Origin of the sequence: Actinoplanes sp. NPDC051851, assembly GCF_040681165.1 — a bacterium.
Classification (GTDB): domain Bacteria; phylum Actinomycetota; class Actinomycetes; order Mycobacteriales; family Micromonosporaceae; genus Actinoplanes.
In genome coordinates this window covers 1-84,330 of sequence record NZ_JBFAYF010000045.1, presented here as the reverse complement: position 1 = coordinate 84,330, position 84,330 = coordinate 1, and the positions used below count along the sequence as shown (strand labels likewise).

The 84,330-nt window shown below is 68.6% G+C and carries 80 protein-coding genes and 2 pseudogenes; 44 read left to right on the top strand and 38 right to left on the bottom strand.

The window, feature by feature from the left end; all coding sequences use genetic code 11:
- The 5 genes and pseudogenes from AB0M08_RS33685 to kdpF all read right to left on the bottom strand — a co-directional run.
- A pseudogene (locus AB0M08_RS33685) lies at window positions 1-371 on the bottom strand (histidine kinase); the annotation flags it as partial.
- 159 nt (window positions 372-530) lie between these two features.
- Window positions 531-1,397 carry a potassium-transporting ATPase subunit C gene (locus AB0M08_RS33680; protein ID WP_364502242.1) on the bottom strand — a complete coding sequence of 289 codons (867 nt, stop codon included), beginning with the start codon at window positions 1,395-1,397 and terminating at the stop codon, window positions 531-533.
- A 5-nt stretch (window positions 1,398-1,402) separates the two neighbouring features.
- Window positions 1,403-3,502: a potassium-transporting ATPase subunit KdpB gene (gene kdpB / locus AB0M08_RS33675; RefSeq protein ID WP_364502239.1), complete on the bottom strand. Its 2,100-nt coding sequence runs from the start codon at window positions 3,500-3,502 to the stop codon at window positions 1,403-1,405.
- Window positions 3,499-5,145 (bottom strand): potassium-transporting ATPase subunit KdpA, encoded by a 1,647-nt coding sequence (gene kdpA / locus AB0M08_RS33670; protein ID WP_364502236.1) that lies wholly within the window; start codon window positions 5,143-5,145, stop codon window positions 3,499-3,501. The genes kdpB and kdpA overlap by 4 nt, the downstream gene beginning before the upstream one ends.
- Complete coding sequence (gene kdpF / locus AB0M08_RS33665; RefSeq protein WP_041840852.1) at window positions 5,145-5,234, bottom strand: K(+)-transporting ATPase subunit F; 90 nt, start codon at window positions 5,232-5,234, stop codon at window positions 5,145-5,147. The genes kdpA and kdpF overlap by 1 nt, the downstream gene beginning before the upstream one ends.
- A 328-nt stretch (window positions 5,235-5,562) precedes the next feature.
- Here kdpF and AB0M08_RS33660 point away from each other — a divergent pair, with 328 nt between their 5' ends.
- Window positions 5,563-5,853 (top strand): hypothetical protein, encoded by a 291-nt coding sequence (locus tag AB0M08_RS33660; protein ID WP_364502233.1) that lies wholly within the window; start codon window positions 5,563-5,565, stop codon window positions 5,851-5,853.
- A gap of 57 nt (window positions 5,854-5,910) precedes the next feature.
- Here the strand turns inward: AB0M08_RS33660 and AB0M08_RS33655 are convergent, their stop codons facing one another.
- Window positions 5,911-7,203 (bottom strand): hypothetical protein, encoded by a 1,293-nt coding sequence (locus AB0M08_RS33655; RefSeq protein WP_364502230.1) that lies wholly within the window; start codon window positions 7,201-7,203, stop codon window positions 5,911-5,913.
- 341 nt (window positions 7,204-7,544) lie between these two features.
- Between AB0M08_RS33655 and AB0M08_RS33650 the strand changes: the two genes are divergently transcribed.
- Entirely contained in the window at window positions 7,545-7,934 is a 390-nt protein-coding gene (locus AB0M08_RS33650; protein WP_364502227.1) for a hypothetical protein, read from the top strand.
- Between the two features lie 425 nt (window positions 7,935-8,359).
- Here AB0M08_RS33650 and AB0M08_RS33645 read toward each other — a convergent pair whose 3' ends face one another.
- Window positions 8,360-10,171, bottom strand: a complete 1,812-nt coding sequence (locus AB0M08_RS33645; protein ID WP_364502225.1) for a cellulose binding domain-containing protein — start codon at window positions 10,169-10,171, stop codon at window positions 8,360-8,362.
- Between the two features lie 269 nt (window positions 10,172-10,440).
- On the opposite strand from AB0M08_RS33645, the gene AB0M08_RS33640 reads away from it, so the two are divergent.
- Window positions 10,441-11,934 (top strand): glycoside hydrolase family 43 protein, encoded by a 1,494-nt coding sequence (locus tag AB0M08_RS33640; protein WP_364502223.1) that lies wholly within the window; start codon window positions 10,441-10,443, stop codon window positions 11,932-11,934.
- Between the two features lie 63 nt (window positions 11,935-11,997).
- Window positions 11,998-12,972 carry a LacI family DNA-binding transcriptional regulator gene (locus AB0M08_RS33635; RefSeq protein WP_364502248.1) on the top strand — a complete coding sequence of 325 codons (975 nt, stop codon included), beginning with the start codon at window positions 11,998-12,000 and terminating at the stop codon, window positions 12,970-12,972.
- A gap of 14 nt (window positions 12,973-12,986) precedes the next feature.
- On the opposite strand, the pseudogene AB0M08_RS33630 reads toward AB0M08_RS33635, so the two are convergent.
- A pseudogene (locus AB0M08_RS33630) lies at window positions 12,987-13,424 on the bottom strand (hypothetical protein); the annotation flags it as partial.
- A gap of 74 nt (window positions 13,425-13,498) precedes the next feature.
- Between AB0M08_RS33630 and AB0M08_RS33625 the strand changes: the two are divergent.
- The 3 genes from AB0M08_RS33625 to AB0M08_RS33615 are packed head-to-tail and all read left to right on the top strand — an operon-like array spanning window position 13,499 to window position 16,979.
- Window positions 13,499-15,157, top strand: coding sequence for an extracellular solute-binding protein (locus tag AB0M08_RS33625; protein ID WP_364502220.1), 1,659 nt, complete (start codon window positions 13,499-13,501; stop codon window positions 15,155-15,157).
- The gene (locus AB0M08_RS33620; protein ID WP_364502217.1) at window positions 15,154-16,089 is read left to right on the top strand and encodes an ABC transporter permease subunit; all 936 of its coding nucleotides are present in this window, start codon (window positions 15,154-15,156) and stop codon (window positions 16,087-16,089) included. The genes AB0M08_RS33625 and AB0M08_RS33620 overlap by 4 nt, the downstream gene beginning before the upstream one ends.
- Window positions 16,086-16,979: a carbohydrate ABC transporter permease gene (locus AB0M08_RS33615; protein WP_364502214.1), complete on the top strand. Its 894-nt coding sequence runs from the start codon at window positions 16,086-16,088 to the stop codon at window positions 16,977-16,979. Before AB0M08_RS33620 ends, AB0M08_RS33615 begins: the two co-directional genes overlap by 4 nt.
- 168 nt (window positions 16,980-17,147) lie before the next feature.
- Here AB0M08_RS33615 and AB0M08_RS33610 read toward each other — a convergent pair whose 3' ends face one another.
- From AB0M08_RS33610 to AB0M08_RS33595, 4 genes are all read right to left on the bottom strand, one after another.
- Complete coding sequence (locus AB0M08_RS33610; protein WP_364502212.1) at window positions 17,148-18,422, bottom strand: helix-turn-helix domain-containing protein; 1,275 nt, start codon at window positions 18,420-18,422, stop codon at window positions 17,148-17,150.
- A gap of 150 nt (window positions 18,423-18,572) precedes the next feature.
- The gene (gene lipA / locus AB0M08_RS33605; RefSeq protein ID WP_364502210.1) at window positions 18,573-19,529 is read right to left on the bottom strand and encodes a lipoyl synthase; all 957 of its coding nucleotides are present in this window, start codon (window positions 19,527-19,529) and stop codon (window positions 18,573-18,575) included.
- Window positions 19,526-20,911 (bottom strand): dihydrolipoyl dehydrogenase, encoded by a 1,386-nt coding sequence (lpdA, locus tag AB0M08_RS33600; RefSeq protein WP_364502207.1) that lies wholly within the window; start codon window positions 20,909-20,911, stop codon window positions 19,526-19,528. Before lpdA ends, lipA begins: the two co-directional genes overlap by 4 nt.
- A gap of 45 nt (window positions 20,912-20,956) precedes the next feature.
- Entirely contained in the window at window positions 20,957-22,555 is a 1,599-nt protein-coding gene (locus tag AB0M08_RS33595; RefSeq protein WP_364502204.1) for an FAD-binding protein, read from the bottom strand.
- 101 nt (window positions 22,556-22,656) lie between these two features.
- On the opposite strand from AB0M08_RS33595, the gene AB0M08_RS33590 reads away from it, so the two are divergent.
- The 4 genes from AB0M08_RS33590 (at window position 22,657) to AB0M08_RS33575 (ending at window position 25,209) form a co-directional block, all read left to right on the top strand.
- Complete coding sequence (locus AB0M08_RS33590) at window positions 22,657-23,241, top strand: TetR family transcriptional regulator (protein WP_364502202.1); 585 nt, start codon at window positions 22,657-22,659, stop codon at window positions 23,239-23,241.
- 57 nt (window positions 23,242-23,298) lie between these two features.
- A complete protein-coding gene (locus AB0M08_RS33585; protein ID WP_364502199.1) occupies window positions 23,299-23,745 on the top strand; it encodes a nuclear transport factor 2 family protein in 447 nt (148 codons plus the stop codon).
- Between the two features lie 62 nt (window positions 23,746-23,807).
- Window positions 23,808-24,224, top strand: coding sequence for a carboxymuconolactone decarboxylase family protein (locus tag AB0M08_RS33580; RefSeq protein ID WP_364502196.1), 417 nt, complete (start codon window positions 23,808-23,810; stop codon window positions 24,222-24,224).
- A gap of 163 nt (window positions 24,225-24,387) precedes the next feature.
- The gene (locus tag AB0M08_RS33575) at window positions 24,388-25,209 is read left to right on the top strand and encodes a hypothetical protein (RefSeq protein WP_364502194.1); all 822 of its coding nucleotides are present in this window, start codon (window positions 24,388-24,390) and stop codon (window positions 25,207-25,209) included.
- A 78-nt stretch (window positions 25,210-25,287) separates the two neighbouring features.
- Here the strand turns inward: AB0M08_RS33575 and AB0M08_RS33570 are convergent, their stop codons facing one another.
- Window positions 25,288-26,268, bottom strand: coding sequence for a LacI family DNA-binding transcriptional regulator (locus AB0M08_RS33570; RefSeq protein ID WP_364502191.1), 981 nt, complete (start codon window positions 26,266-26,268; stop codon window positions 25,288-25,290).
- A 157-nt stretch (window positions 26,269-26,425) separates the two neighbouring features.
- Here AB0M08_RS33570 and AB0M08_RS33565 point away from each other — a divergent pair, with 157 nt between their 5' ends.
- From AB0M08_RS33565 to AB0M08_RS33540, 6 genes are read left to right on the top strand one after another with little or no spacing between them, the layout of a single operon-like run.
- A complete protein-coding gene (locus AB0M08_RS33565) occupies window positions 26,426-27,019 on the top strand; it encodes a hypothetical protein (RefSeq protein ID WP_364502188.1) in 594 nt (197 codons plus the stop codon).
- 16 nt (window positions 27,020-27,035) lie between these two features.
- Window positions 27,036-28,286, top strand: a complete 1,251-nt coding sequence (locus tag AB0M08_RS33560) for an MFS transporter (protein ID WP_364502186.1) — start codon at window positions 27,036-27,038, stop codon at window positions 28,284-28,286.
- A gap of 25 nt (window positions 28,287-28,311) precedes the next feature.
- Window positions 28,312-30,735 (top strand): glycoside hydrolase family 2 TIM barrel-domain containing protein, encoded by a 2,424-nt coding sequence (locus AB0M08_RS33555; RefSeq protein ID WP_364502183.1) that lies wholly within the window; start codon window positions 28,312-28,314, stop codon window positions 30,733-30,735.
- The gene (locus AB0M08_RS33550) at window positions 30,732-33,293 is read left to right on the top strand and encodes a family 78 glycoside hydrolase catalytic domain (protein WP_364502180.1); all 2,562 of its coding nucleotides are present in this window, start codon (window positions 30,732-30,734) and stop codon (window positions 33,291-33,293) included. Before AB0M08_RS33555 ends, AB0M08_RS33550 begins: the two co-directional genes overlap by 4 nt.
- Window positions 33,286-34,413 carry a glycoside hydrolase family 43 protein gene (locus tag AB0M08_RS33545; protein WP_364502177.1) on the top strand — a complete coding sequence of 376 codons (1,128 nt, stop codon included), beginning with the start codon at window positions 33,286-33,288 and terminating at the stop codon, window positions 34,411-34,413. The genes AB0M08_RS33550 and AB0M08_RS33545 overlap by 8 nt, the downstream gene beginning before the upstream one ends.
- Window positions 34,410-35,552 carry an SGNH/GDSL hydrolase family protein gene (locus tag AB0M08_RS33540; protein ID WP_364502174.1) on the top strand — a complete coding sequence of 381 codons (1,143 nt, stop codon included), beginning with the start codon at window positions 34,410-34,412 and terminating at the stop codon, window positions 35,550-35,552. Before AB0M08_RS33545 ends, AB0M08_RS33540 begins: the two co-directional genes overlap by 4 nt.
- 95 nt (window positions 35,553-35,647) lie before the next feature.
- Here the strand turns inward: AB0M08_RS33540 and AB0M08_RS33535 are convergent, their stop codons facing one another.
- Window positions 35,648-36,637, bottom strand: coding sequence for a LacI family DNA-binding transcriptional regulator (locus AB0M08_RS33535; RefSeq protein ID WP_364502171.1), 990 nt, complete (start codon window positions 36,635-36,637; stop codon window positions 35,648-35,650).
- 236 nt (window positions 36,638-36,873) lie between these two features.
- Window positions 36,874-37,383: a YbhN family protein gene (locus AB0M08_RS33530; protein ID WP_364502168.1), complete on the bottom strand. Its 510-nt coding sequence runs from the start codon at window positions 37,381-37,383 to the stop codon at window positions 36,874-36,876.
- 143 nt (window positions 37,384-37,526) lie between these two features.
- On the opposite strand from AB0M08_RS33530, the gene AB0M08_RS33525 reads away from it, so the two are divergent.
- The gene (locus AB0M08_RS33525) at window positions 37,527-38,201 is read left to right on the top strand and encodes a response regulator transcription factor (protein ID WP_364502165.1); all 675 of its coding nucleotides are present in this window, start codon (window positions 37,527-37,529) and stop codon (window positions 38,199-38,201) included.
- Window positions 38,194-39,354, top strand: coding sequence for a histidine kinase (locus AB0M08_RS33520; RefSeq protein WP_364502162.1), 1,161 nt, complete (start codon window positions 38,194-38,196; stop codon window positions 39,352-39,354). The genes AB0M08_RS33525 and AB0M08_RS33520 overlap by 8 nt, the downstream gene beginning before the upstream one ends.
- A gap of 391 nt (window positions 39,355-39,745) precedes the next feature.
- On the opposite strand, the gene AB0M08_RS33515 is transcribed toward AB0M08_RS33520, so the two are convergent.
- The 9 genes from AB0M08_RS33515 to AB0M08_RS33475 all read right to left on the bottom strand — a co-directional run bounded on the left by AB0M08_RS33515 (window position 39,746) and on the right by AB0M08_RS33475 (window position 50,645).
- Window positions 39,746-41,821, bottom strand: a complete 2,076-nt coding sequence (locus AB0M08_RS33515; protein ID WP_364502159.1) for an MMPL family transporter — start codon at window positions 41,819-41,821, stop codon at window positions 39,746-39,748.
- 601 nt (window positions 41,822-42,422) lie between these two features.
- The gene (locus AB0M08_RS33510; protein WP_364502156.1) at window positions 42,423-43,247 is read right to left on the bottom strand and encodes an SDR family oxidoreductase; all 825 of its coding nucleotides are present in this window, start codon (window positions 43,245-43,247) and stop codon (window positions 42,423-42,425) included.
- Window positions 43,244-44,389, bottom strand: a complete 1,146-nt coding sequence (locus AB0M08_RS33505) for an FAD-dependent oxidoreductase (protein WP_364502153.1) — start codon at window positions 44,387-44,389, stop codon at window positions 43,244-43,246. The genes AB0M08_RS33510 and AB0M08_RS33505 overlap by 4 nt, the downstream gene beginning before the upstream one ends.
- Complete coding sequence (locus AB0M08_RS33500) at window positions 44,386-44,583, bottom strand: ferredoxin (protein WP_364502245.1); 198 nt, start codon at window positions 44,581-44,583, stop codon at window positions 44,386-44,388. Before AB0M08_RS33500 ends, AB0M08_RS33505 begins: the two co-directional genes overlap by 4 nt.
- Before the next feature lie 23 nt (window positions 44,584-44,606).
- The gene (locus AB0M08_RS33495; protein WP_364502150.1) at window positions 44,607-45,836 is read right to left on the bottom strand and encodes a cytochrome P450; all 1,230 of its coding nucleotides are present in this window, start codon (window positions 45,834-45,836) and stop codon (window positions 44,607-44,609) included.
- A 130-nt stretch (window positions 45,837-45,966) separates the two neighbouring features.
- Window positions 45,967-46,674: a response regulator transcription factor gene (locus tag AB0M08_RS33490; RefSeq protein ID WP_364502147.1), complete on the bottom strand. Its 708-nt coding sequence runs from the start codon at window positions 46,672-46,674 to the stop codon at window positions 45,967-45,969.
- A gap of 97 nt (window positions 46,675-46,771) precedes the next feature.
- Complete coding sequence (locus AB0M08_RS33485; protein ID WP_364502144.1) at window positions 46,772-47,521, bottom strand: SDR family oxidoreductase; 750 nt, start codon at window positions 47,519-47,521, stop codon at window positions 46,772-46,774.
- Complete coding sequence (locus AB0M08_RS33480; protein ID WP_364502141.1) at window positions 47,518-49,005, bottom strand: aldehyde dehydrogenase family protein; 1,488 nt, start codon at window positions 49,003-49,005, stop codon at window positions 47,518-47,520. The genes AB0M08_RS33485 and AB0M08_RS33480 overlap by 4 nt, the downstream gene beginning before the upstream one ends.
- A gap of 38 nt (window positions 49,006-49,043) precedes the next feature.
- A complete protein-coding gene (locus tag AB0M08_RS33475; protein WP_364502139.1) occupies window positions 49,044-50,645 on the bottom strand; it encodes a GMC family oxidoreductase N-terminal domain-containing protein in 1,602 nt (533 codons plus the stop codon).
- A 73-nt stretch (window positions 50,646-50,718) separates the two neighbouring features.
- Between AB0M08_RS33475 and AB0M08_RS33470 the strand changes: the two genes are divergently transcribed.
- The 13 genes from AB0M08_RS33470 (at window position 50,719) to AB0M08_RS33410 (ending at window position 61,287) form a co-directional block, all read left to right on the top strand.
- The gene (locus tag AB0M08_RS33470) at window positions 50,719-52,002 is read left to right on the top strand and encodes a TetR/AcrR family transcriptional regulator (RefSeq protein ID WP_364502137.1); all 1,284 of its coding nucleotides are present in this window, start codon (window positions 50,719-50,721) and stop codon (window positions 52,000-52,002) included.
- Window positions 52,003-52,266: 264 nt separating this feature from the next.
- Window positions 52,267-53,775 carry an MDR family MFS transporter gene (locus tag AB0M08_RS33465; RefSeq protein WP_364502134.1) on the top strand — a complete coding sequence of 503 codons (1,509 nt, stop codon included), beginning with the start codon at window positions 52,267-52,269 and terminating at the stop codon, window positions 53,773-53,775.
- Window positions 53,772-54,521 carry an NAD(P)-binding domain-containing protein gene (locus tag AB0M08_RS33460; RefSeq protein WP_364502132.1) on the top strand — a complete coding sequence of 250 codons (750 nt, stop codon included), beginning with the start codon at window positions 53,772-53,774 and terminating at the stop codon, window positions 54,519-54,521. The genes AB0M08_RS33465 and AB0M08_RS33460 overlap by 4 nt, the downstream gene beginning before the upstream one ends.
- A 34-nt stretch (window positions 54,522-54,555) precedes the next feature.
- Window positions 54,556-54,975 (top strand): organic hydroperoxide resistance protein, encoded by a 420-nt coding sequence (locus AB0M08_RS33455; RefSeq protein WP_364502129.1) that lies wholly within the window; start codon window positions 54,556-54,558, stop codon window positions 54,973-54,975.
- 1 nt (window position 54,976) lies between these two features.
- On the top strand, window positions 54,977-55,252 hold the full coding sequence (locus AB0M08_RS33450; protein WP_364502126.1) for a hypothetical protein: 276 nt from the start codon (window positions 54,977-54,979) through the stop codon (window positions 55,250-55,252).
- A 177-nt stretch (window positions 55,253-55,429) separates the two neighbouring features.
- Window positions 55,430-56,824, top strand: a complete 1,395-nt coding sequence (locus AB0M08_RS33445; protein WP_364502124.1) for an aromatic ring-hydroxylating dioxygenase subunit alpha — start codon at window positions 55,430-55,432, stop codon at window positions 56,822-56,824.
- Window positions 56,821-57,204: a 2Fe-2S iron-sulfur cluster-binding protein gene (locus AB0M08_RS33440; RefSeq protein WP_364502122.1), complete on the top strand. Its 384-nt coding sequence runs from the start codon at window positions 56,821-56,823 to the stop codon at window positions 57,202-57,204. The genes AB0M08_RS33445 and AB0M08_RS33440 overlap by 4 nt, the downstream gene beginning before the upstream one ends.
- A 46-nt stretch (window positions 57,205-57,250) precedes the next feature.
- Entirely contained in the window at window positions 57,251-57,451 is a 201-nt protein-coding gene (locus AB0M08_RS33435) for a hypothetical protein (RefSeq protein ID WP_364502119.1), read from the top strand.
- Between the two features lie 49 nt (window positions 57,452-57,500).
- Complete coding sequence (locus AB0M08_RS33430; RefSeq protein ID WP_364502116.1) at window positions 57,501-58,484, top strand: thiamine pyrophosphate-dependent dehydrogenase E1 component subunit alpha; 984 nt, start codon at window positions 57,501-57,503, stop codon at window positions 58,482-58,484.
- Window positions 58,485-58,497: 13 nt separating this feature from the next.
- Window positions 58,498-59,520: an alpha-ketoacid dehydrogenase subunit beta gene (locus AB0M08_RS33425; protein WP_364502113.1), complete on the top strand. Its 1,023-nt coding sequence runs from the start codon at window positions 58,498-58,500 to the stop codon at window positions 59,518-59,520.
- Between the two features lie 27 nt (window positions 59,521-59,547).
- Window positions 59,548-60,267 (top strand): maleylpyruvate isomerase N-terminal domain-containing protein, encoded by a 720-nt coding sequence (locus AB0M08_RS33420; protein ID WP_364502110.1) that lies wholly within the window; start codon window positions 59,548-59,550, stop codon window positions 60,265-60,267.
- 46 nt (window positions 60,268-60,313) lie between these two features.
- Window positions 60,314-60,550 carry a lipoyl domain-containing protein gene (locus AB0M08_RS33415; RefSeq protein ID WP_364502107.1) on the top strand — a complete coding sequence of 79 codons (237 nt, stop codon included), beginning with the start codon at window positions 60,314-60,316 and terminating at the stop codon, window positions 60,548-60,550.
- The gene (locus AB0M08_RS33410; protein ID WP_364502104.1) at window positions 60,547-61,287 is read left to right on the top strand and encodes a 2-oxo acid dehydrogenase subunit E2; all 741 of its coding nucleotides are present in this window, start codon (window positions 60,547-60,549) and stop codon (window positions 61,285-61,287) included. The genes AB0M08_RS33415 and AB0M08_RS33410 overlap by 4 nt, the downstream gene beginning before the upstream one ends.
- A gap of 313 nt (window positions 61,288-61,600) precedes the next feature.
- Here AB0M08_RS33410 and AB0M08_RS33405 read toward each other — a convergent pair whose 3' ends face one another.
- The 6 genes from AB0M08_RS33405 to AB0M08_RS33380 all read right to left on the bottom strand — a co-directional run bounded on the left by AB0M08_RS33405 (window position 61,601) and on the right by AB0M08_RS33380 (window position 69,119).
- Window positions 61,601-63,277: a subtype B tannase gene (locus AB0M08_RS33405; protein WP_364502102.1), complete on the bottom strand. Its 1,677-nt coding sequence runs from the start codon at window positions 63,275-63,277 to the stop codon at window positions 61,601-61,603.
- A gap of 176 nt (window positions 63,278-63,453) precedes the next feature.
- Window positions 63,454-64,581, bottom strand: coding sequence for a histidine kinase (locus tag AB0M08_RS33400; protein ID WP_364502099.1), 1,128 nt, complete (start codon window positions 64,579-64,581; stop codon window positions 63,454-63,456).
- A 22-nt stretch (window positions 64,582-64,603) separates the two neighbouring features.
- Window positions 64,604-66,316, bottom strand: a complete 1,713-nt coding sequence (locus tag AB0M08_RS33395) for a GGDEF domain-containing protein (RefSeq protein ID WP_364502096.1) — start codon at window positions 66,314-66,316, stop codon at window positions 64,604-64,606.
- 715 nt (window positions 66,317-67,031) lie between these two features.
- A complete protein-coding gene (locus tag AB0M08_RS33390) occupies window positions 67,032-67,805 on the bottom strand; it encodes an SGNH/GDSL hydrolase family protein (RefSeq protein WP_364502094.1) in 774 nt (257 codons plus the stop codon).
- 82 nt (window positions 67,806-67,887) lie between these two features.
- The gene (locus tag AB0M08_RS33385; protein ID WP_364502091.1) at window positions 67,888-68,034 is read right to left on the bottom strand and encodes a hypothetical protein; all 147 of its coding nucleotides are present in this window, start codon (window positions 68,032-68,034) and stop codon (window positions 67,888-67,890) included.
- A complete protein-coding gene (locus AB0M08_RS33380; protein WP_364502089.1) occupies window positions 68,013-69,119 on the bottom strand; it encodes an MFS transporter in 1,107 nt (368 codons plus the stop codon). The genes AB0M08_RS33385 and AB0M08_RS33380 overlap by 22 nt, the downstream gene beginning before the upstream one ends.
- 53 nt (window positions 69,120-69,172) lie before the next feature.
- Between AB0M08_RS33380 and AB0M08_RS33375 the strand changes: the two genes are divergently transcribed.
- Window positions 69,173-69,967 carry a helix-turn-helix transcriptional regulator gene (locus tag AB0M08_RS33375; protein WP_364502086.1) on the top strand — a complete coding sequence of 265 codons (795 nt, stop codon included), beginning with the start codon at window positions 69,173-69,175 and terminating at the stop codon, window positions 69,965-69,967.
- Here AB0M08_RS33375 and AB0M08_RS33370 read toward each other — a convergent pair.
- On the bottom strand, window positions 69,957-70,472 hold the full coding sequence (locus tag AB0M08_RS33370; RefSeq protein WP_364502083.1) for a hypothetical protein: 516 nt from the start codon (window positions 70,470-70,472) through the stop codon (window positions 69,957-69,959). The genes AB0M08_RS33375 and AB0M08_RS33370 overlap by 11 nt on opposite strands.
- 507 nt (window positions 70,473-70,979) lie before the next feature.
- Here AB0M08_RS33370 and AB0M08_RS33365 point away from each other — a divergent pair.
- Window positions 70,980-71,750 carry a GNAT family N-acetyltransferase gene (locus tag AB0M08_RS33365; RefSeq protein ID WP_364502081.1) on the top strand — a complete coding sequence of 257 codons (771 nt, stop codon included), beginning with the start codon at window positions 70,980-70,982 and terminating at the stop codon, window positions 71,748-71,750.
- A 25-nt stretch (window positions 71,751-71,775) separates the two neighbouring features.
- Window positions 71,776-71,997, top strand: a complete 222-nt coding sequence (infA, locus tag AB0M08_RS33360; RefSeq protein ID WP_364502078.1) for a translation initiation factor IF-1 — start codon at window positions 71,776-71,778, stop codon at window positions 71,995-71,997.
- A gap of 118 nt (window positions 71,998-72,115) precedes the next feature.
- On the opposite strand, the gene AB0M08_RS33355 is transcribed toward infA, so the two are convergent.
- Window positions 72,116-72,598 carry a TetR/AcrR family transcriptional regulator gene (locus AB0M08_RS33355; protein ID WP_364502076.1) on the bottom strand — a complete coding sequence of 161 codons (483 nt, stop codon included), beginning with the start codon at window positions 72,596-72,598 and terminating at the stop codon, window positions 72,116-72,118.
- A 16-nt stretch (window positions 72,599-72,614) separates the two neighbouring features.
- Here AB0M08_RS33355 and AB0M08_RS33350 point away from each other — a divergent pair, with 16 nt between their 5' ends.
- Window positions 72,615-73,079, top strand: a complete 465-nt coding sequence (locus tag AB0M08_RS33350) for an MBL fold metallo-hydrolase (protein ID WP_364502073.1) — start codon at window positions 72,615-72,617, stop codon at window positions 73,077-73,079.
- A gap of 7 nt (window positions 73,080-73,086) precedes the next feature.
- On the opposite strand, the gene AB0M08_RS33345 is transcribed toward AB0M08_RS33350, so the two are convergent.
- A complete protein-coding gene (locus tag AB0M08_RS33345) occupies window positions 73,087-73,686 on the bottom strand; it encodes a TetR/AcrR family transcriptional regulator (protein WP_364502070.1) in 600 nt (199 codons plus the stop codon).
- A gap of 118 nt (window positions 73,687-73,804) precedes the next feature.
- Between AB0M08_RS33345 and AB0M08_RS33340 the strand changes: the two genes are divergently transcribed.
- Entirely contained in the window at window positions 73,805-74,542 is a 738-nt protein-coding gene (locus tag AB0M08_RS33340) for an SDR family oxidoreductase (protein WP_364502068.1), read from the top strand.
- On the top strand, window positions 74,542-75,417 hold the full coding sequence (locus tag AB0M08_RS33335) for an SDR family oxidoreductase (protein ID WP_364502065.1): 876 nt from the start codon (window positions 74,542-74,544) through the stop codon (window positions 75,415-75,417). Before AB0M08_RS33340 ends, AB0M08_RS33335 begins: the two co-directional genes overlap by 1 nt.
- On the opposite strand, the gene AB0M08_RS33330 is transcribed toward AB0M08_RS33335, so the two are convergent.
- A complete protein-coding gene (locus AB0M08_RS33330) occupies window positions 75,356-76,000 on the bottom strand; it encodes a TetR/AcrR family transcriptional regulator (protein WP_364502063.1) in 645 nt (214 codons plus the stop codon). The genes AB0M08_RS33335 and AB0M08_RS33330 overlap by 62 nt on opposite strands.
- A 66-nt stretch (window positions 76,001-76,066) precedes the next feature.
- On the opposite strand from AB0M08_RS33330, the gene AB0M08_RS33325 reads away from it, so the two are divergent.
- Window positions 76,067-77,092: a hypothetical protein gene (locus tag AB0M08_RS33325; RefSeq protein WP_364502060.1), complete on the top strand. Its 1,026-nt coding sequence runs from the start codon at window positions 76,067-76,069 to the stop codon at window positions 77,090-77,092.
- Between the two features lie 142 nt (window positions 77,093-77,234).
- A complete protein-coding gene (locus AB0M08_RS33320; protein ID WP_364502057.1) occupies window positions 77,235-77,519 on the top strand; it encodes a hypothetical protein in 285 nt (94 codons plus the stop codon).
- Window positions 77,520-77,606: 87 nt separating this feature from the next.
- Here the strand turns inward: AB0M08_RS33320 and AB0M08_RS33315 are convergent, their stop codons facing one another.
- The 3 genes from AB0M08_RS33315 to AB0M08_RS33305 all read right to left on the bottom strand — a co-directional run bounded on the left by AB0M08_RS33315 (window position 77,607) and on the right by AB0M08_RS33305 (window position 79,540).
- The gene (locus AB0M08_RS33315) at window positions 77,607-78,362 is read right to left on the bottom strand and encodes an HXXEE domain-containing protein (RefSeq protein ID WP_364502055.1); all 756 of its coding nucleotides are present in this window, start codon (window positions 78,360-78,362) and stop codon (window positions 77,607-77,609) included.
- Window positions 78,363-78,382: 20 nt separating this feature from the next.
- Window positions 78,383-78,742, bottom strand: coding sequence for a hypothetical protein (locus AB0M08_RS33310; RefSeq protein ID WP_364502052.1), 360 nt, complete (start codon window positions 78,740-78,742; stop codon window positions 78,383-78,385).
- Window positions 78,743-78,931: 189 nt separating this feature from the next.
- On the bottom strand, window positions 78,932-79,540 hold the full coding sequence (locus tag AB0M08_RS33305; protein WP_364502049.1) for a TetR family transcriptional regulator: 609 nt from the start codon (window positions 79,538-79,540) through the stop codon (window positions 78,932-78,934).
- 125 nt (window positions 79,541-79,665) lie between these two features.
- Here AB0M08_RS33305 and AB0M08_RS33300 point away from each other — a divergent pair, with 125 nt between their 5' ends.
- From AB0M08_RS33300 to AB0M08_RS33290, 3 genes are read left to right on the top strand one after another with little or no spacing between them, the layout of a single operon-like run.
- Window positions 79,666-80,592, top strand: coding sequence for an ABC transporter ATP-binding protein (locus AB0M08_RS33300; RefSeq protein WP_364502046.1), 927 nt, complete (start codon window positions 79,666-79,668; stop codon window positions 80,590-80,592).
- A complete protein-coding gene (locus AB0M08_RS33295) occupies window positions 80,589-82,181 on the top strand; it encodes a multidrug ABC transporter permease (RefSeq protein WP_364502043.1) in 1,593 nt (530 codons plus the stop codon). Before AB0M08_RS33300 ends, AB0M08_RS33295 begins: the two co-directional genes overlap by 4 nt.
- 35 nt (window positions 82,182-82,216) lie before the next feature.
- A complete protein-coding gene (locus tag AB0M08_RS33290) occupies window positions 82,217-82,867 on the top strand; it encodes a TetR family transcriptional regulator (RefSeq protein WP_364502040.1) in 651 nt (216 codons plus the stop codon).
- Between the two features lie 364 nt (window positions 82,868-83,231).
- Here AB0M08_RS33290 and AB0M08_RS33285 read toward each other — a convergent pair whose 3' ends face one another.
- Window positions 83,232-83,399: a hypothetical protein gene (locus AB0M08_RS33285; RefSeq protein WP_364502038.1), complete on the bottom strand. Its 168-nt coding sequence runs from the start codon at window positions 83,397-83,399 to the stop codon at window positions 83,232-83,234.
- Between the two features lie 237 nt (window positions 83,400-83,636).
- Here AB0M08_RS33285 and AB0M08_RS33280 point away from each other — a divergent pair, with 237 nt between their 5' ends.
- Window positions 83,637-83,933 carry a lysylphosphatidylglycerol synthase domain-containing protein gene (locus AB0M08_RS33280; protein ID WP_364502035.1) on the top strand — a complete coding sequence of 99 codons (297 nt, stop codon included), beginning with the start codon at window positions 83,637-83,639 and terminating at the stop codon, window positions 83,931-83,933.
- Window positions 83,934-84,330: the final 397 nt, after the last annotated feature.

Sequence of the window (84,330 nt, the reverse complement as noted above, 5' to 3'; positions counted from 1 at the left end):
TTGACCGTGCTCAGCACGTCGATCCCGGCGTCCAGCAGCGCCTGCACGTCCTGCCAGCGCTTGGCGTTCGCCGAGCCGGGCACGTTGGTGTGCGCCAGCTCGTCCACCACGGCCAGCGAGGGCCGCCGCGCCAGCACCGCATCGAGGTCCATCTCGGTGAACCCCACGCCCCGATAGATCATCTCCCGGCGCGGCACCACTTCCAGCTCACCGAGCATGGCCGCGGTGTGCCTGCGTCCATGCGTCTCCACCAGCGCGACGACCACATCGGTCCCCCGCTCGGCCCGCCGGTGCGCCTCCTCCAGCATCGCGTAGGTCTTCCCCACACCCGGCGCCGCACCGAGATAGATCCGCAGCTCACCGCGGCCCATGAAACCCACCTAAAGATCAAATTCGGAAGATCGATGTCGCGTCGGGGTGGTGGGTACAGACCGCCGCTCCCGCCGAGGGCCCCGGCGGGCTTCGCTGGCCGCTGGCGCGTCCAGACCGCGAAACCCTCCGGGGCGACCTGCGTGAGCGGTTGCGCCCCTCTACTTCCCGGCGTCCAGTGCGACGTTCAGTTCCAGCACGTTGACACCGGCCTCACCGAGGAAGCCGAGGGCACGCCCCGTGGTGTACTCCCTGATCAGCTCGTGCACGTGCGCCAGGCTGATCCCCCGCTCCCGGGCGATCCGCGGCGCCTGAAGGTCCGCGTAGGCGACCGAGATGTTCGGGTCCAGGCCCGACCCGCTCGACGTGACCGCGTCGGACGGCACGATCGGCGAGTCCGGCGCGTCGCCACGGATCGGCGTGATCACACCACCGAGCGCCCGGTAGTCCTCGCCGTTCTCCGCAGGCTCCACGGTCACGCCCTGATAGGTGGCGACGAACGGCGTGCCGGTCTGGTTGACCGACACCACCCGGGTGACCGGCCCGGTGAAGCCGTCCCGGTGGAAGACCGCGAGCACCGCGCCGACCCCGTCGGCGGTGCAGTAGGGCCGGCTGCCGTCGACGCCCTCCCGCTTCCCGATCGCCAGGCTGCGGGCGCAGACCTGGGTGAGCAGGCTCTGCACGGCGTCGTCCGGGTCGTCGGAGAGCGTGTCGACGACGCTCTCCGGCCCGAGGTTGCTGGCCGACGTGGACGTGGGGTCGTAGCCGTCCCCAGCCGCCGACGGCCGGCTCTGGAAGTACGTCAGGACGGCGTTCCCGTCGGCGTCGGTGAAGCTCTGCCCGATGAGAGAACTCCCCACGGTTTCCGCACCGACTCTCACGAGACTCCCATCGGCCTCTGCGGAAAGGCCGGGAAGCTTACCCACGACGACGAACGCGAGTGGGTAGGCGAGACCGAAAAGGACGGTGAGGACGAGCAGTGCGCGCAGAGCGGCGAGGTGCTGGGCAAGCCATGCGGGAAGACGCATCTGGATCAGATCCCCGGGATGAACTGGATGAGCAGGTCGATGAGCTTGATGCCGACGAACGGCGCGATCACGCCACCGAGGCCGTAGATCAGCAGGTTGCGGCGCAGCAGCGCACTGGCGCCCGCCGGGGTGTACCGCACACCCCGCAGCGCGAGCGGGATCAGCGCGATGATCACCAACGCGTTGAAGATCACCGCGGAGAGGATCGCCGAGCCGGGCGAGTGCAGCCGCATCACGTTGAGGGTGTCCAGGCCCGGATAGACACCGGCGAACATGGCCGGGATGATCGCGAAGTACTTGGCGATGTCGTTGGCGATGCTGAACGTGGTCAGCGCGCCCCGGGTGATCAGCAACTGCTTGCCGATCTCCACGATCTCGATCAGCTTGGTCGGGTCGGAGTCGAGGTCGACCATGTTGCCGGCCTCCTTCGCGGCCGACGTGCCCGTGTTCATCGCGACGCCGACGTCCGCCTGTGCCAGGGCCGGCGCGTCGTTGGTGCCGTCGCCGGTCATCGCGACCAGCCGCCCGCCCTCCTGCTCCCTGCGGATGTAGGCGAGCTTGTCCTCGGGCGTCGCCTCGGCCAGGAAGTCGTCGACCCCGGCCTCGTCCGCGATCGCCTTCGCGGTCCGCGGGTTGTCACCGGTGATCATCACGGTCCGGATGCCCATCCGGCGCATCTCGTCGAACCGCTCCCGCATCCCCGGCTTCACCACGTCCTTGAGGTGGATCACCCCGAGGATCCGATCGTTCTCGGCCACCACGAGCGGCGTACCACCCGACGCGCTGATCCCGTCGACGATCTCGCCGACCTCGTCCCCGGGCCGCCCGCCGTTGCTCCGGACCCAGGCGATCATCGCGGCGGCGGCGCCCTTGCGGATCCGCCGGTCGCCCAGATCGACGCCGCTCATCCGGGTCTGCGCGGTGAACGGCACGAACACCGCCTCGGTCATCAGGCCCGGTTCCCGTTCGCGCAGCCCGAATTCGTTCTTGGCGAGGACCACGATCGACCGGCCCTCCGGCGTCTCGTCCGCCAGACTGGACAACTGCGCCGCGTCCGCCAGGCTCTCCGGGGTCTCCCCCTCGACCGGCACGAACGCCGACGCCTGCCGGTTGCCCAGGGTGATCGTCCCGGTCTTGTCCAGCAGCAGCGTGCTGACATCGCCGGCCGCCTCCACCGCGCGGCCGCTCATCGCCAGGACGTTGCGCTGCACGAGCCGGTCCATCCCGGCGATGCCGATCGCGGAGAGCAGCGCCCCGATCGTGGTCGGGATCAGACAGACGATCAGCGACACCATCACGATCCCGGTGACACCGTCCGCGTCGATCGCCGCCGTGTCCGGCGCCGCGGCCTGGAACGCCTTGGAGAAGATCGCCAGCGGCTGCAGCGTCACCACCGACAGCAGGAAGATGATCGTCAACGCGGCGAGCAGGATGTTCAGCGCGATCTCGTTCGGCGTCTTCTGCCGGTTCGCGCCCTCGACCAGCGCGATCATCCGGTCCACGAAGCTCTCGCCGGGCTTCTGGGTGATCCGCACGACGATCCGGTCGGAGAGCACCCGCGTCCCGCCGGTGACCGCCGACCGGTCACCACCGGACTCGCGGATCACCGGGGCCGACTCACCGGTGATCGCCGACTCGTCGACGCTGGCGATGCCCTCGATCACATCGCCGTCACCCGGGATGACCTGCCCGGCCTCGACCACCACCACGTCGCCGAGCTTCAACTCACTCGCCGCGACGGTCCCGCCGTCCGTGAGGTGGGCGACGGTGTCCTGCTTCGCGGCCCGCAACGTGGCGGCCTGCGCCTTGCCCCGGCCCTCGGCGACCGCCTCGGCCAGGTTCGCGAAGACCACGGTGAGCCAGAGCCAGACCGTGATCAGCCAGCTCAGCACGCTCGGGTCGGTGATCGCCAGCACGGTGGTGAAGACCGCGCCGACCTCGACGATGAACATCACCGGGTTGCGCCACATCACGCGCGGGTCCAGCTTGCGCACCGCGTCCGGCACGGCCTTGCACAGCTGCTTCGGATCGAGCAGACCGGCCTTGACCGGCGTGGGCGGTTCCCCGCCCGGCACGACGAGTTTTTCTTCGAGAACGGTGGTCATGACAGGCCCTCCGCGAGGGGTCCGAGAGCGAGAGCGGGGAGGAAGGTGAGGGCGACCAGCACGATCGTCACGCCGACGACCATGCCGACGAAGAGCGGCTGATGGGTGGGGAGGGTCCCCTCCGACTCGGGCACCGGCTTCTGCCTGGCGAGCGACCCGGCGAGCGCCAGCACCAGCACGATCGGCAGGAACCGGCCGAGCAGCATCGCCAGGCCCAGCGCGGTGTCCCACCAGGGCGTGTTCACCGTGATGCCGGCGAACGCGGAGCCGTTGTTGTTGCCCGCGCTGGTGAAGGCGTACAGCACCTCGGAGAGGCCGTGCGCGCCGGTGTTCAGGGCCGTCGAGTTGTTGCCGGTGGCGAACGCCGCGGCGGTGCCGGCCAGCACGATCGTCGGGGTGACCAGGAAGTAGAGCGAGGCCAGCTTGATCTCCCGGGCACTGATCTTCTTGCCCAGGTACTCCGGGGTCCGCCCGACCATCAGCCCGGCCACGAAGACCGTGATCACCGCGAGGATCAGCAGGCCGTACAGGCCCGCGCCGACGCCGCCGGGAGCGACCTCACCGAGCATCATGTCGACGATCGGCATCATCCCGCCGAGCGCGGTGTAGGAGTCGTGGAAGGAGTCGACCGCCCCGGTCGAGGTGAGCGTGGTGGCGGCCGCGAAGGTCGCCGAGTTCGGAATGCCGAACCGGACCTCCTTGCCCTCCATCGCCGCACCGACCGCCTGCGGCACCGTGCCGGAGCCGTGCAGCTCGAAGCCGACGGTCAGCGCGATGCTCGCGATCGCCAGGACGGCCATCACCGCGGCGATCGCGTATCCCTGCCGGTTCTGCCCGACCATCCGGCCGAAGACCCGCGGCAGGCTGAACGGGATCAGCAGGATCAGGAAGATCTCGATCCAGTTCGTCCACGCGGTCGGGTTCTCGAACGGGTGCGCCGAGTTGACGTTGTAGAAGCCGCCACCGTTCGTACCGAGTTCCTTGATCGCCTCCTGGGAGGCGACCGGCCCGCCGGTGATGTGCTGGGCCGCCCCGGTCAGCGTGGTCACGTCGGTGCCGCCGGAGAGGTTCTGCACCATCCCCGCGACCATGAAGACGATCGTGATCAGCACGCAGAGCGGCAGCAGCACCCGCAGCGTGATCCGGGTCAGGTCGACCCAGAAGTTGCCGAGCGTCCCGCCGCCACGCGCCGCGAAGCCGCGGACCAGGGCGACGGCGACCGCGATGCCGACGCTCGCCGAGACGAAGTTCTGCACCGACAGACCGGCCATCTGCACCAGGTGACCCATCGTGGACTCACCCGAGTAGGCCTGCCAGTTCGTGTTCGTCACGAAACTGACCGCGGTGTTCCACGCGATGTGGCTGGTCACCGCGTCGAAACCGAGCGACAGCCAGAGCTTGTCCTGCAGCCGAAGGAACGCGTACAGAAAAAGAATGGAGACTGTGGAGAAGGCCAGCACGCTGCGGGCATAGACGCCCCAGGTCTGCTCGGCCGCCGGGTCCACGCCGACGAGGCGGTAGATCCCGCGCTCGGCGACGTTGTGCCGGGAACCGGAGACGACGCGGAACATGTAGTCGCCGAACGGGCGGTATACCGCCACCAGGGCGACGATCAACGAGATGACGAAGAGCCAGCCGGCCATCAGAACTTCTCCGGGAAGAGCAGTGCGGCGACCATGAAGGCGCCGAGCAGGACGGCCACGATCAGGCCGATCAGGTTGACGGCGCTCACCAGCGTTCGACCGCCCGGATCAGCACGGTCAGCGCTGCGAACAGCGCCACCGTGATCACGACGAACACGATGTCGGCCACGAGTACTCCTTGACGAGGGGTTGCGATGCTTGCCGCTGAAGCACAGCGCGTACCGCACCCCTATGTCATCGGTGTTGACGCGATGGCTACGCCGCCCCGGCGCTATTTGACGCCGCATTAACGCCGCCGGTGACCGCTCCCACTGCCACCGGGGCCGCTGTCATCACGGCGTCAAAGGTGTGCGATGCGGCGCACCAATGCCGTTAACAGCCGGGCGGCCGGGCGGGCCGCCGACGTATATCTGCGGTATGACCCTGCACCGTGAGACCCCGGTCGGTGACGAGATCCGGCACGAGGCGATCGTCTGCCTCCGGCTCAGGACCACCGTCGCGGGCAGTCACCTGCTCGACCACCTGCGTGCCCAGCCGTTCGTGGTGTCGGCCTGGTGGATCGCCGCCGACATCGACGCGGTGGTGCTGCTGGCCGCACCGACCATGGCGGAGCTGCACCGGGCCGTCGACGACCTGCGGCTGCTGGGTGGCGCACTGGACACGGCCGCGCACATGATCCTGCGCCAGATGGCACTCGGGACACGCTGAGACGGCGACGGGGCCGCCCGAACCGGGCGGCCCCGTCTCTTCACCGGGTGATGGCTGTCAGGCCGCACCGGGCAGCAACGCCTCGACCGGGACCCGGTCCCGCAGGACCCGGACCCGGCCTCGGGCCACGCTCAGCACCGCCGGGCCGGCCACGGACGCCGCGGCGTCGTGGTGATAGGCCCCGGTACCCGCCACCGCGACCACGTCGCCGGCGACCAGATCGGTGGGGAGCGACGCCACCCCGACCGGCGCCGCGCCGCGGCCGTGCGCCGCCAGCACCGTGGTCTCCCGCGTGCCGGCCCGGGAAGCCCTGCCGATCAGCTGAACCGCATGCCGTCCGGCGCACGGCGCGGCCACCGGGCAGCCCACCACGCCCTCCAGCAGCGCCCGGTGACCACCGTCCGGGCCGGTCGACACCGCGGCGACCCGGGCCAGGGTGACACCGGCCCGCGCGACGAGCGCCCGGCCCGGCGACACGGTCAGGCTCGGCTCGTCGAGGGCGTACCGTTCGGCGGAGAGGCGCAGCATGGCCCGGACGCGGGAGGCGAACGCGGTGACCGCGAACTCGTCGTCACCGTCGTGGTAGGCCACCGCGTGCCCACCGCCCAGGTTGAGCGCCGACAGCACGGCTCCGGTGCGAGCACGCACCACCGCGGCGAAGCCCATCGCCTCCCGCAGCGCCGCCTCGAACTGGTGGAACCGGCTGATCTGGTGCCCGAGCGAGCAGTCCAGCCCGGCCAGGACCGCCCCGTCGGCGGCGAGGAGCTCCTCGATCGCCAGCAGCGCCGGCCGGCTGCCCAGCCGGAAGCCGTACCGGACCCAGGACCGCCCGCCGACGGAGGGCACCACCCGCAGCAGCACCCGCTGCCCCCGCGGCGCACGGGCGGCGATCCGCTCGACTTCGGCGGGCGACCCGGCGACCACGGTCGCACCACAGGCGTAGGCCGCATCCAGATCGGCGATCGACTTGGCACCGCCGTGCAGCACGAGCCGCCGGGGCGCGAACCCGGCGAGCAGAGCGACCCGCAACTGGGCGGCGCAGGAGACATAGCAGCCCAGGCCCGCGTCGGCGATCCACCGCCCGGTCTCCGGCGTCAGACCGGCCTTCGCGCTGTAGGCCACCGCGCCCGCACCGAACGCCCGCCCGTACTCGGCACACCGCCGCCGCACATCCGCCTCGTCCAGCACGTGAACCGGGTCACCGTGCCGCCGGATCAGGCCGGCCACCCGCACCTCGCCCACCACCAGGTCACCGTGCCCCTCCCATCGGGCGGTAGCCGGCCACACCGCCGGATCGAGGTGCGGCTGAGCCACGGTACGCAGAGACGGAAGCAGTTCGGAGAGCGTCATGCCCCGAGCGTGCGCACCACCACCGCGGCGCGAAAGGCGTTGGTACGCGTCCTTGACGCCGACCCGCCCGATGTTGACATCACGCATACGCCGGCGCCCCGGTAGTCCCCACCGAGGAGACGTCAGGTGACCCGCCGGATCCGGAGCACCACCGCGTCGTCGAGACCCGGCGTTCAGCGCCGCCGCCGGCGGCGCCGATGTCCGGGCGTCAACGAACGCGTCAACGTTGCCGGCCGCGGCGTACCCAAGGCGTCAACGGACCTGTGCTCGAACCCGCCGGCGCGCTGGGATAGCGGTGTGGGCCACCGGCCGATCCGGCACCCCACACCGAGGAGACAGCGATGCACACACGAACCGAGGACGACCGAGACGCCGCGGCCTTCGGCCTCGCCGGCGGCTCCACCGCCGTCGTCCTGGCTGCGCTGGCCGCCGCGGCGGTCTTCGCCCCCACGGAACGCGAGGCACGGCTGCTGGTGATGGCCACGGTGTCCGGCGTCCTGGCCCGCTACCTCACCGACTGGCAGACGAGTCTCGCCGTCACGATCCTCGCCGCACTGATCTTCATCGGATTCCTGACCCACCGGTCCGGCATACTCACCGGCGACCTCACCCCCTGGCCCCACACCGCCGTCATCGCCCTGGCCACCCTGCTCGGACGCGGCTACCGCCGAATCCGAGCGCTCACCACCCCGCACACCACGCCAGGACCGACCGGCCCCGCACACCGCTGACGGCGCCACACCCCGGTCGCCGAAGCCCAGACGACCGCGCCGTCCGGCACGACGACGACCTGCTCGATAACCTGGCCCGCGGCGGTATCGCCTACGTTCCGCCCCGCTACCGTCCGAGGCACTGTCGGCCACGCCGATGGCGGGGTGCTGGCCCGCCCACAACACCCCCGGATCATGCGCACGACAGGGGCGGTAAGTCATACCGGACCGAACGACCGAGGTGTCCCATCGGGGACGCGCAATCGTGGATCAGGCACTACCGGGACTGCTCGACAATCCCATGATCGACCAGATCCACGGATTCGCACTGGCCCATGTCACGCAATGTTAATGCCCGCAGGATCAACTGGAGCACAGCCCCTTTCGGCTGAACCGTCGGCAAGAGCGGGCCGATCGAGGTGGCGATCGGCCCGCGCCCGCCGTCGTCAGCAGCTCCGGCCGTTGAGCGTGAAGCTGGTCGGGTTGGCGTCGTTGGTGGCCCAGGTGCCCTGGAAGCCGAAGGAGACGGTGCCGCCGACGGCGATCGTGGTGTTGTAGGTGACGCTAGTGGCGGTGACCGCGGCTCCGGTCTGCTGGACCGTGGCGTTCCAGGCGTTGCTCACCTTGGTGTCGCCGGGGAAGGTGAAGGCCAGTGTCCAGCCGTTCACCACGGTGCTGCCGGTGTTCGTGATCGCGACGTCCGCGACCAGGCCGCCCTGCCATTCGTTCTTGGTGTACTTGACGGCGCACGTCGCGGTACCGGAGCTAGGGCTGGGACTCGCCGTGGGGCTCGTGCTCGGGCTGGACGAGGTCGAGCCTCCGCTGCCGGCATGCAGCTGCACTACCACGATGGAGTACGCCGGAATCGTCTGCAGGCCCGCGCTGCCAGCCGTGGCCGTACCGATGGAGGTTCCGTTCTTGAGGTACGTGTAGGTGGTCGGGATGGCGGACGACGGCGTGAAGCCGGCGTAGGACAGGTTGACCGTGGCGTCGTTGGCCGGATCCTTGTTGATCAGCATGACGCTGACGTCGCCGTTCGGGCGCCTGGCCGCATGCGCGGTCACGAGCGCGCTGGAGCTGGCGGCCGATACGAGGGTGTCGCCGGCGGCGGCGAGCTTGGTGATCATCTGGGTGCCGTAGTAGGGCGCGAACGGCGTGTTCAGCGGCGGTTCGCAGGAGGCTCCGCTGGAGAGCATCCCGCCGTCGTCGTAATCGGTGGCACCTTCAACCGTAGTGATCTTGGAGCAGTCGGTGCCGTTGTGCAGGTTCCACCAGTCGAGAGTGAAGGCGCCGTTCTCCAGCCAGGTCAGGTATTCGTCGGGGGCGAACAGGCCGCTGGGCGAAGTGTTCTTGTAGTAGAGCGAGCTGGCCTCGGTGACGGCGATGCCTACGTCGCGTCCGCCGGCGTATTGGTTGATCAGGGACTTGAGCGTGCTCGCCATGCCGGGGATCTCCGTCTGCGGCCTGCTCAGCAGCTCGGCCTGACTGGTCGCGTACGGATAATGGTGCACCACCACGAAGTCGATGCTCTTGCCGGCGATGGACATGACCGTGTTGTTCCAGTCCATGGTGTCGCCGGTGCCGACGATGCCGTCCGGCCACGATCCGGGCGTGGTGAGCACCGCACCGATCTTGATGGTCGGGTCGACGGCCTTCATCGCGGTCGCGTAGGAAAGCAGATTGGTCGCGTACGTGGTGGCGGTCTTGCTGTCGTGTTTGTCGGTTTCCCAGGTGGCGCCGTACAGCCCGTTTCCGTAGACCTCGTTGCCGATCTCCCAGTACTTCGCCCCATAGCCTTTCGTGACGTTGGCGTAGCGAACCCAGCCTGCCGCCTCCTCGGGGGTCCCGGAGCCGTAGTTGGCGATGATGATCGGTTGTGCGCCTGCCGAGCGGACGGTGCCCATGAACGTGTCGAAGTCAGTGTTCGGGGCGACGTAGCCACCCTCGACGGTGTGTGTTTCCCAGTGGTAGCCGTCGCCGTAGCCGCCGCCCGGATAGCGGACCAGGCCGACGCCGGCGTTCTTGAGCAGTCCGGGGATGTCCGGCCCGTTCATGGCCCCGGCGTAGACGGCGACGTTCATGCCGATGCCGGTGGCGGGGAAGGTGGCCAGGTCTTGCTCGGCGTTGACGGTCACGGCCGCGGTGGTCGCCGCCTCGGCTGGCAGTGCCACCGCCGCGATGCCGGTCACGGCGGCGACGGCTACCACGGTGGCGAGCCCGAGTCGGCGCACGCGCCATGAATGCATGGGGTCACGCATGGTTCTCTCCTGTGATGCGGGGGATGCGGCGCGTTGGCGCTCGCACTGGGGATGGGCCGGACGTTGCGCAAGACGTCCTTGATGGCTCCCGCGGCACCGGTGCGAAAGTTTCTTCAGCGAAAGCTACGCTTTTCTATGATGTCCGTCAATATTCACAGCTTGATGCCAGTTCTATCAGCCGATCTCGTTGACGGTGGGTGCGTCGATCGTTAGCCTTCGCAGAAATCGACCGAAAACTTTCTGGCCGCACGAGGTGGCTGAGCGAAGGGATGGCCGTGATCGTTAACCCGGTGCTGCCCGGATTCCATCCGGATCCGAGCATCTGCCGGGTGGGTGGCGACTACTTCTTGGCCTGCTCCAGTTTCGAGTACTTCCCGGGCGTGCCGATCTTCCACAGCCGGGACCTGGTGCACTGGACACAGATCGGGAACGCGCTGGAACGGCCCGAGCAGCTGCGGCTACCGGTCGGCACGCGGTCGTCCGGCGGCGTCTACGCACCGACCCTGCGCCACCACGACGGCCGGTTCTGGCTGATCGTCACCAATGTCAGCGACCGGGGCAACATGCTGTTCACCGCGATCGACGCAGCGGGGCCGTGGTCGGATCCGATGCCGTTGCCCGGGGTGCACGGCATCGACCCCGATCTGGCCTGGGACGACGACGGCGTGTGCTGGTGCACCACCGCCGGGATCAGCCAGGTCCGCCTCGACCCACTCACCGGGCGGACGATCGGGGCACCACGGCGAATCTGGTCCGGCTCGCCGGGAGCGAAGGCTCCGGAGGCACCGCACCTCTACCGGATCGGCGACTTCTGGTATCTGCTGATCGCCGAGGGCGGCACCGAACGTGGCCACGGCGTCGCCGTCGCCCGCGGGCCGTCCCCGGCCGGCCCGTTCGAGCCGTGTCCGCGCAACCCGATCCTCACCCACCGCGGCCTTGACCATCCGATCCAGAACACCGGCCACGCGGACCTGGCGCAGGGGCCGGACGGGTCGTGGTGGATGGTGCTGCTAGGTACCCGGCCACGCGGCGGCAGTCCCGGCTGGCACCCGCTCGGCCGGGAGACCTTCTTGGCACCGGTGAGCTGGGACGACGGCTGGCCGATCGTCGGCGGGATCGGCAGCGAGATTGTGGCGCCGCCGTGGCCGCTGCAGCCCGGCCCGGTCACCCCCAGCCGCGACGACTTCGACGCGCGCGTCCTGCACCCGTCTTGGATCTCGCTACGGCATCGACCGGCTTCGGTGTACTCCCTGACGGAACGCGCCGGCTGGCTCACCCTGCACGCCGGTCAGGGGTCGCTGGACGACCTGGACGTCACTTTCCTCGGCCGCCGGCAGCAACACCTCCAATGCCGGGTCCGCGCCCGGATCGACGCAGGCGGCGGTAGCGGTGGGCTCGCGGTACGCCTGGACGAGCTTCATCACTACGAGCTCCAGGTGGCCGCAGGGCGTGTCGAGGCACGTGCTCGTATCGGCCCTGCCAGCGTTGTCGTCGCGGCCCACGAGGTACGCGATGAGACTGTTGTCCTACTTATCGAGACGTCGTCGGCGCCCGTGCGTGATCCCCGGGACGGGCCGGACGTGGTGACGCTGGGCGTGGAGGAGCCGGACGGCACCGTCACCGTGCTGGCCGAGCTCGACGGACGCTATCTGTCCACCGAGGTCGCGGGCGGTTTCACCGGGCGGGTCATCGGCCCGTACGCGCTGGCCGGCACCGTGCACGTCGACTGGTTCGAATACGAGCCGCTTATCCTGGCCCCGTGAACGGAGGAAAGTCACGTGCCAACCAGCGACCGTGAACAACCGACCGGTGATCCTTCCCGGCCGGTGACCATCTCGTTCATCGCCCAGACCGCGGGTGTCTCGGTACCGACCGTGTCCAAGGTGATCAACGGGCGGTCGGGGGTGGCGGCGGAGACCCGGGCTCGGGTCGAGGCGCTGATCGAGGCGTCCGGTTATCGCAAGTCCAGCCCGCCGTCGCGTAGCAACCTGCTCGAACTCGTCTTCGACGAGATCGAGAGCATGTGGGGCGTCGAGATCATCCGCGGCGTCCAGCAGACCGCCCGCAAACATCATCTCGGTGTGCTGCTGTCCGAGTTCGGGCCCGACGGTAGCACTCTGCGTTACTGGATCGACGACACGCTCGCCCGGCGTCCCGCCTGCGTCGTCACCGTCGCCCAGCTGTCGCAGGAGCAACGTGACCAGCTACGGGCGCAGCGGATCCCCTTCGTGGTGTTCGACCCCACCCAGGAACTGGCCGACGACGCGCCCTACGTCGGTGCCACGAACTGGTCCGGCGGCCGGGCCGCCGTCCGCCACCTGATCCAGCTCGGCCACCGACGCATCGCGATGATCGTCGGCCCCGAGCGGATCCTGTGCTGCCGCGCCCGGTTCGACGGTTACCGCTCCGCGATGGAGGCGGCCGGCCTGCCCGTCCAGGTCGCGAAGGCCGACCTGACTCAGGCCGGCGGTCTTCAGGCCGCTTGTGCGCTGCTGGCCGGCAGCGATAGGCCGACGGCCGTGTTCACCAGCAACGACCTGCAGGCGCTCGGTGTCTATCAGGCCGCCCGCGATCGGGGCCTGAATATTCCCGGCGACCTCAGCGTGGTCGGTTTCGACGACCTGCCCATCACCGCGCTGATGGACCCGCCGCTCACCACCGTCCACCAGCCGTTGTCTGAAATGGCGATAGCCGCCACGGAGATGGCCCTCGCCCTCAGCCGCGGCGAACGGCCCGCACAGATCGGTGTCGAACTCGCCACTTCGCTGACAATCCGGCACAGCACGGCAGCTCCTCGGTAAAGGACGCGGATCATCGTGCGCGCGTAGCGGGTCAGCGGGAACGGCCCGTCGTCAGTGCCCTCGAGAATGACGGAAATGGTCTGGCCGGGCCGCGCGGCGGCCAGCGCGGCCGCCGATGCCACCTCACGGCCGGTGATGGTCACCTCGCCTGGATAGGTACCCTCCTCCCGGTAACACCACCACCGCACCGCCGCCGAGTCCCCGTCGGGGTCGCTCGTCCTTGCCCGTAGCGTGACGGTGCCGCCGGGCCAGCCAAAACCGCAGCGTCTTTGGCGATCGCGACCGACGGGATGCACTCCTTGATCCGCCGTCCGGAGAAGTAGATCCGGACGGCGGGCATGCCGCGGACGTTCTCGCCCATGGCAGAAACCTTTCTCTAGAACAGGCGTCGAAGGAGACCGCGACGACCTGCCGATATCTTCTCGATGCCGAGCATGGTTGTCGATGAACATCCATGTTATGTTTCGGTCTGAAATATAGAAAGTTTCTAATGCGCAACACTCGCGGCCTTCTCGATGGGAGACGCATGACTACGTCGCGGCGCAACTTTCTGGAGCTTCTCGGTGTCGGCGCGGCGGCGATTGCCGCCGGACCGCTGCTGACCGGTTGCAGCGACAGGCCGGCCAGCAACGGCACCGCTCAGAATCTCGACAGCATCACCGGCGTCCTGCCGGCGCAGAAGGACCTGACCATCGCCGTCAAGCCGGACGTCATCGGCACCCGTCCGGTACCGGACGGGTTCACCAGATATCCCGCCTCGCTGGTGGATGCGATCACCGCCAAGCCCGGGACCAGCGGCAAAAAGATCAGCGCGATGACCCCGGTCTGGGGTCCGGCGCCACCCGGCCTCGACAAGAGCGCCTACCTGCAGGCGGTCAACGCCGAACTCGGCACCCCGGTTGCCTTCACCGTCCAGGACGGCAACACCTACGCCGACAAGCTCAACGCGATGTTCGGCGCCCGGGACGTGCCCGAGCTGCTGTGCGTGCCGGGCTGGGAGGTCGAGAAGATCCCGCGGTTCGCAGACGCGGTCAAGGTGTTGTTCACCGACCTCACCGACCACCTCAAGGGCGACGCCGCGGCCGCCTATCCGATGCTCGCCGCGTTCCCGTCCGGGGCGTGGCGCAACGCGGTCTGGAACCAGCGCCTGTACGCCGTGCCCAACCCCACCGACACCCCGTTCCCCTACGCGCTCTACACCCGCAAGGACCTGCTGGACCAGCGTGGCCTGAGCATCCCGAAGAGCCTCGACGAACTGCTCGCCATGGCGAAACAGATCACCGAGCCGACCAGGAACGTGTGGGCGTTCAGCGACGTGTTCCAGATGATCCAGATGTACTTCCGGGTACCCGCGTCCAAGGGCGGCTGGCGCCTGCGGGCCGACAGGACCCCGGAATTCAAGTACGAGACCCCGGAGTACCGGCAGGCCGTCGAGGTGATGGCGAAGATCTACTCCGACGGCCTGGTCCACCCGGACCTCGTCGCGAGCAAAGGCGCCGACCAGAACAAGTTGTTCGCCCAGAACGGCGCCATCCTCTTCTCCCAGACCGGGTTCGGCTACTGGCAGGGCGCCCAGGCCGAGAACCAGAAGATCAACAAAAGCCTGGACATCCAGCCGGTGCCGATCTTCGCGGCCGACGGAGGCGACCCGCTGGTCTGGGGCGGCAGCGACGCGATCTCCTACACCTTCATCAAGAACGGCCTGCCGAAGGAACGCGTCGAGGAACTGCTGCGGATCGTCAACTGGTGCTCCGCCCCGCTCGGCACCCAGGAGGCGCAGCTGCGCGACTACGGCGTCGCCGGCAAACATCACACCGCGACACCGGACGGGCCGGTCAAGACCGACCTGGCCTTCAAGGAGATCGCCAACCAGTACTTCTTCATCAGCGGCCGCAACCCCACGGTCGGCCCGTTCCCGGAGACCCCGCACTACGTCCAAGACGCACTCGGCTACTCCAACGCCATGGTGAAGTTCCTGGAGAGGGACCCGTGGGACGGAGTGAAGCTGGAGATGCCGGCCCGCTTCGCCGCCTACCGTGTGCCCGCCGAGGAGAAGATCACCGACCTGCTGCGCGGACGCCGCCCGCTGTCCGACCTCGACGCCCTGATCAAGGAATGGAAGGACAACGGCGGTGAGGAGGCCCGCACGCTGATGGCCAAGGCGTTGTCCGAGGCAGGCCGATGAACCGGGTACCCCTGCGCGCGCGGCTGCGCCGCGACTGGCAACTGCTCGCGATGGTCGTGCCCGGATTCCTGCTCCTGCTCGTCTTCAGCTACGTGCCGATCGCCGGAAACGTCATCGCGTTCCAGGACTACAACCCGTACGCCGGAGGCAACCCGCTCGAGGCGTTCCTGCGCAGCGAATGGATCGGCTTCGGCCAGTTCCAGCTGCTCTTCGAGGACCCCGCCTTCTGGGAAGCGCTGCGCAACACGCTCACCATCACCGCCTTCCAGCTGGTCTTCTTCTTCCCCCTGCCGATCCTGCTGGCGATCATGCTGCACAACCTGCTCTCCAGCCGGATCCGCGGATTCGTCCAGACCGTCGTCTACCTGCCGCACTTCTTCAGCTGGGTGCTGGTGATCACCTTCTTCGTGCAGATGCTCGGCGGCGCCGGCCTGCTGGCCCAGACCTTCCGCGAGGCCGGCCTGCAGCCGTGGAACATCATGTCCAACCCACAGACGTTCATCGTCCTGGTCACCGCGGAAGCCGTCTGGAAGGACATCGGCTGGGGCACCATCGTCTTTCTCGCCGCGCTGTCCGCCATCGACCCCAACCTCTACGAGGCCGCCGCGGTCGACGGCGCCGGCCGCGGGCGGCGGCTCTGGCACATCACCCTGCCCGGCCTGCGGCCGGTGATCGCGCTGCTGCTGATCCTGCGCCTGGGAGACGCCCTGTCGGTCGGCTTCGAGCAGTTCATCCTCCAGCGCGACGCCGTCGGCCGACAGGCGTCGGAAGTGCTCGACACCTTCACCTACTACTACTCCATCGCGACCGGCAACTACGGGTACGGCGCGGCAGCCGGCCTGTTCAAAGCCGCGGTGGGGCTCGTCCTGATCCTGGCCGCGAACAAGGTGGCGCACCTGCTCGGCGAACGAGGAATCTACGCGAAGTCATGACCGCAACCCGCCGCCCGGCCTGGGCGGAGAAGCCCACCCCCATCGGGCAGACGTTCAAGACCGTCGTGCTCACCCTGCTGGTGCTCGGCGTGCTGTTCCCGCTGTGGGCGATCCTCGTGACCAGCCTGTCCTCGCGCCGGCGCATCGCCGAGGCCGGCGGATTCGTAGTCATCCCCAAAGGCCTCGACTGGTCGGCCTACCAGACGATCTTCTCCGGCGGCGCCGTCACCCAGGCACTGTGGATCAGCATGCTGATCACGGTCGCCGGCACCGCGATCTCCCTGACCGTCACCGTACTCACCGCGTACGGCCTGTCCCGATCGCACTCGCTCGGCAACCGCTGGCTGCTGGCCTACTTCCTGCTGCCCTTCCTGATCTACCCGCCGCTGGTTCCGAAATACCTGGTGGTGACCGGGATCGGGCTCAAGAACAGCATCTGGGCACTGATCCTGCCGAGCGCGCTGAGCATCTTCAACCTCGTCGTCCTGCGGGGCTTCTTCCAGGGCGTACCCCAGGAACTGCTGGACAGCGCCCGCATCGACGGCGCCGGCGAACTGCGGATCCTGACCCGCATCGTGCTACCGCTGTCAAAGGCCGTAGTTGCGGTGATCGGCCTGTTCTACGCGGTCGGCTACTGGAACGTCTGGTTCGACGCCCTGCTATTCATCGACAGCAACGACCTCTACCCCATCCAGCGGGTGCTGCAGAGCTACCTGCTCGCCGGCCAAGCCCCGATCACCTCCGGCGGCGCGGTCGGCAACACCATGCCACCCACCGAGGCCGTCAAAATGGCCGTCGTCATCCTCACCGTCCTCCCCATCGTCGCTGTCTACCCCTTCATCCAGCGTCACTTCATCAAGGGTGTCCTCGTCGGCGCCGTCAAAGGCTGATCGATCCGCTGCCGCACCGCCGAACCGGTAACCGATTCATAGACGAATCTAAGACGTTGTGAACGTTTCACCGATCCGCGCGCCCTAACTTCCTCCAGACAACCAATGACGAAGGATCTCAAGCACGAGATTGCCCATGTCGAAACCAGTCAGCGACGATCGCGCTGGCTACGAACGCGGCAGGACGCCGCGCAGCAGGTGGTTACGCATGAAGGGCTGGACCTTGCTGTATCGGCCGTTCTCGCGCGCGGCGAAGCGGGTCCAGAGGATGCTGCGTAGCCGGGGGGCGAACGCCTCAGGGCTGGCGGGCAGACGCAGATCACCGCCGCGCTCCCCATCGGCCAGCACACCGGTGAGCAGCGTCATTCGATCGGTTACCTGTTCGCGGTAGCTGACCTGGACGGCGGGCTGCTTCTGCTGGGGTCTGCTCCAGCTCAGGCTCATCATCCGGGTCTCGTCCGGGAAATGACGGTGGGCCTGGACGACCACGTAGCTCACCGCGTCGAGAGTCGCCGCCGCAGCCTCGGGTTCCGCGGTCAGGACCGCCCTGATCGCGTCGTCGAGATGCGCGGCATAGTTGATCGTGATCTCTTCGAGGATCTCCTCCATGGAGTTCACCCGTCGGTAGATCGTGCCCATGCGCACCCCTGACGCTTCGGCGATGTCACGGATGGTCGTTGCGTCGTAGCCGCGCCGGGCGAATTCGGCGCGGGCGGCGGCGATGATCTGCGCCTTGAGCTCGTCTTCGACCAAAGGCTCGTGCCATCGTGCGACGGCCTCCTTGGCTGCGGCCATCGGGCGCGAGGTATCCAGATCGAGATCCGGGGGGCAGTCCACGGCAATGCCGTAGAGCAGAGCGTCGCAGATGACGGCTGCGGAGTCCTGCGGGCTGGCCGAAGCCGGCAGGCTCGCCGCCATGGTTGAGGCCAGTGTCTGCAAGGCGCGGGTCAGCATCGGCGGGTCCAGGCGTGAGCCGGAGATGGCGGCGCTCAGGTCGTTGGCGGCGGCGTTCCATAGCCGGACGAGGCTCGCGGGATAGAACTTTACCGCTGAGTGGAACCGCTCGCCGGCCGAACTCGGCGGTTCGAAGATACGCAACCGGACCGCAGCGGCGTGATGCTGGCCGAGCAGCACGATCTCGCGGGTCAGCTCACGTAACCGCTGCTCGGCGGGTAGATCACGGTGACCGGATCGGCGCAGACGTGACGCGAGTTCCTGCAGCTCGGCGTTGAAGGCTTCCAGGATCTCGGCTGCTACCGCTTCCTTGGACTTGAAGTGGTGGTAGAGGCTGCCGGGCAGGATGCCGACTGCCGCGGCGATGTCGTTCATGGTCGTGGCGGCGTAGCCCTTGGCGAGGAAGAGCGCCCCGGCCGCCTGCCGGATCTCATCCCCGCGGCGGCTTGCTGCCGCACTCGACGTCGTGGTGACGCGCTCGGCTGTCATCCTCGCCCCGACTCCCTCATTCCCCCGGCCCGGTGATGGAGCAAGTATTCGCTCGCGTCCGTTGCCTGGCCAGGCCCCGTGATGCCCTACTCACGAACATCGGCCGTCTGCTGGCTGTTGATCGCGGGAGCAAGCCTACCGGTAGGGCAGTCAGGCGCAGCCGATCCGATCCGCCGGGTTGTCGCCGGGCTGGCGCGCGGCAACAGCGGCACGATAGAGCCGTCCGGCTCGGTACGACGAGCGCACCAGAGGACCGGCCAGGACGCCGACGAAGCCGATCTGTTCGGCCCGTTCGCGCAGTCGCACGAACTCGTCGGGCTGGACCCAGCGCTCCACTGGGTGGTGACGGGCCGAGGGCCTCAGGTATTGGGTGATGGTCAGCAGCTCGCAGCCGGCTGCGTGCAGGTCCCGCATCGTCTCGTCGATCTCCTCGGCGGTCTCGCCCATGCCGAGGATGAGGTTGGACTTGACGACCAGCCCGAACTCGCGCGCCCGGGTCAGCACGTCGAGCGAACGTTCGTACCGGAACGCGGGCCGTATCCTGCGGAAGATTCGCGGCACGGTTTCGAGGTTGTGCGCGAAGACCTCGGGCCGCGCCTGAAAAACCCAGCGCAGCAGGTCCGGGCGGCCGTTGAAATCGGGCACGAGGATCTCCACGCCGGTTCCGGGGATGAGTTCGTGGATCGCCCGCACCGTCTCGGCATAGAGCCAGGCGCCGCCGTCGACCAGGTCGTCGCGGGCGACCCCGGTGACTGTCGCGTACGCGAGTCCCATCGCCTGCACGGACTCGGCCACCCGGTGTGGTTCGTCGGGATCGGGGGCCGCGGGCCTACCGGTGTCGATCTGGCAGAAGTCGCAACGACGGGTGCACCGGTCGCCGCCGATGAGAAAGGTCGCTTCCCGGTCCTCCCAGCACTCGAAGATATTGGGGCAACCGGCCTCCTGGCACACCGTGTGCAGTCCTCCGGCGCTGACCAGCGCCTGCAACTGGGTGTACTGCGGGCCCGGCGCGGCACGAGCCCGGATCCAGGGCGGTTTCCTCTCGACCGGGGTCTCGGCGTTGCGGACCTCCAGGCGTAGCAGCTTGCGGCCGTCGGGCGCCGTCATGCGTGCGCGTGGAGGGGCTTGCCGGCGAGTACGAGAGCGGCCTCGCCGAGGGCCTCGTTCTGCGTCGGATGGGCGTGGACGATCCCGGCGACCTGGTCGGGGTGCAGGCCGAGGTTGACCCACAGGCTCGCCTCACCGACCTGCTCGCCGATACGCGAGCCGATCATGTGCACCCCGGCGACCGCCCCGCCCGGCTCTTGGACCAGTTTCACCAGGCCCGTGGTACCCCGAATCTGGCTACGGCCGTTTCCACCTAGATTGTACTCGTATGTCCGCACCCCGTCTCCATAACGTTCGCGTGCCTGAGATTCGGTCAGTCCGACACTGGCCAGCTCGGGCTCGCAGTAAGTAACCCGTGGGATGAGCGCATCGGTCACCGGAGCGGGGTTCAGTCCCGCGATCTGCTCGGCGACGAACGTCCCGTGGGCGAAACCACGGTGCGCGAGTTGCAGACCACGGACCAGATCACCGACGGCGTACGCGTGCGGGACCGTGGTGCGCAACCGCTCGTCGGTACGGACGAAGCCTTGCTCGGTCTTGATGCCGACCGCTTCCAGGCCGAGATCGCCGGTCACCGGTGCACGGCCGACCGCTACCAGCACGTAGTCGGCGTCGAGTTTCTCGCCGTCGGCGAGCACCACAGTGGCGTCGTCGTCGCGTTGTTCGACCTCGGCCACCCGTGCACCGGTACGCACACCGATCTTGCGGCGACGGAAAGCGCGCTCCAGCTGCCTGGAAAGGGCGGGATCCTCCTGCGGGACCAGGCTGGGCAGGGCTTCGACGATGGTCACCTCGCTACCCAACGACCGCCAGGCACTCGCGAACTCGACGCCGATGACGCTTCCGCCGATGATGACCACTCGGGACGGGATCTCCGGAAGCTGCAAAGCCTCGGTGCTGCTGAGGATCCGGCCGCCGAGCCGGACGCCGGGGAGGGTACGCGGAGCCGATCCGGTAGCCAGCACCAGGTGCCGACCGATGTAGTGGATGCCGTCGACCGTCACGGTGTGGCTGTCGGACAGGCGGCCGGCGCCGACGACGGAGACGATGCCGGGCGCAGCGGCCACCAGGCCCTGCAGCCCGCGGTACAACCTGGTCACGACGCCGTCCGTGAACTTCCGTACGCCTGCCGCATCGACGCCGTCGACCGTGGCGCGCAGGCCGAGCGATGCGCTGTGCCGGACGCTCTCCGCGGCCTCCGCCACGTGCAGCAGCGCCTTGGTCGGGATGCAACCCGCATGCAGGCAGGTTCCGCCGATCTTGTCACGCTCGATGAGCGCGACGCTCATACCGAGCTGCGCGGCGCGCAACGCCGTAGCGTAGCCGCCACTTCCCGCGCCGAGGACGACCGCGTCGAATTCCGTTGCCTGCGGTTGGCTCATGTCACCCCTCCGATAGAAACAAATATTTGATCCGCAAGCTCGCTGTCAGGCCGCGTCATCATGTGCCGTGAGCGCGGCATGCGCCCCGGCCCGGCGACCGGAGAAGATGCAGTCGGCCAGCGACAGGCCGCTGATGTAGCTGTTGGAGCACACGCCGACGGCGTTGCGTCCGACCGCGTACAGGCCGGGGATCGTGCCGCCGTCGCGGTGGACCACCAGGCCGCTTTCACCGTCGACGGTCAGGCCACCGAGCGTCAGGCCGGGCAGCGGGTAGAACGCCGCGTTCTCCGCCGAGATGTTCAGTGCGTAGAACGGCGGCTTGAGCAGCGGCGTGCAGTACTCGGCGGCCTTGTGCGCCGGATCGCCGTCTCCACGGGAGATTCCGGTGTTGTAGGCGGCCACGGTGGCCTGCAGGCCACGAGCTTCGATTCCGGTCTTCTGGGCGAGTTCCTCCAGGCTTGCCGCCTTCTTGTGCCCGGCAGTGAACGTGTAGATCAACTGCAGTCGTTGGAAGATCTGGGTCTGCGAGCGTGTCTGCTTGCGGGCCTTCTTCCAGATCGCCGAGTCGTAGATGGCCCAGCCCTCACCGGCGAACTTGCGCATCAGCACGTCACCGTGCGTGGCACCGTACAGGTCCTCGTTGGCGATGCGGGTGCCGTCCATGCCGACGGTGATGCCCTCGATCAGGGCGCTCGGTGGTGCCAGGAAGCGCCAGGCGGTGATGTTGCCCATCTTGTCGGCCCGGCCGCCGGCATCGATGCCGAGCCGGATGCCGGCGCCGTCGTCGCCAGGCGTGCCCAGCGGGGAGATCTTCGTGAACTGCGGGGCGTACCGGCTCACCCATTCCGGGTTGTAGATGAAACCGCCGGCGGCCAGGATCACCGCACCGGCCCTGACCTCCTCCTCGACGGCGCCGGCCTCCCAGATCGCGTCGGCCTTGTCGGTGAACCGCTTACCCAGCGGCGGCGACCAGTTGCCGAGCTTGCCGCTGCGCTTGATGTACTTCTCGTGCCCGCTGCTCCTGGCCTTCTCGCCGGGCAGGACGCGGTACTTCACGCCGACGACTCTGCCGTGCTCGATGACCAGGTCCTGGACCCGGGCCAGCGGGACGAAGGTGACGCCCTTGCGCAACGCCGAGTCGCGCAGGTGGGTCCAGAGCACCTTGCCCGAGGCCAGACCGGTAGCGACCGTACGGTGCCCACGCGGGGCAGGGACGGCCTTCTCGTTGTACGGGTACGCCTTCTCGTTGCCGGAGAAATACAGGTAATGGCGGTCGGTGGGGTACGAGGTCTTGTACGGGGCGAGGGAACTCGCGAAGCTCGCACCCTGCTCTTCGAGCCAGGTGATGGTGCCGGGGCTCTGCTCGCAGAAACGGCGCAGAGTCGCCTCGTCGACGGCATCACCCGCCTCCTGCTGCAGGTAGTTGTACAGATTCTCGGGAGTGTCATGGAATCCGTTGGCCAGTTGCTGAGGCGTGCCGCCACCGGCGTAGACGACGCCACCGGACAACGCGCTCGCGCCTCCGCCGTAGCTTCGGTCGAGGACCAGTACCCGTGCCCCGTTGTCTGCCGCCTCGATCGCCGCGGCGGCGCCGGCATCACCGAAGCCCACCACGATGACATCGAATTTCTGGATGTCGGCCATGCTCTCGCCTCGCTGTTCAACCTCGTCATTATCGCCAGTGCCCTACTTATGGCACAGTCTGACATAAGTCGCGAGAAAGGCAAGGCCACTACGGTGAGGGGGTGGACCAGACGATGCGCCGCGGCCGCCCGCCCCTGTTGGGAAGGCAAGATCTGCGAGCGCAGGCCATCCGGATCGTGCTGTCGCGTGGGTACGAGAACGTCACCATGGGGCAGATCGCCGACGGGATCGGGATCAGCGTCCGCACGCTGCATCGGTACTTCCCGGCCAAGGCGGACATCGTCTGGGACGAGGTCGACGACTCCTTCGACGCTCTCGGTGATCGGTTCGCTCAGGCCGATCCGGGTATGGCTACCATCGAGGCGATCAGCGCCGCCGTGGTCGAGGTCTTCTCCGGCGCGGACAACGACGCGAACCGTGAGCGACTGCGCCTGATCGCCATGACACCTGAGCTGCAGTCAGTGCAGACCTCGGCATTCCTGCGCTGGCGCCAGGAGATCATCCACTTCGTCGCCCGCCGGCTGGGCGAACCCCCTGACGGCCTGCGTCCGATCGCGGCCGGCACAGCGATCCAGGCGGCGATCGTGGAATCACTGGGCTGGTGGGCGCGCGAAGGTGACCCCGGTTCGCCGGGCGAGGCGGTTGCCTGGGGGTTGCGCGGCCTGACCGTGGTCGGCGGGGTCTGACACGCACTCGAAACAAGTTCTGTCGCACTCTGTCAAAATGGTTTAGCGTGATCCGGCATGGACCAACGGGAGCTGTCGGACCGTTCTGACATCCAGGCATTGCTGTTCCGCTACGCACGTGCCGTGGACTGCAAGGACTGGGCGCTCTGGCGCACGGTCTTCACCGAAGACGCTCACCTCGACTACAGCAGCGGCCGAGGCCCCGCCGGCGACCGGGAAACGATCGCCGCATGGCTCGAGCAGAGCTTCACCCACGTCGATGGCGCCCATCACCACATCACCAACATCGAGATCGAGTTCGAGCCCGGCGGCGACGAGGCGCGCGTCGTCGCACTGTTCTACAACCCCTTCCGCGCATCGTGGAGCGCCACCTGGAGCGCCGCAGGCGGCTACTACCGGCACACCGTGGTACGCACGCCCCGCGGATGGCGCAGCCGCGAATTGATCGAGGACAACCGGTGGGTACAGAACCCGCCCGACCACCCGGCGGCCCGTCCGCAGTGACGAGCAACGCCCGATTCCGACCATCCCGTCATCACGACGGCCAGCGAAGAAGGTGATCATCCATGAGCGATGAACCAGCGGACCGCAGGCAAATCGGGCTGCGCACGATGGACGCCGTCTACGGACCCGGGTTCTCCGCCCGGATGCCACCGAGCAAGGACCCGTTCCTGACCGAGACCGTGGAACAGCTGTTCGCCAACGTCTGGAGCCGGCCGCTGCTATCCATCCGCGACCGCCGCCTGCTGGTGCTCGGCGCGACAGCAGCTCTCGGCCGCGCCGACCTGATCGAGGTCCAGGCCCGCGGCGCGCTCGCCAACGACGAGCTCACCCCTGAACAACTCAACGAGGCCGTCATCCAGCTGGCCTACTACGTGGGCTGGGGCAACGCCACCGCGCTCAAAGGCGGGATCGACGCGGCCATCGCCAAGACCGCCCTGTACGCGAACCCGCCACAGCCAGTGGATCAAGCCGACGCCTGACCCTGGGACGTGCAGCCCAAGGGCGACGCCATCCGCTGGTGGGGTACCGACAATCACCCAGTATCTATTTACATAGATAAATCTTAGGTTCCTCATATATTCGTCTTTACGCCGGTTCCTAGCCTTTCCTGATCACTTGTCCCTCATGGAAAGGACGAACACCGTGGAAGACGACGACAAACCCGTCGGCCGGGTGCTCAGCCGACGAGGAGCGCTGGCGGTCCTCGGATTCGGGAGCATCGGCATCGTCACCGCCGGCATCGGTGTGGCGAACGCCGCGACCGGCACCTCGGCGGCCACCACCGTCGCCGAGGCCACCGGCGGTACGGCAGACTGCGTGGTGAAGCCGGAGATGACCGAAGGCCCGTACTTCGTCGACGAGAACCTGGACCGGTCCGACCTACGGACCGAGCCCACGACAGGCGAGCAGGTGGACGGCACCACGCTCGTCCTCGATCTGACGGTTCTCCAGGTCACGGACGGCACCTGCGTCGCGTTGCCGGACGCGAAGGTGGACATCTGGCAGTGCGATGCTCTGGGGGTCTACTCGGACGTGGCCGCGCAAGGCACCACCGGCCTGAGCTACCTGCGGGGCTATCAGGCCACCGATAGCGACGGGCTCGCGTCCTTCACCACGGTATTGCCCGGCTGGTACAGCGGCCGCACGGTGCACATCCACGTCAAGATCCAGACGACCGGCACCGACGGCAACGCGTACGAATTCACCTCGCAGCTCTACCTTCCCGAGGATTTCACGACGCAGTACCTGGCCGAAGGGGTCTACGCGACCAACGGCACCGCCGACACCACCAACGCGACCGACATGCACTACGCCAACGGCGGCGACCAGATGCTGCTCGACCCCGTCAGCACCGACGACGGCTACCGGGCATCGTTCGCCATCGCCCTCGACCTCTCCGACACGGAGGTCGGCGCCGACGATGCCTTCAGCCTGCCTGGTGGTGGGCCCTCGCCGACCGCCTAACTCGGGACGTGACGCGGGCAGCAGAGCCAGGGCTGCCCGCGTTCGCCACAGTCGTATCCGCCGCCAGGCCATCGGGTGTCAGGTGGAGGACCGCTGGATGAGCTGCACGGCGGCCATGGCGGGCGATTCGGGGCTGGGCTCCTGGCCGGCCAGCCCGGCGACGATCAGGTCGACACGGCGGCGGGCGACCGCGTGCAGGTCGAAGCGGACGCTGGTCAGTGGCGGGGCGGCCAGCGGGGCGACCGGGATGTCATCGACGCCGATGACGGCCAGTTCGGCGGGCACGCGTATGCCGTGATGCACGGCAGCGGCGAGCACGGCCATGGCGGTCTCGTCGTTGAAAGCACAGACGCCGGTCACGCCCGCGGCGATCCAGTCGGTGACGGCCCGCCCCGCGGTCTGCAGGTCGAGGCCGACGGACGCGGACAACGGCGGCGCGAGTCCGGCCGCGATGCAGGCGTCAGTGGCTCCGCGTAGGCGTTCGGCCGCCATCTGCTCGAAGTCAGGGTGTGCGGGTACGGCATAGCCGAGACGCTGGTGGCCACGATCGATCAGATGCGCGGCCTGGATGCGGCCGATCGGAACCATGGCGGCGTCGCCGTCAGCGGCCGGCGGCAGCACGACCTGGGCGCCGGCTCGCTGCAGGGCGCGGACAGCGTCGGGGTCGAACGGGGTGAAGCCGATGACCGCGGTGGCACCCACGGTGGCGCACACGTCGGGCAGAGGGCGTCCCCGCGCACCGGCGAGATGGGTGACCAAGGTCAGACCGTGCTCGGCCAGGGCGGCCGCGAGCTCCTCGACGAACCGGCTGATGCTGGCGCCGATGGGCAGGTCAGGGACGGCGAGCAGGACGATGTCGCTGCGCCCGGAGGCCAGGGATCGAGCAGTGCCGTGTGGCCGGTATTCAAGCCGCTGGGCGACGTCGAGGATACGGCGGCGGGTGGCCTCAGGGATCGACTGGCCGGGCCGATCGTTGAGGACGTAGCTCACGGTGGCGCGGGAGACACCAGCGGCGCGGGCGACGTCAGCGCTGGTAGTGCGTTTGGCTGGTGGGGTCATGGCCTCTCGTCGGGGACGTCGGCAGCCGTTCGGCTCGTCGGCGAGCGCGTTACGCAGCCGTTACAAAATGATGTCTTGCGGTTGGGGGTCGTCTCGATGTTACCTTGCTTACGCGCTTCAGTTACACGCGTAAGCCAACCAAGTCGAGGGTTGTGACATGATCGATGCCGCGCAGGATCGCTTCCCGTCGGGCCACCCGTGGCTCGGCATGCGGGGGGAGCGCGTCCGGGCTCACGGCGGTTCGGTGCTGCGCGTACATGAAACGTTTTACCGATACGGAGAGAGCGAGCAGCTTTCCACCACCGGCACCGGCATCCGGCGCTGGGGCACCCGGTTTTACCCCTCGCACGACCTCTACGACTCGTTGCCTCCGGCCCAGAAGGTCGACCAGCCGGACATAGTCTTCAACGAACGCACCGGCAGGTACATCTGCTGGATCAAAGTCATGGGTTCGGAGTTCCAGGAGTCCACCGTCCTGGTCGTCGACCCCATCGACCGCAAGGCTTACCACTACTTCGAGCGCATGCACAGCGAGTTGATCTGCGCCGGCCTGAACGCCGACTACACCGGCCGTTACTCCACGCACTTTCCGCACCCGCATCCGCTGTGTGTGCGCGCGATGGCTCATCCAGCTCCCCACACCGTCCCCCACTCGGGCGCTAACGCTGCCCTGGCAGACCCGGACACCTCGATCGCCGGCTACGTCTGGCTCCCTGTCCGGTTCGGCGGCGAACGCCCCTTCCTCGACTGATGAAGGCGAGTCCACCATGTCCGTCACATTGGATCCGCCCAAGGCGGGCGCCCGCTATATCTGGCTACTGATCGCCGCGCAGTTCGGCGTCTACCTCGCCTACGTCACCCCGATCGCCCTGTCCCTGGCCATCCGGGTCGACCAGCTCGCCCCGGGCCAGACCGAATACCTCGGCTACGTCATCGGGGCCGGCGGCATCACCACCGTCCTGGTCGCGCCGATCGCCGGCATGCTCAGCGACCGCACCCGCTCGCGGCTGGGCCGCCGCCGCCCCTACTTCATCGTCTGTACCGCGCTGGGTACCATCGCGCTGCTGGTGCTCGCGCAGGCGCCGTCCATCTTTGTCCTCGGCGTCGGCTGGGTGCTGGCCCAGGCAGGCTGGGGCACGATCTCCAGCCTGATGCTCGCCTCGCTGGCCGATCAGTTGCCGGAGGCCCAGCGCGGCCGGGTCTCCGGGCTGGGCGGCATGGTCTCGCAGCTCGCCCCCGTGCTCGGCGCGGTGCTGGCCGGCAGCATGTCCGGCAACGCCCTGCTGCTGTTCTTCGTGCCCGGCGCGGTCGGCGTGATCACGATGCTGCTGTTCATCTGCCTGGTCCGCGAACCCGACAGCCGCGACCTGCCATTGAGCGAGCCGTTGACCGCGGCCAGCGTGCTGCGCACGTACGTCTTCGACCCGCGGACCCAGCCCGACTTCGCCTGGAACTGGCTGGGCCGGTTCCTGTTCTTCTTCGGGCTCACCTTCAACACGACCTTCACCGCCTACTTCCTCGCCGACCGCCTGCACGTCAGTGTCGCCGAGGTCGCCGGCACGGTGGCCACCATAGGTGCGGGCGGCGTCCTCGCGGCGATCGCCGGGGCGATGGGCGGCGGCCTGCTCTCCGACCGGTTGCACCGGCGCAAAGCCTTCGTCCTTGTCGCCGCCGCTGTGTTCTCCGCCGGTGCGGTCACCATGGCGTTCACGCACACCCTCGCGATCATCGTCGCGGCCTCGATCCTGGGGAACCTCGGTATCGGCATCTTCGCCAGCGTCGACCAGGCCATCGCCCTGGACGTACTGCCCGACCGGGACACCGACGCCGGCCGCTACATGGGCGTCTACGCCTACTCGAACACGATCGCCCAGGGCGTGGCCCCACTGATCGCCCCACTTTTCCTGGCGATCGGGGCGGCCGACGGCAAGAACTACACCCTTCTCTACCTGATCGCGGCCGCTTTCACGATCGTCGGCGGCCTCACCATCGTCACCCGCGTCCAGCACGTTCGCTGACGTCGCAGAAACAACAGGAGCACCGATGATCCGCACCTCGTTCAACGACGGCTGGCAGGTCCGGCCCAAGGTCAATCCGTTCGCGGAGCTCTCCGGTCCGGCCGTGCCGTTCGCGCCGGTGACCCTGCCCCACGACGCGATGATCGGCCGAACCCGGTCCACGGCCGAGGACGGGGCCGGCGCCTACTTCCCGGGCGGCGCCGTCGAGTACCGCAAGAGCTTCCCGGTGCCGGAGCAGGACCGCGGCAAGCGGATCGTCCTGGAGTTCGAGGGCGTCTACCGCGACGCGGTCGTGTTCCTCAACGGCGCCTACGCGGGGCAGCGGCCGTACGGCTATTCGCGTTTTCTGATCGACGCCGATCGGTTCCTGAAGTTCGGCGAGGACAACGAGGTCCGGGTCGAGGCGCGTACTCACAAGGACTCCCGCTGGTACACCGGAGCCGGCATCTACCGTGATACCTGGATGCTGGTCGGAGGCGTCGTCCGGATCGCCCCCGACGGCGTCGCGGTGAGCACGCCCGACGTGGACGCCGAACGGGCCGTCGTCGAGGTCGCCGTCACGGTCGTCAACGACTCGATCGAGATCGCCACCCACGACCTCGCGATCGAGCTCCGCGACCCCGACGGTGCGGTCGTGGCCGACGGAGCCACTCCGGTGACCGTGCTGCCCGGCGAGTCCACGACCGCCCGCCTGCGGCTCTACGTCCCCGGTCCCCGGCTGTGGAACGTGGACAACCCCGCCCTCTACCGCGCCGAGGCGACGCTCGGCGCCCTCGACCGCGAGACGGTCACGTTCGGGATCCGGTCCCTGCGCCTCGACCCGGTCCATGGGCTGCGGATCAACGGTGAGACCGTGAAACTGCGCGGCGCCTGCATCCACCACGACAACGGGATCATCGGTGCCGTCTCGGCCCCGGCCGCCGAACGGCGCCGGGTCCGGCTGCTGAAGGAGGCCGGGTTCAACGCGATCCGCATGTCGCATCACCCCGCCGGACCAGCCCTGCTGGACGCCTGCGACGCCCTCGGCATGCTGATGATCGACGAGTCGTTCGACGTGTGGACCTCCGGCAAGAGCGAGTTCGACTACCACCTGAACTTCGCCGACTGGTGGGAACGCGACGTCGAGGCCATGGTCGTCAAGGACCGCAACCACCCCAGCGTGATCATGTACTCGATCGGCAACGAGATCTCGGAGACCGGCACCCCGGCCGGCGCCGCCCTGGGCCGCAAGCTGGCCGAGAAGGTCCGCTCCCTGGATCCCACCCGGTACGTCACCAACGGCATCAACAACATGCTCGCCGTGATGGCCGACCTCGCCGTCCTGCGCCAGCAGCGACAGGAGCGGCAGGAGGAAGGCGGCGGCATCAACACGGCGATGGCCAACGCGGGCGACATGATGAACGCGATCGCCGCCTCCGAACTGGTGACCGGCAAGACCGCCCAGTCCTACGCGCTGCTGGACGTGGCCGGCATGAACTACTCCGAAAGCCGCTACGCCCTCGACAAGACCCTGTTCCCCAACCGGATCATCCTGGGCACCGAGACCTTCCCGACCCGCATCGACGGCAACTGGGCCCTGGTCCGCGAGCACGACCACGTGATCGGCGACTTCACCTGGACCGGCTGGGACTACCTCGGCGAGGTCGGCATCGGCCGCCCTCAGTACCTCGGCGCAGATGAACGGCCGGAGTTCACCGCCCCCTACCCCTACCTGCTCGCCGGCTGCGGTGACATCGACATCACCGGCCACCGCCGTCCCGCTTCCTACTACCGGCAGATCGTCTTCGGCCTGCGCTCGCAGCCCTACCTCGCGGTCCGGCGCCCCGAGCACCACGACCGGACCGTCACCGGTACGCCCTGGGTCTGGTCGGATGCGATCGCCTCCTGGACGTGGCCCGGCTTCGAGGACAAGCCCGTGACCGTCGAGGTCTACGCCGACGCCGACGAGGTCGAACTGCTGATCAACGGGCACTCCGCCGGCCGCCGAGCGCTCGACCGCTTCCGTACCGAGTTCGAGGTCACCTACCAGCCCGGTGACCTGGTCGCCATCGCCTACCGCGATGGGCAGGAGACCGGCCGCGACCTGGTACGCACCGCGACCGGGCCGATTCGTCTGTACGCACAGCCCGAGCAGCCGAGCGTCGCAGCGGGCAGCGGAGATCTCGCGTACGTCACGCTGACCCTGGCCGACAACGACGGCGCAGTGCACACCGGGGCCGACCGGACGGTCACGGTGACGATCGAGGGCGATGGCGAGTTGCTCGGTTTCGGTGGTGCCAACCCGGCAACCGCGGAAAAGTTCCACCAGACCACGCACACCACCTACGAGGGACGAGCGCTTGCGGTCGTACGCCCGACCGGGCCGGGCGAGATCCGGCTGGTCGCGACCGCACCCGGCTGCGAAGCGGCCGACGTACTCATCCCGGTCGAGAAGGCGGCGCAGCCGTGAGGGCGACCCGGCTACACACCGAATACCTGAGCGAGCCGCTCGGCATCGACATCGTCCGGCCGCGGTTCTACTGGAACTGCGACGGCGGCACCACGCAGACCGCCTACCGGATCGTCGCCCTTCGCGACGACGTGACGCTCTGGGACAGCGGCAAGGTGCCATCCGCGCGGATGACCCACGTCGAGTGGGACGGCGTACCGCTGACCAGCCGCGACCGGGTCGACTGGACGGTCACACTCTGGGACGAGAACGACGTGTCCGGCGACCCGGTCTCCAGCTGGTTCGAGATGGGGCTGCTCGAACCCGGCGACTGGACGGCCCGCTGGATCACCGGCGGCTACGAGCCACGCCGCAACACCCGCTACCCGGTCGACTGCTTCCGGCGGGAATTCGATGCCCGCCGCGAGATCGTGCGAGCCCGGCTCTACGTCACCGCCTGCGGGATCTACCAGGCGACGATCAACGGGCAGCGGGCCGGGGACATCGAGCTCGCCCCCGGCAGCACCGACTACCGGCACCGGCTGCACTACCAGACCTACGACGTCGTCGACCTGATCGCCGACGGCGCGAACACGCTGGAGGTGCAGCTGGCTGACGGCTGGTACCGCGGATCGGTCGGCGCGTTCGGTGTCACCAACGTCTTCGGCAAACGCACCGCCCTACTCTGCCAGCTGGAACTCACGTACGCCGACGGCACGGCAGAAACGATCGGCAGCGGCGACGACTTCGGCTGGAGCGACGACGGGCCGATCCGCTTCGCCGACCTCAAGGACGGCGAAGTCTACGACGCGCGCCGCACCCCGTCGTACCGCGGCCGCGCGGCCCTGGCCGGCACGGCGCTCGTACCGGTCGCGGCCAACAACGTCGCACCGCGAGCCCAGGAGACGTTCACCCCGACACTGATCACCACACCGAGCGGCCGACGGGTGCTCGACTTCGGGCAGAACATCGCCGGCTTCCTCGACTGCACCGTGCACGGCGCCGCGGGCCAGACGATCACGCTACGCCTCGGCGAGATCCTCGACACCGACGGCGAGTTCACCCAGACCAATATCCAGCTGCGCAAACCCGAACGCCGCCAGATCGGGCGGATCACCGGGATGCTGCTGATCACCGGCCAGGCCGACAGGATCCCCGGCAAACTTCAACCCACCCCGAAACAGGAAGTCACGCTCATCTGCAGCGGCGGCACCGATCATTACCGTACGGCGTTCGCGGTCTTCGGTTTTCGTTACGTGCTCGTCGACACCGACCTGCCGATCGACCCCGCCGACTTCCGGGCCGTCGCCGTCTACTCCGACATGGCCGAGACCGGCGACTTCACCTGCTCGAACGAGGACGTCAACCGGCTCGTCGCCAGCACACGCTGGAGCATGAAGGGCAACTTCCTCGACGTACCGACCGACTGCCCCACCCGGGAACGGCTCGGCTGGACCGGCGACGCCCAGGTCTTCTTCGACACCGCCACGTACTTCATGGACGTGGCCGCGTTCTTCCGCAAATGGCTGCACGACGTCCGCGACGGCCGGCACCGCAGCGGCAAACCGTCGGCGATCGCCCCCTACAGCGGGCTGCCGATGCTCTACGACAGCACCGGCGGCTCGGCCGGCTGGGGCGACGCCGCCGTGCTGGTGCCCTACCGGTTCTGGAAACGCTACGGCGACACCCGCCTGCTGCGCGAGTTCTACGACCTCATCCGCGGCTACGCCACCTACATGATCGACAACACCGGCCCCGACGGCGTCTATGGCGAGAAAGGCATGCACCTGGGCGAATGGCTGGAACCCGAGGAGTTCCGCGACCCGGTCGGACCACGATCGAAGGTACGCCAGACCGAGGTCGCCACCGCCTACCTGCACTACACGATGACCTGCCTGACCGAGATCGCCAGCGAGCTGGGCGAGACCGAGGACGCGGCGCTGTTCCGGTCCTACGCCGAGCGGGCCACGACGGCGTACGGGCGGCTGGCCGAGCTGGACACCGACCGGCAGGCCAAGCTCGTCCGCCCCCTCGCGCTCGGACTGCTCGACGGCGACACCCGCACCCGGGCACAGCGGCGGCTGGTCACCGCCGTCGAGAACCGCGACCACCGGGTCGGCACCGGCTTCCTGTCGACCCCGTTCCTGCTGCCCGTGCTCACCGAGGCGGGCCGGCCGGATGTCGCGTACCAGGTCCTGGAGAACGAGAAGGCACCCAGCTGGCTCGCCCAGGTCAAGTCCGGCGCCACCACCGTGTGGGAGGACTGGGAAGGCCGGGAGAGCCGCAACCACTACGCGACCGGCGCGGTCTGCCAATGGCTGTTCGACACCGTCGCCGGCATCCGCGCCGACGGCGAGAACCGGTTCGTCGTGGCGCCCGTACCCGGCGGAACCCTGACCTGGGCCGAGGCAACCTGCACCACCCTCTACGGCACGATCATCAGCCGCTGGGACACCGGGGGCCTCACGGTGACGGTTCCCGCCAACACCACCGCCGAGATCCGGCTGCCCGATGGCACGCACCGCACGGCCGGCGCCGGAGTCCACATGTTCGCGATGGAAGGAGCTGTCAGTGAGTGAACTGACGGGACGTACCACGGTCGGCGACTGGCTCGACGACCCCCACGGCGGGCCGCTCCTGCGGCGCATCGTGCCCGACGCGGCACGGCTGGACCCGGTACGCAGCCTGCCCCTGGAAGACGTGGTCGCGCTCAGCGGCGGTTCGCTCACTCAGGACGTGGTGGATGACCTGGTCCGCTCCGCCAACGGCGGGAGACTCGTCCGCGGCGCCCCGCCCGTGGCCGCGGCCACCCCGCCGTTCCGCGACGACTACACCCTCGCCGACATCCAGATCCGCGACCCGTTCCTGCTCGAGGACGACGGCGTCTACTGGCTCTACGGCAGCACCGACCGCAACATCTGGACCGGGCCCGGCACCGGCTTCGACACCTACCGCAGCCACGACCTGCACACCTGGGAAGGCCCGTTCGAGGCATTCCGGCCACCGTCCGGCTTCTGGAGCACCGGGATGTTCTGGGCTCCAGAGGTCCACGCGTACCAGGGACGGTGGTTCATGTTCGCCACCTTCACCGCACCCGACGGACATCGCGGCACCCAGGTACTCGCCGCCGACGAACCGGCCGGCCCGTTCACCCCGTGGAGTGCCGGCGCGATCACCCCCGCCCAGTGGCAGTGTCTCGACGGCACCCTGCACGTCGACGATGCCGGTGACCCGTGGATCATCTTCTGCCACGAGTGGACCCAGATCCACGACGGAGCGATCCTGGCCCAGCGCCTCACCGCGGACCTGCGCTCGACCTCCGGGGAGCCTGCCCTGCTCTTCCGGGCATCCGGCGCCGCCTGGGCCCAACCCGTCCCGCACGCCCCGAACGCCTACGTCACCGACGGGCCCTACCTGTTCCGCCTCACCTCCGGGCAGCTGATCATGCTCTGGTCCAGCTTCGGTGACACCGGCTACGCGATGGGCATCGCCCGATCCGCGTCCGGCACGGTGACCGGGCCGTGGATCCAAGAGGAAAAGCCGCTCTGGGCCGCCGACGGCGGGCACGGCATGATCCTGCGGCTGCGCGACGGACGCCTCGCCGTCACCCTGCACCAGCCCAACACCACCCCGAACGAACGCGCCGTCATCCGCCCCCTGACCGAACACCCCACCACCGTCACCCTGGAGATCTCGTGAAATCCGTCCTGGCCACCGCGCTCGGCATGCTCGCCGGCGCGGTGGAGACCGTGCCCGGCCCGGCCGGGGGCGTCGTCGTCCACCGCTCACCGGCCGCCGGACGGGCCCGGCTCGGCGACGACGCCTTCCAGTACGCCAGCTCGGTCCCCTCCGGCGTTCGGCTGGAGATGCTCACCGACGCCACCGTGATCGAACTAGACGCCGAACTGACCAGGGTCGTCTTCGACGATCGCGACCTTCCCGGCAGCTCCTTCGACCTCGTCGTCGACGGCGTTCCGCAGGATCCGGTCCGGGCCGGGCAGGAGACCCGCATCGTCGTCTCGTTCGATCCCGCAGCCGTCGCCCGTCACACCGCCCCGATGACCACCGTACGGTTCGGCCTCGGCGCGACCACCCGGGCACGGCGCGTCGAGATCTGGTTGCCGGTCACCGCATCGCTCACGCTGCATGACGTGCGCATCCCCGACGGCGCGTCACTGCAACCGGCACCGGCCGCCGGGCCGCTCTGGGTGCACCACGGCAGCTCGATCAGCCAGTGCTCCGAGGTCGACCGGCCCACCGAGACGTGGCCCGCGATCGTCGCCCGGACCACCGGACGAGCATTGACCAACCTCGGGCTCGGCGGCCAGTGCCACCTCGACCCGTTCATGGCCCGCACCATCCGCGACCTGCCCGCCACCGCGATCAGCCTGGAACTGGGCATCAACATCGTCAACAGCGACAGCATGCGCGAACGGGCCTTCGTCCCCGCCCTGCACGGTTTCCTCGACACCATCCGCGATGGACACCCCGACACACCGATCGTGATCATCTCGCCGATCATCTGCCCCGCGGCAGAGACCCGCCCCGGACCGACCCTGTTCAGCCCGGCCAGGCAGACCTACACCGTGAACCGCCCGGAAACCCTCGCCACCGGCGCCCTCACCCTGCAACGCATCCGCGAGCTGCTCGACCACCACGTCGACCTGCGCCGCGCCGACGGCGACACGGCCCTGCACCTCGTCGACGGACTGGCTCTCTTCGCCGCCGAAGATCTCGCCGACCTGCCCGACGGCCTGCATCCCAACGCCGCCGGCTACCGCCGCATGGCCGAACGCTTCCTTCCCCTCGCCTTCGGCCCCGACCGCCCCTTCGCCTGACCACCGTGAGCGCGCACGGTCATGGTGGTGGGTGGCTATGGCGGTGGCGCCCCAAACCCAGTGACACCGGTCGACGGGGACATGGATTCTCCTGGTCAGTGAGGTGCGGTGCTGTCCCGTACGACGAGGGTCGGTGCGACGCTGGTGACAGCGTCCGGGACAGGGCCACCGGCGCCGAGGCGGTGTAGCAGCGTGGCGATGCAGCGGCGGCCGACCTCGTCGAAGTCCTGCCGAACGGTGGTCAGCGGTGGGTTGAGGTAGGCGGCTTCGGGGATGTCGTCGAATCCGGCGACGCTGATGTCACCGGGGACGCGTACGCCGCGTTCGGCGAAGGCGCGAAGCAGGCCGAGTGCCATGTGGTCGTTGCCGGCGAAGACCGCGGTCACGCCGCGGCGGCTGGCGAGAGCCAGGCCTGCCAGGTATCCGGAGCGTGCACTCCAGTCCCCGGTGATCGGAGCCGGTGGTGTCACACCAGCACGGTTCATGGCTCTGGTCCAGCTGTCGATGCGGTCACGGGCTTCTACGGAGTCGGGCGGCCCCGCAATATGCCAGACGGTGGGGTGTCCAAGGTTCAGCAGGTGTTCGGTGATCAAGCGTGCGCCGACGGTCTGGGCGACCGAGATGCCGGAAGGACCGACGGTGACGGCCGGAATGTGTTCCGGCAGGCCGTGCAGGGCGGTCGCCGCCGCGTGTTGTGGAGCGACGACGATGATGCCGGCGACGGACTGGTCGGTCAGCGCGCCGATCGCCGAGGTGATGCCCTGGGGGTCGATGCGTTCGAGCGTGGCGATGCTGACACCGTATCCGGCGGCGCGGGCGGCTCGCTCGATGCCGAGGAGGGTGGCGGCTGGGCCGTACAGGATGGTGTTGTAGCTGATCACGCCGATAACGCGGGCGTGCCGGCCGGCGAGGCCGCGGGCATGTGCATTGGGCCGGTAACCGAGCATCCGGATTGCGTCCAAGACGCGTTGCCGGGTGATGGTCTTGACATTCGGGTGATTGTTGAGCACTCGAGAAACGGTCTGGTGGGAGACACCTGCCAGCCGGGCCACGTCGGTCATGACCGGCGCCCGGGTCACGGTCATCAGTTGCCGTCCTCCCCAGTAGCCATGAATCGCTTCACCTCGCGACCGCCGGGTTTGATGGATAACCCCAGTCGGGTTGCTTACGCGCGAAACTGACGCGCGTAAGCAAGGTAGCATCGCGACACTGAAGGGTGACAAGGCACTGTTTTATAACGACTACGCAACGAGGTCAGGCATCCCGATGGCCATTCATGCCCTGCGGCACCGTCGCACCAGCGAGCCAGAAAAGGGATATGTCAATTTCTCTGGCTGTCTCCAGCGACGCCTGTGGTGACATCCCGCATTCCCGCCGTGGGGACCGGTGCATCCGAGTGCTCACCGAAACGCGTTCTTAGCAGGACATACCCGAGCAGACCGACGGGAAGCAGCAGCCAAAAGGAGACCAGGCGATAAGCGAGCACCACGGCGGCCGCAGAACCGGTCGGGGCACCGGACGCGGCCAGCCCCGCAAGCAGGCCGGCCTCTATCACGCCGATGCCGCCTGGGGTCAACGGAACCTGTCGGACAACCTGAACCGTGAGGTAGACCACTGCCAGCCGTTCCCAGTGAACGTCCAGCCCGAACGCGGAGGTGCTGGCGAACAGGCACGCCAGATCCAGAGTCCAGTTGAGCACCGCCCAGCCGAGAACCGACCACCGGTATCGCACCGGAACCCCACGAATGGCGTCAAGAGCCGTCGCGGCTTCGCCGAACAACCGTGCCCCCATCGGCCAGCGCCCCAGCACGGCACGCACACGTTTCGCCACAGCCGCACGCTTATACCGCGCCTGCGGTAGGCGCAATGACCGCAATGGGTGGACGCATCAACCCGGCCGCACCGCGATGATGGCATCGTTCCGTCCGTTGCGGAGTCGCGTCGCCCCGGACGACCTCTCGAAAGAATGGTTCTGTGACGATTCGCTTACTACTCGCCGACGACCAAGCGCTGCTGCGGGCAACATTCCGCCTGCTGCTCGACGCCCAGCCCGACATGCAGGTCGTCGGTGAGGCCAGTACCGGTGAACAAGCGCTTTCCCTGGCCCGCAGCACGCTGACGGATGTCGTGTTGATGGACATCCGTATGCCGGACATGGACGGTGTCGAAGCGACCCGCCGGATCACGGGCGACGAGAACCTGGCAGGCGTACGGGTGCTGATCCTGACGACGTTCGAAACCGACGAGTTCGTCGTCACCGCGCTACGCGCCGGTGCCAGCGGCTTCCTGGGCAAGGGCGTCGACCCGGACGACCTGCTGCAAGCTGTACGGACCGTCGCCGCTGGGGAGTCACTGCTGTCACCCAGCGCCACCACCGCGTTGATCGAACGGTTCCTGGCTCAGCCCGATCCGGCCACGGTCACCATCTCCACCGCCCTGACCGAGTTGACCGCCCGGGAGCGCGAGACCACGGTAATGGTGGGTTCCGGGCTGTCCAACGCCGAGATCGCGGACCGCCTCGGCATCAGCACGGCGACCGCAAAGACACACATCAATCGCGCGATGATGAAGGCCGGTGCCCGTGACCGGGCCCAGCTCGTGGTCTTCGCCTACGAGAACGGCCTGGTCCGGGCGAGGCCGCGTGACTGACCCCGGCCGCCATGCATGGCGTGTCTGGCTGCCGCCGCTTGCCGTCGCCATGATCATGATCTGTACGGTCTCTTACCAGAACGGTCATGCGACCAGGCCACCCACCGGCGCCCAACTGATCCTGATCTTCCACGGCGCCGCCGCCCTGTTGCTACGACTGCGCTATCCCTTGGCGGTAACCGTCGTGACGGTCGCAGCAGGGGCGCTGCTCCCGCTGACCGCCCACCACCTGGTCCTGATCGATGTCGCCGCCATCGTCGCGCTGTACACCCTTTCCACCCTGCGCAGTCGCCGTGTCGCCTGGACCGCCGGTACCCTCGCTGCGGTAGCGCTGACCGCCGCGATCGTGTCCTGGCAGCCCGGCGGCATCTTCGACCTCGCCAACCTGGTCCCCGCCAACTACGTCGCGATCGCTATCGCGGTCGGCGACGCCAGCCGCAACCGGCGAGCTCTGCTGGCCGAGATCCGCCATCGCGCCGTACTGGCCGAACGCAGCCGTGACCAGCAGGCCCGCGAACGGGTTCGCGAGGAACGAATCCGCATCGCCCGAGATCTGCACGATGTCGTCGCCCACCACATCACGTTGGTCAACGCCCAGGCCGGAGTGGCCCACCACCTGATGACGGCACATCCCGAGAAAGCTCGGGAAGCACTGAGTGGCATCCGCGACACGAGCCGCGCCGCCCTGGACGAACTCCGCGCGACCGTTGGCCTGCTGCGCCAGGACGACGACCCGGAACAGAGCCGACAGCCGACGCCGGGCCTCGCCGATCTCGACACACTGCTCGACGGATTCCGTACCGCGGGCTTCACCATCCAGGTCACCCGGACCGGAGACCCGGCACCACTGTTCGGGATCAGCGACCTCGCGGCCTACCGCGTCCTTCAGGAGTCGCTCACCAACGCCGGCAAGCACGCCACCGTCCGACGCGCCGACGTCAGCCTCAGCTACACCGGCACCGATCTGCACATCGTCGTCACCAACCCAGCACATCCGGCACACCACGGCGACGGGACCGGACACGGACTGGTCGGCATGCGAGAACGGGTGGAGGCCGCGGGCGGGAGCATCACGGCCGGCATGGGCCCGGACAGCACCTACACCGTGTACGCCAGGGTGCCGCTGCATTCGGCACCACCGGCCGAAGGATAAGCGTGTCCAACGGCCGATCTGCGATCGCGCGGCCTCCGGGAGCAGCCGCCATCGGCGGCGATCACTGACCAGAGTCGTCACCCGGGGAGACCCGGAATGCCCGCCCTTCGATCCGCCGCTGCCAAACCGCCCCGGGCACCCGAGGGGGCTGCAGTTGGTCGGGAAGCCGCATCCACCTACCCACCGCCGAGAGCCCGACTGTGCCTGATCGCCAGGATATGGTGTCCTGGCGATGGCCCCAGGACACCGCGAAGGGCCGCTGAGGTAGGCGCTGATCGCCAGCGAGCCGATCGCGACACGTGCTACCTATGACCGACGCGGACACCCGGTGACCGGAACCCGGCGCCGCGGACGGGTCCGTGCCACCGCAGCGGCACGGACCCGGCGTCGGTCACTGGTGGTTCGTCCCGGACAGCACTGGCGATGCGGGGTCGCTCGGCGCTTCCTCAGCGCCTTCCACGGACACCTTCGGAGTGATCTTCTCGGCCCAGCGCGGGTAGAACCAGTTGGCCTGGCCGATCAAGGTCATCAGAGCGGGGATGAGGGTCATGCGGACCACGAAGGCGTCGATCACGACCGCGACGGCCAGACCGATGCCGATCATCGAGACGATACGCTCGCCGCTGAAACCGAACGAGGCGAAGACGAACAACATGATGGTGGCCGCAGCCGCGATGACCTGTGCGGTCTCGGTCAGCCCCACACGGATGGCCCGGCGGTTGTCGCGGGTGTGGGTCCATTCCTCGTGCATTCGACTGACCAGGAACACCTGGTAGTCCATCGACAGACCGAACATGATGCCCATGATGAGTACGGGAATGAGGTAGGTGATCGGTGCACCTGTGCCGACGCCGAGCAGTCCGGTTCCCCAGCCGAACTGGAAGATCGCGGTGACCGCGCCGAGGCCGACGAAGATGGTGGCGATGTTACTGATCGCGCCGATGAGCGGTACCAGAACGCTACGGAAGGCGACCGCCAGTAGCAGGAAGCCGAGCAACGCGATGAGCCCGAGGTAGAGGGGCAGTTTGTTCATCAGCGCGTCGGCCATGTCGATGGTGCTCGCGGTGCTTCCACCGACGTAGACGCGCAGACCGGTGTCGTTCTCAGCCGCCGGGATGACGGTGTCACGCAGATACTCGACCAGGTCCGAGGTCTGTTCGGTCTGTGCACTGGTGGCCGGTATGACGGTGGCCAGCGCAATGGTCTGGCCGTCGCTGACCGCGGCCGCAGACACGGAGGCGACATCATCGACGGTGGGCAGCTCCTTGACCATGGCGGTGAACGCCGCGGCGGACGCGTCGTCGGGCATCTCGGCGACGAGCAGCAGGGATGCGTCGAACCCGGCACCGAAACCGTCGGCCATGAGTTCGTAGTAGTTGCGGGACGCCGAGCCTTCGGGGTCGCTGCTGGCGTCGGCGTCACCAACACGCATGCTCAGTACCGGCGTGGCCAGGACCAGCACGATCAGCAGCGCCGCGGCGGCGGACCGCAGCGGATTGCGCTGTACTAGATCGGCCCAGCGGGCACCGCGGGTGGTCCGGGCGGGCGCCTCCGCGAAGGGCACGCCGGTGGCCAGTGTCTGGCGCTGGCGGCGCGAGAGCACCTTGAGGCCGAGAATGCCGAGCAGCGCGGGAAGCAGCGTGATCGCGGCGGCGACGGTGAACAGCACGGTGACGGCGGCTGCCTGAGCCATGCCGGTGAGGATGCCGAGGTTGACGACGTACATGCCGAGCAGGGCGACGATCACGGTGAGACCGGCGAAGATCACGGCACGGCCGGAGGTGTCGACGGCTTTGCTGATCGCGGCGGGGACGGTGTCGCCGGCCATCATCGCCTTGCGGTACCGGTTGACGATGAACAGGGCGTAGTCGATGCCGACACCGAGGCCGATCAACGCGCCCATGGTGAGGCTGGTGGAAGCCAGATCGATCACGTGCGCGGCGAGGATGACCACGAGCAGGGAGGTCGCCACGCCGACGATACCGGTGATGATCGGCAGGGCGGCCGCCCAGGCGGACCGGAACACCAGGAACAGGATGACCAGGGCCGCGATCAAACCGACGGCTTCACCGCCGTGTGACCCACCGGGTGTCTCGGTGAAGGCCGTTCCGCCGAGCTCGACGTCGACGCCGGTGCTGCGCAACGCCGTCGCGACGTTCTCGACAGCGTCGGTATCGGCGTCCTCGTCGAGTGTCACCGTCGCGTATGCCGTGTCGATGTCAGTGTTGATCTGCTTCGCGCCGGCCGTGTCGTAGGGGCTGACCACAGCCGTAACTCCAGACAGCGCAGCCACCTGGTCGAGCATGGTGGTGAACTGCTGACGGACGGCCGTGGAGTCGATCGCGGCCGAGTCGGTGTGCCAGACGATCGTTCCTGACGTGGTGTCGCCGGTGGACTCCTGAGAGCCGGCCTGGGCGCTCATCTCGGCCAGCAGGCTGTATGCGGTTCCGGACTCGCTGTCGGGCATGCCGGGGTCCTCGGAGAACGCCGTGCCGAGTCCCAGAGCCAGCACGGCCAGGGCGACCAGCGCGGTGATCCAGCCGCCGAGGACGGCGAACCGCCACCGGAAGCAGCCACGGGCAAGTGATGTCACGACGGGTACCTTTCGAGAAGGAATCTGGCCTCGCCCAGAGTCGTCGCGTCACGCTGTTTCGTCGTCAACCCAACGCCGTGGTCACCTGTACCGCAGGTGCGGTAGAGACGATCCGCGCAGGCCACCGACGATGACCGGTTTGTTACTGAATCCGGCGGAAATGCCACCGCGACCATGCGGGCTCTGTCGGACTGAAGGCACGCAGCACCACGGGCACCCCAACCACGTCAACACGGCGCCCGGTACGCCTCAGCGTAGTCGGATCCCGAGGCGGACGTCGCCGGTTCGCAACGGCTCGGCCCGTCTCACACCTGGTCATCCGTTGCTCCACGGATCAACCGGGTCTGGAAGATCTCCGAACTCCGCAACAGCATGTGCGCTCGTCCTCGCCTCATGGTCGGCCAGGTCGACATCAACCCGGTGCGGTCATTCTTCCTACCGCGTGCGCGGTAGGAAGAATGACCGCAGGCGGTGGTCACTGCGGGCGATGCCAGCGGATCCACGCTGCCTGACCGCCATCGATGAGAACGTCGGTGCCGGTGATGTACTGCGATTCAGGCCCGGTCAGGAAGGCCACCACGTCGGCGATCTCCTGCGGGGTTCCGGTACGGCCGGCACCACAGGCGTCGAGCATCGCCATCATGTGCTCGCCTGATGCAGACTCGGCCTCCGACTTGGCCATCGCGGTAGCGATGACGCCTGGGCTGACGGTGTTGATCCGGGCGCCGCGCCGGTTCCAGGCCAGCGCCGCGGCCTGAACCCGGATCTGGTTGGCACGCTTGGCGATGATGTACGCGGCCACCGGCTCCTTGTCCTTCGCCGAGGTCACCACGTCGAGGGTGAGCAGTTCCGCGGTGGGTGCCGTCGCCAGTGCCCGTTCATCGACGTGCTGAAGGGCGGCGTAGTGGCCGGCCATGCTGGCGATGCATACCAAGGCGGTACCGCGGGTGGCCACCTGCTCGAACGCGTCGATGACGTGGGCGGTGCCCGCCAGGTCGACCTGCATGATCTTCTCGACCGTGGCGGTGGCCGCCGAGACGCCGGCGGTGTGCACGACGGCGACGATCCGTCCTTCGGCCGCCGCCGCTTCGGCGAGACCGGTCACGGCCTGGGCGTCGGAGACGTCCGTGACGTGGCCCTTGGCGGCGTAGCCCTCGGCGTTCAGGGTGCTGACCGCTCGGTCGAGTGGTTCGGCGAAGGCATCCGCCAGAATCACCGTACGGCCGCTGCCGATACGCCGGGCGACGGCCAGCCCCATGCCGCCCGCTCCGGTGACCACGACGACATCAGGTTCGGTCACTTCTCCTCCTGGGACAGCAGTGCCTGCCGCCAGGGGCGGAGGGCTTTGGGCGGCATACCGACCGCGAGGGCACCGACCAGACGGCCCTGCTTCCGATAGATGGCAAGGAATCGTCGGGCGTCGAGGTCGCCCTCGGCGATCTCGACGCTGTCGTGGCCGCGCAGGTAGCCGTAGGCATGGATCTTCATGTCGTACTGGTCGGACCAGAAGTACGGCACCGGCGCGAACGGCCTGCGCGCATCGGGACGCAGGAGGTTACGGGCGGCGGCCATGCCCTGCTCGGCGGCATTGGTTCGATGCTCGATGCGCATGCTGACGCCGAAGAGCGGGTTGTGCCAGCGGGCCACGTCACCGGCGCCGTAGATGTCCGGGGCGGCGGCGCTGTACTGGTCGCACACCAGCCCGTCATCGACCTGCAGGCCGCTCCCGGCGAGCCAGTCGGTGTTGGGCAGCGACCCGATCGCCATGAGCACCTCGTCGGCTTCCAGCAGGCCACCGTCGGCCAACAGCACGCCGCCGTCGGTGACGGCAGTGACCGCGACGCCGGTACGCAGGTCGACACCGTGCGCCCGGTGTGCCTGCGACAGCACCCGGCCCACGTCTTCTCCGACAGCGTGGGCCAGCGGAACCGGAGCGGGTTCGAGCAGGACCACCTCGCAGCCGAGGGCACGCGCCGCAGCGGCGGCCTCGGCACCGAGGAATCCTGCGCCGACCACCGCGAGACGGCGGCCCGGCCCGAGTCGTTTGCGCAGCTCCGCGGCATCGTGCAGGGTCCGCAACACGTGACCGCCCTGGCCGGGTAGCCGTCGGGGACGAACACCGGTGGCGATCACCAGCGCGTCGTAGTCGACGTGTTCGCCGTCGGCCAGGTGTACACGCCGTTCCGGGCGGTCCACGTTGACGGCGACGGCGCCGAGGCGCAGGTCAAGTTTGAGCCCGCCAAGGTCCTCGGCGGTACGCAGTGCCAGGCGTGCCGCCTCCCATTCACCGGAGAGGAACTGCTTCGACAACGGCGGGCGGTCGTACGGGGCTGTCAGCTCTTCCCCGATCAGGGAGATCGTGCCGGCGTACCCTTCACGGCGCAGGGTCTCGGCCGTGGCCAGGCCGGCGGCCGATGCTCCGACGATGACGATCCGGTTCACTGCTCCACCAGGCGGATCGCGGCGGCCGGGCACACCGCCGCCGCCTCGCGCACCTGGTCATGGAGCGCCGCGTCCGGAGTGTCGTTCAGCACGATCGCCACGCCGTCGTCGTCCCGTTGGTCGAACACGTCGGGCGCGGCCATCACGCACTGACCTGCGGCGACGCACTTGGGCTCGTCGAACTCCACTCGCATCGTCATATCTCCTTGAGGGGGTGTCACCAGGTCACCGGGAGCGCCTTGAGGCCGTATGCGACGCCTTCCATCGCGAACGGCACTTCCTCGAAGGGCACCGCGAGCGCCAGCGTCGGAATCCGGCGGTAGAGGGTGCTGTAGACGACCTGCAGTTCGACGCGGGCCAGGGACTGGCCCAGGCACTGGTGTGCGCCGTAGCCGAACGCGTGGTGCTGGCGGGCGGGCCGGGTGAGGTCGAGCTTGTCAGGTTCGGCGAACTCCTCGGCGTCGTAGTTGGCGCCGGCCAGTTCGAAGATGACCCCGTCGCCGGCCTTGATGACCGTGCCGTGCAGTTCGATGTCGTCGCTCGCGATACGCCGGATCCCGGTGTGCACGATGGTCAGATAGCGCAGCAGCTCTTCGACCGCGTTCGCGACGAACTTCGGATCGTCGCCGCGCTCGCGCAGCAGGTCCAGCTGATCCGGGTTGCGCAACAGGGCGAGGGTGCCCAGCGAGATCATGCTGGCGCTGGTCTCGTGACCGGCGATCAGGATCGCGCTGGCCATCGCGAGTGCTTCCTCGCGCGACATATCGCCCGCGACGACCCGGGCCGCCATTTCCGACACCACGTCGTCGCTGGGCTCAGCGGTCTTGGCGTCGAACAGGTTGCTCAGGTATCCGAAAAGCTTCTGGCCGGCATCGCGAGCCTGTTCCGGCGTGGAGTCGTGGCTGAGCAGCGCGTGGCTGGCGGTCTGGAAGAGCAGCCGGTCTTCGTAGGGCGCGCCGAGGATCTCCGTGATGACCACGGTCGGTACGGGCAGGCCGATCGCCTGGACCAGGTCCGCGGGCTTGGGGCCGGCGAGCATCTCGTCGATCAGCGTGTCGAGGACTTCCTGGATGCGCGGGCGCAGCGCCTCGACCCGTTTGACCATGAACGGGGCGTTGACCGTGCGGCGAAGCCGGGTGTGCTCCGGCGGGTCGGTGTTGGTGATCAACGGCGGGTGGTGCGGCGCCGAGGCTGCCCGGCTGCGGGTCATGTGCGGGTAGCCAGGTCGCTTCTCGTCGATGCTCAGCCGCGGGTCGTTGAGCAGGGCTCGCTGGTCGGCGTGCCGGGTGATGAACCACGGCGTGCTGCCGTCCCAGATGCGTACCTTGCCGACCGGGTTCTCGCGGGTCATCTCCCGCACTGTCGCCGCCGGGGCGAACGGGCACTGCGGCTCGCGGCGCATCGGATACAGGGGGGCGTGGTCGGCGGACGCCAGGATGTCGGTCATGGGCCTCCTCAGTTCAACGCCACCGGTGCGTGCACCACATGACGGAGAAACATTGATCAACCCATGCAAACAGGCTTGACTGACACTGTTCGGACAGCCGCCAGACATTTTCCAGACGTGACCCGAGTCACTAGATAGGGACGGCCTCCACGCTCAGCCAGTAGCCGAATCCTCGCCGAGTGTGGATGAGAGCCGGCTGCTCCTGATCGACTTTGTGCCGCAGTCGCGACATCAGCCGCTCGATGGCACCGGTGTCACGCGACTCGCCCCACACCTGCCAGGCCAGCTGCTCCTTGGACAACACCCGGCCCGCATTGAGCAGCAGCTGACGCAGCAGCCGATACTCGGCCGCGGTCACCTCCAGCCGCCGGTCGCCGCGCCACGCCTGGTAGACGACCTCGTCGAGCAGTAGGTCGCCATGACGCAACACCGGCTCCCGAGCGGCGTTGCGGGCACGCAGCAGTACTTCGACGCGGGCCAGCAACTCGGCGGCGCGGCACGGTTTGGTGACGTAGTCCCCCACGTCTCCACCGACCTCGGGCACCAGCAACTCCAGTGATTCGCATGAGGTCACGCAGAGCACGGGGGGACGTTCGGCCAGGGCCGGGCGGTGGTCGGCGAGGTCGCGAAGATCCGGGATGTCGACATCCACGATGATCAGATCGAAGCGTTGCTCACCAAGGCGGCCGACGGCGGCGGCGCCGGTCTCGACCGCATCGACGAGATAACCAGATGAGCCCAGGCGGGCAGCCAGCGCATGGCGTAGACCAGGGTCGGGAACCGCGGCCAGCAGCCGGCTGCCGTACCGGATCCGGTCATGAGGGGTGAACGAATGCACCATCTCATCCTAAGTCGGTTGTTCGTCTACTCCACGTGTCGACGATGGTGGCTCGTCCCGCCCGGACGGACGATTCGCCCGTCCGGGCGGGACGGCTTCAAGCGACCGCCCAGCCGCCGTCGCTGGGCAGCACGACGCCGTTGACGTTGGCCGCGTCGTCGCTGAGCAGCCAGGTGATGGAGGCGGCCATGGTCTCGGCGGTCACCGGCGGCGGCATGGTGGCCCGCATGACGGGGACGCACCGTTCGACGGCGAGTTCCGACGGCATCGACGGTCGCATACCGGTGATCGTCGGCCCTGGCGCCACGGCGTTGGCGCGGATGCCCTGTGGCCCGTAAAAGAAAGCTACGTTCTGGGTTAAACCGACCACCGCGTGCTTGGACGCGGTGTAGGCAGCGCCAGCCGCGGATCCGCGCAGGGAGGCTTCGGAGGCGAGGTTGATGATGGCGCCGCGTCCGGCAGCGATCATCCTGGGCAGCACGGCCCGGGTCAGGCGCATCGGGGCGGTGATGTTGATTCCCATCACCCGGTCCCAGGCGACGTCGTCGACCTCGCCGGGCGGCACGAAGTCATCCATGATCCCGGCGATGTTGGCCAGCCCGTCGATGTGGTCGCCGGCCGCGGCGAGAATCGACGTGATGGTGGCGGCTTCCAGCAGGTCACCGGCGATGACGGACACGTCGTGCTCGCCGGCGAGGGAGTCCAGGCCTGCCTTGTTCACGTCGGTGGCCACCACCCGGCCGCCTTCGTCGACGACGCGGACGGCGGTGGCGCGGCCGATTCCTGATGCGGCACCGGTGACGATGATCGTCTTGCCGGTGAACCGGCCGGAGATTGTGGTGGTCATGCGCTCGGGAGCCCCATCGCCTTGAGTTCCATATACTCGCGGAAGCCTTCCTCACCGTTGCGGCGGCCCAGGCCGCTCTGTCCGTAACCGCCCAGCGGCGTGGAAACCCCGAAGTAGTTGCCGCCGTTGACCGAGATGCTGCCGGCCCGCAGCCGCCGTGCCACCTGCAGCGCACGCTCTTCGCTGGCGGAACTGACCTCACCGGCGAGGCCGTAGATGGTGGAGTTGGCGATCGCTACCGCCTCGTCGACAGTGTCGTAGGGGATCACGCACAGCACGGGGCCGAAGATCTCCTCCTGGGCGACCGCCGAGGCGGGGTCGACGTCGACGAGCACCGTGGGCTGTACCCAGAAGCCAGGCCTGCCCTCGATGACGTCACCGCCGGTGAGCAGCCGCGCCTCTCCGGCCGCCACGCCACGGCGCACCGCGGCCACGATGCTGTCGCGCTGGGCCTCGCTGATCTGCGGGCCGTGGATCACGTTCGGATCCCAGACGTCACCGACGGGAATCCGCTCGAAGATCGCCTTAAGGATGGGAAGCGCCTCGTCGTAGCGGCTGCGCGGCAACAGCAGCCGGGTCGAGAGGGTGCAGCCCTGGCCGGCGTGCGAGCACACCGCCGCCGTACGGGGCAGAACGGTCATCAGGTCCACGTCGTCGAGCACGACGTGCGCCGACTTGCCGCCCAGCTCCAGGAAGACCTTCTTGATCGTGTCCGCGCCGGCCGCCAGGACCCGCTTTCCGGTACGGGTCGAGCCGGTGAACGTGACCATGTCGACGCGGGGGTCGGTGGTCAGCATCTCCGTGGTTTCGATCGACGAGGTGACGACGACGTTGAACACCCCGGCGGGGATGTCGGTCTTCTCGGCCACGATCCGGCCGAGTTCCAGGCCGCTCCACGGGGTTAGCCCGGCAGGCTTGAGGATGACGGTGTTACCGGCGGCCAGGGCGGGAATCGACTCCGCGACATCGAGGTAGAGCGGGTAGTTCCAGGGCGTGATGGCCGCGATCACCCCGGTCGGCTCGAACCGGATACGCCGCCGGGACACGATCCCGTTCGACTCGTGATCGGGAAGGTCCTGCTCGTACGCGAAATCCCGGGCCATCCGCGACCAGTAGAGCGCTTCGTCGATGGGCTGTTGCAGCTGCACACCGTGGGTGAGCCGGACCGGGCTGCCGGCCTCGGTCACGACCACCCGGCGCAGGTGGTCGGCCTCCTCCTTGAGCGCTTCATGCAGCTGCAGCAGACAGTGGCTGCGGAACGCGGGGTCGGTAGCCCAACGACCGTCGTCGAAGGCCCGGCGAGCGGCGGTGAGTGCCTGTTCCACGTCGACGGCGGTGGCGTCGGCTGCGTATCCGGCGATCTCGCCGGTGCTGGGGTCGATGTTCTCGATCAGGCCGCCGTCGGAGGCGGGTACGAGCTTGCCGTCGATGAGCAGCCGCCGCTCACCTTCAACGGGGCCAGTGGGGTAGTTCTGCACGGACACGGGACCCTCTTTCTCTGGGGAATCGGTGTGGGAGGCGGTCAGTGGTCGTCGCGGATCAGTTCCGCGGCGCGCCAGGCCATCGCCATGGCGGGCGCGTTGAGATTTCCGGAGATCATGGTGGGCATCACCGAGACGTCGACGACCCGAAGTCCCTCGACGCCGCGCACCCGCAGCCGGGTGTCGACCGGGTCGGAGTCCTGTGGTCCCATCCGTACCGCTCCGCAGGAGTGGTAGCCGGTCCCTCCGTACAGGAATCCGGCGTTGATGATCGACTCTTCGTCGGCGACGGCGGGGCCCGGCTGGATCTCGTCGCTGAGCAGGTCGGCGATCGGCTCCTGCCGAACCAGCTCACGCATCCGGGCGAACATCGCGATCGAGGTGTGGCGGTCGTGGTCGGTGCTCAGGTAGTTCGGCACGATCCGCGGTGGGGTCCGGTGATCGGCGGAGCGGATGTGCACGCTGCCCTCGCTGGTCGGGCGCAGGGTGAACCCGAGCATGGACAGTCCCGGACGGTTCTCCACGGCGTAGCCGCCCGAGCCCACGCCCATCGAGAAGGGGGTGAGCAAGACCTGAGCGTCTGGTCGTGACTGGCCAGGGTCGGTCTTGAGGAAGGCCAGCATGTCGTAGGCGGGAGTACCAACCGGGCCTCGGCGGGTCAGCATCCAGCGTGCTCCGGTCATGCCCTGGCGCGGCAGCGAGGAAAGCAGCCGGTTGTAGCCGATGTTCTTCTTCAGCCGCATCTGTAGCGGGAAGCAGCGGTGCTCGCGGACGCCCTCACCGATCCGGTCCTGGGCTACCCGCACGTCGATGCCGGCCGCGCCGAGCACCTGTGGTGAACCGATACCGGACAGCTCGAGCAGTTGCGGGGTGGCGATGGCGCCCGCGCTAAGGATGATCTCTCTGCGTGCCTGGAACGTCACGGTCGTGGTGCCGGAGATCGCCTCGATACCGGTGGCACGCTCGCCGGTGAACAGGATGCGGGTGGCTTTGGTCTTGGTCACCAAGTGCAGATTGGGCCGACGGAGCGCGGGGTGCAGGAAGGCGCGTGCCGAACTGACTCGACGGCCGTTGCGGATAGTCGCGGACGCGTACCCGATGCGCTCGTCGTCGCTGGAGTTGAGGTCGTCGACCTTGGCGAGGCCGAGTTTCCCGGCCGAGGCCATCAGGAGCTCGTCGACCTGCTCGGTGTCCTTACGGACGCCGACCTTGAGTGGTCCGCCGGCGCCACGGGTGTCCGAGGCGCCGAGGTTGTGGTCCTCCATCGTGCGGTAGACCCGCAGGATCTCGTCCCAGCCCCAGCCGGTGTTGCCGAGCTCTTCGAGGTGGTCGAAGTCGGCGCGTGATCCGCGGTTGTAGATCATGCCGTTGACAGAGCTGGAACCGCCGAGCATTTTGCCGCGCAACCAGTACTCGGTCTGTTTGTTCGGGCCGAAAGGCTCGGTGGGGAAGTACCACGCGTAATGGGGATTCTTGAGGGTGAAGGCGACACCTTTAGGCACGGTGACCATGAAATGCCGGTCGGTCCCACCGGCTTCTATCAGCAATACCTGTACGCCGGGATCCGCGCTCAGCTTGTTGGCCAACACGCAACCGGCGGAGCCGGCTCCCACGACGATGTAGTCGAAGTTCCGTACATCCACGTTTCGCTCCAGAGAACAGCGAGTTGCACTCAGTGCAGGTGCACCCTACACGCAGACGGCTTACTGTCTAGGGGTGATCTCCACTCCACCAGGCGTGCGGGCCGCTGCCGGCTCAGACAAACTCGAACGGTGGCGCCGACTGCGCGAAGCCGCTCTCACCCTGTTCGAGCAGCACGGATACGCGGCAGTCTCGGTCGACGACATCGCCGCGGCAGCCGGTGTGTCGCGGCGCACGTTCTTCAACCACTTCGAGACCAAGGCCGCGGCACTGTTCGACCCCGACCCGCAGGAAGCCGCCCGGATGACCGGCCTGCTCGACCAGGAAGGCACCGCCGACCCGTGGCAGGGTCTGACGCGGTCACTCAAGGCGTTCCTGACCGCGGAATTCCGCGTGGTCGCGACCAGGCGCCGCATCGTCGAGGGTCGCCCGGAGCTCAACCGCCTGCACTTCGTGGCCAACGCCAACTTCGAGGAATCGATGCTCGCCTGGCTGGCGGCCCAAGGCATCGGTGACCTGGAGAGCAGAGTGCTGACCAGCGCCGCCCTCGGATGCGTCCGCGAGAGTTTCATGGCCTGGGATCCCGCCGGCACCGATGTCGATCTGTTCGCCATTCTCGACCAGATGCTCACCCTGGTCGCCACCGGCACGGCAAGTATCGCGGCGAGCCGGGTCGCGTTCCCCGGCGACGGTCTGACCGGCACCGATACCAGTTCCGCCCGCAGCGGGTCGACCCGCGCCAGGATCCTGCTGACCGCCGAGCGCCTTTTCGCCGAGTACGGGGTGTTCGCGGTCTCCAACCGGCAGATCAGCGAAGCCGCGGGCCAAGGCAACAACGCCGCCGTCAGCTACCACTTCGGCACCAAGCCCGACCTGCTACATGCCATCGTGCAACGCCACAACGAGCCGATGGAGAGCATCCGTCAGCGACTCCTGCAGGCGAGGACCGGCAGCACCGATCTACGCGACTGGGTCGCCTGCATGGTGCTTCCGTTCACCCTGCACCTGGGCGAACTCGGCACACCGACGTGGTACGGACGACTCGCCGCCCAGATCATGACCGAACCGAGCCTGCGCAAACTCGCCGCATCGGAGCTGCACGATGCCCGCCACTTCTACATGGTGATCGATGGCCTGCACCGCTGCCTTCCCGGCCTCACCCCCGAACTGCGCCGCCGGCGCGATGACATGGCGCGGATGCTGCTCGTCCATACCTGCGCACACCGCGAACGCACCCTGCCGGACGACTCTGAGGCGGCTCGGACCGCATGGGCCACCACCGCGGCCGAGCTGATCGACGCGATCGAAGGGCTCTACCGGGCTCCCGTCACCATCGCCGAAAACAGTCACTTGACTTAATTTCGCAAGTTGGGTTAGCTCGTCGCAGACGAAGCCGTGATTTTCCGCCACCGCGGAAACCACAAGCGCCTCGTGCGATCGGTCCTGCACGGATGAGATTCCCGCGCATTCAGGCCGAAGCGGGAAGAGTCCCGGCTCACCCATCGAAAGGCTCTCTCATGTCCCCACCACGGCAGCGGCTCGTCCGGCCCAGCATGCCCGTCTGATCGTCGGCGCGAACGGCGACGGCAGCGTCATGCAACTCAAGCCCATGGAGACAGCACCGTGACCACCGACCCCGGGCGTTCACACCGCCACATTCTCGAGGCCCTCAGCGGCCTGCTACTTGCTCTGTTCGTCTCGACGCTGGCCAGCACCGTCGTGACCACCGCTCTACCGCGAATGCTCGGGCAACTCCACGGTTCACCGACCCAGTACACCTGGGTGGTGACCGCCACCCTGCTGGCCGCCACCGCGGCGACCCCGATCTGGGGCAAACTCGCCGACCTGTTCTCCAAGAAGACCCTGATCCAGGTCGCGGTGCTGGTCTTCGTAGCCGGATCGCTCGCCGCCGGGCTGAGCCAGAACGCCGGGCAGCTGATCGGCTCCCGCGCGCTGCAGGGCATCGGCGTCGGCGGCCTGCAGACCCTGGTCAACATCGCCATCGGCGCCCTGGTCCCGCCGCGTGAGCGCGGCCGGTATGCCGGCTATCTCAGCAGCGTCACGTCGATCTCGACCATCGGTGGGCCGCTGCTGGGCGGATTCATCGTCGACACCTCCTGGCTCGGCTGGCGGTGGTGCTTCTTCATCGGCATCCCGTTCGCCGCCATCTCCCTGATCATGCTGCAGCTGACCCTGCGGCTGCCGGTCTACCGCCGCGAGGGCGTGAAGATCGACTACTGGGGTGCCGCGCTCATCACCAGCGGCGTCAGTCTTCTGCTGATCTGGGTCTCGTTCGTCGGCGGCAGCTTCGACTGGGCATCGCGGCAGACCGCCGCGATGCTCGCCGGCACCGTCGTCCTGCTCGGCGCCGCGATGTGGGTCGAATCCCGGGCGAGTGAACCCGTCGTGCCACTGCGGATCCTGCGTCAGCCAACGATCGCGCTGGCCATCCTCGGCAGCCTCGCCGCCGGCACCGCCATGTACGGCGCCAGCGTCTTTCTCACCCAGTACTTCCAGCGCAGTCGCGGCCACACTCCGACCGAGGCGGGCCTGCTGACCATCCCGATGATGGCAGGCATCCTCGTCGCCTCGATCGTCGGCGGTCGGCTGGTGACCCGTACCGGGAAGCTGAAGCCGTTCCTGGTCATCGGTTCTGTGGGGCTCGCCGCCGGGTTCGCGATCCTGGCCTTCATCGACGAGAGCACCCCGATGCCCCTGATCGGCGTAGCCATGGTGCTGATCGGCGCAGGGGTCGGCATGACCCTGCAGAATTTCGTCCTCGTCGTGCAGAACGCCGTCCCTCTGTCCGAGATCGGTGCCTCCAGCGCCACGGTCGTGTTCTTCCGCTCGCTCGGCGGCACCGTCGGCGTGGCTGTCCTCGGGGCGGTTCTGGCCCGCCAGGTCAGCACCCAGCTCGCCGACGGCGCGAGCGCGGCGGCAGCCTACGGCGACGCCACCGGCCACGCATTCCTGATCTCCGCCGTCGTCGCGGTGGTCGGTGTCGTTGCGGCACTGCTGCTCAAGCCGGTGTCCTTGCGCAGCAGTCACCAGCCGACGGCCCCAGCGACCGCACCCGTCGCCGACGACGCCACGCAGCCGCTCGGCGTCTCCGCTGGAAGGGCAGAGCGATGACCGCCACGCTGGGGCTGATCGGAACCGGCATGATCGGCAGCGGTCTGGCCCACCTGGCCGTCGCTGCCGGCTTGAACGTCGTGCTCAGCAACTCCCGTGACCCGGAAACACTGAGCGACCTGGTTGCCGGCCTCGGGCCGAACGCCCGCGCCGCACTGCCGCACGAGGCGGCCGAGGCCGGTGACATCGTCGTGGCGACCGTACCGTTCAGCGCGCTGGGGAACCTTCCGGTTCAGGCGCTGACCGCGAAGACCGTCATCGACACGATGAACTACTACCCGCAGCGCGACGGCACCGTCGCCGACCTCGACGCTGGTATGACGACCTCAAGTGAGTTGGTACAACGGCATCTGGCCCGGTCGCAGGTCGTCAAGGCGTTCAACAACATCGACTTTCGCCGGCTTTCGCTGCTCGCACTCCGTTCCGGCGCGCCGGAACGGAGTGCTCTGCCGATCTTCGGCGACGATCCGGACGCCAAAGCCGACGCGACGCGTCTGCTCGACGAGCTCGGCTTCGACGCCGTAGACGGCGGGTCACTGGCCGACAGCTGGCGCACTGCGCCCGGAACACCCGCCTATGTCCTGCCATATCTTCCCGAACGCCAGGAGGGCATGACCGCCGGCGCGCAAGAGGCATGGTTCTACACCAATCCGGGATGCCCGGTCCCCGCCACGCGAATCCGCGAGCTCGTCGCCGCCGCGGTCCGGCTGGATCCGACGAACGCCCGTATGACTCTCCAGCAATGACATCTTCCGGCTATCGCCAAAGGAGAATCTGACCATGGCAGCGCTCTACACCGCTTCCGCCACCGCAACTGGAGACGGCCGCAACGGTCGCACCCGCACCAGCGACGGAGTGCTCGACCTCGAACTCGCCCTGCCTAAGGAGATGGGCGGCCCCGGCGGGCATCTGCCGAACCCCGAGCAGTTGTTCGCCGCCGGGTACGCCGCGTGTTTCCACAGCGCGCTGAAACTCGTCGCGGGCAAGCGAGGCGTCCCCCTCGTCGACAGCGCCGTCGTCGTCGAGGTCGGCATCGGACCCGACGGGCAGGGCGGCTTCGGCCTCAGCGCCGCCGTCGAGGCACAGATTCCCGGCCTCGATGCCGCGACCGCCAGCGGGCTGGTAGAGGCTGCCCACCAGGTCTGTCCGTACAGCAACGCGGTGCGCGGCAACATCGAAGTCACCGTGTCGGTGGCCTGACGTGCGACAACTGTGGACTAAAGCGGGCCGCCCGCTGCTCAACGACGGCAACGACGTCACGGTGCCTTCCGGAGCACCGGTCGGCCGCATCCGGGGCGATCGGGTCTTCCGAGCCGACGATACGTATGTCGGCACGCTGGTGGGCGATCGGCTCGTCTACCGCAGCTACGACATCGACGGTCCCGAGCGACCTTACACACGTCCGGTAACCGTGAAGTGGGTGAGTGCGGTGCCGCCCGCCCATCTGTGGGGAGATGAACCTACGTTGCCCGCCTAGCTTGCGGAGCAAATATTTGGCCCTCTACGGCTTCCCTCCGCCGCAGATCGCCACTATCGTCGGGATGATCTGCTTCACACCACCAGGGTGTTCTAGTAAGGCTTCCCCTGATTAAGGCCCATCGTGCGGAGCAGATATTTGCTCAAAGCGTGGGCGTCGAACGATTGGGAGCTGCGAATGACGAGCGTCCAGGAACACGCGGCAGGCACTACCTTCGACGAGGTCGTCGACACGTCGAAGGTCCCGTTCCGGGTCGAGAACGAACTGCTCATCCCTACGGAGCGCTACTACCACGAGACCTTCTTCGAAGCCGAGAAGAAGCTGTGGAAGAAGTGGTGGCAGCACGCCTGCCACGAGACGGAGATCCCCCGGCCGGGCGACTTCACGGAGTACCAGATCCTCGACCAGTCGATCGTCCTGGTCCGCCAGCAGGACGGCAGCGTCCGGGGATTCCACAACGCCTGCCGCCACCGGGGCACCGCGCTCGCCTGCGGCAGCGGCACCTTCCGCCGCGGCGAGATGGTCTGCCCGTTCCACGGCTGGCGGTGGAACCTGGCCGGCAAGAACACCTACGTGTACGCCAAGGACGGCTTCCGCGACGATACCGTCGAGCAGGACGACATCGACCTGCCGGAAGTCCAGGTCGCCCTGCGCTGGGGCTTCGTGTGGATCAATCTGGATCCGCACGCCCCGTCGCTGGAGGAGTCCACGCACGGCATCGGCGCGGCGCTCGACCCGAACGACTTCGAGCGTATGCACGTCAACTGGTGGCATCAGGTCGAGTTCGACGCCAACTGGAAGGTCGCGCAGGAGGCCTTCTTCGAGGCCTACCACGTCATGCAGGCGCATCCCGAGATGGCGTGCTTCCTCAAGAACGAGGACTTCAACGCCCTGTCCTACGGCCACTACCGCACCGACCCTCAGGGACACGGCTGGGCCGACATGCGAGCGCCCCGGCGGTTCGTGCGCCCGGGCCAGCCCTTGCAGTTCCGCAAGACCGATCCGGCCGTCAAGACCGAGGCCGAGCTCTTCTACGCCTCGGCCAAAGCGATGTGGGAAGGCTCGCAGGCGCAGACCAACGCCCATTACGTCGCGATCATCGAGCAGCTACTCGAGGAGCTGCCGCGACCGCACGACGGCTTCTTCCCCGAGTTCGGCAAACGCGTCTACCGCAACGCCGCCGAACGTGGAGTCCGGCTACCGGCGCCCAACCCCGACGTCACCGGCCACTTCGCGATGTACCCGAACTTCACCGGCGTATCCCTGCTCGGCTGTGCTCTGGTCTACCGCTCCCGGCCGCACCCGAGCGACCCCAACAAGTGCATCTACGACTTCTGGGGCCTGGAGATCCCGCCGGAGGGCACGCCGGTACGGCGTCCCAAGATCGCCGCGGACGACGCTCCGACCTGGGACGAACTGTGGTTCGTGCAGCAGGACGCCAGCAACATCGAACGGATGCAGACCGGGCTGCGCACCTCCGGTCTCAAACACATCCGCCTCGGTGTCGATGTCGAGCAGATGATCATCAACTGGCATCGGGCGCTCGACCGTGAGCTCGCCAAGGTGCTGTGAGCAGCCGACATGATCCGGCTGCGGGAGCGATCGAGTCCACCGCTCACGCAGGCTCGTATACCGCGCGGATCGAACCGGCCGGCATCGACATCGAGGTGTACGCCGGCGAGACGCTCTTCGACGCCGCCGATCGGGAAGGCTACGACTGGCCGACCATCTGCGGCGGCCAGGGGACCTGCACACACTGCCACGTCCGGCTGCTCGACGGCGATCCGCAGGCGGCGGCGCCGATCGACACCGAGCAGGAACGCCGCGCCGTCACCCGGCTGGCGCGGCGACTCTACGGCGACGACCCCACCGGCATCCGGCTCGCCTGCCAGCTGCAGCTGCGTGGCGACGTGGTCGCCGAGCAGCGGACCTTCCGCGGGGAACGGCGATGAACGCCGACCGCGGAGACGACAGCACGCGCAGAGGAAGGAACACGCAATGGCGATCGTCACGGTGACCACCGACGCCGACCGGAAGGGCTTCGAGGTCGATGTCCAGCCGCTGGAGGGAGGCGGGTGGGAGACGGTCGAGCCCGGCTTCCACGGTTTCGGCGCCGGCCAGCTGACCAAGGTGTACGTCGACGGGCAGGTCCACTGGGTCCAGCGCAGCTTCAGCAACCTGCGCCTGCTGCCCGACTGAGCAGGTCGCGGCACCGCCCCCTGCCGTCCGACACGGAAACGGAGAAATCATGACGACCTCTCTCGATACCGAAACGCGGATCGAGGTCTCACCGCAGATTCTGCTCGGCATCTACACGACCGCCATCAAGATCAAGATCTATGACGATACGTACGTCTCCGCGCTCAAGACCGGTAAGGCGGCGGGCATGTACTACTCGCCGCGCGGGCAGGAGATCATCCCGTCGGCGTTCGCGCAGGTCCTGCGGACCGACGACTACGTCCTGACGATCTATCGTGGCATCCACGACCAGATCGCCAAGGGAGTCCCGCTGCGCGAACTGACCGCGGAGTTCCTCGGCCGGGCCACGGGCACCTGTAAGGGCAAGGGCGGGCCGATGCACATCACCCACCCCGACAGTGGGCTCATGGTGACCACCGGCGTCGTCGGCTCCGGTCTGCCGATCGGCGTCGGCATCGCCCTCGCGGCGCAGATGCGCGGAACCGACCAGGTGACGGTCGTCAACTTCGGCGACGGCGCCTCCAACATCGGCGCCTTCCACGAGGCACTCAATCTCGCCTCGGTCTGGAACCTCCCGGTGATCTTCGTCTGCCAGAACAACCAGTACGCCGAGTACACGGCGTACGCCGTCGGCACCTCCGCCAAGCACATCGCCGACCGGGCGGCCGGCTACTCGATGCGCTCGTTCCGGGTCAACGGCAATGACCCCGCACAGATGTACCACGCCGCGCTGGCGTCGGTGGAGGCCGCACGGGCGGGCAACGGGCCGACCCTCATCGAAGCGGAGACCTACCGGTTCCGCGGGCACACTCCGGCCGACCCGATGCAGTACATGCCCAAGGAGGAGCTGCAGCAGGCGATCGCGGCCGACCCCGTGCCGGCGCTGCGTCAGCGGTTGATCGACGAGTCGATCGCCACCGAGGACGAGCTCGGCGCGCTCGAGGCGTCGCTCAAGCAGGAGATCGACGAGGCGTTCGAGTTCGCCCTCGCCAGCCCGCAGCCCGACCCGTCCGAGCTCTACACCGATCTCTGAGGAGCACGCCGTCATGACTACTCAGGCGCAAGCCGCCCCGGCCGCGCAGGACTCCCCGGAACGCGTCCTCGGCATGGTCCAGGCCATCAACGACGCGCTGGACGTCGCCATGTCGATGGACGACACCGTCTTCGAGCTCGGCGAGGACATCCAGGACCCGGCCGGCGGCGGTTTCAAGGTACATAAGGGCCTGTCGACGAAGTTCGGGCTCGACCGGGTCCGGCCGACCCCGATCTCCGAGCAGGCGATCATGGGAGCTGCGGTCGGCGCGGCCATCGCCGGCATGCGGCCGGTCGCCGAGATCATGCTGATGAACTTCATCTCCGTCGCGGCCGACCAGCTCATCAACCACGCAGCCAAGATCCGCTACATGTCGGGCGGGCAGACGAAGGTGCCCCTCGTGGTCCGCACGACCACCGGCGCCGGCGGCGGATTCGGCGCGCAGCACTCCGACATGCTCGAAGCACCGCTGACGCACACGGCGGGCCTGAAGGTCGTGGTGCCCTCCACCGCGGCGGATGCCAAAGGGCTGCTGCTGTCCTCGATCTTCGACGACGATCCGGTGGTCTTCGTGGAGATGTTCATGCTCTATTACTCGCAGAAGGGGCATGTGCCGCCCGGCGACTACCGTGTCCCGCTCGGCAAGCTGCGCACCGCCCGGGAAGGCTCGGACGTCTCGCTGATCAGCTGGGGACGCCAGGTTCACGAGTGCGTGGCTGTGGCCGACAAACTGTCCGCGGACGGCATCGACGCGGAGGTCATCGATCTGCGCTCGCTCGTGCCGTTGGACCGCGAGGGTCTGCTCAACGCCGTCGGCCGGACCAAGCGGGCCGTCGTCGTACATGAGGCGGTGCGCCGCAGCGGGTATGGCGCCGAGCTGGCGGCCACCATTCACGAGGAGCTGTTCGGTGAACTCGCCGGGCCTGTGCGCCGCGTGGGTGGAGCCGACACACCGGTTCCCTACGCCCGGAACCTGGAGGCGGAGTTCCTGCCGCATGCCGGCCGTATCGAGCAAGCGGTGCGCTCGCTGTTCTGACCGGCCGGGCGACGAAGGAGCAGAACGATGACGCAACATCTCAAGGACCCCGCGACCGACCTCGCGCCGAGCGACGACGCCATGCTGACCGCATACCTGGACTCGGCGCGGCGCATCATCACCCTGGCCCGTGAAGTGGGAGAGACCGCGGCGCCGGAGCCGGTGCCGGCCTGCCCCGCATGGACGATACGCGATCTACTCGCGCACGTGACCAGCGTCGGGCGGTTGACCAGCTCGGGCACAGGATTCGGCGACGATCCGCAGAAGACCGTCGACCGTGAAGTGTCCGCCCGGCGGCAGACGAGCCTGGCTGGCATCGCGGACGAGTTCGAGTCCGTGCTGCCGACGGTCGAGGCCCGCTTCGCCGGACGCTCGGTCGGGCCGCTGGTGGTCGACCTGGTTTCGCACGAGCACGATCTGCGTACCGCCCTGGGTCCGGCCTACCGCGATCACGAGGCGGGACTTCCCGAGGCGCTGTCGGCCATGGTCGCCTGGGTCCGGTATCTGGACCTGGTCGGCGAGCGCGGGCTACTGCTGCGTACCCCCGAGGTCGCCGCGCTGTTCGGCGGTCCGCAGGTCGCCGCCGAAGTCGACCTGCCCGACGCCTGGGAGCTGTTCCGCCTGCTCGGCGTCCGCCGGTCCGCCGACCAGTTACGCGCCTACCGGCAGAACGGCGACGGGTCGCTGCTGTTCGACGTGACGAGCCGCTATCCGCTGCCCGAAAAGCCACTCGAGACCGACGGCTGAATCCTCGCGGCACCGAGGACGACACGACAAGCACTTAAGGAGAGGTATGGCAGTCGAGGTAAGAATCCCACAGCTCGGTGTGACGATGCAGGAGGGGGAGTTGGTGGAGTGGCTGGTAGCCGACGGCGCCACCGTCTCCACGGGGGATCCGATCTACGTCCTCGGCACCGACAAGGCGGACAACGAGATCGAGGCACCCGCCGACGGTGTCCTGCGCATCAAGGTGCAGGAACGCGAGACATGCGAGGTGGGCACCCTCGTCGCTGAGATCGAGCAGGCATGAGCGCACCGCCGCTGGCCGGCCACCGGAAGCCTCTGTCGCGTATCCGCCGGATCATCGCCCGGCGGATGCGCGAGTCACTGGGGGCAACCGCGCAGCTCACCGCGGTCCACGAGGCCGACGTGAGCGACTTGGTGGCCCTCCGCGAACGGGCCAAGAGCACGTTCCGGGAGAAGGAGGGCATCAGCCTGACCTTCCTGCCGTTCTTCTGCCGTGCTGTGAGCGAGGCGTGCACCGAGCACCCGGAGTTCAACGCGTCGCTCGACGAGAACGAGAAGGAGGTCATCTACCACCCCACAGTGCATCTGGGCGTGGCCGTGGATACTCCCGCCGGCCTTCTGGTCCCGGTGATCCGCGACACGGGTGACAAGACGGTGCCGCAACTGGCCAGGGCCATCGCCGACCTGGCGGAGCGAGCCCGCAGCGGCCGGTCGAGCCCGGACGAGTTGTCGGGCAGCACCATCACGATCTCCAACATCGGTGGCGCCGGCTCGTTGACCGAGACACCCATCCTCAACTATCCGGAGGTGGCCATCCTCGGCACCGGGGCGATCGTCCGGCGCCCCAGGGTGCTATCCGGCCCCGACGGCGAGCAGATCGTCGCCCGGTCGGTCTGCTCGCTACCGCTCACCTACGACCACCGGCTCATCGACGGAGCAGCGGCCGGACGCTTCTTGACCACCGTCCGGCGGCTGCTCACGGCAGACCGATTCGAGGCCGAGCTGGCGGCGTACCTCTGATCCCGGCAACACACCGCACGATGAGCCCTGGCATTTCTCTTTCGGATGGTTCTACCTCGCCGCCGATGGCGACCACGGCGGCGAGGTAGGACTACGACGACGGTTCGGTGATCCAACTTGATCACCGAACGCGAATCCCATGCTCTCCAGGCCAGCGCCCGAGACCGCATTGCCCCAGATCCGGCACCGCGAGCTGTCGACCCGAGCCGACTTCGACCTCCTACGCCAGCGAATCCTGCTCGCATAGGCAGATCATCTCGACCACCGTTTCTGCGCCAGAGCCGTTCTTTGTACAGTCCCGACCAAAAGATCGTTAGGGCGCAGTGTGGCCGGTGATCTTGTTGGCCCAGGCGATGAACTTGTCGGGGTCCTCGTTGGCACCGTGGCCGGCGTCCCAGTACATCAAGTGGTCGACGGTGTCGCCGAGGGTGTGGAAGCCGGCGGCGAGGTTGGCCGAGACGGTCAGGGCGGTGTCGGTGTCGCTGGTGCCGAGCCGGATGAACCAGTTCTTGGCCCGGCCCTCGTTCTTCTGTTTGATGAAGTACATCGGGTTCATCAGCGTGAGCAGGTCGGCGATGTCGTCGCCCACGGTCGTGCCGGTGCCGCTGGAGTCCTTCTTCGCGCTGTAGGCGGTGAAGTGGCGCGCGTCAGTGGTCTCGGTGCCGAATTCGATGTTCTCACCGGCGGACAGGTCGAAGGCGTCGAAGGCGGGTTCGGTCTTCTTGCGCCGGCCCAGGTGGGTCAGGTAGTCGGCGAAGCTGAACCGGGCCTTGCCACCGGAGTACTTGATCCACGTGTTGGTCGCCAGGTAGGCGGTGCGGTCAGTGCTGGAGAGGTTCGCCAGGTAGGTTCCGGCCGACGGCTGCAGGTACTGGGTGAGCAGGTAGTCCTTGTAGCGGGCCGCGGTCAGCGTCCGGTCGTCCAAGCCCTTGAGCCCGAGCCCGTCCTGATAGGCGGGGAACGCCTCGGACAGGTCCTTGGAAACGGTCTGATCGACCTGCTGGCCGTTGGCGGCCAGGGATCCGTACAGGAACTCGTACGCGGTGTCGGCGTTGTCCAGGTCGGTGATCGGGCAGTAGGCGGCGACCCCGAAGATGGCGTCGCTGGCGTCGGCGGCGCCGAGTTCGGTCAGGTACTTCTCGTAGAGGTCGCTGTCGGCGGAGGCACCGAGCAGGGCGGAGACGCCACCGCCGGCGCTGCTGCCGTCGGAGACCATCTTGTCGGTGTCGCCCGGCAGGTCAGCCTTGTTGTGCCGCAGGTATCGGACTGCGGCCTTGAGGTCGACGATCACCGCCGGGGCCTTGCCGAAGAAGGTGCCGTCCGTGCTCTTGTTGTCCCGGCCGCGAGCGGCGACCGTGACGACGACCCAGCCGTTGGCGATCGCCTCGTAGACGTTCTGCCCCAGCGACCCGACACCGGTCGCCACCCCGTTCTGCCCGACACCCGCCGCCCCGCTGGCACCGGCCTGCGGCATCCCACCGCCCGGCGCACCGCTGGCCCCGCCACCGGGGAAACCGCCGCCCGCCGCCCCGCTGGCACCGGCCTGCGGCATCCCACCGCCGGGAGCCCCGCTCGCGCCGGCCTGAGGACCACCGTTGGCTCCGGCACCGCCACCTGGGCCGCCCATACCACCGCCGACCGGCATCCGTGCGGCGAGCGGGTCGTCGGTGGCCTCGGAGGAGAGGTAACCACCGACCGGGATCTCGAACAGGATCGGCGCCTTGCTCGCGTCGATCTCCTTGCCGTCGATCTTGGTGGGAACGGCGATGCTCAGGCTCTGATAGTTCACGTCCACCGGCTTGGACACGTACGGAAGCTTGCTCCACAGCTTGTACGTGATCTCACGGTCGCCGGCCGAGGTCGGGACCGTTGCGGTCTTCTCGGTGAACGCGTTCTTGTCGAACTCCAGGGACGCCGTCGTGGCACCGGGCGACGAGTCCGCGGACGGCTTGTCGTCGTCACCGGAGCAGCCCGCGACGGCGGACACCACGCCGGCAGCCGTAACAGCAAGCACAGATCTGCGCTTCACAAGAAGTCCTCTCGACGGTGGAATTCGTCAAGAGTTGCCATGAGTCCGGCTCGCGGCATCTGACCGTAGTAGTCATCGCTACTACTACTGGCGTAGTAGCTGCGCCGAACATCCTCGGCCCATTCTTTGGTTTCGTGTCATCGAGGTGCCGGAAGGGTGACGTGTACGGAGAACCGGCCATCCTGAGTGCGACCGATCTGCGCGCTGCCATCCGCGGCTGCGGCACGCTCGCGCATACCGATCAGCCCGAACCCCCCGTCTCGGGTCGAGGCCGTCTCCGGCACGCCGTTGATGATCTCGAGCTGGAGACAGTCACGTTCGTACCGCAAACGTACGTGGATGGTGTCGCCATCGCCGTGTTTGCGGGCATTCGTCAGTGCTTCCTGGATGATTCGGTACGCCGCCAGGCTGCCGCTGGCCGACAGGTCACGGACCTCTCCGGAATACTCGAAGTCGATCTTCGCTCCGGTTGCGGCGAAACCCGCCAGCAGCTGCGGCAACGTGTCCAGCCCCGGCTGCGGATGGGCGGGTGATTTGCCGGCTCCTGGCTCCCGCAGCAGCCCGACGATTGCCGCCAGCTCCTTCAGTACGACCTGGGATGCCTGCCGGATGTGATGCAGCGCCGGCTCGGCGGCAGAGGGCTGCCGCGACAACGCGTACGCCGCGGCGCCGGACTGCACAGTGATGACAGCCATATGGTGAGCCACCACGTCATGCAACTCCCGGGCGATCCGCAACCGCTCCTCGGCGACCCGTTGCCGGACCTCCTGTTCTCGGCCGACCTCGACGCGGCGGACCCGCTCTTCGACCTCGGCGAGGTAGGCACGGCGATTACGGACCGCGTCACCGTAGGCCACCGCGAGGCCGGTCCACGCAAACGAACTGAGAGCAGCCAGCGTCCACAACTGCGACGACTGTTCGAAGGCCGACGCCGCCCACCAGGCACCACCAGAGGCCAGCGCCGCCGCCCAGGAGACCCGGCGACGGGAGTGCAGGGCCAGCCGATACAACGCGGCGACCATCGCGGCGATCAGCGCGGGAGTGCTCCACCCGATCGCCTCGTAGACAACGGCAGTCAGGACCACGACGGCGAGTACCGGCAGCGGGGCAAACGTGCTGAGGCCGATCGCGATCGTGACGCCCACCGCCGAAACGAGGTCGACGGCGAGCGGGATACGGCCGTGTCCCATTCCATGCAAGGCGCCGACGACGCTCAGCACGCCGACGGCGATCGCAACCGACCAGTTCAGCAACACCGAACGCACGAACTCACCGTAGGCTCGGTGATCACTCGTCACGTCCTCCACCAGTCGTAGACCGACCTACTACTACGGCAGTAGGCCACACGAGATCACCCTGATCAGAGGGCAAGGCCAGCAGTCTGTCGAACTCGTACGGCGGACACCCCTGCAGGTCGGCCTCCCGCGCTTGCCGGGAAACAGCAGCTTTGAGCTGGTGCTTGTTCTGGTACATAGCCTCGTCGGCGCGCTGCAGCAGGGCGTCGGCGTCATCGTCGCCGGGGCCGGCAAGCGCGACACCGACGGCACAGCGTACCTGCACCGGTGTGTCGCGGATCATGATGGGCCGCTCCATCTCCGCGTGAAGACGACGGACCACGACCTCGGCGCCGTCGAGGTCGTCGATGTCATGCAGTACAACGACGAACTCGTCGCCGCCAAGCCGGGCGATGACGAGCTCGTCGCTGCCGAGCCGGGCGGCGAAGTCGCGGCCCAGCACCGAGCGGCGCAACATGCCGGCGAACTCCACCAACATCCGGTCGCCCGCGGCATGGCCGAGGGCATCGTTGACCTGCTTGAAACCATTCAGGTCCGCAAGTAGCAGGCCGACGGATTTGTTGTTGCGCGCGGAACGTGCCAGAGCGCGCGAAAGCGCTTCGTTCAGGTGAGCACGATTGGCCAATCCGGTCAACGCGTCGGTAACCGCCAGCTGGTGATTCTCGCGCAGCACCGTGACCTGGCGAAGCAAGACCAGCACCGTCAGCGCCATAGCGCCCAGCACCACGCCCAGCCGTTCGTGAAGGGCACCATCGCGAAGGGTGCTGTCGAGCAACAGCAGGAGACCGACCACCACCCCCGCATACGGCATCACGGACACCGCACCCTTCGGCCGACCAGGCCGGACATCGACCGGGACGGCTCTGGTCTGCTCGAAGGCAGCCGCGGTGAAAAGGAAGTGAGCAACCATGATGACGGCGACCGCCGTACTGGTGTCATGGTCAGAACCGGGCCGGGAGATCAGGTAGCCGACACCGACGTTACCGGACAACTGCAACAGCAACGCGTTCGCGAGCAGACGAACTGGCCGGCGCACCGATGGGTCAACGCCGTTCAACATCACCAGCGCGACACCGAAGAGCAACACCGCGTAGCAGATCGGGAAGATGATGGCCGGGGCAACCGGTACGACTCCGCTGGGCTGACCAGAGCCGAAGTAGAAGGTGACCTTACCGTTCGCGAGGTTCGCGGTAATCGCCGGTCCCGTGACGTAGTGCCACATCAGCATGCCGCCAGCGATGACAACGATGCAGACGTCAAGGGTGGTCTTATGCTTCGAAAGGCCGCCGGAAGGACGCGGAAGTAACAACAGCCCCGTCAACATCATCGCGACGAACGCGAGCCGTACGGTCTCACCGAAGAACGGCATCTGCATATCCGGAGCCACGACCTGGCCAGCGATCAGTACATGGTTGGCCGCCCCCAGCGTCAGCAGCCCAAGAGCAGCCGCAATGAACCCCCAGGCGCGGCGGACTCGCCGGCTCAAGCCGCGACGCGCACCGACTGCCACGGCGCAGGCGGTCCCGACGCCGTCCATCATCAGCTGGGCGAGATTGCCGTACCAGGACGCCGCACTACCGCTGTCACTCAGCGCTCCGACAATCGCCGCAGCCAGCAACAGGCCAGTGAACATATAGAGCACCGCCGGCCGGACCCACCGTTGAACCGTGTCTTGTTCCACGCCTACCCCCACCAGGCTGCCCATTCGCAACACACCAATCGGCCACCCGGCCTCCGACACCAGCGATCCGCCTCCCGAACATCCGGCCGTTCCCCGGCTACTCCCGTCCCGTACCACGGGAGGCGAGTTCATCCGAACTGGCAAACCCGGGTTCAGCGCGGTGGCCGCTCCCGCCTCGGCGTCCGGGGCTGGGCCAGAGTGACCGCCTTTCCGCAGGAACGGATTGTCGCCAGAGGGACGTCGTCGTTGGTGCTGCTGAACAGGCTCGCCAGCGCGTCGACGCCGTGATAGTCGGCCAAGACTTGCTCGGCAACGAGACCGGCCGACTTGTCGATGACCTCGGCGCCGAACCGGCCGCGCCGACGACGAGATCCTCGCGCGCATCTGGGCCACTCACCACACGAATGTGCACCCCTTCGGCGCTCACTCCATCGACATCGACGGTGAACTTGATCGGCTCGACACCGCCCGCCGACTCAGATGAGACCTACTGACGGTTACTCCTAGTCAGGTAGGCCATCCGACGCGTAGGCACCGCCTCGTGCTGCCCTGTGCCGCCGAGTTTGCCCGGACTATGCCCGCACGTAGATCAAAAACGCGGTCCGCCACGAAGACGAACCGCCTCCTTACCGGCATCCAGGACCTAATCGGCGGCGGAGCACGCCAACCTCCTCGATGCCCGCGTTTGCACAGCCGGCAGTGTGGAGGGCTTCGAGCAAGATCCGGGCGGGGCCAGGCGTTACGCCAGGTGGGCGACGATGAGGTCGGCGACCGCGGCCATGCCGGCGGCGTTCGGGTGGAACGAACCCATCGTGTCGGCCGGGGCGGTGGAGAACGGGGCGATCCAGGGCCGCGCGGCGCCGAGGGCGTGGGAGCGGCTGATCCGGGAGGCGGCGATCAGCTCGGCGCCGGAGGAGGCCGCGGCTTTCTCGTACGCCGTTTCGAGGGCCGCCTGGATCTCGCGGAACAGGGCGACCTCGGCCGGCTCGAACGGGGCGGCCGTGTCCGGGCCGAGGATCGTCAGGTAGTCGACGAGCAGGACCCGGGCGCGGGGTGCCCGCTCCCGGACCCGGGCGACGATCTCGGCCAGGCCGGATGCCGTCCGCTCGACGTCGGCCGCGGACGGCACCGGCAGGCCGTCCGGGAAGTCGGCGGCCAGCATCGTCGCGATCTGGCCGCCCGGCTGGGCCCGGGTCCAGGCGGTGAAGAGCAGCGCGCCCATGTAACGCAGGTCGTTGCCGCCCGCGGTGACGGTGACCAGGTCCGCGGAGGTGGGCAGGCCGGCCAGCTGTGGCGGGAACTCGGCGCCCCACATCGTCACCTGCCGCTCGTCCAGGATGGTCGCGGTCGTGGCGCCCGAGATCGTCAGGTCGGTCAGGGTGGCGCCCAGCGCCCGCGCCAGCAGGTGCGGATAGTTGCCCGCCGACCGCATCGCCGCCACGTCGACCAGTGGTTCGATGCCCGGACCGGACGCGAACGAGCTGCCCAGGGCGGCGTACGAGAGAGGCGTCATGGGCGCGATCATGCCACTCCCCGGTACGGCCGGTGATCCCGTCGGAGCCGAACGGGCCCGGCGGCCGTGGTCCGGGCCCGCGCTACACGCGCGCCGGGTGGCTGTGGTGCTCGGCCGCCGTGTCGTAACGCCAGAACGGGCGTACCGTGACCGCGACCAGCAGGACCAGGGCCGCGCAGGCCAGGGCGGTCCACGACCAGGCGATGGTCAGGCCGGTGACGCCGGCCATCGCTCGGCGCGCAGGTCACCGAGCCGGGGACCGCCGTTGACCACCACCGTGAACACGCCCTGCAGCCGGCCACGGAACTGTTCCGGCACCGCCGTCTGCAGGATCGTCTGCCGGTACACCGCGCTGACCAGATCGGCCGACCCGGCGAGCACGAGCAGGGCCACCGCCGCCCACAGCTGGTGCATGACTCCGGCGGCGGCGATCGCCAGCGCCATGACGACCACGGCCGCGGTCAGCGCCACGCCCTGCCGGCGGACCGCCCCCAGCCAGCCGGTGAACAGGCCGCCCAGCACCGCGCCGAACGAGATCGCCGCGTAGAGCGGCCCGGCCCCGCCGTGAAAACGGGTCACGGCGGCCTGCGGGAACAGCGCCTCGGGCATGGCGAGGGTCATGACCGCCAGGTCCACGGCGAACGACATCAGCAGAACCGGCCGCCCCCGCAGAAAACGCAGACCCTCGGCGACCGAGCGCAACCCGGGCCGCCCGGCGCGTTCCCCGGGTGGCATCGGCGGCAGGCGCCACGCCGCGAACAGGACCGCGGTGAACAGCAGTGCATCGGTGCCGTAGGCGATCACGAAACCGTGCGGGGCCGCGAGCGCGACACCGGCGAGCAGTGGGCCCACCACCTGGCCGGCGCTGGAGACGAGATAGGACAGGGCGTTGGCGGCGGGCACCTGGCCGGTGGGCACCAGGGACGGCAGCATCGCGCCCCGGGCCGAGGCGGAGAAGGCGAACGAGCCGGTCTGGACGGCCACGGCGGCGAGGATCAGCGCCGGTGAACCGGCGCCGACCACGCTCAGGGCGAGCAGCGTCAGCGTCATGGCCCAGGCGGTCAGCGACGACATCAGGTACGCCCGGCGCCGGTCGACGGCGTCCGCGACCGCGCCGCCGTACAGGCCCAGCACGACGACGGGCAGCACGCTCGCCAGCCCGTTGAGGCCCACCACCAGCGAGGAGTGGGTCAGGGCGTACAGCTGAACCGGGACGGCGACCACGGTGACCGCCATGCCGAGCACGCCGGCGCACTGACCGAGGAAGAGCCGCCGGAAGGCGGGGATCGCCAGGGGGCGAAGGTCGACGCTCACTCCACCACGATCGCGGCTCGCGGCGCGTCTGACTTCCGATAGGCTGCCATCTTATGTCGCAAACTCGCCACAGCCATCTCGCCGGCGAGACCATCGCACGACACCACCACGACGACCATCAGTTGCTGTACGTCAGCAGCGGCGTCCTCGCCGCCCGCACCGACGAGGCCGCCTGGGCGGCCGGACCCGACCGCGCCCTGTGGATCCCGGCCGGAACCTGGCACCACCACCGGGTGTACGGGCGGAGCACCGTCCACACGCTCGCCTTCCCCGCCGGGGAACCGCTGCTGGACGGCCGTACACCCATCGTCATCGCGGTCTCCGCCCTGCTGCGGGAGCTGTTGATGGCCTCCACCGAGCCCGGACTGCCCACCGCCGAGGGACGGCGCCTGCGCGCGGTGATCCGCGACCGGGTGCGCCGCGCGGACGTCGAACCGGTGATGCTGCCGGCGGCACGCGACCCTCGGTTGAGCCACGCCTGCCGCCTCGTCGAGGAGGACCTGGCCGTGCCGCGCACCATGACCTGGCTGTCCCGGCGCACCGGAACCAGCGAACGCACCCTGGCCCGCCTGTTCCGCGACGAGTACGGCAGGACGTACCCGCAGTGGCGCACCGACACCCGCGTCTTCCACGCGATGATCGAACTGGCTCGCGGCGCCACGGTGACCGAGGCCGGGCACCGCTGCGGATGGGCCACGACGAGCGCCTTCGTCGACACCTTCGCCCGGACCACCGGCCAGACTCCCGGCGCCTACCGGACGGCGGCGTCCCCAGACCGGCCCACCCCCGACACGCGCCGAAGCACCAGCGGGCAGGTCGAGGCGCCGGGCGGCGCGGTCAGCGGGTGAGGCCCGGGGTGGGCGCAGAGGTCGGGGTCGCCGGGCGGGGCGCCTCCCGGCGGGCGACCGGCGGCGGCGCGCTGACCGACGGCCGCTGCGAGGTCAGGCTCGCCGCGGCGGAGGCCCGTACCGGCGGGGTGGGCGTGTGGTGCAGGGGCAGGATCGGGCCCCGGCCGTTCTCCGGCATCCGGCCCTGCGGCAGGCCGCTGCGGTAGTAGGCGGCCGCACCGTGCACCACCGCGCTGAAGCCGCCCGCCGCCGGGTTCTGTCCCATCGCGTTGTACCAGCCGTAGGAGCCGGCGAACGCGGCCTCCGCCACCCCGGCGGCCAGACGCCGGTAGCTCGGGCTGCCGCCACGGGCCAGAACGTTCAGCTCCTCCCCCGCCGCTTTCAGCCCGGGGACACCGGCCAGCGCGATTCCGGTGCCATACACCGGACCGGCGGCCGCGCTGTTCGCATCGGCCCATTTCGCGAATAGTCCGGCACCCTGTCCCACGTAGGGTGCTAATGCCATTCCGCGTTCCACGGTCTCCCCGTTCCGGGAAAGCCATCTCCCTTTCGATGGCTGCGCCACGCCGATCGCGCTGTCGCGGTCGTCGGTGCTGTTCAGCGGCGTTTGCGGACGGGAGGGACCGGGTTCACCGGTGGCTGGCGACGACATCATTCCTCCTCGGGAATAAGCCGGGCGGGAATGGTCATCCACGACCCGGCTCCTCCATCATGAGGACTGTTCCGAGGTAATGTCTCGACGATTAACGGAGCCTTGATGGGCTATTGACGGACCTTTGACGGCACCCGGCACGCCCACGTTCCGTGCCGCGGGTTCGCGGGGCGCCGGCGGAAACCCTTGGACGGCGTGTCGAGCGGGCTGGTAGTTTTCGCCTCGCCGTGGCACTGCTGGAGGAGGTGAGACCCGTGAACGTTGTTGCGATGTGGGTGCTCACCCTGTCGTCACGGACCGGTCACTGACGGAGGTGTCACCGGGAGCGCCCCACCCCCTGGCGATCCTGAGAGGCACACCATGAACCATGTGGAATTCAGTCGCGACGTGCTGGTGTCGCGCGTCGCGGACGGGCAGTGGCACGCTCTGGAGGACGACCTCGTGGTCGGCCGCGCGGCCGCGTCGCGCCGGCCGGACGGGCGGATGTTCGTCAGCGTCGACGCCTGGAACGATACCGCCTTCGCGCGGCTGGCCGAGGCGATGCTGGCCGCCCTGCCGAGGCCGCTGCACACCGTCGTCGAGGAGTCCGAGACCGATCTGACCGCACAGTGGCGGCGCAGCGGTTTCCGCACCCGGCGCCGGGAGTGGGAGTACGCGGTGCCCACCGATCCGCAGGTCACCGGGCTCGGCACGAGCCTGCCGCCGTCCGGAGTGACGATCAAGGCCTTCGGCAGCGCACGCGTGGAGCCGTTGCGGGAGCTGGACGCCGCGATCCGTGCCGAGGTGGCGGCCGGGCCCGGTTGGCAGGACATGCCGGCCGAGATCCTGGCGCCGCCCACCCCGGATCCGGCGAAGTACGCCGTGGCCGAGGAGTCCGGCCGGTACGTGGGCCTGCTGCGAATGGCGATGGTCACCCGGCTGCCGCGGATCGGGTTGATCGCCGTCCGGGCCGGTTCCCAGCGGCGTGGGATCGGGCGGGCGCTGCTGGCCCACACGCTCGGCGCGTTGTACAGCGTGGGCAAGCACACGGCCTCGGCCGAGGTGTCCGAAGCCAATACGGCCGCAACGGTACTGTTCGAGGGCGTCGGCGCCCGGCGCACCGGATGCAACCTCGAACTGGTCCTCCGGTGATCGACAACGACAGGAGGCGCTGACCATGCCACGGACGTCGAATGGCATCGAGCTCGAAGGCACCGTTGTGGAGTGCATGCGCAACGCCATGTTCAAGGTGGAGTTGCAGAACGGCCACACGGTGCTGGCCCACATCAGCGGAAAGATCCGTAAGCACTACATCAAGATCCTTCCGTTCGACCGGGTGCTGGTGGAGCTGAGCCCGTACGACCTCACCCGGGGCCGGATCCTCTTCCGGTACCGCTGAGGCGTGCTCGAGAAGGCTGAGCCGCTGTATGGGGCCACGGTGTGGCGGTGATCGATAACTGCGACGCCGACCACTGAGGTGCGGCGATTCCGGGGCGGTGGCGACGCCCGCCCCGGAATCAGCCGATGCCGAGCGTGAGGACTCGCGCGAACGAGGCGCTGGCGCGCTCGATCAGGGTACCGGGATCATCGTCGGGTGACTTCGCGGCCAGGTAACAGGCGATCGCGACCTGCCCGGCCAGCATGGCCGTGGCCTCGTCGGATCCACGGTGGACGAGGAGCTCACCCAGCTTCCGGGCGATCTGCTGGGTCTTGACCGCGTCGCGGTCGATCAGCTCCGGGTGCTGCTCGACGAGCCGGAAATGGCGGGTGTATCCCTGCGGGTCGGACACGGCCACGGTGAGCAGTTCCAGTACGACCGGGCGCAGCTGCTCGACGGCGTCGGCCAGGGATGTCGCGGCGGCGCCGTTGTGCCGCGCAGCGGCCGCGATCGTGTCGAGCAGTTCCTGTTGCCGGGCGAAGACGACCTCCTGTTTGTCGCCGAAGAGCCGGAAGAACGTTCCCCTCCTGGTCGCCGGGCCGGTCGTCGAAAAGGCCCGCAAGGCGGGCTTCACCAACGTGCGCGCCCTGGAAGCCTGGCAGAGCGCCCGGGTCGGCGACCTGACCATCAACGCCGCACCCGGGCAGCACGGCGTGCACGAGGTCACCTACGTCATCACCGGCGGCGGCCGCAGCGCCTACTTCGCCGGGGACACGCTGCTGGTCCCCGAACTACTGACACTGACCGAACGGTACGGGCCGATCGACGTCGCGCTGCTGCCCATCAACGGCCTGCGCATCCGGATGGCCGGCAACAAGCAGGTCGTCATGAACGCCGAGGAGGCCGCCGAACTTACCGCCGCGCTACGCCCGAAACTGGCGGTCCCGCAGCACTACGCATTCACCGGCGGCCCGATCGGCGACCGCTTCATCCTCAAGAGCGACAAGGACCCCGCCCGCTTCGTCGACGCGGCGGCCCGCCTGGCCCCTACCGTGCCGGTCACGGTCATCAGCCCCGGCGAACCGCTCACCGTCGCACCCTGACGGAGGCTCACGCCGCCGCGCCGTCCAGGGCGTTGGCCACCAGGGCCGCGGCGAAGGCGGTGTCCAAGGGCGCGTCCGGGATGAGCAGGCGGTGGTAGCAGGCGCCCCAGAGCTGGTCGACCAGCATGCCGAGGTCCACGTCGCCGCGCAGTTGGCCGCGGGCGCGGGCGCGCTCGAACGCCTCGACGGCGAGCGCCCGGCGGGGTAGGGAGTATTCGCGGGAGTAGGCGGCCGCCAGGTCGGGGTCGGTCTGTGCCGCGCCGATCAGTTCGGCGATCACCGGGCCGCCGCCCTCCTCGGTGAGCAGCCGGACGAAAGCGGTCAGCTGCCGCGTGAGGTCGGCCCGGATGTCGCCGGTGTCCGGGAACTCGAGCGCGTGCCGGCTGCGGGCGAAGTACGCCTCGGCGGCCAGCGCGCCGGTCGAGGGCCACCATTTGTAGAGGGTCATCTTGCTGGATCCCGCCGCGGCGGCGACCCGGTCGAAGGTGACCGCCTTGATGCCCTCGCTGAACAGCAGGCGCCCGGCCGCCTCCAGCACGCCCGCACGCACCTCCGCCGCCGGGCGGCGGCCACGGCCCCGGCGGACCCGTTCCGTCGGCTCGTCCATGGCCGCGATTTTAATGGACGGTTCGTCTTTATTCAAGCCGGGCCCTACATGGACAGCCTGTCCTTTTCTTGCTAGCTTTTTATGGACAGGCAGTCCACAACTCTTCCCAGGAGTCACCGTGAGCAACACCGCTCCCCGCTCGGCCATCGTCACCGGCGCGTCCGGCGGCATCGGCAAGGCCGTGGCCGAGCGCCTGGCCGCCGACGGCATGTCCGTGCTGGTGCACTACGCCGGCAACCCGGCCACGGCCGAGGAGACCGCGGCCGGGATCGTCGCCGGCGGCGGCACGGCCACCGTCCTCGGCGGCGACGTGGCCGACGAGGACGCCATGGCCCGGCTGTTCCAGCACGCCACGGAGACGTTCGGCGGCATCGACGTGGTGGTCAACACCGCCGGCATCATGCCGCTGGCGCCGGTCGCCGAGATGGACCTGGACACGTTCGACCGGATCCAGCGGACCAACGTACGCGGCACCTTCGTGGTCAGCCGCCTCGCCGCCCGCACCGTGCGCCCCGGCGGCGCGATCATCAACTTCTCCACCTCGATCACCCGGCTGCAGATGCCCACCTACGGGGCGTACGCCATGTCGAAGGGCGCCGTCGAGTCGCTCACCCTGATCCTGGCCCGCGAGATGCGCGGCAAGGACGTCACCGTCAACGTCGTGGCCCCCGGCCCGACCGCCACCCCGCTCTTCTTCGAGGGCAAGCCGCAAGCGGTCATCGACCACATCGCCTCGCTGAACCCGATGGAGCGCCTCGGCACCCCGCAGGACATCGCCGAGGTCACCGCGTTCCTGGCCGGCCCGGGCCGCTGGGTCAACGGCCAGGTGCTGTACGCGAACGGCGGCGCCGCCTGATGTCCGTCGTCCTGATCACCGGCTCCAGCACCGGCATCGGCCGCCTGACCGCGCTCACCCTGGCCCGGCAGGGCCACCAGGTGTACGCGAGCATGCGCTCGCTCACCAGCCCGGACGGCGCCGCCACCGCCGCCGAGTTCGCCGGCGTCGAGAACCTGCACGTGGTGGAGCTCGACGTCACCTCGCAGGAGTCGGCGAACGCCGCGGTCCGCTCGGTCGTCGACCGGGCCGGCCGCCTCGACGTGGTCGTCAACAACGCCGGGCACCTCTACGTCGGCTACGTCGAGGCGTTCACCGACGACGACCTGACCCACCTGATCGACGTCAACGCGGTCGGCGCCCACCGGGTCAACCGCGCGGCCCTGCCCTACCTGCGGGAACAGCGCTCCGGCACGCTGCTCTACGTCGGCAGCACGATCATCGTCACCACTCCCCCGTTCCTCGGCCCGTACGTCGCCTCCAAGGCCGCGTTCGACGCCCTGGCCGTGGTCACCTCCTACGAGGCGTCCCAGTTCGGGATCGAGACGACCATCGTGATGCCGGGCGCGATCACCCGGGGCACCGCGCACTTCCCGAACGCCAGCCGCGCCACGGACACCGCGGTCACCGCCGCCTACGCCGCGCTCGACCCGCTGGTCGCCCGCAACGAGGAGGCCACCGCGAGCCTGGTCCGTCCCGGCATCGACCCGGATCCGCAGGGCGTCGCCGACGAGATCGCCCGGGTCCTGGCCCTGCCCCGCGGCGAGAAGCCGTTCCGTACCGTCGTCGACTTCACCGAGGCCGGCGTCGACCACGTGATGGCCTTCGCCGACCTCACCCGGGAGGCCTTCGTCCACCGCCTGGGCTTCGGCGAGACCCTGCGACTCCAGCGGTAACCGCACCACGCCCGCGCACGAGTGGCAGGAACACCTCGTCCACGATCTCGACCAGCACCTCGTCGGGGACCGAGGGGATGCCACGCGTCGCGTACTCGGCCCGCAGCAGCATCATCGGAGTGGTCGCGACCCGATGATGCGCGGCGGCGGCCGGCGCCTCGCCCCGGGCCGCGGCCCGATCGAGCATCGCCATCCAGGCACGGTCCATGGTGTCCGCGCCGGAACCCTCACGCATGAGGGTGAGCAGCTCCGGGTCGTCCGCCGCGGCGGCGAGGAGGCCGCGCAGGATCGCCCCGTACGGCGAGGACCACGTCTCGTTCGCCCGCCGCAGCATCTCCAGCGCGTCGCCCCGCAGGGTGCCGGTGTCCGGATGGGGCATCGCGGCGTCGGACAGGTGCCGGTACGCCGCGATGCCCAGCGCCGCCCGATGCGGCCACCGGCGGTAGATGGCGTTCTTGTTGGTCCCGGCCCGGGCGGCGACCCGGTCCATGGTCATCCCCGCGTACCCGGACTCCCGTAACTCCTCCGCCGCCGCGTGCAGGATCGCCTGTTCCAGTTCCGCACCCCGGCGCCTCGTGCTCATGCCTTGCAGGGTACTGGGCGTACCTTATAGGGTACGCGACGTACCTTATCGAGCGAGGGGACTCCGATGCGCGTCTTCGGCATGAACTACGACACCGGCTTCGTGAGCGCCGGCTCGACCACCCACGAGCCCTTCGACCCCGAGACCGTCCGGCGCGACCTGCACGTCATCCGCGACGAACTGCACTGCGACGCGGTACGCATCACCGGCGGCATCCAGGACCGCCTCGAACTGACCGCGCGATTCGCCGCCGAGGCCGGGCTCGAGGTCTGGTACTGCCCCTTCACCAACGGCCTCGACCGCGACGAACTCATGGCGTTCCTGCTCGACGGCGCCGAGCGGGCCGAACGCCTGCGCCGCACCGGCGCCTCGGTCGTCTACCTCACCGGCTCCGAGATCGCCATGTTCACCGACGGCTTCCTGCCCGGCCGCGACCTGCCCGAACGCATGGCGCTGCTCACCGACCCGGCCCGGATGCGGGCGGCGATCCCGGCCGCACAGGCCGCGGTGGCCGACTTCCTCGCCGAGGCGCTGCCCGCCGTGCGCCAGCGTTTCGGCGGCCCCGTCGGCTACGCCTCGATCCCCCTGGAAGCCGTCGACTGGACGCCGTTCGACATCATCGCCAGCGACGCCGGCTACCGCGACGCCACCAACGCGGCAACGTTCCCGCAAACCCTGGCCGCGGCGGTGGCCCAGGGCAAGCCATATGCAGCAACCGAATTCGGCTGCTGCACCTTCCACGGCGCCCCCGACGTCGCCGGCCAGCCGGAGCCGGTGACATACGACGAGCAGGGCCGCCCCGCAAAGCTCACCGCAGCACTGGAGCGCGACGAGGAGGGCCAGTCCCGCTACCTCATCGACCTACTGCGCGACTACGAGTCCGGCGGCGTGGAGGCCGCGTTCGTCTACACATTCGCCAACCGCCACCTCCCGACCACCGACGACCCGAACCACGACTACGACCTGGCCGCCCGCGGCATCGTCCGCGTCCTGCCCGACGGCTCCTGGACCCCAAAGGCCGCTTTCCACACCCTTTCCGCGTACGGCCGTTCCCGCGCACAGACCCGATCGTCCACCGAACGCGCGCTGTAACAGTGGTCACGCCTTGATGCGTGACGTGCGAAAACGTGCGGAGCATCCGGCCTGGCACTGCGAGCAGTCGGCCTTGGTCACGGCTGCGGGCCACAGGCCGGGGTCGACGTGGTGTCCGGCCGCGCGGATCGCGGCGTAGAGGATGAACGCCGCCGGGCGTCGGTTCGACGAGCTCACCGAGCCCGAGGACTGGTCGGTCGCCGAGCAGAAGATCGCTCTCGCGCATCGCGGGGCAGGACGCCTCGACGACGCCCTGCGCCACATCGACCTGGCCCGGTCCAGTTCCACCACCCCGTCGCCGCTGCAACAGGTCCGGCTCGACACCGCACACGGGCACATCCTGTTGACCGATCCCGCGACCCACAACGAGGGAATCTCCATCTTGGACCGCGCTGCGGCCACCAGATCGGACTTCGCCGCCGATTGACGCTGCCGGCGCGCTCGCGGGCGACGCTCGAAGACCTGTTCCTATCGAGATAGGTGTAGCGCCCCGCACTTCCGTCGTCGTTCGGTGTCAGCCGTTCGCCGTGGCTGCGGATTGCGCCGGGGCTTCGTGTGCTGGGGCGGGCTGTGACGGCCAGGTCCGGTCGGCGAGCCACGGGATCACGAGCAGCAGCAGCGGGTCGAAGGTTTGGATGGTGATCGCGGCGGCTTCGGAGAGGGCGCCGTTGCGGAGGCCGGCGAGCATGCCGAGCAGGACCAGTTGGGCGAGGACGGAGGCGAGCAGGTTGGCGGCCAGCGTCGGGTAGCTGGGCTTGCCGGGGCCGAAGCAGGTCGCGAGGGTCCAGGCGGCGAGGGGGATGAAGATGATGCCGGCGGTCAGGGTGCCCGGGGAGTAGCCCATCGGTGTGGCGAGCCCGGTGATGTGACTGAGCGCGTTGGTCAGGAGCAGGCCGGCTCCGGCGAGGCCGATCGCGTGATGGCGGCGGGCCAGGACGGCTGCCGCGACCATGACGATCCAGATGAATGGGATGTTGACGGAGACGAAGAAGGCGGGGGTGAACGGGCATCCGCTGACGCCGTCGAATCCGAAGGTGTCGCACGCGCTTGCCGGGAAGGCGAAGGCGTGCCCTCGGGCGTCGATGCCGTATTCCTCGAAGTTGTGCAGCATGTAGGCCGCCGGCATAGTCCAGGCGAGCCAGACCGGGTCGCGCCATCGTGAGACGGCGAGGTTCTGGCGGAAAAGGTCGGTGAAGAACAGCAGGGCGAGTAGGACCGCGGCGGCGCCGAGGCCGACCGAGCTCCAGTAGTGTTCGAACCAGTCCCACATGGCGATTCCCCTTCGATTGGTTACGACGCGGGCGTGGCGTCGAACTCGATGAAGTCATCGATCTTCAGTGAACGCATCAGCGCTGCCACAGGGCGTGGGAGGTCCGCGCGTGCCTCGGCGCTGCGTCTGCGTGGGCGGCTCAAGGCGTACCGCGCGCCGGCCCGGGTCATGGAGCCGCCGCCGGCAGCGAGCATGTTCAGCGCCCAGTTGGCGTCGCGGTGGTACGCCAGGCCGACCAGGAAAGTCCCGTTCTGTGTCCGGTAGGCCTGTACCGGTGAGTTGAATTCCCGGCCGCTGCGACGTCCCCGGTGATGCAGCACGACGAGCGGCGGGAGCCTGCGGGCGAGCGACATCAGCAGTGGATTGGCGTACTTCGTCATCCCCGGCACCCGGCCGAGGACGGGTGTCCTGCCGTCTCGGTTTCCCATCGTGGTCGTCTCCTACCTCGGTCCGGCACCGGCTCCTGCTCCGGCGCCCACAATTCCATGATCGTGGAATTATCGAGAGAGTAAATTCCACGCTTGTGGAAGTCAACACGAGATGGGCGACCACCGGGTGGCGGCGCGGGCTCAGCCCAGCGGGGCGGTGAGGTATCGCTGAACGGCGGGGGCGCACCAGGCGACGAGGGTGCCACGGTCGAGATCGGCGATGGGGCCGGCCCGTACGACGTATCGGGCGATGGCGATGCCGAGCAGGTGTGCGCCAGCGAGGGCGGCGCGGGCATGGCCGCCTTTTCCGCCGAGGTGTGGGGCCAGTTCGGCGAGGAAGCGGGCGTTGAGCACGGCCTGCAGGCGGTCGGCGGCGCGATCGGAGACGATGGCGGAGCGGACGATCGCGAGCAGGGCCGCTGAACTGGCCGGATCCTCCCACAGGGTCAGGTAGGTGTCGACGAGGCGTTCGCCGAAGTTGTCCGGGTCTCCGGTGACGGCCCGTGCGACGCGCTGGGTGAACTCCTGCGGGATCTCCAGGGCGGCGTCGAACAGGTCGTCCTTGCTGCCGTAGAAGTGCCGGATCAGGCCGGTGTCGACGCCGGCGGCCGCGGCGATGACGCGCAGTGACGCCCCGTCGTAGCCCTTGGCGGCGAATTGTTCGCGAGCGGCGTCCAGGATCGCCTGGCGGGTGCCACTGTCGCCGCCACCGGTGGGTCGGCCAGGGGTTCGGCGGTTTTCCGGTTCCACGGTTCAGGACAGTAGCAAGCCGGTAGCTTAACTCATCGCATGTTGACTTCAACGCTCGTGGAATTTATCGTCGAATGGTAACTCTTCGACTGTGGAATTTATCGGATGCTCGGGAAGGGCATGGCATGAGTGCGGTCATCGAAGTGGAAGGCCTGGTCAAGTCGTTCGGCGCCTTCCGGGCACTGGACGGCCTCGACCTGCACGTCGAGCAGGGTGAGGTGCACGGCTTCCTAGGTCCCAACGGCGCGGGTAAGTCGACGACGATCCGGGTACTGCTCGGTCTTCTGAAGGCCAATGCCGGACAGGTCCGGGTGCTGGGCGGTGACCCGTGGCGCGACGTGGTGACACTGCACCGCAGGCTGGCCTACGTGCCCGGCGACGTGACGTTGTGGCCGGGCATGACCGGTGGTGAGGCGATCGATCTGCTCGGCAAGCTGCGCGGCGGCCTGGACGAGGCCCGCCGCGAGGAGCTGATCGAGCGGTTCGAGCTGGACCCGACCAAGCGCGGCCGGCAGTACTCCAAGGGCAACCGGCAGAAGGTCGCTCTGGTCGCCGCACTGGCCTCCGATGTCGACCTGCTGATCCTGGACGAGCCGACCTCGGGACTGGACCCGCTGATGGAGGCGATCTTCCAGGAGGAGATCGCCAAGGAGAAGGCCAGGGGCCGCAGCGTGCTGCTCTCCAGCCACATCCTGAGCGAGGCCGAGGCCCTCGCCGACCGGATCAGCATCATCCGCGCCGGGAAGATCGTCGAGACCGGCACCCTCGACCAGCTACGCTCGCGCACCCGCACCACCATCCACGCCGCCTTCACCGAGACTCCGGCAGGCCTCGACGGCCTGCGCTTCATCCACGACGCGCAATTACGCGACGGCCGGTTCACCGGCACCGTCGACGCCGAGCAGCTCAGCGCCGCGATGGCCGAGCTCAGCCGTTACCCGCTCGCCTCCCTGACGGTCGCCCCGCCGTCACTGGAGGAGCTGTTCCTGCGGCAGTACGGCACCGACAGTGACGTCGAGGCGGCGCGCTGGGCCAAGGGTGCGGCGGCATGAACCAGACCCTGACCGGCGCGCCGCCGCTGCTGCGCGCCGCCCTCAAGCAGGACGCCCGCAACATCGGCCCGTGGATCGTGCTGATCACGGCACTCTCGGCGTCGTCGGTGCTCGCCTACGGGTGGGTGTTTCCCGGCGTACCGGAAAGAAGGGAGCTGCAAGCGACCCTCGGAGCGAACCCCGCGCTGAGCCTGATCTTCGGCCCGGCCCGCGACCTGATGACCGCCGACGGGTTCAACGCCTGGCGGGCCGGCGCCCTCGGCACGTTCTTCGCCGCCCTGATGGCGATCTTCATCGTGGTCCGCAACAGTCGCGCCGACGAGGACTCCGGCCAGGCCGAACTCCTCGCCTCCGGCGTGCTGGGCCGCCAGACCCGCCTGGCCGTCGCCATGATCATGGCGGCCCTCGCCTCGGTCGTCCTCGGCGTCTTCTCCTGGCTGGTCACCACGGCCTTCGGCGGTGGGGCCCTGAACTCCCTCGCGCTGTCGGCCACGTTCACCGCCTCCGGGCTGATGTTCACCGGCGTGGCCGGGATCGCCGCGCAGCTCGGCTCGGACGCGCGGGCCGCGAACAGCATCGCGGTCGCCACCCTGGGCATCGCGTTCGTCGTCCGCGGCTACCTCGACGCCAGCGAGGCCACCGCCTGGACGGTGTGGCTGACCCCGCTGGGCTGGCTGGAGGAGGTCCGGCCGGCTTCCGGGAACAACGGCTGGCCACTGCTCCTGGCGCTGGGCCTGGCGATCGTGCTGGCCGCGGCGGCGCTCGTCCTGCACGGCCGTCGCGACTTCGGACTCGGCATGATCGCGCCCCGGCGGGGACCGGCGCGCGCCGGGCTGGTCGCCTCGGTGTGGGGCCTGGCGCTGCGGGTCAACCGGGGTTCGCTGATCTCCTGGCTGGTGGCGTTCGCCGGGCTCGGTGCGGTCTTCGGGTTCCTGGCCACCTCGGTCGGTGACGTCTTCGCCGCCAACCCGGCCATGGGCGGGCTGATCGCGGCCGGTGCCACCACCGAGGCCGGGCTCCTCTTCGGCTTCCTGGTCACCATCCTGCAACTGGTCGGCATCATCGCCGCCGTCTTCGGCGTGCAGATCGTCATGCGGATCTACGCCGAGGAGGTCGACTGCCGGGTCGAACCTGTCCTGGCCGGCGCGATCAGCCGGGCGAAGTACCTGGCCAGCAACGCGCTGATCGCCTTCGCCGCACCGGCGGTCGCGCTGCTGATCGCCGGCACGGTGATCGGCCTGATCGCCGCCTCCGCCGAGCCGGGCGTCTCCGCCGGCGACGTCATCCGGCAAGCCGTCGCGACCATCCCCGCGGTGTGGACGATCGTCGCGCTCGCACTGGCCGCGGTCGGCGCCCGCCCGGCGGTCCGGCTGGTCGGCTGGCTCGGCGTGGTGCTCACCTTCGTGCTTACCCTGCTCGGACCGCTGTTCAAGCTCTGGGACTGGATCCTCGGGATCAGCCCGCTCTGGCACGTGCCGAACGTGACCGCCACCGCCGTCGACTGGTCCGGCCTGGGCGGGGTCGGCGCCGTCGCCGTCCTGTTCACCGTCGTCGGCTTCGCCGGCTTCCGCCGCCGCGACGTCATCTGAGAACCCGTCACCTGACCAGCGGAGGGAAACCCATCGTGGTACGACGTAGCGGGCGCCGCCCCGGCACACCCGACACCCGTGAGTCGATCCTCGCTGCCGCCCGGGAGGCCTTCGCCGACAAGGGCTACGACGCGGCCTCCATCCGCATGATCGCCACCAGTGCCGGGGTCGACCCGGCGCTGGTGCACCACTACTTCGGTACCAAGGACAAACTGTTCCTCGCCGCCATGAACGTCCCGATCGACCCGGAGAACCTGATATCCACCGTCGTCACCGCACCGGCCGGGGAGTTCGGTGCCCGGATCGTCGCGATCGTCCTCGACCTGTGGGAATCCCCGGCCGGTGCCGCCGCGCTCGGCCTGCTGCGCTCCAGCATGACCAACGAGACCACGGCCCGCCTGCTGCGCGACCTCATCCTCACCCAGGCCCTGCGCAAGGTGATCGCCGGGCTGAACCTCGACGAGCAGGAGGCGCCCACCCGGGCCGGGCTGGTGATGTCACACGTCGTGGGCCTCGCGGTCACCCGGTACGTCCTCAAGGCCGAGCCGATCGCCTCGACCCCACGCGCGCACATCGTCGCCGCCGTCGGCCCCACCGTTCAGCACTACCTCACCGGCGACCTGACCGGCGTGTTCGCGCCGGAAATCGTCAGCCTCCCCTCCGGCGTACCGAAACAGGAAGCATGACCGTGACCAGTCGCCCCGCCGAGAAGGTCGACAGACCGCCCGCCGCCGGCCGAAGTCGAGGGCGTGCCTGGATCCGGCGCGGCGCTGTCATCGCGATCATCGTGTTGTTCGCCATCGAACTCGTCGTGGGTTGGCCGTCGCTGTCCGAGGCGCTGTCGCAGTTGCGGGCTCCGCACGCGGGCTGGCTCACCGCCGCGGGCGCCGCCGAAGTGATCGCGATGGGCGCCTACGCCCGGATGCAGCAGTTCCTGCTCGCCTCAGCTGGCCTGCGGGTGCCGATCCACCGCAACGTCGGGCTCGCCTACGCCGCGCACTCGCTCAACGAGACCCTGCCCGGCGGGCCGGCGTTCTCCACCCAGTTCAACTACCAGCAGATGCGCCGCTTCGGCGCCACCCCCGCCGTCGCCTCCTGGGTCATCGCCCTGTCCGGCATCCTGTCGACCACCGCCCTCGCCCTGGTCACCGCGGCCGGCGCGCTGGCCTCCGACGGCGAGCCCAACTGGCCCGGCCTGGCCGGCCTCACCGTCGCCACCGCCGGGATCATGTTCGGCGTGCAACGGGTGACCCGGCGTCCGCAGATGCTGGAACCCGCGGTCCAGGCCGTACTGGGTCGTCTCAACCGGCTCCGCCGCCGACCGGCCGACCAAGGGCTCGACCAGGTGCAGGGGTTCATCGGGCAGCTCGGCACTGCCCGGCTGACCGCCGGGCGCGGCGCTGCGGCAGCCATCTTCGCGATCCTGAACTGGCCCTGGACGCCGTCTGCCTGTGGATGTGCCTGCGCGCGGTCACCGACGCACCAATCAACTCCACCCAAGTGCTGCTCGCCTTCTGTGCCGGCATGGCCGCCGGCACCATCACCATCGTCCCGGGCGGGCTCGGCATCATCGACAGCGCGCTCATCCTCGGCCTGGTCACCGGTGGCGTCGACACGCCTACCGCGATCGCCGCGGTCGTGCTCTACCGGATCATCAGCTTCGGCTTCATCATCGGCGCCGGCTGGATCACTTGGCTGATCATGCGCGGTCGGCACCGCGAACACCTCGCCGCGATGACCGTCCCTGAGTGACGGCACCCCAAAAGTCCACGAGTGTGGCATTTCGAATCAGGGTAACTCCACGGATGTGAAAATCATCCTCGCGGGATGAGTCCGCATGGCCTGTGCGATGCCACGTTGCGGGGTATCGGCGGCCACCGGAACACCTCTACTCGAGGGAGCGAGCGTGAGGCTCGACCGCGTTCTTCCTGGCCGGTTGTTGTGTCCGGGTGGAGTCCCTGATAGTGGTGTAACGCGGTTGGCGTGATCGTCGGACATGCTGTCCGGCATAGAACGCGGCCATCGCGTGATCTTTCGAGCGAACGTCTCACGGAAGAGCTTGTCAAGTTGTCTGTGTAAGTTGATCTGGATTCATTGATGGTGGAGATCGTTATCAGGTGTTGGGTTCGGCGTTTGGGTGCTTCTCGAG

Excerpts from the sequence above, each read along its gene's own strand:
- AB0M08_RS33680 (WP_364502242.1), bottom strand. The coding sequence starts at position 1,397 with ATGCGTCTTCCCGCATGGCTTGCCCAGCACCTCGCCGCTCTGCGCGCA.
- kdpB (WP_364502239.1), bottom strand. The coding sequence starts at position 3,502 with ATGACCACCGTTCTCGAAGAAAAACTCGTCGTGCCGGGCGGGGAACCG.
- kdpA (WP_364502236.1), bottom strand. The coding sequence starts at position 5,145 with ATGGCCGGCTGGCTCTTCGTCATCTCGTTGATCGTCGCCCTGGTGGCG.
- AB0M08_RS33660 (WP_364502233.1), top strand. The coding sequence starts at position 5,563 with ATGACCCTGCACCGTGAGACCCCGGTCGGTGACGAGATCCGGCACGAG.
- AB0M08_RS33655 (WP_364502230.1), bottom strand. The coding sequence starts at position 7,203 with ATGACGCTCTCCGAACTGCTTCCGTCTCTGCGTACCGTGGCTCAGCCG.
- AB0M08_RS33650 (WP_364502227.1), top strand. The coding sequence starts at position 7,545 with ATGCACACACGAACCGAGGACGACCGAGACGCCGCGGCCTTCGGCCTC.
- AB0M08_RS33645 (WP_364502225.1), bottom strand. The coding sequence starts at position 10,171 with ATGCGTGACCCCATGCATTCATGGCGCGTGCGCCGACTCGGGCTCGCC.
- AB0M08_RS33640 (WP_364502223.1), top strand. The coding sequence starts at position 10,441 with ATGGCCGTGATCGTTAACCCGGTGCTGCCCGGATTCCATCCGGATCCG.
- AB0M08_RS33625 (WP_364502220.1), top strand. The coding sequence starts at position 13,499 with ATGACTACGTCGCGGCGCAACTTTCTGGAGCTTCTCGGTGTCGGCGCG.
- AB0M08_RS33620 (WP_364502217.1), top strand. The coding sequence starts at position 15,154 with ATGAACCGGGTACCCCTGCGCGCGCGGCTGCGCCGCGACTGGCAACTG.
- AB0M08_RS33615 (WP_364502214.1), top strand. The coding sequence starts at position 16,086 with ATGACCGCAACCCGCCGCCCGGCCTGGGCGGAGAAGCCCACCCCCATC.
- AB0M08_RS33610 (WP_364502212.1), bottom strand. The coding sequence starts at position 18,422 with ATGACAGCCGAGCGCGTCACCACGACGTCGAGTGCGGCAGCAAGCCGC.
- lipA (WP_364502210.1), bottom strand. The coding sequence starts at position 19,529 with ATGACGGCGCCCGACGGCCGCAAGCTGCTACGCCTGGAGGTCCGCAAC.
- lpdA (WP_364502207.1), bottom strand. The coding sequence starts at position 20,911 with ATGAGCCAACCGCAGGCAACGGAATTCGACGCGGTCGTCCTCGGCGCG.
- AB0M08_RS33595 (WP_364502204.1), bottom strand. The coding sequence starts at position 22,555 with ATGGCCGACATCCAGAAATTCGATGTCATCGTGGTGGGCTTCGGTGAT.
- AB0M08_RS33585 (WP_364502199.1), top strand. The coding sequence starts at position 23,299 with ATGGACCAACGGGAGCTGTCGGACCGTTCTGACATCCAGGCATTGCTG.
- AB0M08_RS33580 (WP_364502196.1), top strand. The coding sequence starts at position 23,808 with ATGAGCGATGAACCAGCGGACCGCAGGCAAATCGGGCTGCGCACGATG.
- AB0M08_RS33570 (WP_364502191.1), bottom strand. The coding sequence starts at position 26,268 with ATGACCCCACCAGCCAAACGCACTACCAGCGCTGACGTCGCCCGCGCC.
- AB0M08_RS33565 (WP_364502188.1), top strand. The coding sequence starts at position 26,426 with ATGATCGATGCCGCGCAGGATCGCTTCCCGTCGGGCCACCCGTGGCTC.
- AB0M08_RS33560 (WP_364502186.1), top strand. The coding sequence starts at position 27,036 with ATGTCCGTCACATTGGATCCGCCCAAGGCGGGCGCCCGCTATATCTGG.
- AB0M08_RS33555 (WP_364502183.1), top strand. The coding sequence starts at position 28,312 with ATGATCCGCACCTCGTTCAACGACGGCTGGCAGGTCCGGCCCAAGGTC.
- AB0M08_RS33535 (WP_364502171.1), bottom strand. The coding sequence starts at position 36,637 with ATGACCGTGACCCGGGCGCCGGTCATGACCGACGTGGCCCGGCTGGCA.
- AB0M08_RS33515 (WP_364502159.1), bottom strand. The coding sequence starts at position 41,821 with ATGCCCGACAGCGAGTCCGGAACCGCATACAGCCTGCTGGCCGAGATG.
- AB0M08_RS33500 (WP_364502245.1), bottom strand. The coding sequence starts at position 44,583 with ATGCGAGTGGAGTTCGACGAGCCCAAGTGCGTCGCCGCAGGTCAGTGC.
- AB0M08_RS33495 (WP_364502150.1), bottom strand. The coding sequence starts at position 45,836 with ATGACCGACATCCTGGCGTCCGCCGACCACGCCCCCCTGTATCCGATG.
- AB0M08_RS33485 (WP_364502144.1), bottom strand. The coding sequence starts at position 47,521 with ATGACCACCACAATCTCCGGCCGGTTCACCGGCAAGACGATCATCGTC.
- AB0M08_RS33460 (WP_364502132.1), top strand. The coding sequence starts at position 53,772 with ATGACCGCCACGCTGGGGCTGATCGGAACCGGCATGATCGGCAGCGGT.
- AB0M08_RS33455 (WP_364502129.1), top strand. The coding sequence starts at position 54,556 with ATGGCAGCGCTCTACACCGCTTCCGCCACCGCAACTGGAGACGGCCGC.
- AB0M08_RS33445 (WP_364502124.1), top strand. The coding sequence starts at position 55,430 with ATGACGAGCGTCCAGGAACACGCGGCAGGCACTACCTTCGACGAGGTC.
- AB0M08_RS33435 (WP_364502119.1), top strand. The coding sequence starts at position 57,251 with ATGGCGATCGTCACGGTGACCACCGACGCCGACCGGAAGGGCTTCGAG.
- AB0M08_RS33430 (WP_364502116.1), top strand. The coding sequence starts at position 57,501 with ATGACGACCTCTCTCGATACCGAAACGCGGATCGAGGTCTCACCGCAG.
- AB0M08_RS33425 (WP_364502113.1), top strand. The coding sequence starts at position 58,498 with ATGACTACTCAGGCGCAAGCCGCCCCGGCCGCGCAGGACTCCCCGGAA.
- AB0M08_RS33420 (WP_364502110.1), top strand. The coding sequence starts at position 59,548 with ATGACGCAACATCTCAAGGACCCCGCGACCGACCTCGCGCCGAGCGAC.
- AB0M08_RS33415 (WP_364502107.1), top strand. The coding sequence starts at position 60,314 with ATGGCAGTCGAGGTAAGAATCCCACAGCTCGGTGTGACGATGCAGGAG.
- AB0M08_RS33410 (WP_364502104.1), top strand. The coding sequence starts at position 60,547 with ATGAGCGCACCGCCGCTGGCCGGCCACCGGAAGCCTCTGTCGCGTATC.
- AB0M08_RS33395 (WP_364502096.1), bottom strand. The coding sequence starts at position 66,316 with ATGGGCAGCCTGGTGGGGGTAGGCGTGGAACAAGACACGGTTCAACGG.
- AB0M08_RS33390 (WP_364502094.1), bottom strand. The coding sequence starts at position 67,805 with ATGACGCCTCTCTCGTACGCCGCCCTGGGCAGCTCGTTCGCGTCCGGT.
- AB0M08_RS33385 (WP_364502091.1), bottom strand. The coding sequence starts at position 68,034 with ATGGCCGGCGTCACCGGCCTGACCATCGCCTGGTCGTGGACCGCCCTG.
- AB0M08_RS33375 (WP_364502086.1), top strand. The coding sequence starts at position 69,173 with ATGTCGCAAACTCGCCACAGCCATCTCGCCGGCGAGACCATCGCACGA.
- AB0M08_RS33370 (WP_364502083.1), bottom strand. The coding sequence starts at position 70,472 with ATGGCATTAGCACCCTACGTGGGACAGGGTGCCGGACTATTCGCGAAA.
- AB0M08_RS33365 (WP_364502081.1), top strand. The coding sequence starts at position 70,980 with ATGAACCATGTGGAATTCAGTCGCGACGTGCTGGTGTCGCGCGTCGCG.
- infA (WP_364502078.1), top strand. The coding sequence starts at position 71,776 with ATGCCACGGACGTCGAATGGCATCGAGCTCGAAGGCACCGTTGTGGAG.
- AB0M08_RS33345 (WP_364502070.1), bottom strand. The coding sequence starts at position 73,686 with ATGGACGAGCCGACGGAACGGGTCCGCCGGGGCCGTGGCCGCCGCCCG.
- AB0M08_RS33335 (WP_364502065.1), top strand. The coding sequence starts at position 74,542 with ATGTCCGTCGTCCTGATCACCGGCTCCAGCACCGGCATCGGCCGCCTG.
- AB0M08_RS33330 (WP_364502063.1), bottom strand. The coding sequence starts at position 76,000 with ATGAGCACGAGGCGCCGGGGTGCGGAACTGGAACAGGCGATCCTGCAC.
- AB0M08_RS33325 (WP_364502060.1), top strand. The coding sequence starts at position 76,067 with ATGCGCGTCTTCGGCATGAACTACGACACCGGCTTCGTGAGCGCCGGC.
- AB0M08_RS33320 (WP_364502057.1), top strand. The coding sequence starts at position 77,235 with ATGAACGCCGCCGGGCGTCGGTTCGACGAGCTCACCGAGCCCGAGGAC.
- AB0M08_RS33315 (WP_364502055.1), bottom strand. The coding sequence starts at position 78,362 with ATGTGGGACTGGTTCGAACACTACTGGAGCTCGGTCGGCCTCGGCGCC.
- AB0M08_RS33310 (WP_364502052.1), bottom strand. The coding sequence starts at position 78,742 with ATGACGAAGTACGCCAATCCACTGCTGATGTCGCTCGCCCGCAGGCTC.
- AB0M08_RS33300 (WP_364502046.1), top strand. The coding sequence starts at position 79,666 with ATGAGTGCGGTCATCGAAGTGGAAGGCCTGGTCAAGTCGTTCGGCGCC.
- AB0M08_RS33295 (WP_364502043.1), top strand. The coding sequence starts at position 80,589 with ATGAACCAGACCCTGACCGGCGCGCCGCCGCTGCTGCGCGCCGCCCTC.
- AB0M08_RS33280 (WP_364502035.1), top strand. The coding sequence starts at position 83,637 with ATGTGCCTGCGCGCGGTCACCGACGCACCAATCAACTCCACCCAAGTG.